We start from the raw sequence: 115,343 nt of genomic DNA, 5'->3' as shown, positions 1-115,343 counted from the left end.
GTGGTGGTCGTCGAGATAGAGGATACCTGGCTCGTGCTCGCCGTCAGCGGTGGAAAAGTATCCATGCTCCACGAGCGGCCTGCTCCTGAAGACCGCGCTGCCCCCATAGCCGAGAGTTCGCCCTCTCCTTTTTCACAACGCTTCAGCAGCGCCTTGGCCAACCATCGTCTCAAGCGCTCCGGCGCTCAGCACACCACCGACTCTCAGCCCAAGCCATGACCCATGCTCTGCCTTTGTTTCGCTCCATAGCACCACGCGGGTGGCTGTTCAGCCTGCTTTTGATGGGCTGCCTGCTGTCTTTGCTCTCCCCTGGCGTGGAGGCACAGCAGTTGCCAGGCTTGGTCTCCCAGCCGACAGATGATGGAGGCCAACAGTGGTCTCTATCGCTGCAAACGCTGCTCTTCCTGAGTTCGCTGGCATTTCTACCTGCCATGCTATTGATGATGACCAGCTTCACGCGCATCATCATCGTGCTGAGCCTGTTGAGAACGGCCATGGGCACCCAGGCCACGCCTCCGAATCAGGTATTGCTGGGCATTGCCCTGTTCCTGACTTTTTTTGTCATGTCACCGGTCATCAGCCAGGTATACGACACGGCCTGGGTGCCCTTGACACAGGAAGCCATCAATTTCGAAGAGTTCTTGCTTCAGGCCCAAATTCCGTTCAGAGAATTCATGCTGGCACAAACGCGGGAACCTGACCTGGCTCTGTTCGTACGCTTGGCTGACATAGGCCCCTTGCAAGGCCCCGAAGAGCTTCCCATGCGCGTCTTGCTACCCGCCTTCGTGACCAGCGAACTGAAAACCGCATTTCAGATTGGTTTTACGATCTTCATTCCCTTCTTGATCATTGATCTGGTGGTTGCCAGTACGCTCATGTCGCTGGGGATGATGATGGTTCCCCCGGTCACGATTTCACTACCCTTCAAGCTCATGCTGTTCGTGCTGGTGGATGGTTGGCAACTGATCATCGGCTCACTGGCAGAAAGCTTCTACATGATTTAGCACCGCGGGACGGTAAGGAGAACGAGCATGACGCCAGAGATGGTGATGAGCCTTGCCTACCAAGGAATGCGGGTAATGTTATTCCTGGCGGGCCCAATATTGCTGGCAGCGCTCTTCGTCGGCCTGCTGATCAGTCTTTTTCAGGCTGCCACGCAGATCAACGAGATGACGCTGACCTTCATTCCTAAAATTCTTGCCGTGTTCACCGTACTGGTCGTGGCAGGCCCCTGGCTCATTGGCTTGATTACCGATTTTACACATCGCCTGTTCAGTAATATTCCCGCGATGGTGATGTAGGCCGTGGTCGAGGTCACCTTTGCCCAGCTACAGGGCTGGCTGGTCGCGTTTTTCTGGCCCTTCGTGCGCATTACGGCCTTCATGACCGCCTCCCCACTGTGGGGCCACTCCAGCGTGCCTAATCAGGTCAAGGTGGCACTCGCTGCCGTCATTGCCATCGTGATAGCCCCTTTACTCCCCCCGATGCCGGATGTAGCGCTCATGTCATGGGCAGGCGTCGGCATCATCATCGAGCAGATGTTGATAGGGCTGGCCATTGGCTTGGTCATGCATATCATATTTGCCGTGGTGCAGGCGGCGGGCGAGTTCATCGGTTTGCAGATGGGGTTGGCCTTTGCCAGTTTCTTTGACCCCTCCAGCGGCACCAACATCATGGTGTTGTCGCGCATTCTCTATACGGTGACGCTGCTGATGTTTCTGGCTTTCAATGGCCACCTGATGGTGCTGGAGGCTCTGATCATGAGCTTTGTCACGCTGCCCATAGGCATCGGGACCTTGAACCCTGGCGCCTTCGAGCTGCTTGCCCGCTATGGAGGTACCATCTTTGCGTCAGGCATGCTGCTGGCACTGCCACTAGCAGGCCCACTGCTCATCATTAGCTTGTCGTTGGGCATCCTGAACCGTTCAGCACCACAGCTGACGGTGTTCAACATCGGTTTCCCCACGTCTATCCTGGTGGGCCTGACGCTGCTGATGGTACTGATGACCGACCTGGGCAGCTTTCTACAACAGCTGTTCAGTCAAGGCGTGATGTTTACTCAAGGGCTGATCGAAGCCATGGCCCCCATAAATTGACGCCCTGCCACTGGGCAAGTGGCAGGGCGTTTCGCAGCATGGCGAGACAAGGTCACATAAAATCGAACAGCGATATGCCCTTGATATCGACGAACGCACGCTGTGCCGCCTGCAAACCTACCTGACGCAGGCTATATTCGGAGATCGCCGCGGCATAGTCCAGATCCACAAGATCAGAAAGCGTCTGCTCGTAGTTGAGCATCCGGTTGCTGCCGACCGCGTCGATGACATCCAGCTCATTCAGCCTGGCGCCTGCAGAGGCCCGTACCGTCAACACATTGTCCAACGCATTGTCCAAGTCACGCATCGAGGTATTGAGCGTGTTGCGCAGCGCAGCCTTCTGGCTACTGCTTTCTGCAGGCGTCTCCAGAACACGAATGGCCGCTTCCATGGTACGGAACAGGTCTGCTGGTCGTTGCTCGCTCCCTGAACGCGCGACAAGAATTTCATCGCCTGCTTCGGAAGGACCGCGCAGCGTTACGTTGACACCGCCAAAGCTCAACTGTTGACCACTGGCATCGTAGGGCTGCCCCACCTGTCCAGCAACGTCCAGCCAGGCCGCGCCATCGAACTGCTGCAAGGTGTAAATAGACTCACCGGCGCCATTTTCTGCGAACCTGACACGGAAGCTATCGCCGTAATCAGGGTCGTTGACGTTGATCACCTGAGGGCCATTGATGGTTACGCTACCCTGGTTCGCCACGTTGGCCTCGGCGATGTAGCCGGCACCACTGGGCACTTGCTGGAAAATGGTCACACCATTTTCAGTGACCGGCATTAACCGCGATGCATCGACCCGCTGCTCACGACCGTTATTGTCACCTGTATATTCGACACTGCCATCAGCGGACTTCACGAAGGGCGGGGCGTTATCCTTGTAGCCGCCAAAAATATAGCGTCCATTGCCGTCCGTCGCGTTGGCCTGACCAATCAGCGTTTCATAGATGCCTTTTAGCTCACTGGCAATAGACTCTCGGTCGACATCGCTCAATGTGTCGCTGGATGCTTGAACCAATAATGTTTTAGCGCTTATGACGGCATCGCTGATACTGTTTAGAATGCTTTCCGTCTGCGACAACGCATTTCGCGCCGACACACGAGCATCAGCATACTGTTGAGTCATTGCCTTCGACTGGTCTACTCCAACGGCACGTGATGCGGCCTGCGGGTCATCAGATGGATTGACTACACGCCGGCCACTGGCAATTTGCTGGCTCGTTTTCAGGAACTCGTTCTGCTGACGGTTTATAGAAGCCGTACTCTGCTCGAACATGGTGACCGTACTAACACGCATCGCCTAAGCCTCTTATTAGTTCCGCAAGTTCAAAATGGTGTCCATGATCGTGCTTGCTGTATCGATCACGCGTGCATTTGCCTGATAAAATTGCTGGAAACGAATCAGGTTGGCAGCTTCTTCATCCAGATTAACGCCTGACTCCGACTGCTGCACAGCGCGTAGCTGGTCTGTCAAACCTTGACGTGCATCGAGGTTCACCTGAGTGATATTTGTTCTGTTGCCAACATCACTGACCAGCACACCGTAAGCACCGCTAACGGTTGCCGTGCCACCCACGATCCTGTCGTTCTGCAAATTCTGTAAGGCTAACGCATTACGGTTATCCCCCGAACCTGCCGCTACCCAGTCTTCAGAAGGGGCTTCAGGATTGATAGGCTGGCCCGCAGCAATTTTATCCAGATCCGTAATACCAACGACCATGTCACTGGCCGCACGACGCAAGGGCTGCACCTCGTAGCGGTCACCATCAGGTGGAACCGTACTAAACGTCATGGACAAGCCTCCGAAGGAGAGCGTATTACTATCGGCATCCCAACCATTGCCAATATCTACAATTGAGCCACTATCTTTACGTATTACCGTTGGCTCTCCGCCCTCAAAGCTGACGGTGTAATCTGTCGCGCGGAGCTGATCCATATTGGTTGCATCGAAGCGGATGCTGACAGTAGCGAGCGAGCTATTGGATGAATAGCTGTATACCTGGGGGGAGCGGACTTGAAAGAAGTCGCCGCCTTGCTGGCCATCGAGATCCAGACCTTGCTTGTGCTGCTCATTGAAAGCTACCGATAGAGAGACAGCCAATTGCCCTATCTGATTTTGAGTTTTGTCCAGACTTTCTGAGCGAAAGGCCATCAGGCCGCCCAACGCGCCGCCCTTGATGGCAGACTCATCCAGTTGAATAACATTATTACTGCTATTCCGATAGCCCACAACGATACGCTGAGGGTCATTGTCGGATTGTATAGCCTCGAGTTTGAAGGCATTGACACCGCTCACCAAGGGTTGGCCATTGGGCAGGCTCAGGTTGTACGTCTTCCCGTCCTGGACATTTAGCTTAATATCCAAGCGATCATTCAACTCTGAAACCAGAAAGTCCCGCTGATTGAGCAAGCTGTTGGGAGCCTCTCCCGTCCTGGCTCGAGCTAGAGAAATTTCTCGATTCAAGGAAGCCACCTGCTCAACCGTATTATTAATTTGAACGACCTCATCACGTATCTGGCTATTAATGTTGGTCTGCATGTCCTGCAAGTAACCGTCAAAAGAGCGGAACTGAGCACTGAGTGTGTTCGCAGCCCCCAGGACGCCTTGTCGCGCAGCTGGGTCGGAAGGTGAGCTGGCCAAATCCTCAAGAGAAGAGAAAAAGTTCTGCATCAAGGGCGATAGACCTGCCGCCCGGTCAGCCAGCAGATTATCAATTTGGGAAACCTGATTATAGTAAGTAGCCAACGCGCTCGACTGGGTCTTCGCATCATTGAGCTGGTTGGCAACATAAGTATTGAACTGCCGCTCAATATCATTAACGCGCACACCACCGCCAACGCGACCCTCACCTAACAAGGTCAACTCTCGATTATAGCCGGGTGTATATACGTTACTGATATTGTTACTGGTCGTATTCAAGGCATTCTGCGCAGCATTCAGGCCGCTCAAGCCGATCGAAAACATGCTCATGGTTCAATTCCTTAGGCCGATATCTGGTTATCGGCAATGCGCAGAAAAACTTGAATACCCCGCCATGCTAGCGAGCATCCGCCAACAAGTTGCTGGATGTGCCGAGGGGACCCATGGTGTTCATTACCGCGATCAACTTCTCGGCATAACGTGGGTCGGTCGCATACCCACCGCGCTGAAGTGCATGTGCGGCCTGCTCTGGTGAGCCTGCCTGCACGACACCCGCATACCGAGGGTTATTGCCAATCAACCGGGCATAATCGGTAAACGCATGCTCGAACGAGTCATAGACACGAAAAGCATCGACGACCTGTGTGCGTCGACCGTTGATATATTCGTGGGTCACGATATTGGTCGTGTTCCCCTGCCAGTGACTACCCGCCTTGATGCCGAACACATTGAAGCTGTTACGCCCTTGCTGGGTGGCTATCTCATGCCTTCCCCAACCGGTTTCCAGCGCCGCCTGGGCAAGAATCAACTCAGCAGGGACACCCGTGGCCGCACTCGCCGCTTTCGCAGGCATCGCCAGCGTGTTCATGAAACGCTCGACGTGTTCATGCGGATGAGCCGCTCGCGGGGTGGCGGCCTGGCTCTCGACCTGACGAGCCTCACGCTGACGAACGATATCCAGCTCATGATAGAAACGACCATTGCCAGTGTTGTCATCACGCCATGTTTCTGGTGGCTGAAGCGGATTATCCAGCACTCTGGGTGTCCCACGAGGTATGCCGGCGATCAGTGCTTGAAGCTCCTGGTCGGCATCCGACGCTTTGCCAATGGCGCCTTGACGCTGCAACTGGTCGATCAAGGCATCCGCCAGCCCAATGCCGCGAGACGCCATGACCTGCGACCACTGCTGATCCATCATCGACTGATAAAAACTCATGTCACGGCTGTTCATCAGGCCTGACGTTGGCGTGGCATCGCGCATGCTTTTGACCATCATTTGAATGAACAGCGCTTCAAACTGCTGGGCAGCACCTTGCACACCCGCCTCGGGGTCGACCCGAGCGTTATGCTGAAGGCGCTGAAAGCCATTCATGTCCAACGCGAATTGGCTCGTCATGTCTCCCATGCTCATCAAATGATCTCCAGCTCGGCGCGTAATGAGCCAGAAGCCTTGAGCGCCTCGAGAATCGACATCAAGTCTTGTGGTGTCGCCCCGAGAGCATTCAGCGCATTGACTACTTCATTGAGCTGCGCGCCTTCGACGATCTGCAAATACGCCTCCTGCTGCTCGATGTTGATATCCGCATCGGGCACGACCACCGTTTCACCCTGGCCCAGTGGATTGGGCTGGCTTACCCCAAACTGGGTATCGATCATGATGGAGAGGTTGCCATGGGCGACCGCTGCACGACGCAGAGTCACCGCACTGTTCATCACCACAGAGCCGGTCCGCGCATTCAGGACCACGCGGGCAGGTGCTTCCGTAGGTGTCACTTGCACATTTTCGACACGCGCCATGAAGTTGACCCGCTCGTTGGCGTCCATGGGGCCATCCAGCGCAATCACCCGGCCATTTCTGGCATATGCCACCGAACGTCCAAACTCGCTGTTGATCGCCGAGACCATGCGTTGCACGGTGCCAAAATCAGCGTCGTTGAGCTGCAGTTCCAGCGCGCCACCATTGCCACCCAGGTTGAGCGGCACTTCACGCTCGACCAGAGCACCATTGGGGATCCGGCCAGAAGATTGCTGATTGATCTGTACGCTACTGCCACCCGCCTGAGCGCCGGCCCCACCCACCAGCATATTGCCCTGAGCAATGGCATAGGTATCGCCATCGGCACCCTTCAAAGGCGTCATCAACAGCGTACCGCCACGCAAGCTGCTGGCATTGGCGATGGACGACACCACGACATCGAGTCGTTGGCCAGGCCTGGAGAACGGCGGCAAGTCGGCGGTCACCATGACGGCCGCGACATTACGCAGCTGCAGGTTGGTACCCGGAGGCACGGTGACACCCAGCTGGGAAAGCATGTTCGTCAAGCTCTGGCTGGTGAAAGGTGCTTGCGTGGTCTGGTCACCGCTGCCATCCAAGCCTACGACCAGGCCATACCCCACCAGCTGGTTGTCGCGAACGCCAGCAAAGTTGGCCAGCTCACGAACCCGCTCAGCCTGAGCGGGTAGCGCCAAAAGGCAACAAGACACCCATACCATTACGCACGACAGGGCTTTAATGGGACTACTCACCTTCCACAGATTCGCCATATTGCAGCAGGCCTCTTTTGTCGAACGGATCAACACGCCTAGAAAGGCGATACATTGAGGAAGAAGCGCTGTAGCCAACCCATATGCTGCGCTTCATTAATGTAGCCATCACCGACGTACTCGATTCTGGCATCCGCCACTTGAGTGGATGGCACCGTATTTTGGGCAGTGATCGTGCGGGGATTCACAACGCCAGAGAAGCGAATGAACTCCGTTCCCTGATTGATGGCGATCTGCTTCTCACCACGCACCCGCAGGTTACCGTTGTTCATCACTTCCAGAACGGAGACGGTGATGGTGCCGGTAAACGAGTTCGTGGCCTGGGAACCACCGCCACCCGCAAAGATATTGTCTGACGAAACATCGAACCCGAAATCTTCCAGAAAATCGATGATTTCCGGTATTTGTGCGATATCCAGGCTAGCCGACCCGCTACGATTGGCATTCGACTGCGCACTCTTGCTGGCACTGACTTCCTCGTCCAGCACGATGGTCAGGATGTCGCCAATCGTACGTGGGCGCCGATCTTCGAACAGCGGCTGATAACCACGCCTGGCTTGATAAATAGAGCCATTAGGAACGGGAGGCGGACGATCGACGATATTGATCTGCTCTTGCTCGCCGACTACCGAGGCGCGTGGTATCTGCGCACACCCTGCCGCCATCAGAATGAACACTGCCATTCCAACGAGCGCCAAACGGCGCAAACTGCCATGAAGTTCTAACATAACGCGACCCTATCTCTATGCTCTACGAATCGGCAGCATTAGAGCTGGCTCAAGCGCGCCAACATCTCATCGCTGGTGGAAATGGCGCGGCTATTGATTTCATACGCGCGCTGCGTCTGAATCATATTGACCATCTCTTCAACGACATTGACGTTAGACGTTTCGACATACCCCTGGAACAGACGGCCAGCGCCATTGTTACCCGGTACATTCTGGTTGGGCGCACCTGACGCACCGGTTTCCAGATACAGGTTGCCACCGATGCTTTCCAGACCCGTCGGGTTGATGAACGAAGCGACGTTGATCTGGCCGATGTCTGCATCCTGAGCAATACCCGGCTGACGGACGCTCACGGTTCCGTCTTCACCAATCGTGATTGCTAGTGCATTGGCAGGGATAAAGATGGCGGGTTCGAGGGGGTAACCATTCGCCGTGACCATCTGGCCATTTTCATTCAACTGAAAGTTACCGTCGCGAGTATAGCCAATGGTGCCATCGGGCAATAACACCTGGAAAAAGCCCTCGCCATTGATGGCCAAGTCACGAGAATTGCCGGTCTCTTCAAGGCCACCCTGTGTGTGCAAGCGCTCTGTGGCAACAGCACGCACACCGGTCCCTATCTGCATGCCCGAGGGCAGTCGGTCCTGAATGTTGTTCTGCGCACCGGGTTGGCGCATGTTTTGATACAGCAAATCTTCAAATACCGGACGAGAGCGCTTGAAACCGTTGGTGCTGACGTTCGCCAGGTTGTTGGCGATGACATCGAGCTTGGTTTGCTGTGACTCCAACCCGGTTTTGGCAGTCCACAAAGACTTGATCATGGCATTGTTCCCTTGGCTGAGTGGCTGCGATTAGCCTTGAATCGATAGGATGCTGTTGGCACGCTGCGCATTCTCATCGGCCGTGCTCAGCATTTTCATTTGCATGTCATAACGCCGCGCAACGTCGATCATGGACACCATGGCATCGACGGCACTGACATTACTTCCTTCCAATGCGCCACTGACCAACCGGGCGTCTTCGTCAGCCGGCAAGGTGCCAGGCTCTCCATCCTCGTTGGGCGGCGCTCTGAACAAGCCATCGTCGCCACGTATCAGTGCCTGTTGATCTGGCGTGACCAGCTTGATGCGACCAACGTCCACCATCGCTGCGGGGCCCTCGCCTTGAGGAATGGCGCTGATGGTCCCATCTGCGCCAAAGGAGATCTGCGCGCCTTGAGGCACCGCAATGGGGCCCGCATCCCCCATCACTGGGCGGCCAACGCTTAGCAGCACGCCATCACTATCCAACTGCAGGTCGCCGCGCCGGGTATACGTCTCGGTGCCATCCTCCGCCAACACCGCCATCCAGGCATTGCCTTGCATGGCGACATCCAACATTCGGCCGGTACGCTCGATGGGGCCTTGCGAGAAGTCGGTTCCCGGCGTCGTGGTAACGGCCGACACACGGGTCGGCAACACGCCATCGCCTTGCACGGGCACTGAGCGTACCGCCTGCAGCTGGGCGCGAAACCCTGCCGTGGAAACGTTAGACAGGTTGTTGCTGACCACTGCCTGCTGGTCCATGGTGTGTTTTGCGCCACTCATGGCGGTGTAAAGCATACGATCCACAGCGTGCTCCTTAGCGCGATGACGCCACTATTAGAGGTTAATAATGGTCTGCAGGAGCTCGTCCTGGGTGCTGATCGTGTTGGAGTTAGCCTGATAAGCACGCTGCGCAATAATGGTATCCACCAGCTCCTTGGCCAGCTCGACGTTAGACGCTTCTACGGCACCCGCCTGAATGGCACCAAAACGGCCTGAGCCAGGCACCCCAAGGTTAGCCAAGCCGGAGCTATTCGTGGCCGCCCACAGGTTGTTACCCAGAGGTTCGAGACCTTCGTTGTTACGGAAACTCGCCAAGGCAATCTGCCCGGCCGGGCGCGACTGATCATTGGTAAAGTTACGTACAATAGTGCCATCTTCCGTCACGGTGATACCCGCTAATGCACCCGAGGTATAACCATCCTGATTCAGCTCATTTTGCTGGGAAGTGTTGGCAAACTGCGAACTACCGGCAAAATTGAAAGCGAAGGTGAACGGGTTATTGGCACCCTGAACACCGGGAATCGTGATATCGATGGCGCTACCACTTTGCACGTTGCTGCCATTAGAGATAAAGTTTTCTATCCGATCCAAGCTGGCAGTTATGCGCCCGGCATCGCCTTCAGCGTAGAAACTGGAGTTACGAATATAAGGGCCGTTGCCGTCTTGTGTATAGTTGAAACTACCGGATACGGCAGTAACACCCACCACGGCAGAATTGGCTAACGCATCGAATGCGCTGTTGGGCTCGGTTGCAAAACCGTCAACAGCCACGACATCGGCTTTGGTTAAAAGCTGACCGTTTTGGTTGAAGTTGAGCAAAAAGGCTTGCGGAGTATCACTTTCAGGGTCAAATGGGCCACCGTTAGCGCTTTGAAGCTGGCCGTCGACTGCGATCGTTGCAAGCCAAGTATTATCCGCAACTTTTTCGTAGTAAGTGGTAACCTGACGAGGGTTGCCAAGCGAGTCGTAAGTCGTGTAGTTGTTGCTAAAGTGATAATTAAGGCTCAGGTCAGCCTGATCCTCGCCAGCTTGAATACGGAACCGATTGGTGACCAGATCTTCACCTGGCTGAGCCCGCGAATCCAAGTTGTAAATACCGTTAACTTCTGATGTTTGGCGCGCAGGCAGGTCATCAGCAGGTACTTGCAGTGCCTGTGGGGCGCCGCCAACGAGGATATCAGTAAAAGGAAACGGCAGTGCGGTGCCAGCTCTGACGGCCTCTTGATCAACGTTTTGATCCAGACCATAACCCGTCAGGCGATCGCCTTGAGCGTTTACAATGAAACCATTGGATGTCAAGCTGAACTCGCCATTGCGCGAGTAGCCCACTTCACCTGATGGACGCTCCAGGCGATAGAAACCGTCTCCCGCCACCGCCAAATCTAGGTTACGACCGGTATTCTCGATGCTGCCCTGGGTGAAGTCCTGGCGTGAATCAGACACGCGCACCCCAATCCCCTGTGAAGCCGCGAACACGTCGGCAAAGCGCACGCTTGAGCTTTTGTAACCCACGGTTTGTGAGTTGGCGATATTGTTACCTGCCACGTTCAGTCTTTCTGCCTGGGCGTTAATCCCCGAGACGGCGGTAGTAAAAGACATTGTTGATCCCTCGAAATTCGTTAAAGAAAAAGTGGTTAGAGGATTTGTTTCACTTGATCAATGGAAACCTGACCAAAAATCGCTCCCAGATCCAGGCGCACATCACTGCCCCCCTTGCCGGGCGTGACGCCTTGAACCAGCGCATAATTCAGCGGTTTGGCATCCAGCAGCTCCCCTTCAGCATCGGTGGCTCTGAAGTTGACCCGATAGGCACCTGCTGGCACGGCTTCACCCGCGTTGGTGGTACCTCCCCAACTGAACGATTCCACGCCTGCTGACACACGGCCCAAATTATTGGTGTAAACCACTTCACCTGACTGGCTAGTGACCGTCACTTCGACTCTTTCAGCAGGCACGGCAAGCTCGATACCAAACGGGGTAGCAAAAGAACCATTTTCGGCATCAGAACTCACCATGACATTATTTCCCGGGACCAGAACGGCTTTATCAATCAATCCGGCGGCCTGAAGAGATTTGGCAGCATCCATTTGCTCGGTAATACCGTTGAGTGTGGAATTCAGCTCTTCTATTCCACTCACGGTATTGATTTGCGCTAGCTGTGAAGTCATCTCCGCATTTTCCAACGGGTTAAGCGGGTCCTGATTCTGTAACTGTGTGATCAGCAATGTTAGAAAGCTTTCACGCAGCTCTTGCGACTGTCGCGTTGACAGCCCGCTGGAGCCTATTCCATTCACGCTGCTCATGACACTGGTATCAATATTCATCATCAGCCCTCGCCCAGCGACAGTGTCTGAATCATCATTTGTTTGGTGGTGTTGAAGACTTCAATATTCGCCTGATAGGAGCGCGATGCAGAGATCATGTTGACCATCTCGTGTACCGGCTCGACGTTGGGCTTGGCCACATAGCCGTCTTCATCTGCAGCGGGATGGTTGGGTTGATATTCGAGACGCAACGGTGAGTCGTCCTCGACAATGTCACGCACGCGAACACCGCCCATACCGTAGCGGTTGCTCTGCAGCTGCGTCTCGAACAAGACGTGCTTGGCACGGTAAGTCTCACCATCCGGGCCTGCGACGCTGTCGGCATTGGCCATATTGCTGGCCGTGACGTTCATGCGCTGCGCCTGTGCGCTCATCGCTGAACCAGCGATGTCAAACGCTGAAAACATGGACATGGCTTAGTATTCTCCTATCACCAGGTTATTCAGGCTGCATCGCATTTTTCAGGCCTTGAATACGACTGTTAATGATGGTGAGAGCCGCTTGATAGCGAACGGCATTGTCAGCGAACTGTGTACGCTCACGATCCATGTCCACCGTATTGCCATCCAGACTCGGTTGATCTGGAATGCGGTAGAGCAGATCAGTGCTCGCACTTCCCTGCCAAGCAGGCCCTTGGCCAGCCAAATGGCGATCCGCCGTGCGTGACAGTGCCAATCCTCCGCCTTGACGCAACTGGGCCTGGCCATTATCGACCGCCTTTTGCAATTCGCTGGCAAAGTCGATGTCGCGCGCTTTGTAATTCGGCGTGTCCGCATTGGCAATGTTCGCGGCCAGGACCTGGTGCCGCGCCTGGCGCAAGCCAAGTGCCTGCTGGTGAAAATTAAAGGCAGATTCAAGCTGATCAATCATGCCGACCCTCGCTCGCCGTGAGGCAAAAATAAATCGGAAATTCTTGATCATGGATAATAGAGGCGAGGCTTTCATCTTAAAGCATGGAACAGGTAGCGTTTCCACCAGCATTTCCCATGATACGGTGGGTACTTTTGCATTACACTGCCGAGTCTATGCAGCATCCGGCCTGCGTAGACTCTGAGCTTTCACACTGAGTGGCCCTCTTCATGCTCCATGCGCTGTCTCTCGTTTCTGCCGCTGCCATGCGCAAGCTATTAACACTCTTAGCATTAATAGTCATTGCTCTTCCTCATGGGGCACAGGCGAGTGACCTCTCGTTGGAAGAGAGCGTGCATATGTTCCTTTATCAGCATACCCAGGCACTGGGGCAGGAGGCGGTCATCACCGTCACGCCACCATCCCCACACCTGCCTGCTTGCGTTCAGCCGGACCCTTTTCTAGCCAATACCGCACAACCACCAGTGGGCAGAGTTTCGGTGGGCGTGCGCTGTGGCACCGATGGTCGCCAAGTCAGGTACATGCAAGCCCAGGTCGACGTCGTAGGTAGCTATGTTGTCGCGCTACGCGACATCGAGCGAGGCACACTCATCACTGCCGACATGCTGAGCCAGAGGGATGGCAACTTGAGCAATCTGGCACCACAGACACTGACAGATCAAACCGATATCATCGGCAAGGTAGCCCAGCGACCGATTCGTAGCGGTAGCTCTTTTCAGGCACACTTTCTACAGGCGCCGCATCTGGTTGAACGGGGCCAGCGTGTCACGGTCATAGCACAAGGGTCTGGTTTTCGTGTTTCTCGTGAAGGAGAAGCCATGGCCAACGGCGCACGAGGCGACATCATCAGAGTACGCTTTGGGAGTCGCGAAATCGCGACGGCACGTGTCATTGATCAAGGCATTTTAGTGGTGGATTTTTGATTCAGCACCTAAAGTCTTCATTGCCCAGGCCGATAGTTACTACACAGCCCGAGATGCCCAGACGTTGACGATGAGGCCCACAACGTGAAAATCGACAACCTTAATCCGCTGGTGCGCACCAACCAAGCACAGCAGCGTGAAGACACTCAAAAAATCACCGGCCCCAAGACGCCGGACAGTGCCAACTCCGCCCGCGAATCGACGCAACTGAGTCAGTTCAGCGCGGATAGTAGCCAAGACATTGACATGGCCAAAGTGCAGGAAATCCGTGATGCCATTCGTGAAGGGCGCATGGAAATTCGTGCTGATCGCATTGCCGATGGCCTCATTGCAAACTTGAAAGAACTATAGTCCCGGTCATGAGCTTATCTCGCCTTCTTTCCAGCCAACTCCAACGCCTTGACGATTTGATTGGATTGCTGACACATGAGCAAGAAGAGCTGACCAAGGGCAGCATCGATGGCGATGCACTCGCTGAACTTGCCCATAAAAAGCAGGTGCTGCTGGTCGAGTTGGAGCGCGTCGAAGTGCTGAGGCGTGGTGTACAGAACAAGCTTGGCTACCCGGAAGGCTCTCTAGGTGCTCGCCAGGCAGCCCATGATGCCGAGTGTTTACCTGTTTGGGAAAACATGCTGGAAAAAGGTGAGCGAGTGGCTCGCATGAACGCCCTCACCGGACAAATGCTGTCTGTGCGCATGAAGCACAACCAGGAAATGCTTGATTATATCCGGCAAATCGCTGAAAAAACTCTCTACAAGCCTGATGGGCGTAATAGTGCTCAACCTGGGCGAATCAACGCCTCTGCTTAAAACATACCTGGACAACTTTTATACAAGACGCTTCAATTAGGCAATATCGTCTAACTCTGGAGTCGTCATGCTGCCTCATCTTCCCAAACAGTTCAATGCAGTGGTCACAGGGGCCAACGGCGGCATTGGCAACGCCATCTTGCAGCGTCTACTCTCGTCCTCTCAGCCTGGCCACATCATCGCCGTCAGCCGCTCACCGCTGGGGCTGCAGCATGACAAAATCACCTCCGTGGTAGCGGATCTGACGACCAGCATCGGCCGTCACACTTTGGCAGAAGCCGCAGGAGACCGGCCAGTTCACTTGCTGGTCAACACCATTGGCATGCTCCACGGCTCAGATCTGCATATCCAGCCCGAAAAACGCCTCGAACAGCTAAGTGAAGAAGCGTTCATGCGCGTCATGCAGGTCAATGCAATGACGCCCGCCATGCTGCTTGCAGCACTCAAGCCTTGCTTGCAAGGGAAGCACCCCTGCATCATCGCCAGCCTTTCGGCGCGTGTCGGGTCTATTACCGATAACGGTTACGGTGGCTGGTATAGCTATCGAGCCAGCAAGGCAGCCCATAACATGCTGATGAAAACGGCGGCCATCGAGATTGCTCGTCTCAACAAGCAAGCCATCGTACTATGTCTTCATCCGGGCACGACGGACACATTACTCTCCAAGCCCTTTCAGGCCAGGGTGCCCAGCGATAAGCTGTTCACAGCGGAGTATGTCGCTGATCGACTTCTCGAAGTCATGGCGCAACGCACGCCCGAAGAGACCGGCAGCTTCTGGGATTGGGCAGGAGAGCCCATCGAGTGGTAACTAAGGTTTTTGAATATCAAGGTTTTTGAATATCAGCACACAGCAAAAAGCCCCGAACACAATGTGCTCGGGGCTTTCTACTTAATAAGTGCCTGACGATGACCTACTCTCACATGGGGAGACCCCACACTACCATCGGCGCTAAGCGGTTTCACTTCTGAGTTCGGCATGGGATCAGGTGGTTCACGCGTGCTATGGTCGTCAGGCGTAACAGGTAATGCATATCATGCTGAGGTGTTTTTGACGTGTATTGTGTGCGTCTCTTGTCAGCAAGCGCTCTGGCTCACTGCCGCGTATCCGGTGTTGCGAGTGCGTTCACACTCTTCGTTATCATCACGACCAGACCCCTTGGGTGTTATAGGGTCAAGCCTCACGGGCCATTAGTACACGTTAGCTCAACGCCTTGCAGCGCTTCCACACCGTGCCTATCAACCAGCTGGTCTCGCTGGGCCCTTCAGGAGGCTCTAGGCCTCAGGGATGTCTCATCTTGAAGGGGGCTTCCCGCTTAGATGCTTTCAGCGGTTATCCCGTCCGACCATAGCTACCCGGCAATGCCACTGGCGTGACAACCGGAACACCAGAGGGTCGTCCACTCCGGTCCTCTCGTACTAGGAGCAGCTCTTCTCAAACATCCAACGCCCACGGCAGATAGGGACCGAACTGTCTCACGACGTTCTAAACCCAGCTCGCGTACCACTTTAAATGGCGAACAGCCATACCCTTGGGACCGACTTCAGCCCCAGGATGTGATGAGCCGACATCGAGGTGCCAAACACCGCCGTCGATGTGAACTCTTGGGCGGTATCAGCCTGTTATCCCCGGAGTACCTTTTATCCGTTGAGCGATGGCCCTTCCATACAGAACCACCGGATCACTAGAACCTGCTTTCGCACCTGCTCGACGTGTCTGTCTCGCAGTCAAGCACCCTTATGCTCTTGCACTCATTGCACGATGTCCGACCGTGCTGAGGGTACCTTCGTGCTCCTCCGTTACGCTTTGGGAGGAGACCGCCCCAGTCAAACTACCCACCACACACTGTCCTCGATCCGGATAACGGACCTGAGTGAGAACGCCAATGATGCCAGGCTGGTATTTCAAGGTTGGCTCCCCTCGAACTGGCGTCCGAGGTTCAAAGCCTCCCAGCTATCCTACACAGGCAACATCAGCGTCCAGTGTGAAGCTATAGTAAAGGTTCACGGGGTCTTTCCGTCTAGCCGCGGGTACACCGCATCTTCACGGCGATTTCAATTTCACTGAGTCTCGGGTGGAGACAGCGTGGCCATCATTACGCCATTCGTGCAGGTCGGAACTTACCCGACAAGGAATTTCGCTACCTTAGGACCGTTATAGTTACGGCCGCCGTTTACCGGGGCTTCGATCAAGAGCTTCGGACGAATCCTAACACCATCACTTAACCTTCCGGCACCGGGCAGGCGTCACACCCTATACGTCCTCTTGCGAGTTGGCAGAGTGCTGTGTTTTTACTAAACAGTTGCAGCCACCTGGTATCTTCGACCGGTTCGGGCTTGGAGAGCAAGTCTCGTCACCCTACGCCGGCGTGCCTTCTCCCGAAGTTACGGCACCATTTTGCCTAGTTCCTTCACCCGAGTTCTCTCAAGCGCCTTGGGATTCTCACCCTGACCACCTGTGTCGGTTTGGGGTACGGTCGCACATGATCTGAAGCTTAGAGGCTTTTCCTGGAAGCGTGGCATCAATGACTTCGACACCGTAGTGTCTTCGTTTCGTGTCTCGGCCTTGGAGGGTCCCGGATTTACCTGAGACCCAAGCCTACTCACTTTCACCAGGACAACCAACGCCTGGCTCACCTAGCCTTCTCCGTCCCCCCATCGCAATCATGTCCGGTACGGGAATATTGACCCGTTTCCCATCGACTACGCCTTTCGGCCTCGCCTTAGGGGCCGACTCACTCTGCTCCGATTAGCGTCGAACAGAAACCCTTGGTCTTCCGGCGAGGGAGTTTTTCACTCCCTTTATCGTTACTCATGTCAGCATTCGCACTCGTGATACCTCCAGCATGCTTCTCAACACACCTTCATCGGCTTACACGACGCTCCTCTACCGCTCATCCGTAAGGATGAACCCGTAGCTTCGGTACCTGGTTTAGCCCCGTTACATCTTCCGCGCAGGCCGACTCGACTAGTGAGCTATTACGCTTTCTTTAAAGGATGGCTGCTTCTAAGCCAACCTCCTAGCTGTCTGAGCCTTCCCACATCGTTTCCCACTTAACCAGGATTTGGGGACCTTAGCTGACGGTCTGGGTTGTTTCCCTTTTCACGACGGACGTTAGCACCCGCCGTGTGTCTCCCACGCTTGCACTCACCGGTATTCGGAGTTTGCCTCGGGTTGGTAAGTCGGGATGACCCCCTAGCCGAAACAGTGCTCTACCCCCGGCGGTGATACGTGAGGCGCTACCTAAATAGCTTTCGAGGAGAACCAGCTATCTCCGAGCTTGATTAGCCTTTCACTCCGATCCACAAGTCATCCAAATCTTTTTCAACAGATCCTGGTTCGGGCCTCCAGTTGATGTTACTCAACCTTCACCCTGCTCATGGATAGATCGCTCGGTTTCGGGTCTATATCCAGCGACTGTGTCGCCCAGTTAAGACTCGGTTTCCCTACGGCTCCCCTATACGGTTAACCTCGCCACTGAATATAAGTCGCTGACCCATTATACAAAAGGTACGCAGTCACAGAACAAGTCTGCTCCTACTGCTTGTACGCACACGGTTTCAGGATCTATTTCACTCCCCTCTCCGGGGTTCTTTTCGCCTTTCCCTCACGGTACTGGTTCACTATCGGTCAGCCAGGAGTATTTAGCCTTGGAGGATGGTCCCCCCGTCTTCAGTCAAGGTTTCTCGTGCCCCGACCTACTCGATTTCACGTGATCAGATTTTCGACTACGGGGCTATCACCCGCTATGGCCAGACTTCCCAATCTGTTCGTCTAATCCGTCACACGCTTAAGGGCTGGTCCCCGTTCGCTCGCCGCTACTAGGGGAATCTCGGTTGATTTCTTTTCCTCAGGGTACTTAGATGTTTCAGTTCCCCTGGTTCGCCTCTTACGCCTATGTATTCAGCGCAAGATACTCATCTTGTGATGAGTGGGTTTCCCCATTCAGAGATGTCCGGGTCGCAGGTCGTTTGCCACCTCACCGAACCTTATCGCAGGCTACCACGTCTTTCATCGCCTCTGGCTGCCTAGGCATCCACCGTGTGCGCTTCATTGCTTGACCCTATAACCCGAAGGAGTCTGGGGTTCGCAATGATAACGATTGCCGGATACGCTTGAGACGTATCACAATACAATTTACGTAGAAACGTGTTAAACACGTTTCTGTCAGCATGATATACATTGTTAAAGAGCGACTGTTCTATGAACAGTGATAAGACGACGCAGTGCGTTCTGGCTTATCAATGGTCACAAAACCAACAAACGGTACGAGAAGCACAGGAGGTATCACCTGGTACGACGCGATATGGTGGAGCCAAGCGGGATCGAACCGCTGACCTCCTGCGTGCAAGGCAGGCGCTCTCCCAGCTGAGCTATGGCCCCATTAATAGATGGCTTTTCCGGGTAATTTTATTCAGAACAAGGCATTTTATGGCGAAGCATAGCCTTCTATGCGAGTCATAAAATAACGCAGTGCTGGATAAAATTTGGTGGGTCTGGGCAGATTTGAACTGCCGACCTCACCCTTATCAGGGGTGCGCTCTAACCAACTGAGCTACAGACCCGGTTATTTCGCCGTATGCTTGAGCTCAACGCCCAAACAAAGCGGAAATAGCTACCGTTTGCTCTATCATCTGATCAGGTAATTCATTGTGAGCGCTTGCCGCGAGGGGAAGACATCGTTTAAGGAGGTGATCCAGCCGCAGGTTCCCCTACGGCTACCTTGTTACGACTTCACCCCAGTCATGAACCACACCGTGGTGATCGCCCTCTTGCGTTAGGCTAACCACTTCTGGTGCAGTCCACTCCCATGGTGTGACGGGCGGTGTGTACAAGGCCCGGGAACGTATTCACCGTGGCATTCTGATCCACGATTACTAGCGATTCCGACTTCACGGAGTCGAGTTGCAGACTCCGATCCGGACTGAGATCGGCTTTTCGGGATTGGCTCACTCTCGCGAGTTGGCAACCCTTTGTACCGACCATTGTAGCACGTGTGTAGCCCTACTCGTAAGGGCCATGATGACTTGACGTCGTCCCCACCTTCCTCCGGTTTGTCACCGGCAGTCTCCTTAGAGTTCCCGCCATTACGCGCTGGCAAATAAGGACAAGGGTTGCGCTCGTTACGGGACTTAACCCAACATTTCACAACACGAGCTGACGACAGCCATGCAGCACCTGTCTCTGCGTTCCCGAAGGCACTAAGGTATCTCTACCAAATTCGCAGGATGTCAAGAGTAGGTAAGGTTCTTCGCGTTGCATCGAATTAAACCACATGCTCCACCGCTTGTGCGGGCCCCCGTCAATTCATTTGAGTTTTAACCTTGCGGCCGTACTCCCCAGGCGGTCGACTTATCGCGTTAACTTCGCCACAAAGTGCGCTAGGCACCCAACGGCTGGTCGACATCGTTTACGGCGTGGACTACCAGGGTATCTAATCCTGTTTGCTACCCACGCTTTCGCACCTCAGTGTCAGTGTCAGTCCAGAAGGCCGCCTTCGCCACTGGTATTCCTCCCGATCTCTACGCATTTCACCGCTACACCGGGAATTCTACCTTCCTCTCCTGCACTCTAGCTTGACAGTTCCGGATGCCGTTCCCAGGTTGAGCCCGGGGCTTTCACAACCGGCTTATCAAGCCACCTACGCGCGCTTTACGCCCAGTAATTCCGATTAACGCTCGCACCCTCCGTATTACCGCGGCTGCTGGCACGGAGTTAGCCGGTGCTTCTTCTGTGAGTGATGTCTTTCCTGATGGGTATTAACCACCAGGCGTTCTTCCTCACTGAAAGTGCTTTACAACCCGAGGGCCTTCTTCACACACGCGGCATGGCTGGATCAGGGTTCCCCCCATTGTCCAATATTCCCCACTGCTGCCTCCCGTAGGAGTTCGGGCCGTGTCTCAGTCCCGATGTGGCTGATCATCCTCTCAGACCAGCTACGGATCGTCGCCTTGGTGAGCCTTTACCTCACCAACTAGCTAATCCGACATAGGCTCATCCGATAGCGGGAGCCGAAGCCCCCTTTCTCCCGTAGGACGTATGCGGTATTAGCCTGGGTTTCCCCAGGTTATCCCCCACTATCGGGCAGATTCCTATGCATTACTCACCCGTCCGCCGCTCGTCAGCGGGGTGCAAGCACCCCCTGTTACCGCTCGACTTGCATGTGTTAGGCCTGCCGCCAGCGTTCAATCTGAGCCATGATCAAACTCTTCAGTTTAAGATCAATGCGATCCTTACTCGCTGCTCGAAAGCAACAAAAGCGGATCAAACTTGGCTCAAGGTTCAAACGAATTCACTGTGATACTCCGAAGAGTATCCTGGTGTTCGCTTGCCTTGATATTAGGTGATGATTCACCCTCATCGGCAAGCGCCCACATGAATTACCTGATCAAATTGTTAAAGAGCGATACTACTGTCATCATTTCGCTGCGACTGGCTCGGTGACCTGAACCGTGTTGCCTCAGCGAGGAAGGCGTATTCTACGCATTCCGTGGTGTTTGTCAAGGACTGTTTTCAGCGAGTGAAGCGAGCGATCAATCCAACCAACAGATGACGCTAACTTCCTGACAAACCGAAGGTTTTTCAACCTTCTTCACCGCTGGTAACGCTTGGCGTCCCCGGCAGCGGATGCGTACTTTACGGATTCGCTGCCGGGTTGGCAAGGGCTTTTGTAAAATAATTTCACAGCCTTGCAGCACTGTATCTATTAGCGCCCTGACGGCGCAGGCCGCGCTGTCCACAGCTACTCTTGCGGCAGCACCCGCAGAGCATTCGACACCAGCGACTCAGGCCCGAGATCTGCAATGGTACGCGCCCCGGTCAACGTCATGGCAACGCGCATCTCTTTTTCAAACAGCTCGAGCAGGTGGGTCACGCCAGCCTCTCCCGCTGTCGCCAGCGCATAAATGAATGCCCGACCAATAAGCACTGTATCCGCCCCCATGGCAATCATCCTGACGACATCCAGGCCACTGCGTACCCCAGAGTCTGCCAAAATCGCCAAGTCTCCTTTGACCGCATCCGCGATAGCAGGCAGGGCACGCGCCGTGGACGGCACGCCGTCCAGCTGACGACCGCCATGGTTGGATACCACGATACCGTCTGCGCCAAATCGCACCGCATCCCGCGCATCCTCCGCATCAAGAATGCCCTTGATGATCATGGGCCCATCCCACTGCTCTCGAATCCACTCAAGATCCTTCCAGGAGATAGAAGGATCGAAGTTGTCGCCCAGCCAGGCAATGTAATCCTCGAGCTCGGTTGGCTTACCGCGATAGTCGGACACATTCCCCAAGTCATGCGGACGACCATTGACACCCACGTCCCAGGCCCACAAGGGATGCAACGCCGCTTGCAGAATACGCCGTGTCGGGCCGTGCCTGCCGCTCATGCCGGAGTGAGCATCACGATAACGCGCTCCGGGCACTGGCATATCCACGGTAAAGACGAGCGTCTTTACGCCAGCCTCCTTGGCGCGATCCAGCACATGCTTCATGAACCCACGGTCTTTCAGGACGTAGAGCTGAAACCAGATGGGCCGGTCGACCGCTGCCGCCACTTCGGCAATCGGACAAACCGACACAGTCGACAAGGTAAAGGGCACGCCTTTTTTGCTGGCCGCTCGGGCAGCCTGCACTTCACCCCGCCGCGCATACATACCTGCCAGCCCTACCGGCGCCAGCGCCAGCGGCATGGCAAGCTTTTCACCAAACAGCTCGGTTTCCAGAGAAAGCGAGGACATGTCCTTCAGCACCCGCTGACGTAGCGCAACATCACGCAGATCATCCACGTTGCGACGCAGAGTGTGCTCTGCGTACGACCCTCCATCCGCATAATGAAAGAGGAAAGGTGGAAGGCGACGCTTGGCAGCCTGGCGATAGTCCGTGGAGGCAGAAATGATCATGAAGCACCCTGTGGAGAAATTGCGCTGTTATTGTTACGTCAGCAAAAAAGCCATGCTTACATGCACTTGCGTACCTACGACTCTTTGGCATGCCAGCACTTTAGCCAGAATATAAATTGGTTTTACCAATTTACAAAAAAAACAGAAACAACATTAGAGAGGCCTGTCTATCGTGTCAAACATAAAACATGAATCACGGCCTCCACGCCCACCATACTTTAGTTCAAAGAGCCAATTTCCGACGAGATTGATGTACTACCTACGCTTGAGCAGAACACTTAATTTGCTTATTCTTGGTCTTACCAATTATTGGAGCTACTGTTCATGTCTTACCCGCCGCTCCGCCAGCAGCGCCTTGCCGATGTGATTACCGAACGCCTTGAAGGCATGATTCTGGAAGGAAGCCTGAAACCCGGGCAGCGCTTGCCCCCTGAAAGAGAACTGGCTGAGCGTTTTGGCGTATCCCGCCCCTCCTTGCGAGAAGCCATTCAGAAATTGGCTGCCCGCGGGTTACTGAGCAGTCGCCAAGGCGGCGGCACCTTCGTCAACGAGACGCTCAACAGCGGCTATACCGACCCCTTGCTGGAAATGCTTTCCCGCCACAAGGAGTTTCACCTGGATCTGCTGGAGTTTCGCGATGCCATGGAGGGCATATCGGCCTACTATGCTGCACTGCGCTCGACACCCGCCGACAAAGCCGTGTTGATACAGCGCTTCGAGGAGTTGGACGGCGGTTTCGTCGGCGCCGACCCTGCGCAGGAAGCCAAGCTGGACGCCGCGTTTCATTTGGCGATTGCCGAAGCAGCGCACAATGTCCTGCTCTTGCACACCATTCGCGGTATCTTCCATCTCCTGGAGCAGAGTATCGTGGATAATCTGGCGCACCTGTTTGCCAAGCCAGACTCCCGCTCACAGTTGATGAAGCAGCACCGAGCGCTTCTCGATGCCATCCTGGATGGCCGCGCAGAAGATGCCCGAGCCCGCGCTCATGAACATCTGGTGTATGTGGAAGAGGGGTTACTCGAAATGGCCCGCGCGGAAACCCGCGCTCAGCGCGCATTACGCCGTGCCCAAGGCACGCGCACCTCCGCATGAGCTCATCCGGCCCACGCTGGCGGCTTGCCTGGCTGCTGATCCTGCCGGTGGGGCTTGCGCTCTGCATGTGGCAAGCCGCACAGCTGGCGCGAGAGCAAGCGCTTGGCAATTTGCGTGACGACGCTGAAAACGAACTGCGCCTATCGGCAGCCAACTTGACGGGCTACCTGTCCCGTTATGATTACCTGCCCCAAATGCTCTCTACCCGAGAAGGAATCCAGCGTTTCCTGGCTGCGCACGAAGGTCAGGACCCCATGTCACTGAACCTGCTGCTGGACCGCTTTCGCTTTACGGCAGGTGTGTCGGATGTTTATCTGCTGGATCGCGACGCCTACACCATTGCGGCCAGCAACTGGCATCGCCCCAATACTTTCATTGGCCATAACTACGCCTTCCGCAGTTATTACACCGATGCCATTGCCGGTGGGCAGGGGCGTTTTTACGGTCTGGGGACGCAGTCGCTGGAGCGGGGATACTTCTTTTCTGCCCCCGTATGGCTGGACGATACATCACCCGACGCTACACCGGATGGTGTGCTGGTCATCAAAGTGCTGCTCGATGAGGTCGAAGAGAGCTGGGCACAGCAAGATGCGGAGCTGTTTGTCACGGACAGCGACTCGATCATTTTCATGGCCAGCCAACCCGAGCTGCGCATGAATGCGCTTTACCCCCTCAACGAAGCGCAGCGCGAAAGTCTTCGCGCAACGCGTCGCTATGCCATCGAGCCGCTCGACCCCTCCGGCATCGAGGTAGAGGCCCCCTATGGCCCCGACAGCTACCTTGTCAGCTTTGCCCATGGCCCGCTGCAGGGAGAGCGCTACCTCAGCTTGACGAGACCGCTACCGGAATTTGGCTGGCAGATGCATATTCTCAAGCCATTGAACTCGGTGATCAGCGCCCAATGGGTGGCCGCCTTGATGGCAGGAGGCCTCTATGGCGTCGTTGCACTGGGCGCGGGCATCGGCTGGCAACGTTTACGGCTACGCCGAGAGCGGGAAGCCTTTGCCGAACGTGAACGACAGACTCTGGCGCGCGCGCGCGATGAGCTGGAAGCCAGCGTGGAGCGTCGAACACGCGATCTGGTGGCCAGCAATCAACGTCTTTCCGATGAAATCGAAGAGCGCCGCCGGGCAGAAGCCAATCTTCAGCAAACCCAGAACGAGTTGATACAAGCCGCCAAGCTGGCCGTATTGGGCCAGCTGGCGGCAGGCATCAATCATGAGCTCAATCAGCCGCTGGCCGCCATCCGCGCCTATGCTGAAAATGCGCGCCGCTTCATCGAATTGACGCGCATCGAGAAAGCCGATGCCAATTTGGCGCAAATCGTCGAGCTGACCCAGCGCATGGCCGACATCAGTGCTCAGCTACGGCAATTTTCTCGCAAGAGCAGCGAACGGCACGAAACCATCTCTGTTCAGGCCTGCATCGAATACGCCCTCCGGCTGTTTCATAGCCGCCTGCGCGATGGCAATATCCAGGTCACGCCGCAGTGGCCGTCCGAGACTCTATGGGTAGAGGGAGATCTGGTACGCCTGGAACAGGTCATCGTCAACTTGATTGGCAATGCCATTCAGGCAATGAAAGACGCCGCCCAGCCCACACTCACACTGCAGGCCGAGGCCACGCCCCATCACGTGCATATCCATGTCATCGACAATGGCCCCGGCATCGCCGAACAACATGTCTCGCGAATCTTCGAGCCCTTTTTCACCACCAAGGCACCAGGCAGCGGCCTGGGGCTAGGACTTTCCATCTCATCGCGTATCATGGAAGACTTGGGCGGCAAGCTGCAGGCCAGCAACCGAGCCGAGGGAGGCGCGTGCTTCACGATCTCCTTGCCGCGCACGCGTGTGCCGCCCCCCAGCGAGCTGCAGAGAGTAACGGAGAACAATAACCATGCATGAACCGTCGACACTGCCGGTCATGGTGATCGACGACGAGCCACACCTGCGTATCACCGCGAGCCAGACCCTGGAGCTGGCCGGCTACACCCCCTACTGCTTCGAATCCGCAGAGCAAGCGTTGGCAGCGTTGCCCGACGACTTTCCAGGCGTCATCGTCAGCGATATCCGCATGCCTGGCATGGATGGCATGGCCCTGTTGCATGAACTACACCATCGCGATGCCACCCTGCCGATCATTCTGATCACCGGCCATGGCGACATCTCGACGGCGGTAGAAGCGATGCGCGCCGGTGCCTGGGATTTTCTGGAAAAGCCTTTTGCGGGCGATCAACTGCTGGACGTCGTCAGACGCGGCATCGAAAAGCGCCAGCTGAGCCTGGAAAACCTGCGCCTGAAAGCCGAACTCGAAGTCCAGCACGCAGCACTCGGGCCTCGCCTGGTCGGCCGCACGCCAATCATTTCGCGCTTGGCAGCCATGATCCAGCGCATCAGCCAGGTAGAAGCCGATGTCTTGCTGTTTGGCGAAACTGGAACGGGGAAAGATCTGGTGGCTCGCGCGATCCATGAACGCAGCGCCCGCCGCAATAATCCGTTCATGGCCATCAACTGCGGCGCCGTGCCGGAAAACACCATCGAATCAGAGCTGTTTGGTCACGAGAAAGGCGCTTTCACGGGGGCCGTGGAGCGGCGTATCGGCAAGTTCGAACATGCCAACGGCGGCACGGTGTTTCTGGACGAGATCGAGTCCATGCCCATGGCGCTGCAGGTCAAACTGCTGCGCGTACTGCAGGAACGCAGCGTCGAACGCCTGGGGGCCAACGAAGCCGTGCCGCTCGATATTCGCGTCATTGCCGCCACCAAAGTGGATCTCAAGGTGGCCGCCGACGACGGGCTGTTTCGCGAAGACCTCTACTACCGCCTCAATGTGGTCACTCTGCCCCTGCCCGCCCTGCGCGAACGGCGAGAAGACATCCCGCTCCTTTTTCAACACTTTGCCGTGGTCGCCGCCAACCGTAGCGGGCTGGAAGCGCCGACGCTGGACAGCCCGGCCATTGCCGCCCTGCTGGCCCACGACTGGCCAGGCAACGTGCGCGAGCTGCGCAACTTGGCAGAACGTTACGTTTTGCTGGGTGCGGCTTTCGACTATCGTCTGGACGCCTTGCTGGAGGGCGTTGCCGCAGATACCCATGAACCATCGCTACCGCGCCAGGTAGAACTGTTCGAAAAGAGCCTCATCAGCCAGTCACTGGCGCGCCACCATGGCCGCGTAACGGAGGTGTGTCGCCACCTGGGCATCCCGCGCAAGACGTTCTACGACAAACTCAAAAAGCACGGTTTGAGCGCTGACGATTATCGCCACAGCAGTGATCCCTGATGCATCAACTCCAGCAGCACTCCCCAGGGCGGCACCCAGGGTATCAGCACCAGCATGGCAATGAGCATCAATAGATTGGAGAGCGGTCGTCGGCTGTCACCCAGCTTGAGCGCCGTACCAAACGAGCGCTTCAGCCGCGCCCCCTCCAGATCGACACTGAACAGCTCATCCAGCCCCAAGTGGATGATGAAACCTATCAGTACTGCCGCCCCGTGCGACCAGGCCAACCAGGCGGGTTGCTCCAGCAGATGAAAGCTGAGCGCCGCCGTCGCCAAGGCGCACAGCCCTGCCGCCATCAGCGAGTGCCAGATACCTCGGTGAACGGTCAATCTGGAGAAAAGAATCGCGGCCAGGTAGCGCACTGAGAAATAGATACCACCACAAGCCACCAGCAGCAGTCCAGGCGTCAACCAAGGCTGCAGCATCAACACCCCCAACACCAGGGTAGGCACCGACAACAGGTTGAAAATCAGACGGATAGAGCGAGAGCGGTCTGCGTCTATGTCGGGCAGGATGCCGCCGAAGGCAACCAGCGCAATGATCAGCAAGGATTGCGACGCGGGCCACCACTGCGCCTGCCAGCCCATATAGGCCATGAGCGTACCGCCTGCGGCGGCCACCGTGATGTGCGTGCGAAAGTTGGCCATGTCGTGGCACTCTGAAAAACTGGATAAATTACCAGATTATCGAAGACTACAACACGGCCTGATATAAAAAAAGCTGCCGTTTACCAAAGGTTTAGGCTAGCCACCTTGCTGTGCCAGAAACTCGTCCTTCAATTTGACGTAGTTGCTTGCCGTATAGGGGAAAAAGGCCCGCTCCTGCTCTTTCAAAGGCCGCAACGGCTTGGCAGGATTGCCCGCATATACATGGCCACTTTCCAGCCGTTTGCCAGGTGTCACCACCGCTCCCGCCGCAATGATCACTTCGTCTTCCACCACCGCGCCATCCATGACGATGGCGCCCATGCCCACCAGAATACGGTTGCCCAACGTACAGCCGTGAAGAATGGCCTTGTGACCGATGGTGACATCGTCACCGATCGTCAAAGGAAAGCCCTCCGGATTGAAATCGCTGGCGTGGGTGATATGCAGCACGCAGCCGTCCTGCACGCTGGTGCGCGCCCCAATGGTAATCCGGTGCATATCGCCACGGATCACGCTCATGGGCCACACCGAGCAGTCGTCGCCCAAGGTGACGTTACCTATCACGACACTGGCCGGATCGATATAGACACGCTCGCCCAGCGTAGGGGAGTGTGCGTGAAACGCGCGTAAGGCATTGCTCATGAAGACTCTCCTGTCAGCCACATAAGAACCACTATAGCAATCCACCCAGCAGAACGATGAACGTCAACGGAATGGAAACCCAGCGCACCAGACGCTGCCACACTAGAAAGCCTCGCTCCCCTACGCCCAAGGTGCGCATCACCTGAGCCTGTGGCATCACCCAGGCCGCAAAGATGGCAATCAGCAATCCTCCCATGGGCAGGAAGATATCGGGGGGAATACTGCTGACCAGCTCGAACACGTTGCGCCCAAACAGTGGCCGAAACTCCGCCAGGTGAGAAAAAGAGAACGCCGACAGCAGCCCCAGCAGCCAGACACTGATCGCCACGACGGCCGTGGAAACGCTGCGCCGCCAGCCAAGGCCCTGCAACGTGGCCACCATCGGCTCGGCCAGGTTGATGGCTGACGTCCATGTTGCCAACAGCAGCAGCAAAAAGAACACGCTCAGCCACAGGGAGCCCCAAGGCAACTCGGAGAAGGCAATGGGCAGTGTCACGAACATCAGTCCTGGCCCGTCCGCCGGGTCCATCCCCTGGGCAAACACTACCGAAAAGATCGCGATACCCGCCAGCAGCGCCACGCTGATGTCCAGCACGGCCACCGCACAAGCGGCTTTCGGCAGGCTCTGTTCATCCGGCATATAAGCCCCGTAGGCCATCAACGCACACGCCCCTACGGCCAGGGTGAAAAAAGCGTGCCCCATGGCATGTAGCACCACCGATGCGGTAACGTTTTCGAAAGACGGCATGAACAGCCAATGCAGCGCGGCCCCAAAACCACTGGTGGTCATGGCATAAATGGCTAACAGCAGGAGCAGGCCATAGAGCACCGGCATCAATAGATTATTGAGCCGTTCCAGGCCTTTCGCGACGCCAGCCGCTACCACCGTCATGGTCATGAACAGAAACAGTGAATGGTTGAAAATCAGCAGCCCTGGATTGGCCAGAAAAGCGTCAAAGCCAGCGCCGATCTCGGCGGCACTGGCACCCTCAAAGTTGCCATTGATGGACGCCACCAGAAACTCGATCGACCAGCCGGACACCACGGAATAAAACGACAGAATGCAAAACACCGTCAGCGCGCCGAACAGCCCCAGCCAGCGCCAGTGGGGTGAGGCACCCGCCTGTGTGGCCAGTACGCCCAGTGACTGCATGGGTCCTCGTCGGCCAGCGCGGCCAATGAGTATTTCCGCCATCATCACGGGCAGTCCCAGCAACAGGACAAACGCCACGTAAATCAGCAAGAAGGCCGCCCCGCCATTTTCCCCCGCCACATAGGGAAAACGCCAAATATTGCCAAGCCCCACCGCGGCACCGGTCACCGCGAGAATAAAGGCACGCTTCGACCCCCAACGCTCCAGCGTTTCACTCATCATCTGCTCCTGCCTTGGCGGCTCTCGATTCGACGTATCAAAAGGCGGCAAGACTAGCAGGCGCATGCCCCCAGGCCAATGCCGCCATTGAAACTGACCTCGGCTGCCCGCACTGTGTCATTATCCACGGACGCTTCATGCGCCCGAACGAACCAACCTGCCGCCACCAGAGGTGCCTATGTCCCGCAACCCGCTGCTAGAGAGCCATGAGCTCCCCCCTTTCGCCGACATTCGTGCCGAACACGTGCTACCCGCGGTAGAACAACTGCTCGATGAGGGTCGCGACGCCATCGAACACCTCGCTCAGCAAGCCGCTCAGCAGCCCCCTACGTGGGACAACTTTGCTGCACCCATGGAAGCCGTGAACGACCGCCTTTCTCAAGCCTGGTCGCCGGTGTTGCACCTCAACAGCACCATGAACAGCCAAGAGCTGCGTGACGCCTACCAAGGCTGCCTGGAAAAACTGTCGGCCTACGGCACCTGGGTAGGCCAACATGAAGGGCTCTTCAAGGGCTGGCAGGCCCTCAAGGAAGGTCCTGCCTGGCACGACCTGAGCACTGCCCAACGGCGCACCGTTGATAACGCGCTGCGTGACTTCCGCCTGGCTGGCGTAGACCTTGCTGCCGAACAAAAGGCGCGTTACGGCGACATACAGGCGCGTCTCTCCACGCTGTCCAATCAGTTTTCCAACCATGTGCTGGATGCCACACAGGCATGGCACAAGGACATCACCGACCCGGCACTGCTGGCAGGCGTGCCGGAAAGCGCTCTGGAAACGCTGAAAGCACTGGCAGAGGCAAAAGGCGCAGAGGGTTACCGCATTACACTCGACTTCCCCAGCTTCTTTCCGATCGTCAGCTATGCCGACAACCGTGAACTGCGTGAGGAAGTGTATACCGCCTTCGTGACACGTGCTTCCGATCAGGGCCCAAAGGCGGGTCAGTTTGATAACGCCCCGATTCTGGAAGAAACACTGGCCCTGCGCCAGGAGTTGGCCCGCCTGCTCGGCTTCGACACCTACGCCGACTACTCGCTGGTCACCAAGATGGCCGATTCGCCCACCCAGGTACTCGACTTTCTCGAAGACCTGGCCCAGCGTGCCAAGCCGCAAGCCCAGCAAGAGTTTGCCGAGCTCAGCGCCTACGCCCGTGATGAGCTCGGGCTCGACACGCTGCAGCCATGGGATGTCGCCTATGCCAGTGAAAAGCTGCGCGTGGCTCGCCATGATCTCTCCCAGGAGCAGCTACGCCCCTATTTTCCCGCCCCTCATGTGGTCAATGGGCTGTTTCAGGTCATCGAGCGCCTCTACAACGTACAGGTAGCGGAAGATGCCAGCGTGGCCAGCTATCATGACGATGTGCGGTTTTTCAGAATTACCGAGCAAGGCAAGCCGATTGCGGGTTTCTACCTCGACCTTTACGCCCGAGAGGGCAAACGCGGAGGCGCCTGGATGGCGGACTGCCGAGTACGCCGCCAGACGGAACATGGCCTGCAACTGCCGGTCGCCTTCCTGACCTGTAATTTCACCGCCCCGGTGGGCGGCAAACCTGCCTTGCTGACCCACGACGAAGTCACGACGCTGTTCCACGAGTTCGGCCACGGCTTGCACCACATGCTGACCAAGCAGGATATTGCCGATGTTTCCGGCATCAACGGCGTGGCCTGGGACGCGGTCGAACTGCCCAGCCAGTTCATGGAGAACTACTGTTGGGAAAAAGAGGGGCTAGCACTACTGTCCAGGCACGTGGATACCGGCGAGCCGCTCCCCGATGCACTGTTCGAGCGTCTCCAGGCGGCCAAGAACTTCCAGTCCGCCATGGGCATGTTGCGCCAGATAGAGTTTTCACTCTTCGACATGCGCCTGCACCATGAGCTGGAAGCACCCAGCGCGGCCGATGTCCAACGTTTGCTGGACGATGTACGCCGCCACACTTCGGTGGTGCCCGTGGTGCCCTTCAATCGCTTCCAGAACAGCTTTAGCCACATCTTTGCAGGGGGCTATGCGGCGGGATATTACAGCTACAAGTGGGCCGAAGTGCTCTCTGCCGACGCCTGGAGCGCCTTCGAAGAAGCGGGTATTTTTGACCCTGCCACCGGCCAGCGCTTCAAGGAAGAGATCCTTGAACAGGGCGGCGCCCGCGATGCTGCCGAGCTGTTCGTCGCGTTTCGTGGTCGCGAGCCCAGTGTGGCACCGTTGCTGCGCCACAGCGGTATTCGTGCCGCCTGATCCACCCTTTATCTCTGCGCGGCAGCCCTGCTGCCGCGTATCGGGAGTCTTGTCATGTCGAGTATCAAACGCTTTATTGCCGGGGTTACATGCCCACGCTGCGCTGCCATGGATCGCATTCGTGCCTGGGAACAGAATGGCATTCGCTACCGTGAATGCGTCAGCTGTGATTTCTTCGAACAGCTGCCGATCGAGGATGACACATCGCCGGAGCTGGTGACTCGGGTCAATCAGGTACGCGACGAGCAAAAAGTACAGGATGTACAGCCGGTGCGTATTCTGGATCTCGGCAAACCAAAGTAGCGACGCAGAGATGTCGCTACGAGAGAGATCGTTCTCACCATCAAAAGTGTGCGAAAAACCGCACACTCATTTTTCGCTTTCGTGCGTAAAGCCAGCCATAACGCATCGAGCGACTTTCAACCAAAGTTGAATAAGATTTCTATAAGCGATTGTATTCCAATAAAAACTCAGCTATTGGCATGACAATCGCTCTACATAAGCTGCTTATTAGAACAAGCACTGGCCACACTCTCGATATGCCAGACGATAATCCCAATAACAGCTTAGGAAATCTCGCCATGCGTAATATGATGCCCAAGTCTCTTGCCCTGCTGGCTGGCGGCGCGCTGGTCGCTGCGACCACCGCCCACGCGGAAGTTGATCGTGACGGCTGGCCCTCCAGCTTTACCGTGGGTACTGCCAGCCAAGGCGGCACCTTCTATATCTACGGTTCTGGCTGGGCTAACCTGATTGCCGACCAGTTGGGTGGCATTACCGGCGGTGGTGAAGTCACAGGTGGACCGACTCAGAACCTGGCACTGGTTCACGCGGGTGAGCTGGCCTTCGGCCTGACCACACTGGGCCCCGCAGATGACGCCATGAACGGCCGTAGCCCGCTGGCACCGGGTGTCGTCATGGATAACGCCTGTGCCCTGTTCCCGATGTACGAGACGCCGTTCTCCATCACGGCCCTGGCCAGCACCGGCATTACCTCCATTTCCGATATTCCGGACGGTTCGCGCATTGGTTTCGGCCCCGCAGGCTCCACCTCTGACGTTTACTTCCCTGCCATCCTCGAAGAGCTGGGCGTCAATTTCGAGCGCCGTAACGGCGGCTGGTCTGACCTGGGCGGCCAGTTGCAGGATGGACTGCTGGACGTCGTTGCCTTTGCAGCGGGCGTACCGATCCCGGCCGTCAGCCAGCTGGAAGTTCAAACTGACGTCAACATCATCGAGTTCACCGAAGAAGAGCAGGCCACCATTGTCGACGCCTTCCCGGTCTCTGAATTCATGATCCCGGCCAACACTTACGAAACGCTGGAAGAAGACGCCCGCGCCGTTTCCATGTGGAACTTCGCCATTGCCGGCTGCGACCTGCCTGAAAGCCTGGTGTATGAAGTCACGCGCATCACCATGGAAAACAACGACCGGATGGTGTCTATCCACCGCAGTGCCGAAGAGAGCATTCCCGAGAACGTCAAGTACAACACGGTCATGCCTTACCACCCCGGTGCTGCTCGCTGGTTCAATGAAAACGGCTATGACATTGCCGACGACATGATTCGCCAGTAAGCGCTGACGCACCAGGACAAGAGCCGACTCTTTACAGGGTCGGCTCTTGCCGCTCTGGCCATGAATAAGCACTTCCTGAATTACCCAAGCACCTTCGCTGACGATCCATCCCAAGGGTAACCTCCATGAGCAACAACACCGGCAGCCCCAACCCGGCTGCACCCGCTAGCGACCCTATTGAGCAACAGGACGCCAAGGCCATACTCGCCGAAGGTGTCGACGAAGAGGTCGTCGAGTCAAACCGTCGTCTGTTTACCGGCTGGCAGTGGATGCTTTTCGCCGGCGTTGCCATCGCCTACTCGCTGTTTCACCTGATTACGTTGAACGCGATTCCCATGGAAACATGGACCTACCGGATCATTCACGTGGCAGGCGCCCTGATCCTTGGCTTTGGTCTGTTCACTGGAGCACGATTTGCCAGCGACGCCAGCGATGAGTCGCCCAAGTGGCTGACACTGCTAGGTGCCGCGCTGCTACTGCCTGCAGGCTACGCGCTGGTACAGGCCTTTCTGATGTGGCAAGCCCTTTCCGGGGGCGCCATGCGTATCGACCCTTACGTGGAAACCTGGCACTTCGGCTACCCGATGCTGCTCGCCACGGTAGGGGCTATCTTGCTGTCCTGGTTCTATCGCCAGGAGCGCTCCAAATTCTCCATGCCTGACCTGGTGCTGATGATCGTCGCACTGGCCAGCGCGGGTTATCTGATCACGGTTTACAATACGCCACTGCGTATGTCCACGGGCACCTCTTTTGCCCCGGTTGGCATTACCTACGCCGCCATGGCCGGTTCGCTGCTGATTCTGGAGCTGACCCGCCGCGTAGCAGGTAATGCACTGGTCATCATTTCTGCCATTTTTCTGGCCTATGTGTTTGGCGGCCCTTACCTGCCTGGCTTCCTGAGCTACCCAGGTCTGTCGGTCAACCGCTTCTTCAGCCAGCTCTACACCGATATCGGGGTGCTCGGGCAAACGACGGCGGTCTCCTCCACTTACATCATTCTGTTCATTATTTTTGCAGCGTTCCTGCAAGCCTCGAAAGTGGGCGACTACTTCGTCAACTTCGCCTTTGCCGCTGCAGGGCGCTCGCGGGGCGGTCCGGCCAAGGTGTCGATTTTCGCTTCTGGCCTGATGGGCATGATCAACGGTACCTCAGCGGGCAACGTGGTCTCCACCGGCTCTCTGACCATCCCGCTGATGAAGAAGGTAGGTTATCCGGGCCGTAGCGCAGGGGCGATCGAAGCCGCTGCCTCGACCGGCGGCCAGATCATGCCGCCGATCATGGGCGCAGGTGCCTTCATCATGGCGGAAATCACCGGCATTCCCTATCGCGAAATTGCCGTTGCCGCGCTGATTCCGGCCGCGCTGTACTTCCTGTCGGTCTATTTCATGGTCGACCTGGAAGCCGCGAAGAAAGGCATGCGCGGTATGCGCAAGGATGAAATCCCGCAGTTCCGCAAACTGGCCCGTCACGCGTACCTGTTTGCGCCGATCATCATCCTGATCTACGCCCTGTTCATGGGGTACTCGGTCATCCGTGCGGGCACCCTGGCCACAGCTGCGGCTGCCGTGGTGAGCTGGATTTCACCCAACAAGATGGGCATTCGTGAAATCCTCAAGGCCCTGCAGCTGGCAGGCACCATGTCGATCCAGATCATTGCCGTATGTGCCTGTGCAGGCCTGATCGTGGGCGTCATTTCCCTGACCGGCGTGGGCGCACGTTTCTCGTCGCTGCTGCTGGGCATGGCGGGCGTGAGCCAACTGTTGGCCCTGTTCTTCGCCATGTGTATCTCGATTCTGCTGGGGATGGGCATGCCCACCACGGCGGCCTATGCCGTGGCGGCTTCCGTCGTGGCGCCTGGCCTGATCAACATCGGCATTCAGCCGCTGATTGCGCACTTCTTCGTCTTCTACTTCGCCGTCATGTCGGCGATCACCCCGCCAGTGGCACTGGCCTCTTATGCCGCTGCCGGTATTTCTGGCGATAACGCCATGCAAACCTCCATTACCTCGTTCAAGGTAGGGTTAGCGGCCTTTATCGTACCGTTCATGTTCTTCTATAGCCCTGCCATGCTGATGGAAGGCACGCCGCTGCAGATCGTTCGCGTCGCGATTACGGCGTCGATCGGTATCTTCATGCTGTCGGCCACGGTACAAGCATGGTTCTTTGGCTCGATCCAGGTATGGCAACGGCTGGTGCTGATGATCGGCGCGCTGTTCCTGATCTACGGCGGTATCTTCACCGACATTGCCGGACTAGGTATCGGTGTGGCCATGTTCTTGATGCAGCGCAAGCTGCACGGACCGAAACCGGCTCCCACCGCCGCCTGACAAGCCATCAACGCAAAAGGCCGACTCATGAGAGTCGGCCTTTTTGTCAGCGCACGCCTAATGCAAACCACCCACCCGCTACCAGCATCGATAACAGCGTCACCGGAATACCGGCCTTGGCAAAGGTGAGAAAGCCAAGATGAACGCCCTGCCGCCTGGCCCCCTCTGCCACGATCAGATTCACCACACTGCCAATCAGCAGCAAATTACCCGCCAACGTGGACATGACCGCCAGCATGACCAGCGTGGCCTCGGGCAGTTGCGGGAACAGCCCGAGTAGCAAGATCACAAAAGGCACATTACCGATCACGTTGCTGGCCACCAGCGAGATCCCGGCCATGCGCCACGGGTCATCCGGCACACCTTCCGCCCCCAGCCACTGGTTGACCAACACCCCCGCCTCCGGCAAGGCAGCGACACTGCCGGTGACAATGAAGAGCCCCATGAACAGCAGCAACAGGTTCCAGTCTACCGCCTGTACATATCGGTGGCTGGCGACGTGGCGCGACATCATCAATACCAGCGCTACCGCGAGCGCCGACCATTCGCGAGGCAGCGGGGTCGAGAACAGGATCAGCAGCGCCATGGCTGCCAACAGCGGCTTATAGCGCAGACTTTCCTGGGACACGCTCAGCGGCATAGGTGCCGCCCCTGGCTCGTTCAACACCCAGCGGTGACGCCACATGGCCCAGATGACGGCGTAGGTGATGCCCAGTGCGGCAACGGAGGGCACCAGTGCCTGAAGGCTGTAGGCCCAAAAATCGAGCCCGCCGATCTGCCCAATGAGAATGTTCTGCGGGTTACCGATCAGGCTGGCAGCCGAGCCTGCGTTACACGACAACGCCAGCGCCAATAAATAGGGGCGAGGATCCAGGCCACGAACCAACAGCGCCTGACAGAGCAGCGGCGTCATCGCAAAGGCCACGATGTCATTGACCAGCAGTGCCGACAGCACACCACCCAGCAGCACGACGCCCAGCAACAGGACGCTTGGACGCTCGGCGTGGCGCATGATCAGCGCAGACAAACGCCCGTAGACGCCGGAGAAGCCGAACTGTGCCGATACCAACATCAGCGCCAGCAGCAGCACCAGGGCACCCACATCGATATGCTGACCAACGTCCGCCAGGCTCACGGTGCCGGTCAGCAGTAGTACACAAGCGGCAGAGAGCGCTATCCAGGCACGGTCCACCTGCAAACCGGGCAGCCGACCCACGGCCATTCCCACATAGGTCACTGCGAACATGGCAGCTATCAGCCACATCGTTTCCTGCTCCCGTCACGGCTCAATGAGCAGGCATCATACGGTGGTTAGCCATGCCTTGCCCACTCTCCAAGCCGGGCCTTCCACGCACGGCGCCTGTCGCACCCCCATCAAAAAAACCGACCTGCGCCAGAGGGCGCAGGTCGGTTCTCATGGATCACATCGGCAACAGGTCAGGTGAGATTATCGACGATCTTCATGACCGGCGCGGCCTGATTGAGCGTATAGAAGTGCAGCCCCGGCGCGCCACCATCCAGCAGGCGCTCGCACAGGCGCGTCACCACCTCGGTGCCAAAGGCCGCGATGGCCTCGCTGTCATCGCCATAGGCTTCAAGCTGCTTGCGAATCCAGCGGGGGATTTCAGCACCGCAGGCATCGGAAAAGCGCGCCAGCTTGGTGTAGTTGGTGATGGGCATGATGCCGGGAATGATCGGCTGCTCGACACCCAGCGCCCGCGCTTTGTCCACGAAGTGGAAGTAGGCATCGGCGGTGAAGAAGTACTGGGTAATCGCCATATTGGCGCCCGCGTTCATCTTGCGGGCAAAGTTTTCCACATCCTTGTCGAGGCTGGGAGCCTGTGGATGAGATTCTGGGTAGGCCGCCACGGCGATATCGAAGTGATCACCGGTTTCGGCACGGATGAACTCGACCAGCTCGTTGGCGTAACGCAGCTCGCCGATACTGCCCATGCCGGACGGCATATCGCCACGTAGCGCCACCAGGCTATCCACGCCTTCCGCCTGATACTGAGCCAGCAGGTCACGTAGCTGGGCTTTCTCGCTGCCGATACAGGAAAGGTGCGGGGCGGTGGTAATACCGCTCTCACTCACGGTACGCACGATATCGCGGGTACGCGCCTGCGTGGACCCGCCAGCCCCGTAGGTCACCGAGAAGAAGCGAGGGTTACATGCGGCCAGCTCATCGCGCACGTGAATCAGCTTCTCCCGGCCGGCATCGGTATTGGGCGGAAAAAACTCGAAGCTGATACCTAACGGATGTTCCTGGCTGCTCATGGTGTATCCTCGCAGTACAACAAAGTGATCATTATGTGAGGTATTCTCGCTGCTTACCCGCGTGGCGGCTAATGAAAGATTTCACGCACGATCTTCAATTCGGCTCATGTTGTTCGGCAGACAACATTCAAGGAGGAGAAATGGATTTAGCACCCGCTACGTTGATGGGGCCACTGTTGATGCTGCTGGGCTATGTCGGATTAGGGTTCCTTGCGGCCCAGCGGCTCAAGATCGACCCCCGCCCGATTGCCACGCTGCTAGTCTATCTCATTGCTCCCCTGACGATTTTCCGCGCGCTGATGAACGGCGGCCCCACGGCAGCCTATCTGACCCTGTCGCTGGCCATGTTTCTGCTGGTCAGCGCCATGGCGCTGCTGGTACATCGCTTGACCCGCCATCGCTTCGGCCCCCAGGAGGGTGCTCTGCTGGCCTTTTCCTCCGGCACCGGCAACACCGGCTATTTCGGCCTGCCCGTGGCGCTGATCTTGCTGCCGCCGGAGGGCGTCACGCTGTACCTGTTCTGCATGCTGGGGATCAACCTGTATGAATTTACCGTGGGCTTTTACCTGAGCGCGCGAGGGCACTTCTCAGTGCGCCAGAGTCTGATCAAGATTGCCCGCCTGCCGCTGGTCTATGCCTTCCTGCTGGCCCTGTTGCTCAGCTCGCTGGGTGTAGTGCTCCCCGAGCCCATGATGAACTCGCTGGCCGTCTTTCCCGCCACGTACACCCTGCTGGGCATGATGATCATTGGCATGACGCTCAGCCAGGTGACGCTGGCCGCCTGGGATACGCGCTTCGTGGCAGCCTGCGTGGGGCTGCGCTACGTTCTGTGGCCACTGGTCATGGTCGGTGCCGTGCTGGTGCTGCAACAGCTGACGCCGCTGGCACCGGAGCTGGCCATGGCGCTGCTGTTGCTGGGGGTGGTACCGATGGCCTCCAATGTGGTGGTCGTGGCCATGGAGCTGGGCATTCAGCCCCAAAAAGGCGCCCTGGCCGTGTTGACCACGACGCTATTGGCGCCACTGCTGATCCCGTTCTACCTGGGGATGATGCTCTACCTGACCGGGCTGGCCTAGGCTCTGCCTGAAAACTGGCTGTGCTCGACCATACGGCGTTAAAAATCGGCTCAAAATACTCATTTACAGCATGTAAACTCCGTTTTTTCGCCGATTTTTGCCTTGTCTGGTCTTCGCTCGCCTACTTTTCATACACAGCCTAGAAGCCCTCCACACCCGCTTGCTGGAGCTGACGTGCCATCCGCTGGATCTCGGGATGGCCAAAGAACGCCACCAGCGCTTCGGCTCGGACGGGGCCCACCCCAGGCTGGGCCTGCCACTCGGCGCGGGAGAGCCCTTCCAGCGTTGCCCACTCCCCCAGCTCGGCGCTGCCGCCCGGCGGTACGCCCAGCGCACGCAACCAGGCGGCATAGGGCGCCTGCCGTGCCGCCGCAAACTGTGCCGCCAGCGAGGCGGCCGTGGCGGGGCCAATACCATGGGCCTGTTGCAGCTGCGCCTCCGACAACGCCAGCCAGCCCAGCAGCTCCGTCACGACCCCGGCACGTATCAAGGCCTGCCAGGTGCCTTCGCCGATGCCACGCATACCTAGCTGATTCCCCAGATAGGTCAGGCGTGCCAATAGCTGGGCATCACAATCGGGGGTCAGCGTCAGGCAACTCAGCAGATCATAACGCGCTGGCGATGGCACACTGAGCGGCGCCCGCTCAGCACTCTGCCAGACTACGCTGGTGACTTGAGGAATCGTCAGCCCTGCCAGCGTCACGGCGACATGGTCTCCTGGGCGAACATCCCAGGCCTGCCACTGCTCCAGCGACCCTAGCGATACACGACGAATGCTGCGCCCTTCCAGGCTCACGGGATACAGCCATAACACGGGCGTCACTCGCCCAGTGCGCCCCACCCGAAACTCGATACCACGCACCTGGGCCAGCGCTTGCTGCGCGGGGTATTTCCAGGCGATGGCCCACTCCGGAGGCGACGCCGACCAGTGACGAATGCCTGGGCGTTCGGCCTGCTTGAGCACCACGCCATCGGTAGCGAAGGGCAGCGGCTCGTTGAACCACCGCTCGCGCCATTCGGCCGCTTGCTGATGGCCCGCAACCGGGTGCGTGTACTCGGCCGTATCGAACCCCAGTGCCGTCAGTCGCGCCAGCCGCTCCGTCATCTCGGTAGGCCCATCGGGCCAATCCCACACGAACAAGCCTACGCGGGAAAGCGTCGCCTCACTGGGTGCCTGCTGCGCCATGGCCCCGGCCACCGCACCGCGCGCGCCAATCTCGGGAGCTTGCGACTGGATATGCCGATCAAGCTGCCAATAGAGCTCGCCCTGGAACACCGCCGATAGCGGCTCGGGCAGCGAAGCAGGCACATCGGGCAGTTGTCGAACGCGCTCGGTCCAGTTCTGGCCGCGCTCCCCGTCGCCGCGGCTGACCGCTTCGACCAATTCCCCTTGCCGATAGCGCAAAGTCACCGCTACACCGTCCACCTTGGGCTGGATCCATAGCCCCTGGCGACGACTGGTAAAACGCCGCACTCCGGCCTCGTCGGCCTTGTGGAGCCCGGTTTGTGGAGCCGCGTGAGTCACCGTGCCATCGCTACGGGTGGATCGGGTCAGGGGACGGTGGGGCGTGGTATCGTCCAGACAGGTTTGCCAATGCGCCAGCCTCGCCAGGGCCTGATCGTAGAGCTCATCGGCAATCAGCGACTCACCCTCGTCATGGTAGGCACGGTCCCACAGCGCGATATGCTCGGCCAGCGTCTGGCGCTCTTGAACAAGGCGCTCCTGTGGCCATGCCGGACACTCCTCTGCCTGCGCCGTCAGCGCCAGAGCACACAGGCCACTCAGCCACCCTGCTCTGAATATCCACCGCCACACCATCGCCGCCCCCCCCTGATGATCAGCAAAACCATCGGTGCCTGCACCACCGCGCCTGAACCACCGTACTAACGTTAACTTAACTCAAACTGGGCGTGATGCAATGTTACGTTGCTCAGCCAATAGGAAAGAATAAAAACGCCCCCTGATTTTCATCAGGGGGCGCTATCAGGGCAGCAGTATGACCAGGTGTTTACAAACCAGCCGCCTTGCGCAGCGCGTCGGCCTTGTCGGTTTTCTCCCAAGGGAACGCCGTAAACGTCTCGGTATGCTCTTCCCCTTTGTCGTCCGTCCAACGGTAGCTATGCTCGAACGGCTCGCGACCAAAGTGGCCGTAGGCAGAGGTCAGACGATACATCGGGTGCAGCAGATCGAGCATGGTGGTGATCGCGTAAGGGCGCAGATCAAAGTGCTCGCGCACCAGTTCGACGATTTTCGCATCGTCGATCTTGCCTGTGCCGAAAGTGTCGATCGACACGGAGGTGGGCTCTGCCACACCGATGGCGTAAGACACCTGAATCTCGCACTTGTCGGCCAAGCCTGCAGCAACCACGTTCTTCGCCACGTAACGGCCCGCGTAGGCCGCACTGCGGTCTACCTTGGAGGGATCCTTGCCCGAGAACGCACCGCCGCCGTGACGGGCCATGCCGCCGTAGGTATCGACGATGATTTTACGCCCCGTCAAACCACAGTCGCCCACTGGGCCACCGATCACGAACTTGCCGGTCGGGTTGATATGATATTGGGTGTTCGCATCCAGCCACTCTGCGGGAATCACCTGCTCGATGATTTCGCGCTTGACCATCTTGCGCAGGTCTTCCTGGTCGATTTCCGGGTCATGCTGGGTCGACAGCACCACGGCATCCACGCCACAGGGTTGGCCTTCGGCATTGTAGCGGAAGGTGACCTGACTCTTCGCATCCGGACGCAGCCAGGGCAGCAGGCCATGCTTGCGCAGCTCGGCCTGACGCTCGACCAGGCGATGGGAGTAGTGAATAGGGGCCGGCATGAAGGAGTCGGTTTCGTTGGTGGCATAACCGAACATCAAGCCCTGGTCACCCGCCCCTTGATCTTCGGGTTTGGTGCGATCAACGCCCTGAGCAATATCCACACTCTGTTTGCCGATCAGGTTGATCACGCCACAGGTGGCGCCATCAAAGCCTACCTGTGAGGAGGTATAGCCGATATCGGTGATCACATCACGCACCAGCGCTTCGAGATCAACCCATGCCGAGGTGGTAATTTCACCCGCAATAATGGCAACACCCGTCTTCACCATCGTTTCACAGGCAACACGCGCCTGCTTGTCACGGGCGATAATGGCATCCAGCACCGCATCAGAAATCTGGTCAGCAATCTTGTCAGGATGACCTTCGGAAACGGACTCGGAGGTAAACAGGGAATATTCGCTCATCGCGCACTCGACCCTCTGTATGACGGCTGCTTCGTTATGACCGCAGCATCAGCAGGAAATCATGGCAGGAGGTTCCCTGCCCGTATATAGAAGCAGCAGAGCCTTTTCACTACTACTTCGGGAGGCAGAGTCTACACGCTGTTGGGGGTTCTTCCCAGAACGCACCTCGAGAATTTGCCGCCGCCGAGGAAGTCAGCGACAATAGCGCTTTTATTCTTTCCGTTTTCAGGCGAGGAGCACCCCATGCCGTCCCGTTTTGAGCTGGCCAATGCCATTCGCGCCCTTTCCATGGATGCCGTTCAGAAGGCCAAATCTGGCCATCCCGGCGCACCCATGGGCATGGCTGATATTGCCGAGGTGCTGTGGAATGACTACCTCAAGCACAACCCCGAAGACCCCAAGTGGGCCGATCGCGACCGGTTCGTGCTGTCGAACGGCCATGGCTCCATGCTGCTCTACTCGCTGCTGCACCTGAGCGGTTACGAACTCAGCCTGGAACAGCTGCAAAACTTCCGCCAGCTGCACTCGCCCACGGCAGGCCATCCTGAGTACGGCTACGCTCCCGGCATCGAAACCACCACCGGCCCCTTGGGCCAGGGCTTCGCCAACGCCGTCGGCTTTGCCATTGCCGAGAAAACCCTCGCCGCACAGTTCAACCGCCCTGGCCACACCATCGTTGACCACCACACCTGGTGTTTCCTGGGCGATGGCTGCTTGATGGAAGGCATTTCCCATGAAGCGGCGTCCCTGGCCGGCACCCAGCAGCTGGGCAAGCTGATTGCCCTGTACGACGACAACGGCATCTCCATCGATGGCGAAGTCGAAGGCTGGTTCACCGACGATACCGCCAAGCGCTTCGAGTCCTACGGCTGGCACGTGGTGCCTAACGTCGACGGCCACAAACCTGAAGAAGTCAAAGCCGCCATCGAGCTGGCAAAAAGCCAGGACGACAAGCCGAGCCTGATCATCTGCAAAACCATCATCGGCTTTGGAGCGCCCAACAAGCAGGGCAAAGAAGAAGCCCACGGCGCACCGCTGGGTGATGATGAAGTAGCGCTGGCGCGCAAGCAGCTAGGCTGGGAGCATGCTCCCTTCCACATTCCCGAGCCCATTTACTCCGCCTGGGATGCTCGCGAAGCGGGTAAAGCGCGCCAGCAGGAGTGGGAAGGCCGCTTCGCTCGCTACACCAAAGCATTCCCCGAGCAGGCTCGTGAGTTCAAACGCCGCATGAAAGCGCAGCTGCCCACGGAGCTGGCCACCGAAGCATTGATGCAGCAGGCTCAGGAAAAGGGCGAAAGCATTGCCTCGCGTAAAGCGTCGTTTGAAGCGCTGAACGTGATTGGCCCGCAAATGCCGGAACTGCTCGGCGGCAGCGCTGACCTCGCGCCCTCCAACCTGACGTTCTGGAAGGGCGCCAAAGCGATCACTCCTGAAGATGCCAGCGGCAACTACCTGCACTACGGTGTGCGTGAATTCGGTATGGGCGCAGTGATGAACGGTATCGCCCTGCACGGTGGTTTCGTTCCTTATGGCGCGACCTTCCTGATCTTCATGGAGTATATGCGTAACGCCGTACGCATGGCGGCGTTGATGGGCCAGCAGGCCATTTACGTGTTCACCCACGACTCCATCGGTCTGGGTGAAGATGGCCCGACCCACCAGCCCATCGAGCAGCTCACCAGCCTGCGCACCACGCCCAACCTGAACACCTGGCGTCCCTGCGATGCGGTGGAGACGGCGGCGTCCTGGGATGCGGCCATCAAACGCCACTCCGGCCCCACTGCGCTGGTACTGTCGCGTCAAAACCTGCCGCACCAGCCGCGCACCAAGGCCCAGTTAGCCGCCATCCAGCGCGGCGGTTATGTGCTGAAGGATTGCGACGGCACGCCCGCGCTGATCCTGATTGCCACCGGCTCCGAAGTGGCGCTGGCCATGGAAGCCGCGGCCACGCTCGAGCAGCAGGGCCAGGCCGTGCGCGTGGTGTCCATGCCATCTACTTACCGCTTCAACGGTCAGGACGCCGACTACCGCGAGAGCGTGCTGCCCAAAGCCGTGACCAAGCGCATTGCCATCGAAGCGGGCCACGCCGACTACTGGTACAAGTACGTTGGTCTGGAAGGGCGCGTCATTGGCATGACCACCTACGGTGAGTCGGCCCCGGCAGGCGAGCTGTTCAAGCACTTTGGCTTTACCGTCGAGAATATCGTCAAGCAGGCCAATGAGCTGCTCGGCTGAGCTTATCTCAGTTTGCCTGATCACGCCGGCACAGGCAGCGCGGGCCTATAGATGCCCGCGCTGAATGGCCTGCTTTGGCTGATCGGCTACTGGCAGGTTGGAGAAGCCGTGGTTCACTTCTCCGGCCTGCCCATCTCTTCTGGCGTGGTCGGCATGTTGCTGCTGTGCGTCACTCTGGCCCTTATCGGCCGTGTGCCCACCAGCCTTGCCGCCGCCGCCCAGCCCCTGATTGCGCTACTGGCCATGCTGATCATGCCCGGCGTGGTCGGGGTCTTTTTCATTCTCGATCAACTGGCCGGACAGTGGCTGGCCATCCTGGCGGCGCTGCTCCTGGGCACGCTGCTCAGCGTCTTGACCACGCTGTGGTTGCTCAAGCGTCTGATGGGACGTGAACATGGCCAGTGACACGCTCACCTTATTGACCGCAACGCCCTTGTTTGCCGTGGGCCTGACGCTCGCGGCTTACCTCTTGGGCACCGCGCTGTTCCGGCGGCTGGGCCACCCGGCCTGGCTACCCGCCATACTGATTGCTGCCTTGCTGCTGGCGGCTACGCTTGCCGTGCTGGGCTTGCCTTACCCCATTTACCAACAGGGGGCGACCTGGCTGACCGTACTGCTGGGGCCTGCCACCGTGGCACTCGGCATGCCTCTTTATCAACAGCTACCGCGTATCCGTGAGCTATGGCGCCCCCTGGCGGCTTGCCTGCCCGTGGCGGCGTCTCTGGCCGCCTGCTATTCCCTGGGGATTGCCTGGCTGCTTGGCGCCAGCCCAGAAGTACTCGCCTCCATCGCGGCCAAGTCCGTCACTGCCCCGATTGCCATCGGGATCACCGAACAGTTGGGTGGCAGCGTTGCCTTGTTGATGGGCGCGCTGCTGGTTACTGGCGTCGCCACCATCCCGATGGTGAGCCTCGCCGCCAAGTGGCTGGGCATTACCGACGAGCGCCTGCTCGGATTCGCTCTGGGGCTCAACGGCCATGCCATTGGTACCGTCAGGGCCTTTGAGATGAGCCCCACTGCCGGTGCCTTTGCCTCCCTCGGGATGAGTTTGACGGGCATTTTCACCGCGTTGCTGCTGCCATTCGCCTGGGGTCTGCTGGGAGCTGGCAACTGAGCAACGGGCGCTGAAGTACGTTATCATCTAGCCACTTTTTTTGGGGCCGCTTCGCGACATGGCTAACGCAACCGCTAAGTTTCGCATTGCAATCAATGGGTATGGACGTATCGGCCAGTGCGTACTGCGTGCACTGGTGGAGCGTGGCCATCCCGATCTGGAAGTGGTCGCCATCAACGAACTTTCCGACCTGGCTACCATCACCTATCTCACCCGCTACGACACCACCCACGGGCGTTTTCCTGGCGAGGTCGAGAACGAGGGTGATGCCTTGGTGATCAACGGCCAGCGCATTCAGGTGCTATGTGAACGCGCCCCCGATGCGCTTCCCTGGAAAGCCCTGGATATCGATCTGGTCCTGGAGTGCTCAGGAAGCTTCAAGGATCGCGCCACGGCGGAGCGGCACCTGAAGGCCGGTGCACGGCAGCTGCTGTTTTCCCAACCGGCAGAAAACGACGTGGATGCCACCATCGTGTGGGGGATCAACGAGCATGAGCTCAGCGGTGCACAGCGCATCCTCTCGGCGGCGTCCTGCACCACGAACTGCCTGGTGCCCTTGCTGACGATACTGGATGAAGCGCTGGGGCTGGAGCACGGTGTCACCACCACGATTCACTCGGCCATGAACGACCAGCCAGTCATCGACGCCTACCACCAGACCGACCTGCGCCTTACCCGCTCGGCGATGCAGTCCATCGTCCCGGTCGATACTGGGCTTGCGGTGGGCATCAGCCGTCTGATGCCAACGCTGGCAGGCCGCTTCGAATGTCTGCACGTGCGCGTTCCCACGATCAACGTCTCGGCCATGGATGTCTCGCTTACCGTACGCCGCGACACCGATGCCCAGCAGGTCAATGCACTGCTGCGCGAGGCCAGCCAACAGCGGCTGGCAGGCGTGCTGGGCTATACCGAGGCCCCCATGGCCTCCATCGATTTCAATCACGACCCTCGCTCTGGCATTCTGGACGCCACGCAAACCAGAGTGGCAGGCAAGCGCCTGCTCAAGCTGCTGTGCTGGTTTGACAACGAGTGGGGGTTTGCCAACCGTATGCTGGATATCAGCCAGCGGCTGGCAACGCTACGCCAGCGGGCATGACCGCCACGACCTTTCATTCGCTTGAACACGAGGAAACCGCTCACATGAACGTGCAAAAGATGACCGACCTGCCCCTGGATGGGCAGCGCGTACTGATTCGTGAAGACCTGAATGTGCCGATCAAGAACGGCCGTGTTTCCAGCGATGCTCGCCTGCGTGCTGCGCTGCCGACCATACAAGCTGCCGCCAAGGCGGGCGCCAAAGTACTGCTCATGAGCCACCTGGGCCGCCCCACGGAAGGTGAACCCGCTGACGAGTTCTCGCTGGCCCCTGTCGCCGAGCACCTGGGCGAACTGCTCGGCAGCCCCGTCAAACTGGTCAACGACTACCTCGACACCGCCCCGACGCTGCAGAACGGTGACGTGGTGTTGCTGGAGAACGTGCGCTTCAATCGTGGCGAGAAGAAAGACGACGAACAGCTTGCCAGGCAGTATGCCGCACTGTGCGACATCTTCGTGATGGACGCCTTTGGAACCGCTCACCGTGCCCAAGCCTCTACCCATGGCGTCGCGCGCTTTGCTCCCCAGGCATGTGCTGGCCCCCTGCTTGCCCAGGAGCTCGATGCCCTGGAGAAAGCGCTGGCCAATCCCGCACGCCCCATGGCGGCCATCGTCGGCGGTTCGAAGGTCTCCACCAAGCTGGACGTGCTGAACGCACTGTCGGAAAAATGCGATCAATTGATCGTCGGTGGTGGTATCGCCAACACCTTTATTGCGGCAGCAGGCTATAATGTGGGCAAATCGCTCTACGAAGCAGACCTGCTCGACCAGGCCAAGGCGCTGATGGCCAAGGTGAAGATTCCGCTGCCTACCGACGTAGTGGTGGCCACCGAGTTTTCCGAAGCAGCAGAGGCGGTGGTCAAGCCCGTCGATCAGGTGGCAGACAACGAAATGATTCTGGACATTGGCCCCGACACGGCCGCCCACTTGGCCAGCCTGCTCAAGGATGCTGGCACGATCCTGTGGAACGGACCCGTGGGCGTGTTTGAAATCGACCAGTTCGGCAAGGGGACCGAGGTCATTTCCCGCGCCATTGCCGACAGTGCCGCGTTCTCTATTGCTGGAGGTGGAGACACCCTGGCGGCCATCGACAAGTACGCGATTGCCGACCAGGTCTCCTATATCTCGACCGGTGGCGGAGCATTTCTCGAATACGTGGAAGGCAAGCAGCTGCCGGCCGTTGCCGCGCTGGAAGCCGCTGCTCAGCGCTGACACTTAGAACTCTGAACATACAACCCAATAAGGTGACCCCATGGCTTTGATTAGCATGCGCCAGATGCTCGACCACGCCGCCGAATACGGCTACGGCATTCCCGCGTTCAACGTGAACAACCTGGAACAGATGCGGGCCATCATGGAAGCCGCTGACGCGACTGACTCCCCGGTGATCGTGCAGGCATCTGCTGGCGCACGCAAATACGCTGGCGCCCCCTTCCTGCGCCACCTGATTCTGGCGGCGGTGGAAGAGTTCCCGCACATTCCGGTCGTCATGCACCAGGATCACGGCACCAGCCCGGCTGTCTGCCAGCGCTCCATTCAGCTCGGCTTCTCCTCCGTGATGATGGATGGCTCCCTGGGCGAAGACGGTAAAACGCCGATGGATTACGACTACAACGTTGACGTGACCCGTCGTGCCGTTGAAATGGCCCATGCCTGTGGCGTCTCTGTAGAAGGCGAACTGGGCTGTCTGGGCAGCCTGGAAACCGGCATGGCCGGTGAAGAAGACGGCATTGGCGCCGAAGGCAAGCTGGATATGGAGCAGATGCTCACCGACCCGGAAGAGGCTGCCGAGTTCGTCAAGGCGACCCATGTGGACGCCCTGGCCATTGCCATCGGCACCAGCCACGGCGCTTACAAGTTCACCAAGCCGCCCACGGGCGATACGCTCTCGATCCAGCGTATCAAAGAGATCCACGCTCGTATTCCGGATACCCACCTGGTCATGCACGGCTCCTCCTCGGTGCCCCAGGAGTGGCTGGAAGTGATCAACCGCTACGGTGGTCAGATCCCGGAAACCTACGGTGTACCGGTGGAAGAGATCATCGAGGGCATCAAGCACGGAGTGCGCAAGGTCAACATCGATACCGACCTGCGTCTGGCCTCGACCGGCGCCGTGCGTCGTTTCATGGCCGAGAACCCATCAGAGTTCGATCCGCGCAAGTTCCTGAAAGAAACCGTCACAGCCATGCGCGATCTGTGTATTGCCCGCTATGAAGCCTTTGGCACCGCAGGCAACGCGAGCAAGATCAAGCCGATCAGCCTGGAAGCCATGTTCCAGCGCTACGAGCGTGGTGAGCTGGCGCCCAAGATCAAATAAGCAGCGCCTCGCGACGACATCAAGGCGGCCTTCGGGTCGCCTTTTTTATTGCAATGCAGCAATAATGAGCTATTACTAAACAACTCCGCCCATTTCTTCACCAGGTAGCCTTCTCCATGAAGCACACCCCTCTGCCAATGCTGACACCGCCCCTGATGTTCCTTGACCTGTGGAAAGCAGGCATCATGGGCATGGAGCTATGGAGCTCTTCGCTCTCCACGATTTCCATGCGTCAGCAACTATGGCAAACGCAGCCCTTTTTCAGTCCTGCCATGATGCGTGAAAACCAGCGCATGGTGACTGAAAAGATCGAGGCCAGCGTGGAAGCTGGCCTCATCATGCAAAAAGTCTTGTTCAGCGCCATGCGCGGTCAGTACGCGCCATGGTGGACAACCAGTCAACAAGCCATGAAGCCTTACCATCGGCGCAGCAGTGCCAACTCACGACGCTTGTCGCGTTAAGCGGCATCGCGTTACTGATCGCTGCTTTGCTCTTCACTGCTCTGTTCGTCTTCACCTTGCAACATGGCGTCATCGGCACTGCCGGTGCCCCCAGTGCCGCCTTCGGCATGCTCTTCATCATCGTCGCCAGCATCTTCCTGCGCTTGTGAGGCGGGCTGTTCGTCGCGTCGGACGGCCCCCGCCTTGATACCGTACGTCTCTTCCAGCGCCGCATCATCCAACGCTTCGTGCTGTCCATTCTCAGCCGCGGTGTCTGCCCACGCGCTGGCCGCGGCTACACACAAGGATGCACTCAAAACCCAAGGTAATAGCCAAGGGGATACTCGCATATCAATCTCCTTTTTCATGATGCATGACGTTGCACCTGTTCACTATAGCCGCTCCGAGGGATAAGCACCTGCCAGGGGCTTTCTCGACGTGCAGCGACTCCGCCATCGACGAAAACGTAAAAAATTATCAAACAGTGTTCACAAAGGAGCTAAAATCCCGTTCAATAGCAAGATGGTCGGCTTACCCCAACATGCGTAGTGCTTCAGGTACTGCAAGGAACTGACATGCCGCTTCCACTTTTGTTGTTTGACTGTGATGGCACGCTCGTCGATAGCGAACCTCTGCTTGCCGAAGAAATGGCACGCGGCCTCAATACGGTGGGGCTTCCCTTCGCTGCCTCCGACTATATGGGCGAATTTCGCGGCGCCCGCTTTCGCAGGATCGTCGCAGAGCTGCAGGACCGCCATGGTCAAGTCGACATCGAACAACTCGAGCGCATGGAGCACGATATGCGCGCCAACCTGGCCACGCGACTGACCAACGAACTCACCACCATTCCCGGGGCACTGGAAGCACTGGAAGCCTTGTCGCACTACCCCAGCGCGGTGGTTTCCAACGGCCCGGAAACGAAGATACGCGCGGCGCTGAAGGCCACGGGCCTGACCCATTACTTCGATAATCGCCTGTTCAGCGGCTATACCGCCAACTGCTGGAAACCCGAGCCGTGCCTGCACTTACATGCGGCCAGCATCATGGGGTTTGCTGCCGCACAGTGCATTGCCATCGACGATGCGCTGGTCGGCGTCAGGGCAGCACTTCAAGCGGGCATGACGGTGATTCATTTAAACCGCTTTCCGGATGCCGAAAATACCCCGGAAGGCGCTATCATGATCAGTAACATGTATCAGTTGCCTGCCGTTGTGGAGCGTTTGACCCGCGAGCGATGGCACACGGCAATGCCGCATCACTCGACAGCGAAATAACCCTCAGCAGAGACAAGACATGGCTTCATTACGTGACCAACTGGGTGGTCTGGTGTATTCCACCGAGCATGGCAAGACATGCCCCCAGTGCCGTGCCGCGATTGACGACTGCCACTGCGAAGACGCCAGCGAACAGGCACGATTGGCTACGTTGGATGGCATCGTGCGAATTCGACGAGAGACCAGTGGCCGCAAAGGCAAGGGTGTGACCACCATCAGCGGTATACCGCTGGCCCACGCGGAGCTGAAAGCACTGGCCAAGACCCTGAAGCAGCGCTGTGGCACCGGTGGCGCCGTCAAGGAGGGCGTGATCGAAATCCAGGGAGATCATCGCGAAACCCTGCGTGACGCGCTAACCTCCATGGGGTATCAGGTAAAATTGGCAGGCGGTTGAAGTATTGATGTAGCACCAATCGCTCTACTTCTGGTAAACGGCTCAAGGGCAAGGCATCGCAATGGTTTGGTTGGAATACCTGCTACCTCTCATTTTCCTGTTTCCGATGGCGGCAATGGGCGGTATCGTGCTGGCGCTGCGCAGTCTGCATGATGCGCGCGTGCAGTCTCCTTTCGATGCCCCGCTTCACGAGCCTGGGCAGGCACTGCGTTACCGGCTGGATCAAGCATTCTCGAGCCTGTTTCTAAACGGTACGCTAGGGCCTTTGGTGAGTCTGGCGCCCTTGGTCTACGGCATGGGCCGCATGCTGTTCGTGGAGCAGCAGGACTGGGTGGAGTGGGCACTGTACGGGCTGCTCAGCACGCTGCTGGTACTGGCGTTTTCACTGCTGCTGGTACGCGATTATCAGCGTATCCGTCGCCTGAAGCTGGGGCTGGCCTGCGAGCTGGCCGTTGGCCAGGAGCTGGAGCGACTCATCCGCCCGGAGGCACACCCTTACTATGTGTTTCACGACGTACCTACCGACAGCTTCACCATCGACCACGTGGTCGTGACGCCCCATGGCGTCTTTGTCGTCGAAACCCGCGCCAGAGCGCTGGCGATAGGTTCGGATGGCCGCGAGCTCAATAGCGTGGCCGTCGAACGCGAACGGCTGCGCTTTCCCCATTGGCAGGAGCGTCGCCCACTGCACAAGACGCGTCAGGGGGTCAATTGGCTCACCCAGTGGCTGGAGCGACGCTGTGGGGTGCCTGTTCCCGTTCGAGGCGTGCTGGTGCTGCCTGGCTGGCAAATCGATACCAGTGAGGCAGCTTCAGATATTCTGGTGGTCAGCGGAGAACGGTTGTCACGCCAGTTGAGCGAGCTTAAACCGGGCCATATGAGCGACGTCATCCATGACAAGGTCATCCATACCTTGCTGGAACGGGTGCGGCTGATGGAGCTAAAACATTTGCGCCACCCGTCGGTTTAATCCCCGCGCAGCCGCCCGCCCATCTCCTGGGCAAGGTCCACGGCGTAGTGGTCGGTCATGCCACCAATGAAATCCAGCATACGACGGTAGCTGTCGTAGAGCGTCCAGGAGGGCAGCGGCGTGTTTTCACCGATCAGTGCCAGCACGCGCTGATGCTTGAAAGAGCTTTGCCCGGTATGGTGTAGCTCATGGGCAGCACCAATGAACGCCTCCAGCAGAATCCCCAGCGTGGTGTAGGCACCGATTTCCAGCTTGGCCTTGCGCTCGTTCTGGAAAATGCGTTCTCGAGCCAACTGCTTGGCAGACTGCACGCCCCAGCCCAGATCCGGATGGCAAAGCTCCAGCAGGTCATCGCTCAAGGTACCGCTCAGCAGCGCCTGCTCATGCTGTACAAACACGGCCGCCACATCATTGACCGCACGCTCCATGGCTGCCCCCCGCAGTAGCGCGATACGGCGGCGCTGCGAGACACTCTTGCGCTGCATCTCTTCATACTCAGGGGGAAATTCGCCAGCAATCTGACGCAGTATTTCGACGACTTCTTCGTAACGCAGAATCCCCATTTCGAGGCCATCTTCCAGATCCAGCAGCGCATAACAGATGTCATCCGCTGCTTCGACCAGCCACGCCAGTGGATGACGGCACCAGCGCTGCTCGCCCTGAGGAAGCAGACCCACGGCGTCAGCGACTTCCTTGAGCAACGCCTGCTCGGACTGATAACAGCCAAACTTGCCAGCGCGGCCACCATAGCGAACGGTCCAGGGATATTTCAACAGAGTCCCCAGGGTTGCTGCAGATAACCGCATGCCGCCGTTGAACTGGTTGTACTCGATCTGCGTAATGACACGAAATCCCTGAGCATTACCCTCATAGGTCAGCAGATCCTGGCGCTCCTGTTCGGAGAGTCCCTCCAGCAAGCCACTCCCCTCGGCACGGCGAAACCAGTCACGAATGGCATATTCACCGGCATGGCCAAAGGGGGGGTTACCGATGTCGTGGCCGAGACAGGCTGTTTGCACGATGACGCCCAGGTCAGCTGGGGTGATCCACTCCGGCAGCCGATCACGCAGCAACTCGCCGACGATCATGCCCAACGAGCGGCCCACGCAGCCGACTTCCAGGGAGTGGGTCAACCGCGTATGGATATGGTCGTTTTCGGTAAGGGGATGCACCTGCGTCTTGCGCCCCAGGCGACGAAAGGAGCCTGAGAAGACGATGCGGTCATGGTCCTTGTGGAAAGGAGTGCGCCCTATTTCGCGGTTACTGCCGGGGCGCTTGTCATGTAAGCGCTGAGGGGAAAGTAACTGATCCCATTGCATTTGTGTCATCGGCACTCCTCCTTGGAGCCTTCATTCTGACATAAAAGCACCAGGGGTAGACAAATTTAACGCACAGAAAAAAGCCCCGAACACAGTGTGCTCGGGGCTTTCTACGATATAAGTGCCTGACGATGACCTACTCTCACATGGGGAGACCCCACACTACCATCGGCGCTAAGCGGTTTCACTTCTGAGTTCGGCATGGGTTCAGGTGGTTCACGCGTGCTATGGTCGTCAGGCGTAACAGGTAATGCATATCATGCTGAGGTGTTCTTGACGTATTTTTGACGTGTATTGTGTGCGTCTCTTGTCAGCAAGCACTTGGGCTCACTGCGGCGTATCCGGTGTGTCGAGTGCGTTCACACTCTTCGTTATCATCACGACCAGACCCCTTGGGTGTTATAGGGTCAAGCCTCACGGGCCATTAGTACACGTTAGCTCAACGCCTTGCAGCGCTTCCACACCGTGCCTATCAACCAGCTGGTCTCGCTGGGCCCTTCAGGAGGCTCTAGGCCTCAGGGATGTCTCATCTTGAAGGGGGCTTCCCGCTTAGATGCTTTCAGCGGTTATCCCGTCCGACCATAGCTACCCGGCAATGCCACTGGCGTGACAACCGGAACACCAGAGGGTCGTCCACTCCGGTCCTCTCGTACTAGGAGCAGCTCTTCTCAAACATCCAACGCCCACGGCAGATAGGGACCGAACTGTCTCACGACGTTCTAAACCCAGCTCGCGTACCACTTTAAATGGCGAACAGCCATACCCTTGGGACCGACTTCAGCCCCAGGATGTGATGAGCCGACATCGAGGTGCCAAACACCGCCGTCGATGTGAACTCTTGGGCGGTATCAGCCTGTTATCCCCGGAGTACCTTTTATCCGTTGAGCGATGGCCCTTCCATACAGAACCACCGGATCACTAGAACCTGCTTTCGCACCTGCTCGACGTGTCTGTCTCGCAGTCAAGCACCCTTATGCTCTTGCACTCATTGCACGATGTCCGACCGTGCTGAGGGTACCTTCGTGCTCCTCCGTTACGCTTTGGGAGGAGACCGCCCCAGTCAAACTACCCACCACACACTGTCCTCGATCCGGATCACGGACCTGAGTGAGAACGCCAATGATGCCAGGCTGGTATTTCAAGGTTGGCTCCCCTCGAACTGGCGTCCGAGGTTCAAAGCCTCCCAGCTATCCTACACAGGCAACATCAGCGTCCAGTGTGAAGCTATAGTAAAGGTTCACGGGGTCTTTCCGTCTAGCCGCGGGTACACCGCATCTTCACGGCGATTTCAATTTCACTGAGTCTCGGGTGGAGACAGCGTGGCCATCATTACGCCATTCGTGCAGGTCGGAACTTACCCGACAAGGAATTTCGCTACCTTAGGACCGTTATAGTTACGGCCGCCGTTTACCGGGGCTTCGATCAAGAGCTTCGGCCGAGGCCTAACACCATCACTTAACCTTCCGGCACCGGGCAGGCGTCACACCCTATACGTCCTCTTGCGAGTTGGCAGAGTGCTGTGTTTTTACTAAACAGTTGCAGCCACCTGGTATCTTCGACCGGTTCGGGCTTGGAGAGCAAGTCTCGTCACCCTACGCCGGCGTGCCTTCTCCCGAAGTTACGGCACCATTTTGCCTAGTTCCTTCACCCGAGTTCTCTCAAGCGCCTTGGGATTCTCACCCTGACCACCTGTGTCGGTTTGGGGTACGGTCGCACATGATCTGAAGCTTAGAGGCTTTTCCTGGAAGCGTGGCATCAATGACTTCGACACCGTAGTGTCTTCGTTTCGTGTCTCGGCCTTGAAGGGTCCCGGATTTACCTGAGACCCCAGCCTACTCACTTTCACCAGGACAACCAACGCCTGGCTCACCTAGCCTTCTCCGTCCCCCCATCGCAATCATGTCCGGTACGGGAATATTGACCCGTTTCCCATCGACTACGCCTTTCGGCCTCGCCTTAGGGGCCGACTCACTCTGCTCCGATTAGCGTCGAACAGAAACCCTTGGTCTTCCGGCGAGGGAGTTTTTCACTCCCTTTATCGTTACTCATGTCAGCATTCGCACTCGTGATACCTCCAGCATGCTTCTCAACACACCTTCATCGGCTTACACGACGCTCCTCTACCGCTCATCCGTAAGGATGAACCCGTAGCTTCGGTACCTGGTTTAGCCCCGTTACATCTTCCGCGCAGGCCGACTCGACTAGTGAGCTATTACGCTTTCTTTAAAGGATGGCTGCTTCTAAGCCAACCTCCTAGCTGTCTGAGCCTTCCCACATCGTTTCCCACTTAACCAGGATTTGGGGACCTTAGCTGACGGTCTGGGTTGTTTCCCTTTTCACGACGGACGTTAGCACCCGCCGTGTGTCTCCCACGCTCGCACTCACCGGTATTCGGAGTTTGCCTCGGGTTGGTAAGTCGGGATGACCCCCTAGCCGAAACAGTGCTCTACCCCCGGCGGTGATACGTGAGGCGCTACCTAAATAGCTTTCGAGGAGAACCAGCTATCTCCGAGCTTGATTAGCCTTTCACTCCGATCCACAAGTCATCCAAATCTTTTTCAACAGATCCTGGTTCGGGCCTCCAGTTGATGTTACTCAACCTTCACCCTGCTCATGGATAGATCGCTCGGTTTCGGGTCTATATCCAGCGACTGTGTCGCCCAGTTAAGACTCGGTTTCCCTACGGCTCCCCTATACGGTTAACCTCGCCACTGAATATAAGTCGCTGACCCATTATACAAAAGGTACGCAGTCACAGAACAAGTCTGCTCCTACTGCTTGTACGCACACGGTTTCAGGATCTATTTCACTCCCCTCTCCGGGGTTCTTTTCGCCTTTCCCTCACGGTACTGGTTCACTATCGGTCAGCCAGGAGTATTTAGCCTTGGAGGATGGTCCCCCCGTCTTCAGTCAAGGTTTCTCGTGCCCCGACCTACTCGATTTCACGTGATCAGATTTTCGACTACGGGGCTATCACCCGCTATGGCCAGACTTCCCAATCTGTTCGTCTAATCAGTCACACGCTTAAGGGCTGGTCCCCGTTCGCTCGCCGCTACTAGGGGAATCTCGGTTGATTTCTTTTCCTCAGGGTACTTAGATGTTTCAGTTCCCCTGGTTCGCCTCTTACGCCTATGTATTCAGCGCAAGATACTCATCTTGTGATGAGTGGGTTTCCCCATTCAGAGATGTCCGGGTCGCAGGTCGTTTGCCACCTCACCGAACCTTATCGCAGGCTACCACGTCTTTCATCGCCTCTGGCTGCCTAGGCATCCACCGTGTGCGCTTCATTGCTTGACCCTATAACCCGAAGGAGTCTGGGGTTCGCAATGATAACGATTGCCGGATACGCTTGAGACGTATCACAATACAATTTACGTAGAAACGTGTTAAACACGTTTCTGTCAGCATGATATACATTGTTAAAGAGCGACTGCTATAAGCAGTGATAAACGGATCGTGTTTTCCACTTTAAAAGAAAAAGAAAGGTCTTTTCTTCTTTTTTAACGTGAAAGAGCGTTTATCACTGCTCATCAACAGCATTCTGATCAGGTAATTCATTGTGAGCGCTTGCCGCGAGGGGAAGACATCGTTTAAGGAGGTGATCCAGCCGCAGGTTCCCCTACGGCTACCTTGTTACGACTTCACCCCAGTCATGAACCACACCGTGGTGATCGCCCTCTTGCGTTAGGCTAACCACTTCTGGTGCAGTCCACTCCCATGGTGTGACGGGCGGTGTGTACAAGGCCCGGGAACGTATTCACCGTGGCATTCTGATCCACGATTACTAGCGATTCCGACTTCACGGAGTCGAGTTGCAGACTCCGATCCGGACTGAGATCGGCTTTTCGGGATTGGCTCACTCTCGCGAGTTGGCAACCCTTTGTACCGACCATTGTAGCACGTGTGTAGCCCTACTCGTAAGGGCCATGATGACTTGACGTCGTCCCCACCTTCCTCCGGTTTGTCACCGGCAGTCTCCTTAGAGTTCCCGCCATTACGCGCTGGCAAATAAGGACAAGGGTTGCGCTCGTTACGGGACTTAACCCAACATTTCACAACACGAGCTGACGACAGCCATGCAGCACCTGTCTCTGCGTTCCCGAAGGCACTAAGGTATCTCTACCAAATTCGCAGGATGTCAAGAGTAGGTAAGGTTCTTCGCGTTGCATCGAATTAAACCACATGCTCCACCGCTTGTGCGGGCCCCCGTCAATTCATTTGAGTTTTAACCTTGCGGCCGTACTCCCCAGGCGGTCGACTTATCGCGTTAACTTCGCCACAAAGTGCGCTAGGCACCCAACGGCTGGTCGACATCGTTTACGGCGTGGACTACCAGGGTATCTAATCCTGTTTGCTACCCACGCTTTCGCACCTCAGTGTCAGTGTCAGTCCAGAAGGCCGCCTTCGCCACTGGTATTCCTCCCGATCTCTACGCATTTCACCGCTACACCGGGAATTCTACCTTCCTCTCCTGCACTCTAGCTTGACAGTTCCGGATGCCGTTCCCAGGTTGAGCCCGGGGCTTTCACAACCGGCTTATCAAGCCACCTACGCGCGCTTTACGCCCAGTAATTCCGATTAACGCTCGCACCCTCCGTATTACCGCGGCTGCTGGCACGGAGTTAGCCGGTGCTTCTTCTGTGAGTGATGTCTTTCCTGATGGGTATTAACCACCAGGCGTTCTTCCTCACTGAAAGTGCTTTACAACCCGAGGGCCTTCTTCACACACGCGGCATGGCTGGATCAGGGTTCCCCCCATTGTCCAATATTCCCCACTGCTGCCTCCCGTAGGAGTTCGGGCCGTGTCTCAGTCCCGATGTGGCTGATCATCCTCTCAGACCAGCTACGGATCGTCGCCTTGGTGAGCCTTTACCTCACCAACTAGCTAATCCGACATAGGCTCATCCGATAGCGGGAGCCGAAGCCCCCTTTCTCCCGTAGGACGTATGCGGTATTAGCCTGGGTTTCCCCAGGTTATCCCCCACTATCGGGCAGATTCCTATGCATTACTCACCCGTCCGCCGCTCGTCAGCGGGTAGCAAGCTACCCCTGTTACCGCTCGACTTGCATGTGTTAGGCCTGCCGCCAGCGTTCAATCTGAGCCATGATCAAACTCTTCAGTTTAAGATCAATGCGATCCTTACTCGCTGCCCGAAGGCAACAAAAGCGGATCAAACTTGGCTCAAGGTTCAAACGAATTCACTGCGATACTCCGAAGAGTATCTTGGTGTTCGCTTGCCTTGATATTAGGTGATGATTCACCCTCATCGGCAAGCGCCCACATGAATTACCTGATCAAATTGTTAAAGAGCGATACCACTGCAATCATTTCGCTGTGACTGGCTCGGTGACCTGAACCGTGTTGCCTCAGCGAGGAAGGCGTATTCTACGCATTCCGTGGTGTTTGTCAAGGACTGTTTTCAGCGAGTGAAGCGAGCGATCAATCCAACCAGCAGATGACGCTAACCTCCTGACAAACCGAAGGTTTTTCAACCTTCTGCACCGCTGGTAACGCTTGGCGTCCCCGGCAGCGGATGCGTACTTTACGGATTCGCTGCCGGGTTGGCAAGGGGTATTTACCAAATAGTCAAAAAAAGTCGCCCACGCGATCACACAACCCGTGGAAAGCACTTCGGCGCTTACTGTTTGGCGGTTACACTTGGCACTCCGCAACATTCGCCACATCTATTGCACCTACGGATATGAGGTCTTCGATGAGCCAGCACTTGTTAACCGTCGATTCATTAAATCGCGAAAGCGTTGATCACCTGTTACGGGTGGCCGCACGCATGGAGCCGATTGCCAGTCGCCGTCAGGTCACGCGAGTGCTGGAAGGTGCGGTACTGGGCAACCTGTTCTTCGAAGCCAGTACGCGGACGCGGGTGAGTTTCAATGCAGCTTTCTGCCGTCTGGGAGGCAGTGTCTGTGACACCACGGGCTTTACCTTCTCGTCCATGGCCAAGGGCGAATCCTTGTACGACACCAGCAGGGTAATGAGCGGCTACTGTGATGCCATCGTCATGCGCCACCCGGATCAAGGGTCGGTTGCCGAGTTTGCCGCCGCAACGCATGTGCCGGTCATCAACGGTGGTGATGGTCCAGGCGAGCACCCAAGCCAGGCGCTGCTGGACCTTTATACCATCGACAAGGAGTTCCAGCGGTTGGGCAAGCGCCTGAGTGGTGCCCACATTCTACTGACCGGGGATTTGAAATACGGGCGCACGGTGCATTCGCTGATCAAGCTGCTATCGCTTTATGATCCGCTGCGGATAACGCTGGTCTCCCCACCCGGCTTGGAAATGCCGTCTTATCTGGTGGATCTGGTGGCATCGCGGGGCCATCGGATCGAGCAGCGCGACTCCCTGGCCAGCGACTTCTCGGATCTGGACGTCGTCTATACGACGCGCATCCAGAAGGAGCGCTTCACGGATGAAATGAACGAGAGCTTCCAGGGGCTTTCCGATGACTTCATGGTCAATCGCGATTTTCTGGATCACCGCTGCAGCCAAAGCACGATCGTGATGCACCCGCTACCGCGCGATAGCCGTCCAGGCGCCAATGATTTGAACGTCGATTTGAATGGCGATCCGCGCCTGGCGATCTTCCGCCAGACAGATAACGGCATCCCCATGCGGATGGCCATTTTTGCCACGCTCTTGAAAGTGGACGAGCTGATCGAGCAGGACATGCGGCCAGTACGCTGGTTCGTACCGCCGCAAATTGGCACGCTGGACCGCTGATGAGCAGACGGCTGAGCAGCTAAACGCTCAGTGCGCGGTTCGCCCACCGGGAAGGCCTTCTCGGTGGGCGAACCAGCCTTCCAGAATCAGCACGGCAGCGATGCCGTCCACGCTCTGCTGACGATAGTTGCCGCGATGTCCCGATGCGTGGGCGATCTGCTTGGCTTCACGGGTAGAGCCACGCTCATCGACCATTTCGCACGGCTTGCCATAACGCCCATGCAGGCGGTTGCCAAACTTGCGCGCACGGGTACTCATGGGCGATTCGCTACCATCCATGTTCAACGGTAGCCCGACCACGAACAGGTCGGGCTGCCACTCCTGAACCAGACGAGACACCACGTTCCAGTCAGGAATGCCATCCCGTGCAGGGAGAGGCGTCAGCTCGCGGGCGCTGTTGAGCAGCTCATTGCCTACCGCCACACCGATGCGCCGCGTTCCATAATCGAATGCCAGAATCAGGCGCTCCCCACTGTCGGCCATCGCGTTACTGCCCCTTCGTCATGCGTGACCGGCGTCACGGGTCATCAGGTTGAGATCGACGCCCAGCAGGCCAGCGGCAGCGGCCAGGCGCTCGGCGGGCGGGGTGTCGAACAGCACGCGAGCCTGACCTTCCACCGTTAACCAGGCGTTGTCCTTGAGCTCATCCTCCAGTTGTCCCACTTCCCAGCCCGCGCACCCCAGGCACACGAGAAAGTGCTCCGGCCCCCTGCCATCCGCCAGCGCCTGAAGAATATCCATGGAGGTGGTGAGGGCAATGCCATCTTCTACCTGGACGCTGGAATCCCACGCCTGGCTATCCCCTTCGTGAAGGATAAAGCCACGGTCTTTATGGGTGGGGCCACCGTAATAGACAGGCGCATTGCGGTGCGGGCTCTCATCGCCCCCCAAGGAGAGCTGTTCGAACAGCGCATCCAGCGTGATCTCCAGGGGGCGGTTGGTAATCACCCCCATGCAACCATTGTGGTCATGGTCACACAAGTACACCAGGCTGCCCGCAAAGTTGGGGTCGTCCAGATGCGGCATGGCCATTAAAAAATGGTGTTTTAAGCTTTGCATGCGTCTCCTATGGCTTGCCGCTGAATCAGCAAGTCGGGCGTTATTGGGCGGAAGCAAGGCGACGCTCGATGGCGTCCAGCAGCATGCCGGCGATGTCGGTGCCGCGCTGATCGTCGATTTCCCGCACGCAGGTGGGGCTGGTCACGTTGATCTCGGTGATGTAGTCACCGATGACATCCAGACCCACGAACATCAGCCCTTTCTCACGGATCAGCGGCTGTACCTGCTGGATCAGCCAGTGATCACGCTCGGTCAGCTCGCGACTCACGCCACGCCCACCGGCGGCCAGGTTGCCGCGGGTCTCTCCCGCCGAGGGGATGCGCGCCAGCCCGAAGGGCACAGGCTCGCCATCGACCAGCAGAATACGGGTATCGCCGTGTTTGATTTCCGGCAAGTAGCGCTGCGCCATGATCTGACGCTGACCGCGCAGCGTCAGCTGCTCGATGACGGCGCCAATGTTGCGGCCATCAGGGCCGATATGAAAAATGCCCGTGCCACCCATGCCGTCGAGTGGCTTGAAGATCACGTCGCCATGCTCGGCGTGGAAGGCACGCAGCACGTCATCACGGCTGGCCACGACCGTTGGCGCGCAGCACTGAGGAAACTGCTGGGCAAAGAGCTTCTCGTTACACTGCAGCAAGGCGGCAGTGGGGTTCACCACCAGCACTCCCTCGCGCTCGGCAAAGCCCAGCAGGTGCACCGCATTGATGAACTCGGCATCTACCGGCGGATCCTTGCGCATCAGCACGACGTCCAACTCTGCCAGTGACCGCTGAACTGCTTCGCCCAAGTCATACCAGTGTGCAGGATCACGATGCACGGTCAATGGACGCATGCGTGCGTAGGCCTGCCCTGCGTTCAAGAACAGATCGTCCTGCTCCATGTAGTGCAAGGTATAGCCGCGCTCCTGGGCAGCCCACAGCATCGCCAGGGTGGTGTCTTTCTTGTAGGCGATGTCACTGATCGGGTCCATCACGACACCGAGATGCAACGTTGAGTGGCTCATCAAAATACCGTCCATGCAGGAACAATCATTATTCAGTATGCCGTACTGCAGGCACGGCTCCAACCGCGGCTATTTGTCTGCGGTTTCGGAGAGCGCGCCGGGCACCAGGCGAATGGCATCAGGGGCCAGGGTGATCAGCTGTTGCTTGTAAAGCCGCCCGATCGCTTGTTTGTAGGCGCTCTTGCTCACCCCAAGACGCGCCTTGATGGCGTGGGCATCGCTTTTATCGCCCAGCGGCAAGTAGCCGCCGCTTTCGCGCAGCGCTTGCAGTATCTTGTCACCCACCACATCGAGGCGAGCCGCCCCCGGCGGCAGCAGCGAGATATCGACTCGGCCATCCTCGCGACGCTGTTTTACATAGCCTTTCAGCGTCTGCCCTCGGCGCAGCGGCTGGGTCATGTCGTCCTGATAGATCAATCCCCAGTAACGGTGCTCGACCACCACTTTCATGCCCAGGTCCGTGCGGTCGGCCACCACTACCGTGACCTCATCACCCTGCGACAGCGCCCAGGCGTCGTCGCTCAGGAAGCGGTCCAATCGCATGGATGCCACGGGACGCCCCTGGTCATCGCTATACAGCATGACCAGTACGCGCTTGCCGGGATCCGGGCGAAAACGCTGTTCGCTATAGGGCAGCAGCACGTCCTTGGGCTGGCCCCAGCGCAGAAAGGCGCCCGTACTGTTCACTGCCGTCACGGTCAAGTAAGCGACTTCTCCCAGCTGGGCAGTCGCATCGCTGGCAGAACGGGGAGAGGCATGGGGCTCACGGGCCATGGTGGTGTCCTTGCGAAGGGTTGAGAATCGTTAGCGTACCTTGCTAACGCTAGCCAAAGCGAGGCCGTATTCGGCCTGACAGCCTGCTATACAAAAGCCGCTGCCACATAGAATGCGGCAGCGGCTGACAGTAAGCGCTTACAAATCGCCGAAATGATGCTGCAGGAGGGTCAGCGCGACGACCGGTGCGGTTTCCGTACGCAGTACACGGGGCCCTAATGTCAGCGGCGTAAAGCCGCTGGCGGTGGCCGCAGCGATATCGGTCTCGCTGAGCCCTCCTTCGGGGCCAATCAGCAACGCTGCCGAGGCGGGCCGAGACGACTGTGCAAAGCCATTGCCCGTGGCCAGATGAAGCATCAGGCGCAGCGGCTCTTGCCGTTCGGCCAGCCACTCCTCCAGCCCCTGCGGCGGGTACACGGGAGGCACCACTGCACGCCCACTTTGCTCGCAGGCGCTGGCAGCCACCGCCTGCCAATGGGCCAGTTTCTTCTCTTCTCGGTCGCCTTTCAGGCGAACATCCCCCCGCTCGGTATAGAGTGGGGTGATGGCAGCGACGCCCAGCTCCACGGCTTTCTGAATGGCATAGTCCATGCGATCTCCCTTGGAAATCGCCTGGCCCAGATGCACTGCTAGCGGAGACTCCGCGCTGCCTGGCCATACCGACTCGACGGTTGCGGTGGTCTGTTTTCGCCCCACCTCCGCCAGCCGAACGCCTGCCTCCTGGCCTGCCCCGTCGAACAGGATCAGTGCCGCGCCCTCCCCCATGCGCAGCACGCGGGTAACGTGCTTGGCAGGGCCTTCCGGCAGCGTGACGGTTGCCCCGACACGCAGCTCGGTGGGCACATGAAGGCGCGGCATCTTGCCGTGCGTGGCGAGCCAGTGTGCTGCCGAATGCGCTTCGAGCATGGCTTAGTGGGTGTTCTCGGCAGCCTGGCTTGCCTGCTGCGCTTCACGCTGCTTGCGCTGGGCGTACATGGCTTCGAAGTTGACCGGCGCCAGCATCAGCGCAGGGAAGCCGCCACGGTTGACCAGGTTGTCGATACACTCACGGGCGTAAGGAAACAGCAGGTTAGGACAGAAGGCGCCTAACGTCTGCTCCAGCTGCGCACCTTCGATGCCGGAAATACGGAACAGGCCAGCCTGCTCGACTTCGGCCAGGAACGACGTGGTGCCGGACTCGCTGTCATTCACCTGGGCGGTGACCTTGACCACGACTTCGTACTGGTCGTCAGCCACTTTCTGGCTGGTAGTGTTTAGATCCAGATTGACCTTGGGCTTGAACGCCTGCTTGAACACGGAAGGAGAGTTCGGCGCTTCGAAGGAAATGTCTTTCACGTAAATACGCTGCAAAGAGAATTTCAGCTGCGGCTTTTCGCCTTCAGCGGCACCGGCCTGCGGGGTGTTGTTATCTTCCGCCATGGGAGACTCCTCGTTATTCATTCAATAAAAAAGCGTGCGGCCCAGAGGCCGCTTTCGTCGTTTACTTCTTCACTACGGGAAGGCCATCGGCCTGCCACTGCATCATGCCACCACGCAACTTCGTGGCCCGCTCGAAGCCCGCCTTGACCAGCTTGGCTTGTGCGGCACCCGAGCTTTGGCCATGCTTGCACACCACGATGATCGGCTGGCTTTTGACTTTCTCCAGCTCGTTCATGCGGCTATCGAGGCTGCTCTGGGGAATGTTGCGTGCACCGGCGATATGCCCCGCCTTGAAGTCTTTGCTTTCACGAATGTCCACCACCACCGCATCTTCGCGGTTGATGAGCTGGGTGGCCTGGCTAGAGGACACGGCATTTGAGGCAGCGCTACGCGTTTCGTAGACAATCCACGCCGTGAGCACCAGCAAAAATGCCCCCACCAACAGGGGGTGGTTCATTACGAATTCGAACAGCTGATCGATCATCGCGAACACAATCTCTTGGTCTATGCAGAAAAAAGCGGCCTGGCCGCCATCAGAAACGCGACAAGTATACACGTCACAGGGCATACCGCGCAGGCCATGACGCCCAGCGGCTGCCTGCGTTATGATGCCCCAAGCACGCGCCCGCCGCGACCCTGTTTCTCAGGTACTGTCTGAAAACTGGCTGAATGGCCATTGCCAGCGTTTCAAACAGCACTTTTCGTTGCTTGGCTGACCCATATAACGAGGTTTCTCATGGCATCATCTGCACCCCGCCCCGTCGCCCTGATCATCCTGGACGGCTATGGTCACAACCCCGATAGCGCACATAACGCCGTGGCTGCCGCCCATACCCCGAACATGGATGCTCTGTGGGCCAAACGCCCCCACGCCTTCGTACACACCGATGGCCGCCATGTGGGGCTGCCCGATGGGCAGATGGGCAACTCGGAAGTGGGCCACATGAACCTGGGGGCTGGGCGCATCGTGTACCAGGACTTCACGCGGATCACCAAGGCCATCGAGGATGGCGACCTGGATACCAATGGCGTGCTGACCAAACCCATCGACGACGCCGTGGCCAACGGCAAAGCGGTACATTTGCTGGGCCTGCTCTCCCCTGGAGGCGTACACAGCCATGAAGACCACTTCATTGCCGTAGCAGAACTGGCAGCACGGCGCGGCGCTCAGCGAATCTACGTGCACGCCTTCCTGGATGGCCGCGACATGCCCCCGCAAAGCGCGCTGGCCTCCATCGAGCGCGCCAATGCCCGGCTTGCCGAGCTGGTCGGTGCCGACAACGGCTTCGTGGCCTCAATCATTGGCCGCTTCTTCGCCATGGACAGAGACAACCGCTGGGAGCGGGTCGAGCAGGCCTACCGCCTGCTCACCGAGGGTCATGCCGACCATACCGCCACCAGCGCTGAAAGCGGCCTGCGGGATGCCTACGCGCGTGGTGAAACCGACGAGTTCGTGGCGGCCACCAGCGTTCCCGTCAACGGTAGCGCCATGACGTTACAAGATGGCGACGCGGCGATCTTTCTGAACTTCCGCTCTGACCGAGCCCGCGAACTGACCCGCGCCTTCACCGATGCAGATTTTACCGGTTTCCAGCGCCAGACCCGGCCTGCCCTGGCGGGTGACGGCCTGGTGATGATGACCCAGTACGCCGCCGACATTGCCGCTCCGGCGGCGTTTCCCCCCACCGACCTCACCGATACGCTGGGCGAAGTGGTGTCCAAGCGCGGCCTGACCCAGCTGCGCATCGCCGAAACCGAGAAGTACCCTCATGTGACGTTCTTTTTCTCGGGGGGTAACGAAGCCGAGTATGACGGCGAAGAACGTATCCTGGTGCCGTCGCCTCGTGATGTGAAAACCTACGACGAAAAGCCGGAAATGAGCGCGTTCGACATCACCGACAAGCTGGTGGACGCCATCGACAGCGGCCGCTTCGACCTGATGGTGTGCAACTACGCCAACGGCGACATGGTCGGTCACACGGGGGATTTTGCCGCCGCCGTCAAGGCCATTGAAACCGTCGACACCTGCGTTGGGCGGGTCGTGGAGGCCATCGAGCGGGCCGGTGGCGCCTGCCTGATCACCGCCGACCACGGCAATGCCGAACAGATGGTGCACCCGGTGACCGGCGAGCCGCAAACCGCTCACACCACCTTCGTGGTACCGCTGATCTACGTCGGTGAGCGCGAGGCTCAGCTGTCGGACGGCCGTCTGTGCGATTTGGCACCCACGCTGCTGGCGATGATGCATCAGCCACAGCCAGACGCGATGACGGGCCAGTCACTGCTGCGCTTCGCCTAATGCCATCGTGGCAACGGCTGCCCTTGCTGGCGCTGCTGATGCTGGGCACGTCCGCTGCCGTCGCGCAGGATGAGCGTGCCGCCCAGCAGCAGCTGGATGCGCTAGGCCAGCAAATCGATGCCATGACCCAACAGTTGGGCGTGACGGACCAGGCCCGTGACAGCGCCCAACAGGCCCTGCGTGCCGTCGAGACGGAGCTGGCCCAAACGCACCAGCGTCTGGACCAGCTGCAGGGGGAACGCCGCCAACTGAACGAAGAGAGCGAGCAACTGCGCCAGCACCGTGAGCGGCTCGAGCAGGAAAGAGCGGCGCAATACACAGCGCTGGGCCAGCAGCTGGCGGCCCTCTACCGGCTGGGGCCCACCCCTCAGCTCAAGCTGCTGTTGAACCAGAGCAACCCCGCCGAGCTGGACCGCATGCAGGCCTACTTGAACCGCTTGACGCAGGCGCGGCAACGTCGCCTGGGCGACATTGCCCGCCTGGATACCGCGCTGGTGGATACCGAGCAGGCGCTGGCCGAGCGCCAGACCCGGCTGGATACCCTGGCGGACGAGCTGGAAGCGCAGAGTGCGCTGCTGGCCCGCCGCACGGAGGAGCGGCGCAGCGTCGTGACCACGCTGGATGACCGTTACGAAAGCGAAGCCGACCGTCTGGCCGATCTCAGCCAGAGCCGCGAGCAGGCCGAACAGCAGCTACGCGCCATCCAGGCCGAGCTTGCCCGACTGGCCGAGCCGACGCCCTCCACCAACATCACCCGCACCCAGGGCGACCTGCCCTGGCCAGTACAGGGCGCCATCACGGCCAGCTTCCAACGCCGTCAAGGCGTGCATTACAACGGTATCGTGATTCAAGCGGGCGCCGGCACGGCGGTCACGGCCGTCCACTCTGGGCGGGTGGTCTTTGCGGACTGGATGCGGGGGTTCGGCAACCTGATGATCATCGATCATGGTGATCAGATCATGACCCTGTATGCCCACCTTCAGCAGTTCGATGCCCGCCCGGGCCAGCAAGTGAACCGAGGCGACCGCATCGGCCGAGTGGGCAACAGCGGAGGGCAGCCTTCGTCCGCGCTCTATTTCGAAGTGCGGCGAGGGGGCGCACCAATTAACCCGCAACGTTGGATTGCACGACGTTGACGGGATAAGCTGATAGCAGCGGCATCCATGAAGGTGTCGCGCCAATCGTCTCAACCCCTGCGGCGCCCAGCGGCGCTGCCTTTCGCCTTGCGGAGTACGCATGACGCTATCTGTAACCGAGGTATCGGCCCCTGCCAAGCGTTTCTTGGCGACCCTGCTTCCGCTCGCGCTGCTGGCAGCTCCCTTACCCTTGGCGGCTCAAACGGCCAATAGCGTCGCCGACGACCTTCCGCTGGAAGAGATCCAGACCTTCGCCGAGGTGTTCGAACGCATCAAACGGGCCTATGTCGAGGAAGTGGATGATCGCACGCTGCTGCGCAATGCCATGCGCGGCATGCTCAGCGAGCTGGACCCTCACTCGGCCTACCTGGATGCCAACGAGTACCAGAGCCTTCGCGAGTCCACCCAGGGCGAGTTCGGCGGCATCGGCATCGAAGTCGGCACCGAGAATGGTCAACTCATGGTGATCACTCCCATCGACGATACACCGGCCTCCCGCGCGGGCCTGCTGTCGCGGGACATCATCATCGCCATCGATGGCACACCCACCGATAACCTCTCCTTGCAGGAAGCCGTCAACCTGATGCGGGGCGAGCCGGGCAGCCAGCTGCGGCTGTCCATTCTGCGCGCGGGCGAAGATACCCCACGAGACCTTACGCTGACCCGGGAAGTCATCCGTAGCGAAAGCGTGCGCCATGAAACCCTGGAGCCTGGCTACGGCTATTTACGTATCAGCCAGTTCCAATCACGCACGCCGGAACAGGCACGCCGCGCCCTCGAGCGCATGGCTCGCGAACAGCCGCTCGAAGGCCTGATTCTGGATTTACGTAACAACCCTGGCGGGGTACTGCAGGCGGCGGTGGGCGTGGCCGACCTCTTCCTGGATAGCGGGCTGATCGTGTATACCGAAGGTCGCCTGTCGGATACCGAGATGTCCTTCTCGGCATCGCCCGATACGCCTGCGCGTGATGTACCGCTCGTGGTGCTGATCAACAGCGGCAGCGCCTCCGCCGCAGAGATCGTGGCGGGTGCGCTTCAGGACCAGCGCCGTGGAGTCATCATGGGCACCGAAAGCTTTGGCAAAGGGTCGGTGCAGCAGATCATGCCGCTAGGCAATGGCGAAGGGCTGAAGCTGACCACGGCGCTGTACTACACGCCCAATGGCCGCTCCATCCAGGCGCAGGGCATCGAGCCGGACGTGGAAGTGGTGCGTGGCCGCCTGGAAGTGGCCGAAAGCCGCCGTGAACTGCGCGAAGCCGACCTGGAAGGGCATCTGGGCAGTCAGAACCAGCCCCGCGAGCGCGCTGCCATGTCGCAGCGGCTGCGCGACGACTATCAGCTCAGCGAAGCGCTCAACCTGTTGAAAGCGCTCAATGTCGTCGACCGGCGCCGCTAACGGCACGTGCTCGGCAGGCGACCTCTTTCACCGGTGGCCTGCCGCATGATGAGCCGCTTGAGTGGCACCCACTGGTTCATGCCACTCATGCCGACATTACGCAGCAGGGTCAGGCCCGGCTGCTGACTGCCAAACAGCCCCTTGAAGCCCTTCATCAGGGCCAGCATGGCCGTATTGTCGAGACGACGGCGGCGTTCGTAGCGCGACAGGATGGTCAGGCTGCCCCAGGGCGAGCCACGCCGCCAGGCAGCAACCACTTCTTCCGCCAACACCGCCGCATCCATCAGCCCAAGGTTCACCCCTTGCCCCGCCAAGGGGTGAATGCTGTGCGCCGCATCCCCCACCAGGGCAAAGTGCTCCTGCACATAGCGGCGGGCGTGGCGTTGTACCAGCGCAAAGCGATAGGCTCGATCAAGCACCGTGACAGCCCCCAGACGGTGATCGAAGGCACGACCCAAGTCCTCTCCCAGCGCTTGCGGTGCCAGCGACTCAAGCCGGGCCGCCTGCTCGGGTGGCACGGACCACACAATCGAGCACAGCCGATCATCGCCGTCCACGGTCAACGGCAGGAAAGCCAGCGGGCTGCCGCTTACGAAGGCCTGACGGGCCGTCGCTCCATGGGCGTGCTCACAGCGCACGGTGGTGACCACCGCTTCCTGGCCCATGGACTCCTCTGCCACCTCGATGCCCGCCAGTTCGCGCAGCACAGAGCGCGCACCATCGGCCGCCACTAGCAGCGGGGTTTCCAGCTGGCGGCCATCCTCCAATACCAGCCAGCGCCCTTTGGAACTGGTCTGCAGCGCGGAGACGCGCACGCCATTCAGCCGGGTCAACGTCGGCAGGTTGGCCAGCTGTGCATTGAGTGCGGCCAGGGTCACGTCGTTCTCGACGATATGCCCCAGCACGGCGGTGCCCGCCTCGTCCGCCGAAAAGTGGATGTTGCCACTGCCCTCGGCGTCCCATACCTGCATGTAACGGTAAGGAGTGATACGCGTCGCCGCCATGGCAGGCCAGGCGCCCAGATGGTTCAACAGCCGCTGTGACACCGGCGTCAGGGCGCTGACACGGGGCGCCGGTAGCGCCTGGGCCACCCCTTCCAACTGCAGAGGCTTCTCACGGGCCTCGACCAGCGCGACCTGCATACCGGCCTTGGCCAGCAACCCTGCCACGCTGGCCCCGACCATGCCGGCCCCCACCACCACCGCATCGAAACGCGTGACCGTGGTTCCCTGTTCTGCTTGAATCGTCATAGCCAATCCTTAATGTGTCAGCGCCAATGGTGCGCGCTACCGTCCCAGCGCTATCGTTCTAGCCCCATGGCTCGGCGTGCCAACCCCCGGCGCAGCGGCCCCACCAGGTTCAGGCCGATCAATCCGGCACCACGGGCATGGGGCAGCAGTGGCAGCGAAGCACCGAACAGCCGCACCAGGCCATCGCTGAAACGGATGACGTTGGCACGATCATGGGCACGACGGCGCTCGAAAGCCGCCAGGGTTGCCAGACTGCCCAAGGGCTGCTGGTGTTGGGCAGCCTGGGCCAGCGCCTCGACCAGATCCATCACGGAGCGCAGTGCAAGATTGAAGCCCTGCCCAGCCACGGGGTGCAGCGCGTGTGCAGCATTGCCAAGCACCGCTAGCCCCGGCCTTACCGGCTCTTCGGCAGTCACCAGCGAAAGCGGATAGCAATAACGCTGCCCAAGCCGATTGAAGCGGCCTACCCGGTCGCCGAACGCTTGCTGCAGCTGGCTCAAGAACGCCTGCTCAGACAGCGCCATGCGCGCCTGCTCACCCCCGCTGGGGTGTGTCCAGACCAGCTCCATGGCCTGACCGGGCAAGGGCAACAGCGCAATGGGGCCGTCTGCGGTGAAGCGCTCGTAGGCGACCCCGTGGTGCGGCTGACTGACCCCCACATGGGCAATCACGGCGGTTTGTTCATAAGAGTGACGACGGCTTTGAATGCCCAACTGCTCTTTCAAGCCCGAGCGGCCTCCGTCGGCCAGTAACGTCAGCGTGGCAGTCAGTTCACTGCCATTCGACAGGCGAAGATGATGCTGCCCCCCTGCCTGCGGGGTCAGCGACGTGACCGAGGCGGGGCAGTGCCACTCGATGGGGAGTTGCTGCAATCGACGGTGCAGCACCTGCCCCATCCAGGCGTTGGGAATCACATGCCCCAGCGCCTCGACGCCCAGCTCTTCCGCGCTCAGGCGCGTCGCCCCCAAACGTCCGCGCTCGCTGATATGAATGCGCTGGATGGGCGAGGCCTCGGCCTGCATCTCCTGCCACACGCCCAGTTGGCGAAAGCGCTGGGCGGAACCCTCGGCAATGGCGCTGGCACGCGCATCGAAGCTGGGCTGCCAGGTGGCCTGGTCGCTCGTGTCGGGCAGTGCCTTGGCCTCGATGATGGCCACGCGCCACCCAAAACGCTCGATCAGAGGTGCGAGGGCGCACCCCAGGCTGGCGCCTACCAAGCCACCACCCACGATCACGATATCGTGAGTGGCAGGCCGCTCACTGGAAGCTTCTGTTACCGCTGCGGACACCTGCATTCACCTCTCCTGGCTTGGCTGTTCAGCCCACGCGAATCATCGTAACCCATAACGTAATTTACATAACGACTTCATCGACTTTGTCGACTGGTCACTATTTAGCCATCAATTGCTCAATGGCCTCGACCTGCTTGGGAACTCCGTCGGTGATCACCTCTCCCCCAAGGGCAGTGACCACCACGTTGTCTTCGATACGAATACCGATCCCACGGTAAGCCGTAGGAATATCGTCATCACAAGGGATATACAGGCCCGGCTCAATGGTCAGTACCATGCCCGGTGCCAGCGGCCTGGGCGTGTTTTCATCGAGTCGATAAGTCCCCACATCGTGGACGTCCAGACCCAGCCAGTGCGACGTGGAGTGCAGATAAAAGCGTCGATAGCTCTCGTCATCGATACGTGCCTGCACCTCGCCTTCCAAAAGCCCCAGGTCGATGAGGCCCTTGGTCAAATCGTGCACGACCCCTTGATGAATATCGGCCAGGGTAGCGCCCGGAGCGACGGCGTTCACAGCGCGCTCCTGAGCCTCCAGCACCACCTGGTAGAGCGCTCGCTGGGCATCGCTGAAGCGACCGGAAACCGGGAAAGTGCGGGTGATGTCGCCAGCGTAGAGATCGAACTCGGCGCCCGCATCGATCAGCACCAGCGCCCCTGCCTCCAGCGCATCGCTGTTTTCAATATAGTGCAGCACACAGGCGTTGGCGCCGCCGCCCACGATGGTGCTATAAGCGGGACCACTGGCCCCTTGCCACATGAACGCATGCTCCAGCTCGGCCTGAAGCTGATACTCATGCAGCCCTGCCCGGCAGGTGTGCATGGCACGCACATGGGCCTGAGCAGAAATGGCCGCCGCGTGGCGCAGCAGGGCGATTTCGGCCGGACTCTTGAACAGCCGCATCTCATGGATGAGGGGACGGCAATCCAGCCAGCCTTTCAAGGCAGGCTTGCCTCGGCGCACGCCCGCCTGAGCCTGGGCCAGCGCCTCTTCCAGCAGGCTGGTCGCTTCGGGATTGTCCAGCGGCGCGTAGAGCAGTTCGCGGCCATCGAGCAGCGCTGCCAGTTGCACATCGCGCTGGGCGTTCTCGAAGGCCTGGTCGATCCCCAGCTGCTGTTCCACCCCGCCCGCACCCAACCGACGGCCCGTCCAGGCCTCCAGCGTGGGGTCCCGGTCCAGGCAGAACACCACGCTGCTGCCTTCGGCACGCCCAGGCAGCAGCACCAGCAGGCCGTCGGGCTCTTGCAGGCCCGTGAGGTAGTAAAAGTCGCTCTGCTGTCGGAAGCGGTATTCGCTGTCGTGGGAGCGCGTCACCAGCGACGCACCGGGGATCAGCATGGCCGCGTTCGGCGGCAGCTGGGCCATCAGCGCCTCACGCCGCTGGCGGTACTCGTCGGGCCCAATGGGCGCGGGGCGCGGCAATAGCTCAGGCAACATAGTGGCTCCTTGCATATCCTGAAGAACAGTCAGATATCAGTGGACGGGGGCGTCGACCTGCTCGACCTGGGGCTGGCCCGGGTGCTGCTCGGTATACAGCAGCATGGCCGCCATCCGTGCGTGCTCGGTCAGGGCAAACAGATCGTTCTCGTTGTCCGGGCTATCGTCGATATCGGTTTCGATCTGACTCAGCCCCGCCAGGTCTTCGATGGCCTCACGCAGGGTCTGCGACCAGCGCTCTCGCAGCGTGTCATCGGCCACTTCTTCGACGACTTCCATGAAGCCCAACGTCCACTCCTTGAGCCCTTGGGCCTGTTCGGCAAGCGAAAACAGCTCATCCGGCAGCAGCGGCGCGTAGTTCATATCGCTGGCGCTCAAGGCTTCCAGCGTCTGGCGTCGCCAGCCCAACAGTCGCTCTGCGCTTGACTGATCTCGGGGTTGCTCGACACCAAGCCCCAGGCAGACCTCTTCCAGCCACCCTTCGGCGCTCACGTCACGTAGCGCCAGCAGGCCACACAGGCGCCCATCCAGAAAAGCGGGAGACTGCATGCTCCCGTGCAATAAAAATACATCCGCCACGTCAGAAAAATCCTGGCGCTCGTCAATCAATGACATGTTTTGTGCTCGCTTTAGCAAAAGTCAGAGTAAGATTCTGCGCAGAGCGCGGCCGGTACGTGCGTTGACCCCGTACGAGCGGCTCTCTTATAGTGAATATCGTCTATCCATCCTATTTATGTGATGTTAACGCATTGGGGCCCTGACTGGCCCGTGCTGGAGTCAATGATGAGTACCGCCAAGCGGCCAACGAAAGAGATCACCCTATTGGGGCGCAGCTATGTCATTGCCTGCGATAGCGGTCAGGAGGTGCAGCTGGAGCGCGCAGCTCGCTACCTGGACAGAGCCATGCACGGTATTCACGCCCAGAGCAGCGTGTTGGGCAACGAGCGCATTGCCATCATGGCCGCCTTGAACATTACCCATGAATTGCTGGAAGCGCTGGACGAGCACCGCGCGGGTGAGGCCAATCTGAGCCGCTTGAATGAGCGCCTCGAACGAGCGTTGGCAGGTACTCGAAAGCCAACGGACGCGTAAAGAGAGCCGTTCGGGGCATGGATGCTTTGGCATTGGCAGCGCCTCTGTTAGGATAAGGACGTTCTCTGGAATGTGCGCCAGTCGTTATAGTCCCTCGAGCCTATACGCAGTACCAGGGGGCCAAATGCTAGCCAGACCCGTGTGCATGTCCGTGCGTCGGAAAGCCTGACGGTCTGGCTGCGGCCACCCACCTGAACCAATAGGTTCAGGGCCAGAACGACAGCGGCATTCTGGGGAACACTTCAACATGGCCTGATAGCGATGACGCATACGACGCCCGATGAGAAGCAGGCCCTGCGCCGAGAACTCAAACGTAGACGCAAGGCGCTGACCGCCAGACAGCAACAGCAGGCGGCTCGCTCACTCTGTCAACGCCTGACGCGTCAGCCCGAAATCAGACGCGCCAAACGCATCAGTCTCTACCTGCCGGTCAATGGCGAAATCGACCCGACACCCCTGATCGCATGGCTTCGCCAGCGACGCACCACGATCTACCTTCCTGTGCTACGCCCTTTCAGCGCCAACAGCCTATGGTTCGTGCGTTACGACCAGCATACGCCCATGGTCAAGAACCGTTTTGGCATTGCCGAGCCCTGCTCACGGTTTGCAGCCCACCGTGGCCATAGGCTGCCCGCCTGGGCACTGGATACGCTGATCGTACCGCTGGTCGGGTTCGACCAGCAGGCCAACCGCATGGGCATGGGGGGAGGGTTTTACGACCGCAGTCTGGCCTTCATGCGCAGACCTGGCCCGGCTCCCGCCTTGATTGGGGTGGCGCACGCTTGCCAACAGGTCGACCAGCTGCCGTTGGAGCCCTGGGATATTCCGCTCACGGCCGTGGTCACCGATCAAGCCACGGTACGCCCCATAAAAAGGGCTGATCCATGATCAGCCCTCTTGTTTGACCTTTTGCAGGCTCGCGACGTCGATACCGCTCTACCCTGCTACCATTGATCAACTTCCCGATATTGCCTGGGCATAGCCAGTCGCCAAAACCCCAAGCAAAAACACCACGGTTAGCGCCATGACCATATCAGGTTTTCTTCGCCGCATGCCTAATCTCCAACGTCTTTCCAAATGCCGGTAGCCCTGGGTGCGTCACCAAGGGGTTGCCTTTGGAAAGATGACACACCTCATTATTTTCGCCGACGACTATAGGGCTATAAGGGGGGTAGTGACAACCGCTATTGGCACTATTTTCACCCCTTAATTAAACGTTTTAGTCTTGTGAACCTGGCGGGCAGTCCTTGTCTGCGAAGTTAGCAAACACTTACATTCATTTACGCCATGAAAAGCCGATAGGCGGGATTGTCGCTCTCCTGCCAATAGCGGTAACCAATGGCATCCAGGTACTCGGTCACGTGGGTTCGGTCCTCACTGGGCACCTGCATGCCCACCAGCACACGGCCGTAAGCGGCGCCGTGATTACGGTAGTGGAACAATGAAATATTCCAGTCATGGGGCAGTTGGGTGAGGAAGTTCATCAAAGCCCCTGGGCGTTCCGGAAACTCGAAACGATAAAGCTCTTCCTCGAAGTGCTCGCTGGGACGACCACCACTGAGATGGCGAATATGCAGCTTTGCCAATTCGTTATCGGTCAAGTCCTCGACCTGATACCCGCCTTCGCGCAGCTTTTCGATCACCGCCAGGCGGTCTTCGCCACCTGGTTTTACCTGCACGCCAACAAAGATATGGGCCTCGCTGTCATCGGCATAACGGTAGCTGAATTCGGTCACCATACGTTTGCCCAGCGTTCGGCAGAACTTCTTGAAGCTGCCAGGCTTTTCAGCAATGGTGACGGCCAGAATGGCTTCACGTTGCTCACCGAGCTCCGTCCGCTCGGCAATATGCTGCAAGCGGTCAAAGTTGGTGTTGGCTCCCGAATTGATGCACAACAGGGTTTCTCCCTCGGCACCGGTCTGCTGCACGTATTTCTTCAGGCCGGCCAACGACAGCGCTCCAGACGTTTCCGCCACGGCACGGGTATCTTCAAAAATGTCCTTGACCGCCGCGCACATCTCATCGGTGTTCACGGTAATGACATCGTCGATCAGGTCACGCACCAGAGAGAACGGCACGTCGCCAATTTGCGCCACGGCCACGCCTTCTGCAAACACGCCCACCTGCTCCAGCACGACGCGCTCTCCGGCCTCCAGAGCCGCTTTCAAGCAAGCACTATCCTCGGCCTCGACGCCAATGATCTTGATATCAGGACGCAGGTATTTCACGTAGGCCGCCACCCCGGCAATCAGCCCACCACCGCCTACCGGGATGAAAATCGCATCCAGCCGCCCGCTATGCTGGCGCAGGATCTCGACCCCGATGGTGCCCTGGCCCGCCACGACGTCGATATCGTCAAACGGCGGAATATAGGTGTAGCCATGCTCCTTGATCAGCTCCTGCGCATGCTCGGCTGCGGCGGCAAAGGCGTCGCCCTTCAGCACCACTTTTGCCCCCCGCGCACGTACCGCCTGCACTTTGATATCCGGCGTGATGCGAGGCATCACGATGACGGCCTTCACGCCCATCAATTTGGCCGCCATGGCCAAGCCCTGTGCATGGTTGCCCGCCGAGGCAGCAATCACCCCTTTGGCTTTCTGTTCTTCCGTGAGCTGGGCCATCTTGTTGTAGGCCCCGCGGATCTTGAACGAAAACACCGGCTGCAAGTCTTCGCGCTTGATCAAAATCTGGTTGTTGAAACGACGCGACAAAAAGGGAGCGGGGGAAATAGGCGTCTCGCAGGCCGCTTCGTAGACACGGGCCTGGAGAATCTTTTTGACGGTTGCTTCGAGCATGCTGATATCCCGGAAAAATGGCGTGACCCTGGCGGGTGCGAACAAAACCTCTATTGGTAGCAGATGACAGCCGCCAACGTCTAGCGGCGTTGCCATCGGCAGCGGGCGTTCAGGCCGTTATACTAAGGACGACTGCCCACCCTGATTGGACTCCATCATGACACAAGACGAACTAAAAGCCGCTGTCGCCGATGCCGCGCTCGATGAAATCGAGCCATATCTCGAAAAAAGCACCGTGCTGGGCATTGGCACCGGCTCCACCGCCAACCTGTTCATTGATCGTTTGGGCGCGTTACGCGACCGCTTCAAAGGGGCCGTGGCCAGCTCAGAGGCCAGCGCAGAGCGCTTGAAAGCACAGGGTATCGAGGTCTTCGAACTCAATCACGTTGGCAACGTCCCCTTTTACATCGACGGTGCCGACGAAGTGAATGCTCACTTGCATATGATCAAAGGTGGGGGTGCCGCACTGACGCGTGAAAAGATCGTCGCCGCCTGCGCCGAGTGCTTCATCTGTATTGCCGATGGCTCGAAATACGTCGCCCAGCTCGGCAACTTTCCCCTGCCGGTAGAAGTGATTCCCATGGCGCGCTCTTATGTGGCCCGCGAGCTGGTCAAACTCGGTGCCGAACCCGTTTACCGTCAGGGCGTCATCACCGACAACGGCAACCAGATCATCGACTGCTTCAACTTCATGATCGACGACCCGGTAGCCATGGAAGCGCGTATCAATGGCATCGTCGGCGTAGTCACCAACGGCCTGTTTGCTGCACGCGGTGCCGATGTATTGCTGCTGGGTAAAGCGGATGGCGTAGAGCGCACGGCCTTACGCTAATTTGCCCATGACATCCTTCTGAGGGTCAGTATGACTGGCCCTCTTTTCTCGGCGCGATGTGCTGCACTCCCCCTCCTTAGAAGAAGCCTGCCTGCAGTGTGAGAAATATCAGTCTCCCGATTCTTGTATCCAAATGTAATTGAATTAAACATAAAGATACACAAAGTTTCAAAGCGAGCTTCACGGGTCTTATGGCTGCTTTGAGCTCCACGGGAGAACGTCCATGCTAACGTATCCGCATTACGTACTCGTCACTGGCGGAGCCGGTTTCATCGGCTCTCACACCGTCGAGCTGCTGCTCCAGGAAAACTTCCGCGTCAGGGTGCTGGATAATCTATCTAGCGGCCATTTGAGCAACCTTCCCCCTCACCCGTTATTAGACGTCGTCATTGGCGATATCCGCTGTGTAGACGACGTGCAAGCAGCGATGAAAGGCATTACTCACTGCCTGCATTTAGCCGCGCAGGTGTCTGTGGCAAGCTCTGTCGAGGACCCGCTCGGGTCGGCAACCCATAATATTCTGGGTGCGCTGAACGTCATGCATGCCGCTGCCACGGCCAAGGTCACCAAACTCGTTTATGCCTCTTCCGCAGCGGTCTATGGCATTCCTGCACAGCTGCCCCTGCTGGAGGAGGCGGCGCTGCAGCCACTCTCTCCGTATGGCCTGGAAAAGTGGGTGGATGAGCGTTATGCCGCTTTGCTGGGTAGCTTGCATGGCCTGCCCAGCCTGGGGCTGCGTTACTTTAACGTTTATGGCCCACGCCAGGACCCTAACTCTCCGTATGCCGGTGTCATCGCACGTTTTCTCGACCGCTTACTCAACCATCAAGCTCCTCTCGTCTTTGGTGATGGACTGCAATCACGCGACTTCATTTATGTCGGCGATATCGCCCGCGCCAACGTCGCAGCCCTGATCAGTACACAATGTGGCGTATGCAATGTGGCGACAGGCCAGCAAATTGATTTGCTGGGGCTTATCGACCTATTGCAACAACTGACTCACTGCCACCTGTCTCCCCAGCATTTGCCTGCCAAGGCTGAAGATATTCGCGACTCGTGCGGCAACAATCAGCGCTTGCACGACTGGTTGACCATCGAGCCAAAGTGGACGTTGCAAGAAGGACTAAGCGAGCTGATTCACCATATCAGCGCAACACGGGGCTACATGGACGAGCCCACACGTTTGAACGCCTAGCAGGCCGCTTTTCAATTTCCGACACGACAGGTGGCATCGATGAGTAGGCTCTTCATGTGCACGTTGCTGTGCTGGCTGCTGGGGCTTGTCAGCGCCTTCGTCTACGCAGACTCCCCCGCCCGGCAGCCTAGCGTCGCGTTCTATTATGGCAATGAGCCCCCGGTTGAACTGCTCTCTCAGTTTGACTGGATCGTGGTGGAGGCCGCCAATGTCGGCAGCGCCGAGCAGCGCCTGCTGGCGCAGCATGGAGGCCAGCCGTTTGCCTATGTCAGCATCGGTGAGCTCGACGCGTGGCGGGGTGCCACTACCTCGCTGCCCGCTGCTGCGCTCGTCGCTTCCAACGCTGCCTGGAATAGCCAGGTGGCGGATCTGACACACCCAGCATGGCGCACATACCTTCTTGAAGAGCACATCCGGCCGCTGTGGCAAGCAGGCTATCGCGGACTGTTTCTGGATACGCTAGACAGCTATCGCTTATTTGCACCCGATGGACCAGCCGCCGAGCGTCAGCAGACCGCACTGGTGGACATTATTCATGCCATCAAGCAGCAGTTTCCTGAGATGCAGCTGCTGCTCAACCGCGGCTTTGAAGTCCTGGAGCAAGTGCATGGAAAGATTGTTGGCGTGGCCGCAGAGTCACTCTACCGGGGATGGAACCCGACGACCCAGGTATACGGGGCAGTCCCCGACAACGACCAGGCTTGGCTTTACCAGCAGCTCGCCCGTGTTCGTGACCACTACCGCTTACCCGCCATCGCCATCGATTACGTGCCTGCCGCTCAACGTGAACTGGCCAGAACCACCGCACAGCGTATCCATGCCGAAGGCTTCATTCCCTGGGTCAGCGTGCCGCAGCTCAATCAAATGGGTGTGGGACTTGTTGAACCCATACCACGCAGGGTGCTGGTCTTGTTCGACAAGTCTAAAACGGAAGCCGGAGAGCTGGCGTACACCAACGCGCACCGCTACCTGGCGATGCCACTGGAATACCTGGGTTACGGCGCAGAGTATCTGGACGTCAATGGGCCATTGCCCAGCGATCTACTACATGGCCGTTACGCCGGTGTCGTGACATGGTTCAACGAGCCAATCACCAACGCTCCCCACTACGGTGCTTGGTTACAACATCAAATGGAACACGGCTTACGGGCCGCGATAGTGGGCGTACCGGGGGTGCCGATTGCCGGTACGCTGGGCCGCTTGATGGGATTGCGTGAAGTCCATGGCATTGCTGCTCAGGGCCTGAGCGTGGTGAACCATGATGACGTGGCCAATTTTGAAGGCATGCCATTGCCGCCCCCCGTGCCACAAACCAGTTACGAAATGGTGGGCAGTGGCCTCACCGCTCATCTCACTATTCGTGATAACGCTGGCCGTCACTTTGCGCCCATCGTTACCGGTGCCTGGGGAGGCCTGGCCAGCTACCCATGGGTAGTCGAAGAGGCGAACGAGTACCAAAAACGCTGGAACCTCGACCCATTCAAATTTTTACAGCGCGCCCTGGCACTGCCCGATATTCCCGTGCCCGATGCCACCACAGAGAATGGCGCTCGGTACTGGATGACCCAGATCGATGGCGACGCCTTTGTCAGTCGAGCCGACCTCCCGGGCACGCCCTTTACCGGCGAATTGATGCTGTCCGATATTCTGATGCGCTACCAAGTGCCTACGACGGTATCGATCATCGAGGGTGAAATAGGTCCAGACGGTCTCTACCCGCAGTATCGTTCGGTACTCGAACCCTTGGCACGACGCATCTTTGCCCTGCCTTGGGTAGAGGTGGCGACCCATACCTTCAGCCATCCCTTCGAGTGGGAAAGCCTCAACGAAAACGATTTGGCCGGCCAAGGGAAAACCACGGCAGGTTTCAACTACAACATGCCGATCCCTAACTATCGGTTTTCATTACGTCGAGAAATCGAGGGGTCTGCCAACTATATCAACCGTACGCTGGCGCCAGCCGGAAAGCCCGTCAGCGTCGTGCTCTGGACAGGCAACGCGCTGCCGCCGGAAGAAGCCCTGGCCATTGCCGACGAACTCGGTCTTCGCAATATCAATGGCGGCAACACCAGCGTGACGCACAGCAATCCCACCATGACCCGGGTGTATCCCATGCTACGGCCGGTGGGTCGCTATCTGCAGGTATACGCACCGCAAATCAATGAAAACGTCTACACAAACAACATGTTGGGCCCACTCTGGGGCTATCGTCGCGCCATTGAAACCTACCAGATTACCGACCAGCCTCGCCGTTTGAAGCCCATCGATATCTATTACCACTTCTATTCGGCCGCCAGCCCCGGGGCGTTACGGGCACTGCATCAGGTGTACGAGTATGTGCTCACCCAAGAGACACTGCCGGTATACACCAGCACCTGGAGCGATGTGGCCACCCAGTGGTACCACACCGGCGTGGCTCGCCACCTGGACGGCGGCTGGGTGATTCAGGGAACCCACCATATGCGTACGCTGCGCCTGCCGACATCGCTTGGCTGGCCCGATCTAGAGCGCTCGACGAATGTGGCGGGTGTTCGCGAGATTGCATCAGGCCGCTATGTGGCGCTCTCGGGGGCCACGGGTGCCCAGCTCTATCTCTCGCCTCACGCCCCCCAGACACCTCATTTGCGCTACGCCAACGGGCGCATTGAAACGTGGCAACAAACGTCGCCGGGGCAGATCACGCTATCTATCGCGGCGGAGCACGTGCCTTTACAGGTGGAGCTTGCCGCCACCCAGGGCTGCCAGGTCTCGGCCCCGAATGCACGCCTGGAGCAACGCGGCACCAGTACCTTCCTACACTATGGCAGCGCTCGCGGTGAGCGTATCTGTAGTGGTCAACTAATTCCGGACAGTAATTTAAGGTTTTCCTCAGCCACCACGGGAGGCAGGCCATCGTTAAACGAGTGAGGGCGCTGCTGGTTGTAGTAACCCATCAGATAGCTACTAACGTCTTTCCTGGCCTCAGGTAGATTTCGATATCCCCATGCCGGTATCCACTCTGATTTCAGGCTCCGGAACAGCCTTTCCATCGGCGAGTTGTCCCAGCAGTTGCCACGTCGGCTCATGCTTTGTTTCATTCGATAGCGCCAAAGTCTTTGGCGGAACTTGCGGCTTGCATACTGACTACCCTGATCGGAATGGAACATGACGCGCTTGGGCTGGCCACGTTGTTCCCAAGCGTGATCCAGTGCTTTCACAACAAGATCTGCATCCGGGCTGGACGACATGGCCCAGCCAACAACACGACGAGCATAAAGATCCAACACAACGGCCAGATAGCTCCAATGCTGGCCACTCCAGATATAAGTGATGTCACCACACCAGATCTGATTGGGCTGGTCTGGTGTAAATTTGCGACCAAGATGATTCGCAATATCCGGTCGCTCAACAGTCGCCTGCTTGTAGGCAGGAGGGCCTGGCTGCTTGCAGATCAACCCCATTTCGCTCATCAAACGCCGAACCTTGAAACGGCCGATGGTGACGCCTTCTTCGCTGAGCAGCCCCTTGACTGAGCGGCTGCCCGCTGAGCAGCGACTCTTCTTGAAAAGGCGGCTTACCTGAGCTTTTAAGGCCAGACGCTCAACATCCACACGGTGCCGCCGCTGGCGGTACTCGTAGTAACTGGAGCGGCTAATATCAAACGCGTTACAGACCATTTCAACAGGCATTTGCTCACTCAACTGGTCTATCAGCGCGTACGATTCATGTCGTCCGACATCAAGAGAGCGGTAGCCTTTTTTAGTATCTCTTTCTCCATCTCAAGCCGTTTGCAACGGGCTTCCAGTTCCTGAATCCGGCGCTGCTCGGGGGTTAAGGCTTTGCCCTTTGGGGTGATGCCTTCACGTTCATCTTTCAGCTGTTGTACCCAGCGTCGTAGAGCTGTCTCACCCACACCGAGCGACCGGCATGCTTCGAGAGTGGTGTAGCCTTGGTCCAACACCAGGCAAGCTGCTTCCTGCTTGAATTCAGGAGAAAAAGTACGTCGTTTGTTGGTCATCAGACACCTCGCTTCTGGTGGCAATATTACCACCTACGTTGGTGTCCGGTTTTATTGAACCACTACAATCGAGGTGCGCTGTGCTAACCGATAAGCCCGCCCCCACGGTTCGTAAAGCGGTGGCGCTGCCTGCCCGGCGGCTCATTCGGCCACTCACGCTACGTCTCATTGCAGCCGTCGTGGCCTTGATGCTGGTGCTGCTCTTTCCCGCACATCACCTGCTCATGCTGGAAAACAGCGACAGCATGCCCAGCCGGATATCCATTCTGTACTCCCAGGCACTGCTGAATGCCAACCCCGGCAATGTCGAGCTGCGTATCAGCCTCGCCAACAAGCTGTTTCAGGTAGGCGAGTTTGCGCTCGCCAAAGCGACCCTGGAACCGCTGCATGACAGCCGTGATATCACAGTGCAGTGGCTGAGACTCAGCATCGAATGGCAGTTGTTGGCTGCCATTGCCTCTGACCATGCAGAGCGGCTAGACGCGGTTCAGAGCTTTCAGCGCTTGCTGCTGGCGTTTCAACATCATGCTCTCCTGCCCTCTGCGTATCTGGAAACCATGGCCACTTACTGGCTGGCCACGGAGCACCCGGCCAATGCAGCGGCCTTGTACGAGCGGTTAGGGGAGCAAGATGTGGAGCGTCAATATCATTGGCTCTCTCTGGCAGGCCATTGGTGGCTAAGAGCCGGGCACCCAGACCGTTCCGCTGCGGCTTGGCATCGCGCTTACCAAGTGGCGGAAACACCCGTGGTGACACTGGGCTGGCTAGGCTGGCTGGTGAGCCCTGCTTACGCCCAAGCTGACGAGGCATCGCCAGAGTCTCCCCGTCGGGCTGCCGCGCTAGAAGCGCTGCGCTCTGCACAGCAAAGCCAGGACGACGACGGCGTCGGTTACGCCCGCGAATACCTCAGCGTGTTTCTAAGAGACCCTGAGCTGCTGGATCTCGGCATTCGGTTAGCGCTTGCCCACGGCCAGCCCCAACAGGCGCTAGCGTGGTCACAGCAACTTATCGACGTACAGCCCGACACTGCAACGCTGGAGCGTCATGTCACCATCGCGCTGGGGCTCAACGAGCTCGCCAGCGCCCTGGACGCGCTGGCCCTTCTCCGCCAACGCCATCCAGAGCAGCCGCGCTATCTGGAGCAGTTAGCGCAAACGCAGCAGTGGTCGGGCGATGCAGCAGGGGCCATGCGAAGTGCGCAAGCGCTGGCACAGCTGACAGGCGAAGAGCGCCATGACCGATGGGTGATAGCGCTGGCCCTCAGCGTGCGTGAACGCGGTGTCGCCCTGCAGGCACTCACCCGCCTGGAGCGCAATGGCACCATCACGCTAGAGGATCGTCGGCTTTGGGCAGACCTGCTGGAACAGCTGGGCGATCCGGATACCGCCATCGCCCGCATTCAATCCTGGCAAGCCGCCGGCATTCGCGACCAGGCGCTGGCCATCCGCGCGGCCACCTGGCTTGAGCAAACCGGACGCCTGGACGAAGCCGGTGAGGCATGGGCGGCCATCACGGCACAGTACGGTGCTCAGCCTGCATTTGTTCAGGCACAGAGCAGTGCATTGGCGCAAACCTGGCAGTTGAATAGCGCGCTCGGCGTGCTCACCAGCGCGCCCCCCACTCCCCAGGACACCGCCACTGGCTACTGGCAACAGCGGGCTACCTTGGCGTGGCAGCTGGGCGACAGCGCGGCCAGCCTGGAAGCCTATAACGCACTCTTCGAACAGGGCGCGCTCGATGCCGATGGCTCCTCACGCCTTATCCAGACTGCTGCCGATCAGCAACGATTGGACCTTGCCATGCGCGTATCGGAGCAGCGCTGGACACAGGCACGAGACGGCGATGCCTTGATTCAGATGCTGTACCTCGCCCAGCGTGAACGCCAGCCTGCGCTGACACAAACGCTATTGGCCTTGGCCGAACAAGCCCCAGAGCAGTTTGCGCAGTCTCCCGACTACTGGGGAGCCGTCGCACAGCAAGCGTTGCTCCAGCGAGCCCCTGACGAGGCCATGGCGGCTTATCAGCGCGCCCTGGAACTCTCCCCCAACGACCCTAGCCTACAGGCGGGAATGCTCTACGCCCTGGCTGCGGCAGGCGAGTCGGAAGTGCTGCGCCAACGCCTCGCAGAGTGGCAGCCCACGGCTGCCAATACGCCCACCATGATGAGCGCGATGGCAGAGGGCCATCGCTATTTAGGCAATCTGGACCAAGCCCTGATGTGGTACGCCTTGGCCAGCGACGCCCGCGTGCTGGATGACTGGCAGCAGCTTTATTACGCCGATGCGCTGGATCAAAGCGGCCAGCATAACGTTGCCTTTACCCGCCGCATCGCCGCACTTGGCAAGCTCTCACCAGGGCTGCTGAAAGACCTCGACACACCGCTGAGCAGTGAGCAGCGCCGTGAACAGACCCAAGTCATGGCACTGGTCGGCCAGCGCCAGGGCCCAGACAGCGTGCGTGGCTGGTATCACCATATCGTCGCTGACGCGTTTGCCACAACGCCCGTGCAAGCCAGTGATAGCGAGTGGTTATTCGACGCCAACCTCGCCCTGCAGCGTCCACTTCATGCCCGTTATCTACTGCTGCGCGCCCAGGCCCTGGGCTATCCAAGCCCGTCATGGCAAGTGCTCGCCGTCGCCATGGAAAAAAATGATCGCGATACGCTAGAACAGCTGCTGGAGAGTGACCTGGGCCGCACGCTTTCCGCCACCGACCGGCTGGCCATTATGCGCCAGCTCGATCGTCGCCAGGACGCTCGCACACTTGCCAAAACGCTTACCCATGCTGGGGAAGACCATCGCCAGGACCTCGTCGAACTCGCCCAGGAAATGCCCCATCGGCTATCCAGCAGTGCTTCCTATCAACGCCTGGGCGAGCTGGAGATTGCCGAGCAAGACGCCGTTTACCAACTCGGCGGCGAGCGCTTTTGGGGCCAGCTAACGCTGGTACAGCGCCAGTTGGATGTGCCTGCTAATGACGTTGATAGCAGCGGTATCACCGATGAGCGCGGAGCCGAATTAACCCTGGGCTGGAATGGCCCCAGGCTCGATACCACGCTCCACGTAGGCCAGCTGCAAACAGACCGGGTCAACCGCACTCATGGCAGCGCGGCGCAGCGCTGGCAGGCCACGTCGCGCCTTGCCGGTACGCTGTATGGGGAGATCAGTCAGACCTCGGAGATCAATGAGCGCCTGAGGTTACTGGCCATCGAAGATCGCCTGGGAGCCCAGCTGGAGTGGACGCCCACTGCCCGCGACACCCTGACCCTCAACGCCAGCCATATCGACCTGCGCAGCCGAGAAACCCGTGCAAGCCTCGGGAGTGGCTACCGGGTAGATGCCGCCTGGCGCCATGCGCTGATCAAAGGGGCAACGCGGCAGTTAGAGATCAGCCTGCTCGCCAATCACGCCGACTACCGTATCGACGACCCTTTGCCTGACGATATTCAGCGGCGGCTCACCGTAGACACCCAAGCCCCCGATTTACTCACCGACAGCAGCAGCTTTATGGGTGTGGGCATCACACTGCGGCGCGGCGACCCGTACGCCACTTCGCCACAGCTGGCTTCTCCCATGCTGGAAGTCGGGCTGGAAGCAGGCTATCGGCTGCCCGATAACGATATTGGGCTGAACGCTCGCGTGGCCATAGGCAGCCGCCTGTTTGGCAACGATGCGCTCAGCCTGCAGTTGGAAGCGGATCAAGGGTCTGGCAGCGAAGGCGATACCAACCTGGGTGTATCGCTGACCTATCACTACTTCCTGGGACACTAGCCATGCCACAGGTCACTCAACGGCCATGCCGTTGCTCCCCCACTGCTTGCGGCGCCGCTCAAGCGCCCTCGGAGATACTGCCATGCAAATCTATCTATCACGCCCCCTGATCTGGCTGGCGCTGCTTGGCCTGCTGTTGAGCGGCTGCGCTGTCACTGACGTGCATCGCAGCGACCCCATCAGCCGACAAGCCAGCTGGGCCCTGCTGCCCCTCGCAAATCACTCTGAAACACCGCTCGCCGGGCATAAGGCGGAAGCCAGTCTGGTCACACTGCTACAGCAACGTGGCATCCAATCGCTCCGCCAAGCGCCGCGATCAAGCGCCCTGGATTTGCTCAGCCTACCCAGCGACCAGGACTACCAGGCGGCCCTTGCCTGGGCCCAGCAGCAAGGCGTGCGCTACGGCGTGACCGGCTCGGTGGATGAGTGGCAATACAAGGCGGGGCTGGATGGCGAACCGGCGATTGGTATGAGCCTGCGAGTAGTGGATGTGAATAGCGGCGAGATCGTGTGGAGCGCCAGCGGGGCGCGCACTGGCTGGGGATTCAGCAGCACCAGCGGCGTCGCGCAAAAACTCATGGCGGATCTCGTCGATACGCTGCCTTTGCAATAGAGAGGTCTGCCATGGCCACGCACATCGACGAACTGCAACCCGCGCTTGCACCTCGCTGGCTGCGCTATCTGGAATCCCTCGTCATCACCCTGGCGCTGCCCGTGATTGGCTGGATCATTAACCCAAACGACCCGCTGCTGCTGGGTAGCGGATTGACCTGGCTGCTGGCCATTGCCCCCCTACTGGTGGGGATGCGCTATGGCTTTGCCATGGGCTTTGGCAGTGCGTTGCTCAGCGTTGCCATCATGGGGTTGGAAGGGTTCTGGTACCACGGGGATGTACTGGCAGAGCGTGCTCAGCGGCTACCCATTGCCGTTGCGCTCATTCTGGTAGGCATGGTGGCGGGTGAAATGGCGGACGTATGGCGGCGGCGATTGCAGCAAATGGCCATTCTGCACCGTGCCCAATCGACTCGCCTGGAAGAGTTCGTGCGCCACTATCAGCTGCTGCGGGTCTCCCACGATCAGCTAGCCGAACGTCTGGCCGCCAATCCGTTTACCTTGCGAGATGCGCTACGGGCACTGGAAGAGAAATTCCTGTCGCTCTCCTCGCATCAGGATCCCTTGGCGCAGCATGGTGGCGAGCTTCTGAACTTCTTGGCGCTGCACACACGCATCCAGCAAGCCGTCCTGCTGCCGGTGAATCAACAGCGGCGGCTGTTACCTCACGCAGCGATCTGGTTTGGGGGCGAAAAGTCCCTGGATTGGCATGACTCGATGCTGGCGGCCTGCCTGGAACAACGCCGCATGATCTGCCTGAAAAGCGCCATGACCCAAGGGTTCAATGTGGATAACGCCCCCCTGCTCGCCGTGGTTCCGCTGATCGATGTCGAAGAGCATATTCACGCGGTGGTGGCAGTGACCTCGATGCCCTTCATCGATTTTCATCGCGGGCATCTACACCTGCTGGCGGTGCTTGGGGCACAGCTTGGAGATATGCTTCACCATACTCAGCACCCTGGCCAAGGAAACAGTGGCGACCAGCATGCCGTGGTCGCTCAGTGGGTACGCCATGCACGAGAGCATCAGCTCACCTCGCTGCTTGTGACCATCGCTTTTGCACAGCCGCTGAACGACTTGCAGATTCAAAGAATCATCGACAGCGTGGTACGCCAACAGCGCGGCCTGGACCGTAGTTGGGTGGTGCATCAGGCAAACCTACCCCCGCGCCTTCATGTACTCCTCCCCTTGACCCAGCCACGCGCCTTTGCCATCTACGCAGAGCGGCTGCAGGAACTCTTTGCCTCGGAGCCTGGCCTTGGCGAAGCCTGTCAGGCCATTCACCTCGGCTACCAAGTGATTGATGGGCGGCTATCGGCCAAAAAACTCCTCTCGCTTCGCAATCCCCCCGAGGTGTCCCATGCGCCGTCCTGATGCGCCCCCCCATGCCAGTTGGCGCGTGTTGATAAGCCTGTGCTGGCTGGTAGCGGGCTTGGGCATGGAGGGGTGGGTAGCCAACCGCTGGGTGGTGGATAGCTGGGTCGTGGATAGCTGGGTCGTGGATAGCGGGAGCGCCAGCCTTGGGGCACCCTCACTGACGCTCCTGGCCGGACACGCGGCAGGAAGCATCTTGCTGGCCGAAGGCCTTCGGCGGGCGCTCCCCCTCCACTATCAGCAGCCCGTATTGGGCAGCCTTTTGCTGCTGTTCTTGCTGCTGTTCCTGTTGCCAGGCATTGCCTTGGTAGGGCTACTGCTGGCCGTATTGCCAGCGCTCTACTTCGCGGCACCGGAACGTGACCGCGCTTGGCAAACGCTGGACTTGCCGCCGCTACCCTATCGGCCCCTGACGCCCCCCAGCGCGGATTCGATGGCCATGCGCGAGGGACTCACCAGCATCCTTAACTTCACTGATAGCCCGGTAGCTCGACAAGAAGCGATTTTGGCCTGCCGCCATTTGCCGCCAAGGCAGGCCATTGGCCTACTGCGTTTAGGGCTGGCAGACCCGACCGATGATGTGCGCTTGCTGGCCTACTCCATGCTGAGCGGCATCGAGCGTGATTTAGACGAGCGTATTCAGCAGCTGACAGCCACCCGTGACCAGCACGGTGACCCACATGGCCATCATGCCGAAGCGCTCGCCATGCTGAACTGGGAGTACGACTACCTGCATCTCGCTCAGGGCAGCACGGCACAGTTCTATCTGACCCAGGCACTGAGTGAGATCGACAGCGCCATTCGGCTTGCCAACTCCGCCCATCGCCAGCTGTTACGCGGTCGCTTGTGCTTGGCACTGAAAGCGTTCGACAGCGCAGAAGCCGCGTTTACGCAGTGCGCATTGCTAGGCATGGAGGAGGATGACCTGGCCTCTTACCGCGCTGAGCTGGCCTTCCAGACACGGCGTTATCACGACATGCAGGCGCAGCTTGCCCGGCTGAGCCCTGGCGCCGCCCAACACCCTGTGCTGCACCCCTTGATGGAGTATTGGCGATGACATGGCCCACGTTGGGTAAACACGATATACCGGCAGATGTCATTTTGCTGCTCGAGGGCACGTACCCCATGGTGCGGGGCGGCGTCAGTGCCTGGGTGGATCAGCTGATTCGAGGGCTTCCCCACCTGCGCTTTGCCTTGGTCTTCTTGGGTGGTCGCCCTGATCACTACCAGGGTATTTTGTTTGAGCGGCCCGCAAACGTCGTGCATCTGGAGTGCCACTATTTGATGGACGACCTGCCTTCGTTATCGGTCATCAAAGCGCGTCAAGGCAAAGCCAGTACGTTCAACACCGTGCGTGAACTGCACGACAACCTGCGCAACCCCGAGCAGCAGGACCCGCTACGTGCCCTGTGTGATGTAGCGCAAATGATTGGCCAGCGGGGCGGCTTGAGCCGGGAGGATTTTCTGCATAGCCAAGCGGCTTGGCAGCAAATCGTTGACCACTACCTCACCCACGTCACCGAGCCCTCCTTCATCGACTACTTCTGGTCAGTGCGCAATATCCATGCGCCACTGTTTTTGCTGGCCAGCATTGCGCAAGGGCTGCCTAAAGGGCGCTGCCTACATGCCATATCCACCGGTTACGCGGGGTTTCTCGGCGCACTGGCGCACCATATTCATCACCTCCCCTTCGCGATTACCGAACATGGCATTTACACCAAGGAGCGACAAATCGATCTACTGGAAGCGAAGTGGATCAAAACCTCCACCGACGCGCTTTCACACGGTTTTCAGATCGATACGGGCTACCTTCGCCAGATGTGGATTCGCTTTTTCCAGGGCCTTGGCCGCATGAGCTATGCCAGCGCCTCGCACATTACCACGCTACACGAAGGCAACCGCCTACGGCAGATACAGGACGGTGCCGAGAAGGCGCGCACGCGAATTATTCCCAACGGTATTCAGATCGAGCGCTTCGCCCCGCTACGCAGCGCGACCGCCAACAATCAGCAACCGATTGTGGCGCTACTGGGGCGCGTGACGCCTATCAAGGATATCAAGACCTTCATTCGCGCGATGCGCCAGCTCATCAGCCAAGTCCCTGATGCCCAAGGCTGGATTGTCGGGCCCGACAGTGAAGATCCTGCCTATGCCCAGGAGTGCCGCGATTTGGTCCAGCAACTAGGGGTAGAGAAGCAGGTGCGATTTCTCGGCTTCCAACGTACCGAGGAGATACTGGCCCAGGTGCGCTTGGTGGTGCTGACCTCCATCAGCGAAGCCCAGCCGCTGGTGGTATTGGAAGCCATGGCGGCGGGCATACCGGTGGTGTGCAGCGATGTCGGTGCCTGCCGCGAGCTGGTGACCGGCGACGCGACACGCCAACAGGCGGCGGGGCAGATCGTGCCCATCGCCAATCCCATGGCCACTGCCCATGCCATGGAGCAACTGCTGACGCAGCCCGCTAGATGGCTGGACGCTCGCGCGGCGGGCATAGCCCGCGTAGAGGCCGACTACACAGACGCCTTGATGATGACGCGCTATCAGCAGCTGTATGACGAGGTCATGTCGCCCACCGCCATTCCGATGTCGGCAGCGGCTCGCTTGTTCACCGCGCTGGGCAGGCGCCAATAGCTATTGGAGGAGGGGTCATGGCGGGCATTGGTTTCGAACTTCGGCGGTTACTGCGCCAGGACAGTTACGTCAGCCTGCTGCGTGCGTATGGCTACGCAGGCTTGATCAGCTCTGGCCCTTGGGTACTGTCGATACTGGCAGTGATGGCACTAGGGGTATTGTCGACGGCGGCAAGCCCTGGCGGCAGTGCTCATGTGACGGAGTTTTTGGTCTCGGTCACTTGGCTGGTGGCCAGCTCACTGCTGCTGACGTCACTGGTGCAGCTGCTGTTTACCCGCTTTGTGGCCGATCGACTCTTTGAAAAGCGCGACAGCGCGATTCTGCCGAACCTGTTTGGCCTGCTCACGCTGGTGGTACTCGTCGCGGCCAGCGTCGGGGCAAGCCTTCTATGGTTCACCTTTCAAGACACGCCTTGGCTCTATCAGCTTGAAATGCTGATCAGCTTCATCGTGCTGAGCATGATCTGGTGCGTCACGGTGTTCGTTGCCGGCGTAAAAGCGTATCGCCAGGTCTTGTGGGCCTTTGCGTTTGGCTACGGCGCCACCTTTGTGGGCGGCATGCTGCTGAGCAGCTACGGGCTAGTCGGATTACTAGGCGGCTTTGTGCTGGGTCAGAGCCTGCTGCTCTTTACGCTGCTGGCGATGGTGATTCGCCACTATCCCAGCGATCGGCTATGGGCCTTTGACCTGCACCGGGCTGGACAGTGTCATCGGGCGCTGATGGCGATTGGCTTGTGTTATCAGCTCGGTATCTGGGCAGATAAGCTCGTCTTCTGGTTTCATCCTGGCACCTCGGAAACCATTATTGGCCCGCTGCGCGCCTCACCCATTTACGACTTGCCCATTTTTCTGGCTTACCTCTCCATCGTACCGGGCATGGCCGTGTTCATCATGCGTATGGAAACGGATTTTGCAGAGCGCTGCCAGGCCTACTACGACGCCATACGCCAAGGCGATACGCTGCTGCACATTGAAGATCTGCGCGGCGAGATGGTGGCCAGTGTTCGGCATGGCATTTACGACATCTTCAAGGTGCAGGGCATGACGGTCATGGCCCTGCTACTCAGTGGGCCAACCCTGTTTACCTGGCTCGGCTTCTCCCACTGGTATCTGCCGCTGTTCAACATCGACATCGTGGCGGTCGCCATACAAGTGCTGCTGATGGCCATCTTGAACGTGCTGTTTTATCTCGACCGCCTGAAGCCTGCGCTTTGGCTGTGCCTGCTGTTCTTCATCGCCAACGTGCTACTCACTCTGCTCAGCCAGATGCTGGGCCCAGTGTTTTACGGCTATGGCTATGCGCTGTCGCTGCTGTTTACATCGCTGGTGGGGCTTGCGGTACTCGATCATGAGTTTGAGCAACTCACCTTCCAGACCTTCATGCTTCAGCCCCATCGGTAAGCAGCCAGAGCATGAAGAGAGTGAGTGCCCACTATCAGGAAGGCCTCGGGATCAGCTGCTCAATGCCCGTCAAGGTACGTGCGAGCGCCCCGCGCTGGGCTTGAATGACCGCCTTGCCCGCTTGGCCCGCCTGTTGGGCACGGGCCGGGTGGGCAAAGGCATCTACCAGCGCACTGGCGAGCGCATCGTGGGAAGCTACCACCGTCAGTGCCTTGGCCGCCAAGAGCGGCTCGGCAACATCGCTGAAGTTCTCCAGCGATGGACCACACAGCACGGGCTTACCCAGCGCAGCAGGTTCCAACACGTTGTGTCCGCCCAGTGGCACCAGACTCCCCCCCACATAGGCGACGCTGCCCGCAGCGTACAGCGTCGCCAGCTCGCCCAGCGTATCCCCCAGGTAGACCTGGGTGGCGGGCGTGACGGGCTGTTGCTGGCTTCGACGACTCACCTTGAACCCTTCGCGCTCACATTGGGCCGCCACTTCATCAAACCGCTGTGGATGCCTGGGCACCAGCACTAACAGCGCCGCGGGGAAGCGCGTGAGCAATTGACGATGGGCAGCCAGCAGCAGCGCTTCTTCCCCGTCTCGGGTAGAGCCCGCGACCCACACTGGACGCTGACCCCACACATTAAGTAAGTACTCACTCTCTTCCAATAGCCTTTCAGGAAAGGCTTGTTCGAACTTCAGTGACCCCACCACGGTGGTGGATTCAGCCGCACAGCCCAGCGCGTGAAAACGCTCGGCGTCCTCTGGCGACTTGGCAGCCAGCCACGTCACGTTGGCCAAGGCCCCCTGCATCAGCGGGCGCAAACGCTGGTAGCGGCCAAACGCGCGGGGCGATAGTCGGCCGTTCACTACGGCAACGGGCACCGCCTGCCGATGGCAGGCGTGAAGCAGGTTCGGCCACAGCTCGGTTTCAAACAGGATGGCAAGGTCCGGCTGTACGCGAGCCACAAAACGCCTGGCCGCGCCGGGAAAATCCAACGGCAAAAAACGGTGGGCAAGGCGCGTCTGGTCGGCAGTCTCCTGTTCTGCTACCAACGCCTGTGCCTGTCTGGCGCCGGTAGCCGTCATGGTGGTCAGCAGCAGGCTGTGGTGAGGAAAGCGCGCCAGCAGCCCTTCGATCAGCGGGCGTGCGGCGCGCACTTCCCCCACGGAAGCACAGTGCAGCCAAAGGCGCGGCGCGGGCGGGAGTGGTGCAAGGCGCAGTCCCAGCCGCTGGAGTCGTGAGCAAGTGGGGACTTGCTCACGCCAGATGCGCCAGCCAATCAAGGGCGCCAGCCCATACAGCACAGCCGAATAGGCCAGCCGTGGCCAGCGGGGGGCGGTCATCAACTTTCGCGATCCAGAATCGAGCTGATCATTGCCGTGGTGGAAACACCATCCTCGAAGCCCAGCACCTTGACTTCGCCCCCGTTGGCAATCACGGCGCTGCCGCCAGCAATGTCTTCGGGGCGGTAGTCGCCGCCTTTGACCAGAATATCCGGCAATACTTGCTCGATCAGGGCGGCAGGCGTGTCGTCACTGAACGGCACCACCCAATCCACCGCGCCGAGCCCCGCCAGCACCTGCATCCGTCGGTTCAACGGGTTGATGGGGCGCTTCGGCCCTTTCAACCGGCCAATGGACGCATCGTCGTTCACCGCCACGACCAGCCGGTCACCCAGGCGCTTGGCCTGTTCCAGGTAGGCCACATGGCCTGCGTGGAGAATATCGAAGCAGCCATTGGTCATCACCACCCGCTCACCGCGCAGCTGCGCAGCGCGAACGGCATCGATCAGAGGCGCTGGCTCGATCACGCCGAACTCGGCCAGCTTGTCGCCATGCAGCGCGGTGTAAAGCTCGGCAATGGAGAGCGTGGCGGTACCCGGCTTGGCCACCACCAGGCCCGCGCCCAGATTGGCCAGCATCATGGCTTCCGGCAGCGCATGGTTAGCGGCCAGGGCCAGGCCCATCAGGCCAATCACGGTATCGCCAGCCCCCGTGACATCGAACACTTCCTGGGCACGGGTGGGCAGGTGCAGCGGTGCATGGCCTTCACGGATCAGCGTCATGCCCTTCTCGCTGCGGGTAATCAGCAGCGCTTCCAGTGCCAGCTCGGCACGCAGCGCTTCGCCACGCTCGGCCAGGATAGCGTCGGTGGCGCAGGGGCCCGCCACGGCCTCGAACTCGGCCAGGTTAGGAGTGATCAGGCTGGCTCCCCGGTACTTGGTGAAATCCTGACCCTTGGGGTCGATCAGTACCCGCTTGCCGTGCTGGCGAGCCATCTCGATCAGCCGCTCGACCTGATTCAACGTGCCCTTGCCGTAATCCGACAGGATCACCACGTCGCATTCGGGCAGCGCCTGTTCCACTTGTGCCAGCAGGGCGCTGGTGTCCACGCTATCGAGGCGCTGCTCGAAATCCAGGCGCAGCAGCTGCTGGTTACGGCTCATTACACGCAGCTTGGTAATCGTTGGGACATCAGGGCTGCGCTGGAAGTAAGTGCTTACATTGGCTGCCGCCAGGCGCTTGGTGAGCAGCTCGGCATTGTCATCCTCTCCCACCAGGCCCGCCAGCGCGGCGTGCCCACCCAATGACGCCACGTTGAGCGCCACATTGGCCGCGCCGCCGGGGCGGTCATCGGCATCTTCCACGCGTACCACGGGCACCGGCGCTTCCGGTGAGATACGCGAGGTGCCGCCATGCCAGTAGCGGTCGAGCATGACATCCCCGACCACCAGTACGCGGGCATGTTCCAGGGCGGTTAGATCAACTTTCATCCGAGAGTCCTGTTGTGGTGTGCGCTGCGCTATGCGCCAGCAGCGCGTCTAACTTGGCAATGACGTCGTCCGCCTTGATCAGGTCCATGGCATCGGCATGCCGCACCCGCTGCCCCCAGCTCACTTCGTCCACCGATTTATGCAGATAGGTGCGTACCGCATCGGGATACGCATTGACGGCAAAATCGCGCCACAGATAGGGCGCAGCCCGCTGGGGGTTGGTGGTGGCATAGAGGCCAAGCGTCGGCGTGCCCATGGCGTTGCCCATATGCGCAGGACCCGTATCCGGGGCAATCACCGCGCGAGCGTTATCGATCAGCGCCAGCACGCCCTTCAGCGAGGTGCCGCCGATGGCATTGATGACGCTCCCCGGCTGGCAGAGCGCCTCGATATGGTCGCCCATTTCACGCTCCAGGGGGCTGCCGCCCCCCGTGAGCACGCTCTTGAGACCATGCTGTACCCAGGCATGTTCAATCACGCTGGCATACCCTTCCACGGACCAGTTGCGAAAATTGCGCAAGCGCGCATTGCTACAGGGGTTGATCACCAAATAAGGCGTGTCGCCACTGATCGCCCGGGCTTCCTCGTAGGCAACGGCAGGCACCGCGAGATTCCACTCCAGACGCTCGTCTTCGACGCCCAGCAGACGCGCAAAATCCATGAACGACTCCAGCACATGGGCGTTCTCGTGGGGGGCTAGCTGGTGCTGAGTGAACCAGTGCTGGGCGTCCTTGGCACGGGCCTTGTCATACCCTACCCGGACGCTGGCTTTGAGACCGAGCGAGAGCACACTGGCACGAATGGCCTGCTGCATATGCAGCAGCACGTCGAAGCGGGTATTGGCCAGCTCACGCCAGATGGCCCGCATGCCGGCAAGCCCGGTCGCTTTGTCGTACACGACGAACTCGACCCCGGAAAGCCCGGCCAGTAAACTGTGCTCCCCCTTGCCGATAATCCAGGTAATGCGCGCATGCGGCCACTGGCGCTGCAACGCTCGCACCGTGGGCACGAGATTGCACACGTCTCCCAACGCGGAGAGGCGCAAAATGGCAATATGGTTTGGTTGAGCAGGCAGAGAGGGCTTCATGCGCTTAGCGGCACTCCAGCAGAAAAATGGGCTGATTTTACATGATGCAGACAGTTTAAGTGACGCCTGCGCATCACACCAACTGTCCTCCCCGACTCACCCACTGAGCACGGCGCTGTTCGAGGCAGATTACTGGCAATCGCGAGGCCTGGTAGTCGGCGAAGCACCCGGCCGTGGCAGCAGCCTGTTCCTGCAAGCATGCGACCATGAGCAGTGGGTGCTGCGCCCTTACCAGCGCGGCGGGCTCATCGCCAAGGTCAACAAGCAGCGCTATGTCTGGCTGGGGGCAGAGCGCACACGAGCGTTTCGTGAAGTGCGCTTGACCGCCTCGCTGTATGAGCAAGGGCTTCCCGTGCCTCGCCCAGTGGCCTGCTGCGTCACTCGGTTCGGTTTGACCTATGAGGCGGCTCTGCTGACCGTACGCATCCCGGGCGCCCGAGCGCTCGCCTCCTTACTGAGCGCCGAAGAGGCAGACGAGGCGCTGTTGATGCGCGTAGGCGCCATGATCAAGCGGTTTCACCAGGCAGGGCTTGATCATGTGGATCTCAACGCCCGCAATATTCTGGTGGATGAGGCAGGCAAGCCCTGGCTCATCGATCTCGACCGCTGCCGACTGCGCCCGCCGGGCAAATGGCAAGCGGGCAACTTGCAGCGGCTGGAACGGTCTGTGGTGAAGTTTGCCCCTAGCCAAGAGAAGCGCCTAATGGCACCGCTTTACGCAGGCTATGCCGACACTGAGTAGATCTCCATTAAGCGCTTCACGTGCTGCTTGTTACTGAAGTGCTCCTCCACGCGCCGCCGCGCGGCACGCCCCATGGCTTGACGTGTGGCCGCATCACGAATGAGCGTGTCCATGGCATCGCGCCAGGCGGGCACGTCAAACGGGCCTACCAACACGCCGGAATCAGCATCCACTAGCTCCGGCAACGACCCGGTATTCGAGCCAATGATCGGCATGCCGCAGGCCATGGATTCGATGATCGTCAGGCCAAACGCTTCGTTTTCCGAAGGAATACACACCACGTCCAGCACGGGCAGAATCTCCGTCAAGTCGCTGCGATGCCCTAGAAAGGTGATTTTATCCGCCAGCGGCGTGCCCGCGATGGTGCGCTGCAGCTCGGCATAGAACGCTTCCACGCCACCTGACGCATAGTCAGTGCCACCGATAGAGAGCGCATAAAAGTGAAGCGTGGGGTCAAGCGCTAGCAGCGCGTTTACCCAGACGTCCTGGCCTTTGCCAGGCGTCACCCGGCCCGGAAGCCCGATGAGCACCGCGTCTGCCGGTACACCCAGCGCTTCGCGCTTAGCCGTAATGGCAGCGGGGTCACGATTGGGCTGGTACTTATCGATATCGACTCCGTGGGGTAAACAAACCACCCGCTCCTGGGGAAGCGGTAAATTGCGAATATTGCGCTGATACGTTGCCTGGCTAATAGATAGCACACGATCAACGCTGCCATAGGCAACACGGTGATAGGGGCTTTTTTTAGGGCGCTGACCGCCAACGTGATCTGTATAAAGTATTCTCAACTTTGGTATCAGCGCTTTTAACAGCGTAGTGAGGCGCAGATCACTCGATTTATGACAGTGAATGACGGAGATGTTTTCCTCCCTCAACCAGCGACGTATCGACAGCAGGTTGACCAGCGCCTGCCCGTTGCTAGCAAAGGCCTTATGCGGCACTCCGTTGCGCTGCATGTAAGTTTCTACCTTGGTGTCTTTCAGGCAGATGCCGATGACGTCCCAGCCTTCCGCCAGCAGGTCTTCTATCACTCGGTCTACGTATAGCTCCATTCCGCCTTTACCATCGGAAAGACACAGTTGCAGTACCTTATTTGCCATCGCTTGCCCCACCTAGCCGCCCACTGTTAAACAATCCTTAAAATCTCTTGTAGTATACAGGCTGCTATTAATGGGGCCTAAATCATGGCGCAGAGACTGCTTGTCGTGCGTAACGACAAAATCGGCGATTTTATGTTGGCGTGGCCAGCCTTGGCGTGTTTGAAACAGGCATCGCCTGCGCCCCACGTTACGGTGCTGGTGCCCGCTTATACGGCCCCGTTAGCCAACGCGTGCCCATGGGTCGATGAGGTCATTATCGACCCCGGTAGCCAGGCCGATAAAGCGGCGCAGCAAGCGCTATTGTTTCACGTGAAACAATCGAAATTCGATGCCCTGCTAACGCTGTTCTCGACGCCGCGTATCGGTTGGCTGGGCATGAGAGCAGGCATTGCGCTGCGCGTTGCCCCCGCGACCAAATGGGCCCAGGTGTTTTATAACGTGCGGGTGCGCCAACGTCGCTCCCAGTCCGCCAAACCCGAGTACCAGTACAACGTCGATCTGGCCTGTGAGCTGCTGGCACGCCTTTCTCTGAAACTCTCTACCCTGCCTTCACCACCCTTCTGGCCGCTGGATGACGCACTGCGCCATGCACAGCGCCAAGCGTTGATAAACGATACGTCAGAGCGCGTGGTGGTAGTTCATCCTGGCAGTGGCGGCTCGGCGGTGAATCTATCGGTAGCGCAGTACGCCGAGTTGATTACTCACGTTCACCAGCAGTGCCAGCACTTGCCACTACGCTGGCTGATCAGCGCTGGCCCCAGTGAGCAGCCTCAGGCACAAGAGTTGAGGGAGCAGCTAGCCAAACAGGGTGTTGAAGCAGACCACTTCCCCGACACCGCAAGTGTCGACGCCTTTGCCTTACAGCTAGGCGGAGCGGACATGCTGATTGCTGGCTCGACCGGCCCGCTGCACATTGCAGGCTGCCTGGACATCGCCACGGCGGGCTTTTATCCGGCCAAGCGCTCAGCCACGCCGCTGCGCTGGCAAACTTGCAACCGGGCGGAAAAGCGCCTGGCGTTTAGCCCGCCTTCAGGCGCTGACACACAGGACATGACTGCCATCGATCTCGACGCGGCAGCCCACCAGATCTCAGCGCTGCTTCTAGGCGGTTTGGGTACGCACCCATAGATCGGCGTACTTGGCGAACGTGGAATGCGCAGAGAGCAGAGCCAGCAGCAGCCCCTGCTTGCCATCCTTGAACCCGGCTTTGAGCACGTACATCTTGAGAAAGCAGGCCAGACCATGGCGAATGCCTTGCCATAGCGTGGCCGTTTTGCCCTGCGCAGCCCGCTGCTCTGCCCAGGCCTGGGCATAGTGGGCGGATTTCTCCAGATAGTGGCGCAGATCGCGGTAGGTGTAGTGAAGCAGGTCGCCGGATAACGGCTTTTCGGCAAGGCCTGCGTCGACGACCAGCTTCTCGTGCACCAACGCGGCGTTATACCCTGCCTGACCTTTCGGGTAGAGACGCAGCACTCGGTCTGGGTACCAGCCCGAGTGGCGAATGAAACGGCCAAAACACCAGGAGAGCCGACTCACGCTGTAGGCAGCAGGCGGCTGCTGAACGGCGGCCTGAATGCTGTCACGCAATTCAGGGGTCACGCGCTCATCGGCGTCGACCATCAAAATCCACTCACTGCTCACTAGGGCTTCTGCTCGCTGGCGCTGAATGCCAAACCCCTGCCAGTCGGCATTCACATGGACCTTGTCCGTGAACGCGCGGGCAATCTCGCAGGTAGCATCCTGGCTGCCCGCATCCAGCACGACGATTTCATCGGCCCAGGTGAGCGTTTCCAGGCATTCACGCAAATGGTGGGCTTCGTTTTTGACGATCAACACAGCAGCAATAGTCACAGTTCACCTATCCCAGCGAATTTATATCAACGAATCTATAACAACGAGATGAGCGATCCATTCGCTCATGCTTCATGACCAGTTTCGTTGCATGCTACCACGACCATGAACGTCGAGATTTGGTAAGCTAACAGGCTCATTCAGCAAGCGACGAAAAGGGACATGGCATGCTCGCTTCCAAGTCACCCCCCCTGACTCCCTGGCTACCGCTGGTCGTGATTGGCGCGAGCCTGGGCTATGCCGTTACTGTCTTGACGCGCTTGCCCTGGTGGACGCTTTTCATCACCGCCACCGTGTGGATGCTGGTAGGCCTCAAGCTGCGCTGGGGTGCTCCCTTGAATGCCCGCTACCGCCCCGTCTGGCCATGGTCGCTGCTACCGCTGAGCCTGTTTGGCATTTACGTCTACCTGGTCGACAGCTTTGGCAGTGTGGACCTGGGCGCGGTATTTTTCCATCTGCAAGCGGGCATGGCCGACCATGGCGGTGGCGGCAAAATGGTCATGGCAGTGGTGTATACGCTGGTCGTGCTCGCCATGCTGATCTCCGTCATCTCTATCGCACGCCACGACCAGCGTTGGCGTCTGACCGAACGCTTTTTTGCCATTGCCTTGTTAGCCGGGAACCCGCTGCTGTATGGGCTGGGGCAACGCAGTGCCGCCATCGTGACCGATGACGGGGCCTGGCTGGATCGGCGCTACGTTCAGCCACCGCTGGAAGACCAGCCCAATGCACCTAACTTGCTGCTCCTCTACCTGGAAAGCCTCGAGCGTACCTATCGTCACGACATATTCGGCAACGCCTACGATGACCTGGATGTGCTGGGTGAGCGTGGCATCGTCTTCGAAGGTGTGCAGCAAATGGACAACACCGGCTGGACCATGGCCGGGATGATCGCCAGCCAGTGCGGCGTTCCCCTGATGCCTGCTGGCCTGTTGCATGACAGCCAGTTCGAACCCCTTTCCCAGGTCGTGCCTGGCGTAGACTGCCTGGGTGACATTCTGGCAGGTCAAGGTTATCGGCTCAGCTATCTGGGTGGCGCCAGCACGCAGTTTGCGGGGAAAGGTCTCTTTTACCGAGGGCATCAGTTCGACACGGTCAAGGGCAAGGAGGATTTCATCACGGACATGGAGGACCCCGAGTATCTCAATAGCTGGGGCCTCTATGACGATACCCTCTACGACTTCACCGTCGACGAAATACGCCGCTTGAACCGTGAAGACGATGGCCCCTGGGCAGTGGTCAACCTGAGCATCGCGGGCCATGCCCCCAGCGGCTTTCCCGCCCAGCGTTGCATTGACCGTCAAGGGGCCTTCGATGGCCAGGACATTCTTTACTCAGTGGAGTGTTCGGCCTGGCTGGCCCGCGATCTGATCGAACGGCTGGAAGCAGAAAACCTGCTGGAGAATACGCTGGTGGTGGTGCTCAGCGACCACCTGACCATGCGCGTGTCGGTATGGGACCAACTGACGGTGCTGGATCGCGACAATACCATGATCATGCTGGGCGACAGGGTGACTCCCCAGCGGATACGCCGCGAAGCCACCATGCTGGATGTGTTTCCCACCATACTGGACGCCATGGGATTACCGCTACACGAAGGCCGAGCAGGCCTTGGCACCTCCCTGCTGGGCCGCCGTACTACCTTGGCGGAAAACCACGGGCTGAATACGCTCAATGCCCGTCTGCGCGAAGAAACAGCGCTTCAGCATCGCCTATGGGAAGGCCTCGCCCCCCAGCGCAGAGAGCCTGAGGAGAGCTCCTCGGCGCAAGTCATGGAGACCCCGGCCGATCAAGCCGAGGAAGTCGAGATCCTGCACTGACAGCGCCTTCGTCAGCCCCTCACGGCAGGTCGGCGCAGATCGACTGATAGACGCGCTCGACGGGCAAATCGTTGAGACAGTTGGTATGCCCCAGCGGGCACACTCGCGCGAAGCATGGCGAGCAGGAGAGCCCCAGGTAGTGAATGGACGCCTGTTCGGTGAGAGGCGGCGTATAGGCAGGAGACGACGAACCATATAGCGCCTGAATACGCACTCCGACCGCTGCCGCCACGTGCATCAGGCCAGAGTCATTAGTGACCACCTGACGGCAGTCGGCCAACAGATCGACGGCGTCGGCCAGCTGGGTTTTCCCGCACAGGTTGTGTGCATGCGACAGCCCCTTCACGATCGCCTGCCCCGCCTCACGGTCTTTTGCTCCCCCCAGCACGCGCACCTCAAAGCCGTCTTTGACCAGTTTTGCCGCCAACTGATGAAAATAGGCCAATGGCCATTGCTTGGCCGGCCCATACTCAGCGCCTGGCATCATGCCGATTGCGGGGCGGGAAGAGAGCGCGTGGCTCAACCGCAGATTCACCAGGTTGTCACGGTCAATGGTGAGCCTGGGCTTGGGAATGGCAAACTGGCCAGTTTGCGCTTCAGAGGCAGGAAGCCCCAGCGAGACAAAGCGCTTGACGGTCTGATCCAGCACCTGTTTATCCAGCTTGCGGCGCTCTTTCAGCAGCCCGTAGCGATGCTCCCCCAGGAACCCTACCCGCTCAGGGATCCGTGCCATGAAAGGCACCAGCGCCGCCTTCCAGGAGCGCGGCAGCACAATGGCGCGGTCAAAGCGGCCCCGCAACCGAGCGGCCAGCTCCCGCCGACTCGCCAGGCCAAATTCACCATGGCCGACCTCCAGTGGCAACACCTCATCGACTTCGGGCATGCGCTCGAGAATCGGCTGCGACCAGGCCGGGGCCACCACGCCCAGCGTGGCCCCTGGGGTGCGCGCCTTCAAGGTCATGAACAGGCTTTGCGCCATGACCATATCGCCGACCCAGGAAGGGCCGACCACCAGCAGTCGCTTGGCAGAGTCAGCCATTCAGCCACTCCAGATAGGCCTTGACCCCCTGAGCCACCGTCTTGAACTCGACATCACATCCCGCTGCACGCAGGTGGCCGATGTCCGCACGGGTATAGCTCTGGTAGCGCCCCTTCAGCTCCTGGGGGAACGGGATATAGTCGATTTCGCCCTGACCATAGAAATCGATCACCGCTTCACCAATCGCCTTGAAAGGTTCGGCACGGCCCGTACCCAGGTTGAAGATGCCCGACGCGCTGGGGTTGTCCAGGAACCAGAGGTTCACGTCGACCACATCGCCAACGTAGACAAAATCGCGACTCTGCATGCCCGCCTCATAGCCGCCGTAGGCACCGAACAGTTTCAGCGTTTCGCCGTTACGGATCTGGAGATGGTTGTGGTACGCCACGCTAGCCATCTTGCCCTTGTGCTGCTCTCGAGGGCCGTAGACGTTGAAATAACGGAAACCTACTACCTGGGTAGTCAGCTCGTTCCAGCGCGAACGCACGTGCTGATCGAACAGCAGTTTGGAGTAGCCATAGACGTTGAGCGGTTTCTCGTGCTCAGGGGCTTCCTTGAACACGTCGCTGCCGCCGTAGGTGGCCGCTGACGAGGCGTACAGAAACGGAATGCCCAGCTTCTCACAGTAGTTGAGCAGCACCTTGGAGTACTCGAAGTTGTTCTCCATCATGTAGTGGCCGTCCCACTCCGTGGTATCCGAGCAGGCACCCTCATGGAAAATCGCATCGATGGTCGGCAGGTCCACCGTTTCACCGCGCAGCGCGGCTTTCACCCGGGCAATGAAATCATCCTTGTCCAGGTAGTCGGCGAGCGTGCAGTCCGCCAGGTTGACGAATTTGGTGCCATCGCGCAGGTCGTCGACCACCATCACATCGTCACGGCCACGAGCATTTAGCGCTTTGACAATATTGGCGCCGATAAACCCGGCGCCGCCTGTTACCACGATCATCTCGTTCTCCTTATCAAAAGCGGCTGTTTTGCTAACGTGCCTATAACCCATCTGCCTGTAATTGTATACTTGACGGCTTATGAATTCATGGCCAACGGTGCTTTCCGCGATGAGTGTCTCGACAAACCAATCGACACCCGATGTGTCGACCTTTCAAGGCTTGATCCTTGCTCTGCAACAGTACTGGGCAGAACAGGGCTGTGTGATTCTCCAGCCCCTCGATATGGAAGTCGGCGCGGGCACCTTCCACCCCGCCACCTTCCTGCGGGCGATTGGCCCCGAAACCTGGAACGCTGCCTATGTGCAGCCTTCCCGCCGCCCCACCGACGGCCGCTACGGCGAAAATCCCAATCGCCTGCAGCACTACTACCAGTTTCAGGTGGTAATGAAGCCCTCCCCCAGCAATCTGCAGGACCTGTACCTGGGATCACTGAAGCGCCTGGGCCTCGACCCGCTGGTTCACGACGTTCGCTTCGTGGAAGACAACTGGGAATCCCCCACGCTCGGGGCCTGGGGCCTGGGCTGGGAAGTATGGCTAAACGGCATGGAAGTCACCCAGTTCACCTACTTCCAGCAGGCGGGCGGCATCGAGTGCTACCCCGTCACCGGCGAGCTGACCTACGGCCTCGAGCGTATCGCCATGTACCTGCAAAACGTCGATAGCGTTTACGATCTGGTCTGGGCCATTGCGCCGGACGGCAGCAAGGTCAGCTACGGCGATGTTTACCTGCAAAACGAGCGGGAGCAGTCAGCCTACAACTTCGAGCACGCCGACGTCGACCAGCTCTTTGCTGCCTTCGACCATCAGGAAAAAGAGTGCAGCAAACTGCTGGCCGCCAGCCTGCCGCTACCCGCCTACGAGCAAGTGCTCAAGGCGTCGCACACTTTCAACCTGCTGGATGCGCGCCACGCCATCTCGGTCACCGAACGTCAACGCTTCATCCTGCGTGTGCGCACCATGGCCCGTGACGTGGCGACCGCCTACTTCGAATCACGCAAAGCAGCAGGGTTCCCCATGGCGCCCGAGGCCCTGCGCCGCGAACTGCTAGCCGACCAAGGAGACGCATGATGGCCGTTGATACGCTTTTACTGGAACTGGGTGCCGAGGAGCTGCCGCCTACCGCCCTGGACGCGCTCTCTGATGCGTTTGCTGCGGGTATTGAAAAAGGTCTGCAGGAAGCAGAGGTTCCGTTTCAGTCCGTCACTGCCTATGCAACACCGCGTCGTTTGGCCGTCCAGGTATCGGGATTGGCCGACAAGCAGCCGGATCGTGAAGTGGAGCGCCGTGGTCCCGCGCTGGCCGCCGCATTCAAGGATGGCGTGCCCACCAAGGCCGCCGAAGGCTTTGCGCGCTCCTGTGGCGTCAGCGTGGATGAGCTGATTCACCTGGAAACCGACAAAGGCACCTGGCTGGGCTTCCAGGAGCAGCAGCAAGGCGAGAGTGTCCAAGCACTACTGCCAGAGATGATTCGCAAGACGCTTCAGTCGCTGCCGGTGCCCAAGAACATGCGCTGGGGCGCGTCTCGTGTGGAGTTCTCCCGCCCGGTACACTGGTTGGTCGCCCTTTATGGCAAGGAAGTGATTGCCGCAGAAGCACTAGGCCTGCAGGCCAGCCGCACCACCTACGGTCATCGCTTCCACGCCCCGGATGCGATCCAGCTCGAACACGCCGACGATTATCTGGCAGTACTGGAAAACGCCTACGTGCTGGCCGACCGTCAGCAGCGCCGCGAGCGTATTCGTGAGCAGGTGCTGGCCGAGGCAGAAGTTCAGGAAGCCAATGCGGTCATCGATGAAGACCTGCTGGTCGAGGTCAGCGGTTTGGTCGAGTGGCCCGTGGCATTGACCGGCAGCTTCGATGAGCGCTTTTTGGACGTGCCCGCCGAGTGCCTGATCTCCTCCATGAAGGCCAACCAGAAATACTTCCACTTGCTGGATGACCACGGCAAGCTCAAGCCGCTGTTCATTACCATTTCCAACATCGAAAGCCAGGACCCTGACCAGGTCATTGCCGGCAATGAGAAGGTCATCCGACCTCGCCTCGCGGATGCTGCGTTCTTCTACGATACCGACCGCAAAAAAACGCTGGCATCGCGCATTCCTCAGCTGGAAAGCGTCGTGTTTCAGCAGCAGCTCGGCACGCTGGCAGACAAGGCACGCCGCAGCACGGCCATTGCTACCTTCATCGCCGAGCGCATCCAGGGTGATGTTGCCCACGCTCAGCGTGCCGTGGCACTGGCCAAATGCGACCTGGTCACTGAGATGGTACTCGAGTTCCCCGAGCTGCAAGGCATCATGGGCCGCTACTACGCCGAGCAGGATGGCGAGCCTGCCGAAGTAGCCCAGGCACTGGAAGAACAGTACCTTCCGCGCTTTGCCAGCGACGCCATCCCCGCCAGTCTGACTGGCCAAGCACTGGCCCTGGCAGACCGCCTTGATACGCTGGTGGGCATCTTCGGCATCGGCCAGCGCCCCACGGGCGCCAAGGACCCCTTTGCCCTGCGCCGCGCGTCCATTGGTGTGCTGAATATCCTGGTAAAAGGCGAGCTGAACCTCGACTTGCGTGAACTGCTGCAGGTCGCCGTTGACCAGCACCAGCAACTGCCCAAAGCCGAAGGACTGGTAGAGGAAGTGCTGACCTACATGCTCGACCGCTTCCGCGCTTGGGGGCAGGACGAAGGCATTACCGCCGAGATGTACCTGGCCGTGCGTGCTCGTCCCGTCAGCAAGCCGCTGGATTTTGCGCGTCGGTTACGTGCCGTCAAAGCCTTTGCCCAGCGTGAGGAAGCCACCGCTCTGGCGGCTGCCAACAAGCGTGTCTCCAATATCCTGAGCAAGCAGGCGCACGATGGCAGCACGCAAGTCGATACCTCTCTGCTTCAAGAGAGCGCCGAGCAGACACTGGCGGAGGCCGTCATCCACTGCCAGCAGCAGGTAGCTCCGCTATTTGCCGCCGGTGAGTACCAGCAGGCCCTGGACACCTTGGCAACGCTGCGTGAGCCGGTCGATACGTTCTTCGATCAGGTCATGGTCATGGCCGATGACGAGGCCGTGCGTCGCAATCGCCTTGCTCTGCTCGCCAGCCTGCAGGCGCTTTTCCTGGAAGTCGCGGATATTTCTCAGCTACCCCAGTAAGCGCCTCACGTCAGAAACGCTTGCAGCCCGGCCCAGGTGGCCGGGCTTTTTATTTCTTCGTGCTTGACGAAGCTTTTGTTTCACGTGAAACATCAAGGTAAAATTAATGAAACATTTCAATTGCCGCTGCGTCTGACATACCTGGCGGCTATGCACTCACGTCGCCAAGGGAGTTGGCCATGTACGATATGTTTCTTTTCGACACCTTGCCTCAGCAGCAGTCCAACATGGCGTCTTACCAGATGGCAGGACGCAAGGTCTGGCTGAAAAAAGCCGCCAAACGTAACTCACGGCTGGCTTACCTGCCACTGACCTTGATGGCGCGGTGGCTGAACATCGAAGCGCTCAAGCCGGTGCCCAATCTGGGCGGCCAAGAGAGCGTGGCGCTGGAAGCCAGTCGTATCAAAGCATTGTCTGCCGCTGGTATCGCCGTACCGACCATTCTGGCAGAAACCCCTGACGCCCTATTGCTGGCCGATGCAGGCAGCGCGGAGGAACCCGCAGCCACGCTGCTGGAGAAATTGACCCAGGCGCAAACACCAGATGAAATCGACCAACTGTTAAACCTTGGGATTTCAGCGCTCAATGATGTTCATGAACGCAGCTGCTATCTTAGCGAGGCCTTTGCACGCAACATCCTGGTCAACAAAGATGGAGTCGTTTTCATCGATTTCGAAACGGACCCAGGCCAGGTACATGAACTCACCGACTGCATGGTGCGCGATTGGCACTGTTTCATCTTTTCTCTCTATGGCAAGCTGAGCAAACGACCTCTTCATCGTGAACGCCTGACCGCAGCCCTGATGGACGGCCTGCAGGCCACCCGCGACGATGTACGCGAACGCTTTCTGGCGACCTTGCCGCGCCTGCAACGCCTCCAGAAAATTCCTTTCCAGCGCTTTGGCAGCGATGGCAAAAAGATTGCCCATACCCTGCACGCCTTGGCGCTACTGAATCAGCACCTACGCAGCAAATAGGACTTTCATGCCCTCGACGACTTCTCTGATGCCAGAACGGCTCGTGATACTTGACCGAGATGGCGTCATCAATCATGACTCGGATGACTACATCAAGTCCCTGGCGGAGTGGGTGCCCTACCCTGCTTCCATCACGGCCATCGCGCGGCTTTCACAGGCTGGTTTTACGGTAGCCGTGGCCACCAACCAATCAGGTATTGCACGGGGCTATTACGATGAAGCCACCCTGGCAGCCATGCATCATAGAATGAGCAGCCTGGTAGAAGCCGAAGGTGGCCATATTGCGCACATCGCATATTGCCCCCATGGCCCGCAAGATGACTGCCCCTGCCGAAAACCGTTGCCCGGCCTACTGACGCAAATACAGCAGGCACTTGGCCTGGATCACCTGGAGGGCAGCTGGATGGTAGGTGACAGCCTGCGAGATCTGCAGGCCGGAGAGGCGGCAGGTTGCCAAAGCGTGCTGGTAAAGACAGGCAAAGGTGCGAGAACGCTAGCCAAAGGTGTGGGCTTGGAGAACACTCTGGTCGTCAGTGACCTTGCCGAATTCGTTGAACAGTTGTTAGCCGGAACACTAGATTCGCGCGAGCGAAATCGCTAAACGGTTGTAAAGCGCCAAGCCTGATCACGCGGGACAGTTCTTCACATAAATTCCCATAAAAAAGCCGCAGTGGCGCATATGCCCACTGCGGCTTTTTGATTCAATGTTTCACGTGAAACATTTTTCATCAATGGCCAATAGCTGGTGAAGGTCAGCCTTATACGTCGAGGTTGGCCACCAGAGCGTTGGTTTCGATAAAGTCTCGGCGAGGCTCCACTTCGTCGCCCATCAGCGTGTTGAACATCATGTCAGCAGCAACGGCATCTTCAATGGTCACGCGCAGCATGCGGCGACTATCGGGGTCCATGGTGGTTTCCCAGAGCTGGTCAGGGTTCATCTCCCCTAGCCCTTTATAGCGTTGTACTGACAAGCCACGTTGGCCTTCCTGCATCAACCAAGCCAACACATCAGAGAAGTGGCTGACCGGCTTCTGACGCTCGCCACGGGCAATGTAGGCGCCCTCTTCCAACAGGCCGTTAAGCGTTTGCCCAAGCCCTGCAATCGCACGGTAGTCGGCACTCTCGAAGAAATCCAGACCCCACACATAATCGGTCGTCACGCCATGAGCAATCAGTGACACTGCGGGAAGGTGCAGACCACGCTCGGTGTCTTCCTGAAGATGGAACTGATAACGCGGGCCGCCCTCATACGCCACTTTGTCATCCATGGCTTTCTGAAGCTCGGCAATCCAGTTCTGCATGGTACCGCGATCTTTGAGGCTGGCTTCCCCTTGCAGTGCAATGGCATGTACTGCCTGCTTCAATACCTCAATGGGGTAAACACGTGCCAGGCGATCAATCCGCTTCATGACATTGCGGTACTGATTCACCAGGGCCTCGAGCTGCGAGCCTGCGATGCCCGGTGCATCGGCATTCACATGGAGCCCTGCACCATCCAGTGCCGTCGTGGTCAGGTAGTCCACCATGGCCTGCTCGTCTTTCAGGTAGAGCTCCTGCTTGCCACGCTTGATCTTGTACAACGGTGGCTGCGCGATGAAGATATGGCCCCGCTCGATCAGCTCGGGCATCTGGCGGAAGAAGAACGTCAGCAGCAGCGTACGGATATGCGAACCATCCACATCGGCATCCGTCATGATGATGACCGAGTGATAGCGCAGCTTGTCGGGGTTGAACTCTTCGCGGCCGATACCACATCCCAATGCCGTGATCAGCGTGCCTACCTCGGCGGAAGAGAGCATCTTGTCGAAGCGTGCCTTCTCGACGTTTAGAATCTTGCCCTTCAATGGCAGGATGGCCTGGGTACGACGGTCACGACCCTGCTTGGCACTGCCGCCGGCCGAGTCACCCTCCACCAGGTAAAGTTCTGACTGGCTGGGGTCTTTCTCCTGACAATCAGCCAGCTTGCCGGGCAAGCCAGCAATGTCCAGAGCCCCCTTACGACGCGTCATGTCACGCGCTTTACGGGCGGCTTCACGGGCTCGCGCCGCGTCGATCATCTTGTTGACGATCGACTTGGCTTCATTGGGCTTTTCGATCAGGTATTCTGCGAACAGACGCCCCATCTCCTGCTCTACCGCCGTTTTCACTTCGGAAGAAACCAGCTTATCCTTGGTCTGCGAGGAGAATTTAGGGTCCGGTACCTTCACCGAAATGATGGCCGTCAAACCTTCACGAGCGTCATCACCGGAGGTATTGACCTTCGATTTCTTGAGCAGATTTTCGGCTTCGATGTAATGGTTCAATGTCCGTGTGAGCGCTGCCCGAAACCCTGCCAAGTGAGTACCACCATCCCGCTGGGGAATGTTGTTGGTGTAGCAGAAGATGTTTTCTGTAAACGCATCACTCCACTGCATGGCTACTTCGACTTCCACCCCATCTTCCCGCTCCGCATTGAAGTGGAAAACCGGGTTGAGAACGGTCTTGTTCTTGTTGAGATGATCAACAAAGGCTTTCAAGCCGCCCTCGTAATGGAAAAGCTCCTCCTTGCCACTACGCTCATCCATCAGGCGAATTGCAACGCCGGAGTTCAGGAAGGAGAGTTCACGTAGCCGCTTGGCCAAAATATCGTAGTGAAACTCGATATTGGCGAACGTGGCAGGAGACGGACGAAAATGTACACGTGTACCGCTTTTTTCAGTTTTGCCCACGACACCAAGGGGAGCCTGCGGCACGCCGTGGTGATAGATCTGCTCGAATACTTCGCCTTGCCGCCAGATGGTGAGACGCAGCTCTTCTGAAAGCGCGTTAACCACCGAGACACCTACCCCGTGCAGCCCGCCAGACACCTTGTAGGAGTTGTCATCGAACTTGCCGCCTGCGTGCAGCACGGTCATGATGACCTCAGCTGCCGAAACGCCTTCGCCTTCATGCAGTTCAGTCGGAATACCGCGGCCGTTATCACTCACGGTGATCGATTCATCCGGGTGGATGACGACGCGAATTTCACTGCAGTGGCCTGCCAGAGCTTCATCGATGGAGTTATCCACCAGCTCGAAAACCATGTGGTGCAGCCCGGTGCCATCGTCGGTATCACCGATGTACATGCCCGGACGCTTGCGTACTGCGTCCAGTCCTTTGAGCACCTTGATGCTTGATGAATCGTAAGCCTGCTCGCTCATTGACCACTCCGTCGTGAAGTCTGTCTCGTTCCGTGTCGTTTAGCCATCCGTCTCCAATTGACTCCATCCAGCCGGGGAATGTTTCACGTGAAACATTTTTATGTCCGTACTGGCTTGCCAACTATTCCTTAGAGCCGTGGCTTCAACGCTGGTAATAAAAGCCTGACACTGCATTTCTTCCAGTAAATGGCAAAATTGATGGCGGTGCCTGTCATCCAGCTCCGCAGGTAAATCATCAATCAGATAGATACAGTGCCGCTGCGTGGTACTTTCCAGAAGCCGCCCCTGAGCCAGCTTCAGCGCACTGACGACCAATTTCTGCTGGCCTCTGGAAAGCACCTCGACGGCTGGCTGCTTGTTCAATCGAATACGTAAATCTGCTCTCTGAGGGCCCTGCTGGGTAAACCCCATCTGCTGATCCGTCTCTCGGCTATCCCTCAGCACTTCTGCCAGAGAGCGCTGCTTATCCCACCCTCGGGCATAGCGCAGCGTCAGGCCAGGTAGCGGCAGCAATTTATGCAGCGTTTCTTCGAACATGGGCAAGAACTGGCTAAACCACTCAAGGCGAAGCCGATCCATCTCTTCGCCCCACTGTGCAAGCTCTTGCTCCCAAACAACCAGCTCACTGGCCACCATTCTACCACGCCTGAGAAGGGCATTCCGATGTTTCACTGCTCGGCGCGTTCTTCGCCAGGCATCCAGGAAATGATGTTTCACGTGAAACACACCCCAGTCGAGAAACTCTCTACGCCCGGCAGGAGAGCCCTCCAGCAATCTGAAGGCATCGGGATTGATGAGCTGCAGGGGCATCGCCTCCACGAGCTCGGCCAAGCGCACCCCCTTCTCCCCCCTCAAACGCAGCTCCAGCTCGCGCTGAGTGCGTAACCGCCTGACCCCCAGGGTAACCTCAGGGTCACCCGCCAAACGGCCATACAGAGTCATATATGGGGCTTCCGTCTGTATGGCATGCTTGAGCTGACGGGTTCGAAAGGAGCGCCCCATACCCAGCACATGAATACCTTCCAGAACGCTGGTCTTGCCACTGCCATTATCGCCGTGCAGCACATTGATGCGCGGCGATGGCTGCAAGGTGGTGGGGGCCAGGTTACGCAGGCCGTGGAAAGTAAGCTCATTGATGCTCATGCGTCGATGTCACTCTTCAAGACCATTGATTGCCGTCCAGCACACGTGAAAACGGCGCTTCTGAAGCCAGAAGCGCCGTCATAGATAACGTCCTGCTGCCGTTTATAGACGCATGGGCATGACGACGTACAGCGCATCACCGCCACCTGGCTCTTCCAACAGCGCACTGCTGTTGGGGTCGGCCAACGTCATCTGAACGCGGTCTTCATCCAACACGGAAAGCACGTCTACCAGATAGCCAACGTTGAAGCCGACTTCCATGGCACTGCCATTGTATTCGACAGCGACGTTCTCCTCGGCCTCTTCCTGTTCCGGGTTATTGGCCATGACCTTGAGGTTGCCCTCTTCCAGATAGAGACGTACGCCACGGTACTTCTCGTTGGAGAGAATGGCGGTCCGCGACAGCACCTGACGCAACTCCGCGCGCTCGGCAATCAGCACCTTGTCGCCATTGCGCGGCACGACACGCTCGTAGTCCGGGAATTTGCCGTCAATCAGCTTGGACGTGAACGTAAAGTCGCCCGTGTGAGCACGCACATGGGTCGCACCCAGCGTCAGGCTTACGGGCTCGTCACTGTCGTCAAGCAAGCGAGACAGCTCCAGAATACCCTTGCGCGGCACGATCAGTTTCTGCGCCTGGCTGACGGCCACTTCTACCGGACGTGAGCACATGGCCAGCCGATGCCCATCGGTGGCCACCGTGCGCAGCAGATTGCTCTGAATCTCCAGCAGCATGCCATTCAGGTAGTAGCGCACGTCCTGCTGGGCCATGGCGAAGGATGTCGACTCGATCAAGTGCTTCAATGTACCGCGCGGTACGCTCAGTTCCTGGCTACCATCCGCATCTTCGATGTTGGGAAACTCGGCAACCGGAAGTGTAGAAAGTGTAAAGCGCGAACGACCACTACGTAATACAGCGCGCCCGTCCTCCACAGCCAGTTGAATATCCGACTGATCCGGCAATGACTTGCAGATATCCATCAGCTTGCGCGCAGGTACCGTTGCTGCGCCTGGCTGGTCCACCTGGCTGGCCACCGTGCGCCCCACCAATTCGACTTCCAGGTCGGTACCGGTCAGCGCTACCTGATCACCTTCGACCTGGATCAAGACGTTCGACAACACAGGTAGCGTTTGGCGCCGTTCTACGACCCCCGCCACCAGAGTCAGCGGGCGAAGCAGCGCCTCTCGGGAAATGGTAAATTTCATCGAAACTCCGGTTTTCTATCCTGAAAGGCCCACCGCAGCAGGCCGACATAATGGGTTAACTGGTCAGCAGGCGCAGGAGGTTCTTGTAGTCCTCGCGAATATCTGCGCTCTCTTCCTGCAACGCCTTCACTTTACGACAAGCGTGCAATACCGTCGTATGGTCTCGCCCACCAAAGGCATCACCAATTTCCGGCAGGCTGTGATTGGTCAACTCCTTGGCCAGCGCCATGGCCACCTGCCGAGGGCGCGCCACCGAACGAGAGCGTCGCTTGGAGAGCAGGTCCGCCACCTTGATCTTGTAATACTCAGCCACCGTGCGCTGAATATTATCCACCCCCACCTGCTTGTCTTGAAGGGCCAACAGGTCTTTCAAAGACTCACGGATGAAGTCCTGGGTGATCGGCTTGCCCATGAAGTGGGAGTCGGCAATGACCTTTTTGAGCGCACCTTCCAGCTCCCGCACGTTGGAACGTATTTTCTGAGCGATGAAGAAGGCTGCATCATGCGGTAACTCGACCTTGGCCTGGTCGGCTTTCTTCATCAGGATCGCGACCCGCGTCTCCAGCTCAGGCGGCTCGATGGCTACCGTCAAGCCCCAACCGAACCGCGACTTCAAACGTTCTTCGACGCCACTGATCTCTTTGGGGTAGCGATCCGAGGTCAGGATCATCTGCTGGCCACCTTCCAACAGGGCGTTGAAGGTATGGAAAAACTCCTCCTGGGAGCGCTCCTTGCCAGCAAAGAATTGAATATCATCGATCAACAAGGCGTCGACACTGCGATAAAAACGCTTGAAGTCATTGATGGCGTTGAGCTGAAGCGCCTTCACCATATCCGCCACGAAGCGCTCGGAGTGCAGATACACCACTCGGGCGTTTTCCCGCCTACCTGCCAGGGCATTGCCCACGGCATGCATCAAGTGGGTTTTACCCAGGCCTACCCCGCCGTAGAGGAACAGCGGGTTATAGGCCCCACCCGGATTTTCGGATACCTGCCGAGAGGCCGCACGCGCCAACTGGTTCGATTTACCTTCCACGAAGGTATCAAAGGTGAAGTTGGGATTCAGGCCGCTGCTGTGCTTCAGGCTACCTTCTACCTGTACCTGGCGCTCGTTGCCGCGTCGGCCGGCGCCCGACTCTTCGCGCAATTGCTCGATTTCACGCTCATCGCCCACTTCACCGCGGGGTGGAGTATGCACCGCAGGAGCAGGCGCCTGGGCAGGCGATGCAGAGATAGGGTTGCCCAACTCTCTAGGCTGCGGTGCAGCTGCGGAGGTGCGACGACTACCTACGGTAAGGCTGACCTTGGGAGGCTTGGAAGGGGCAAGCTCACGCATCAGCTCACTGATGCGCTTGGCATATTTATCGCTCACCCAATCGCGCACAAAGCGGTTCGGCGCCAACAAGCGAAGCTCGTTGGACTCTCCTTCTTCTGCCTGCAGTGGACGTATCCAGGTATTGAACTGTTGCGAATTCAGTTCGTCCTGCAGGTAGTCCAGGCACTGTTGCCAAAGCGCGAGTGACAC

The 115,343-nt window shown here is 58.8% G+C and carries 93 protein-coding genes, 2 tRNA genes, 6 rRNA genes and 1 other RNA gene (1 of these 102 running past the window's edge); 49 read left to right on the top strand and 53 right to left on the bottom strand.

Annotation, left to right across the window (positions count from 1 at the left end):
• The 4 genes from fliO to fliR form a co-directional block, all read left to right on the top strand.
• Positions 1–219 carry the 3' portion of a flagellar biosynthetic protein FliO gene (gene fliO, locus LG409_RS00510; RefSeq protein WP_422822516.1) on the top strand. It extends 192 nt beyond the left edge of the window, so the window shows 219 of its 411 coding nt (coding positions 193–411); the start codon falls outside the window, past its left edge; the stop codon is at positions 217–219.
• Positions 220–281: 62 nt separating this feature from the next.
• Positions 282–1,004 carry a flagellar type III secretion system pore protein FliP gene (gene fliP / locus LG409_RS00505; protein ID WP_422822518.1) on the top strand — a complete coding sequence of 241 codons (723 nt, stop codon included), beginning with the start codon at positions 282–284 and terminating at the stop codon, positions 1,002–1,004.
• A gap of 27 nt (positions 1,005–1,031) precedes the next feature.
• Complete coding sequence (gene fliQ, locus LG409_RS00500) at positions 1,032–1,301, top strand: flagellar biosynthesis protein FliQ (protein ID WP_039180870.1); 270 nt, start codon at positions 1,032–1,034, stop codon at positions 1,299–1,301.
• A 3-nt stretch (positions 1,302–1,304) separates the two neighbouring features.
• Positions 1,305–2,096, top strand: a complete 792-nt coding sequence (fliR, locus tag LG409_RS00495) for a flagellar biosynthetic protein FliR (protein WP_039180874.1) — start codon at positions 1,305–1,307, stop codon at positions 2,094–2,096.
• Positions 2,097–2,148: 52 nt separating this feature from the next.
• Here the strand turns inward: fliR and flgL are convergent, their stop codons facing one another.
• From flgL to flgB, 11 genes are all read right to left on the bottom strand, one after another.
• Positions 2,149–3,390, bottom strand: coding sequence for a flagellar hook-associated protein FlgL (flgL, locus tag LG409_RS00490; protein ID WP_227407408.1), 1,242 nt, complete (start codon positions 3,388–3,390; stop codon positions 2,149–2,151).
• A gap of 15 nt (positions 3,391–3,405) precedes the next feature.
• Positions 3,406–5,064 carry a flagellar hook-associated protein FlgK gene (flgK, locus tag LG409_RS00485; protein WP_227407407.1) on the bottom strand — a complete coding sequence of 553 codons (1,659 nt, stop codon included), beginning with the start codon at positions 5,062–5,064 and terminating at the stop codon, positions 3,406–3,408.
• A gap of 67 nt (positions 5,065–5,131) precedes the next feature.
• Entirely contained in the window at positions 5,132–6,145 is a 1,014-nt protein-coding gene (flgJ, locus tag LG409_RS00480) for a flagellar assembly peptidoglycan hydrolase FlgJ (protein WP_189462939.1), read from the bottom strand.
• Positions 6,145–7,227, bottom strand: a complete 1,083-nt coding sequence (locus LG409_RS00475) for a flagellar basal body P-ring protein FlgI (RefSeq protein WP_167385731.1) — start codon at positions 7,225–7,227, stop codon at positions 6,145–6,147. Before LG409_RS00475 ends, flgJ begins: the two co-directional genes overlap by 1 nt.
• Before the next feature lie 89 nt (positions 7,228–7,316).
• On the bottom strand, positions 7,317–8,006 hold the full coding sequence (locus tag LG409_RS00470) for a flagellar basal body L-ring protein FlgH (protein WP_039180887.1): 690 nt from the start codon (positions 8,004–8,006) through the stop codon (positions 7,317–7,319).
• Between the two features lie 38 nt (positions 8,007–8,044).
• Positions 8,045–8,827 carry a flagellar basal-body rod protein FlgG gene (flgG, locus tag LG409_RS00465; RefSeq protein WP_039180890.1) on the bottom strand — a complete coding sequence of 261 codons (783 nt, stop codon included), beginning with the start codon at positions 8,825–8,827 and terminating at the stop codon, positions 8,045–8,047.
• 30 nt (positions 8,828–8,857) lie between these two features.
• Positions 8,858–9,616 carry a flagellar basal-body rod protein FlgF gene (flgF, locus tag LG409_RS00460; protein ID WP_039180892.1) on the bottom strand — a complete coding sequence of 253 codons (759 nt, stop codon included), beginning with the start codon at positions 9,614–9,616 and terminating at the stop codon, positions 8,858–8,860.
• Positions 9,617–9,646: 30 nt separating this feature from the next.
• Entirely contained in the window at positions 9,647–11,191 is a 1,545-nt protein-coding gene (locus LG409_RS00455; protein ID WP_096921693.1) for a flagellar hook protein FlgE, read from the bottom strand.
• A gap of 35 nt (positions 11,192–11,226) precedes the next feature.
• Positions 11,227–11,919: a flagellar hook assembly protein FlgD gene (locus tag LG409_RS00450; protein WP_096921694.1), complete on the bottom strand. Its 693-nt coding sequence runs from the start codon at positions 11,917–11,919 to the stop codon at positions 11,227–11,229.
• Positions 11,919–12,329 carry a flagellar basal body rod protein FlgC gene (gene flgC, locus LG409_RS00445; protein WP_016915683.1) on the bottom strand — a complete coding sequence of 137 codons (411 nt, stop codon included), beginning with the start codon at positions 12,327–12,329 and terminating at the stop codon, positions 11,919–11,921. The genes LG409_RS00450 and flgC overlap by 1 nt, the downstream gene beginning before the upstream one ends.
• 25 nt (positions 12,330–12,354) lie before the next feature.
• Entirely contained in the window at positions 12,355–12,786 is a 432-nt protein-coding gene (flgB, locus tag LG409_RS00440) for a flagellar basal body rod protein FlgB (RefSeq protein ID WP_039180902.1), read from the bottom strand.
• Between the two features lie 209 nt (positions 12,787–12,995).
• Here flgB and flgA point away from each other — a divergent pair, with 209 nt between their 5' ends.
• From flgA to LG409_RS00420, 4 genes are all read left to right on the top strand, one after another.
• Entirely contained in the window at positions 12,996–13,709 is a 714-nt protein-coding gene (gene flgA, locus LG409_RS00435; protein ID WP_227407406.1) for a flagellar basal body P-ring formation chaperone FlgA, read from the top strand.
• A gap of 84 nt (positions 13,710–13,793) precedes the next feature.
• Positions 13,794–14,060, top strand: coding sequence for a flagellar biosynthesis anti-sigma factor FlgM (flgM, locus tag LG409_RS00430; protein WP_096921695.1), 267 nt, complete (start codon positions 13,794–13,796; stop codon positions 14,058–14,060).
• Between the two features lie 8 nt (positions 14,061–14,068).
• Positions 14,069–14,518 (top strand): flagella synthesis protein FlgN, encoded by a 450-nt coding sequence (locus LG409_RS00425; protein ID WP_039180909.1) that lies wholly within the window; start codon positions 14,069–14,071, stop codon positions 14,516–14,518.
• Between the two features lie 67 nt (positions 14,519–14,585).
• Positions 14,586–15,326, top strand: a complete 741-nt coding sequence (locus LG409_RS00420; protein WP_039180912.1) for an SDR family NAD(P)-dependent oxidoreductase — start codon at positions 14,586–14,588, stop codon at positions 15,324–15,326.
• Between the two features lie 90 nt (positions 15,327–15,416).
• On the opposite strand, the gene rrf (LG409_RS00415) is transcribed toward LG409_RS00420, so the two are convergent.
• The 6 genes from rrf (LG409_RS00415) to lldD all read right to left on the bottom strand — a co-directional run bounded on the left by rrf (LG409_RS00415) (position 15,417) and on the right by lldD (position 22,419).
• Positions 15,417–15,532, bottom strand: a 5S ribosomal RNA gene (rrf, locus tag LG409_RS00415).
• Between the two features lie 153 nt (positions 15,533–15,685).
• Positions 15,686–18,579 (bottom strand): 23S ribosomal RNA (locus LG409_RS00410).
• Positions 18,580–18,823: 244 nt separating this feature from the next.
• Positions 18,824–18,899 (bottom strand) — tRNA-Ala (locus tag LG409_RS00405).
• 105 nt (positions 18,900–19,004) lie between these two features.
• A tRNA-Ile gene (locus LG409_RS00400) sits at positions 19,005–19,081 on the bottom strand.
• A gap of 119 nt (positions 19,082–19,200) precedes the next feature.
• Positions 19,201–20,733 (bottom strand): 16S ribosomal RNA (locus tag LG409_RS00395).
• The 16S, 23S and 5S rRNA genes sit together here with 2 tRNA genes alongside, the layout of an rRNA operon.
• A 525-nt stretch (positions 20,734–21,258) precedes the next feature.
• Complete coding sequence (gene lldD / locus LG409_RS00390; RefSeq protein ID WP_096921698.1) at positions 21,259–22,419, bottom strand: FMN-dependent L-lactate dehydrogenase LldD; 1,161 nt, start codon at positions 22,417–22,419, stop codon at positions 21,259–21,261.
• Positions 22,420–22,743: 324 nt separating this feature from the next.
• Here lldD and LG409_RS00385 point away from each other — a divergent pair, with 324 nt between their 5' ends.
• Genes LG409_RS00385 through LG409_RS00375 form a run of 3 tightly spaced genes read left to right on the top strand, consistent with a single transcriptional unit; the run spans position 22,744 to position 26,793 of the window.
• Positions 22,744–23,514, top strand: coding sequence for a GntR family transcriptional regulator (locus tag LG409_RS00385; protein WP_039183605.1), 771 nt, complete (start codon positions 22,744–22,746; stop codon positions 23,512–23,514).
• The gene (locus tag LG409_RS00380) at positions 23,511–25,418 is read left to right on the top strand and encodes a sensor histidine kinase (protein ID WP_096921699.1); all 1,908 of its coding nucleotides are present in this window, start codon (positions 23,511–23,513) and stop codon (positions 25,416–25,418) included. The genes LG409_RS00385 and LG409_RS00380 overlap by 4 nt, the downstream gene beginning before the upstream one ends.
• A complete protein-coding gene (locus LG409_RS00375; RefSeq protein WP_039183597.1) occupies positions 25,411–26,793 on the top strand; it encodes a sigma-54-dependent transcriptional regulator in 1,383 nt (460 codons plus the stop codon). Before LG409_RS00380 ends, LG409_RS00375 begins: the two co-directional genes overlap by 8 nt.
• On the opposite strand, the gene LG409_RS00370 is transcribed toward LG409_RS00375, so the two are convergent.
• The 3 genes from LG409_RS00370 to LG409_RS00360 all read right to left on the bottom strand — a co-directional run bounded on the left by LG409_RS00370 (position 26,769) and on the right by LG409_RS00360 (position 29,454).
• Positions 26,769–27,440 carry a metal-dependent hydrolase gene (locus LG409_RS00370; protein WP_096921700.1) on the bottom strand — a complete coding sequence of 224 codons (672 nt, stop codon included), beginning with the start codon at positions 27,438–27,440 and terminating at the stop codon, positions 26,769–26,771. The two genes, LG409_RS00375 and LG409_RS00370, sit on opposite strands and share 25 nt — an antisense overlap.
• A 96-nt stretch (positions 27,441–27,536) precedes the next feature.
• Complete coding sequence (locus LG409_RS00365) at positions 27,537–28,082, bottom strand: gamma carbonic anhydrase family protein (protein WP_039183592.1); 546 nt, start codon at positions 28,080–28,082, stop codon at positions 27,537–27,539.
• 31 nt (positions 28,083–28,113) lie between these two features.
• Positions 28,114–29,454 (bottom strand): sodium-dependent transporter, encoded by a 1,341-nt coding sequence (locus LG409_RS00360; RefSeq protein WP_039183590.1) that lies wholly within the window; start codon positions 29,452–29,454, stop codon positions 28,114–28,116.
• Positions 29,455–29,632: 178 nt separating this feature from the next.
• Between LG409_RS00360 and prlC the strand changes: the two genes are divergently transcribed.
• From prlC to LG409_RS00340, 4 genes are all read left to right on the top strand, one after another.
• On the top strand, positions 29,633–31,681 hold the full coding sequence (gene prlC, locus LG409_RS00355) for an oligopeptidase A (protein ID WP_039183589.1): 2,049 nt from the start codon (positions 29,633–29,635) through the stop codon (positions 31,679–31,681).
• A 54-nt stretch (positions 31,682–31,735) separates the two neighbouring features.
• Positions 31,736–31,984 carry a YheV family putative zinc ribbon protein gene (locus LG409_RS00350; protein WP_227407405.1) on the top strand — a complete coding sequence of 83 codons (249 nt, stop codon included), beginning with the start codon at positions 31,736–31,738 and terminating at the stop codon, positions 31,982–31,984.
• A 278-nt stretch (positions 31,985–32,262) separates the two neighbouring features.
• Positions 32,263–33,255, top strand: coding sequence for a TAXI family TRAP transporter solute-binding subunit (locus LG409_RS00345; protein WP_096921703.1), 993 nt, complete (start codon positions 32,263–32,265; stop codon positions 33,253–33,255).
• Between the two features lie 125 nt (positions 33,256–33,380).
• Positions 33,381–35,582 carry a TRAP transporter permease gene (locus tag LG409_RS00340; RefSeq protein ID WP_227407404.1) on the top strand — a complete coding sequence of 734 codons (2,202 nt, stop codon included), beginning with the start codon at positions 33,381–33,383 and terminating at the stop codon, positions 35,580–35,582.
• A 46-nt stretch (positions 35,583–35,628) separates the two neighbouring features.
• Here the strand turns inward: LG409_RS00340 and LG409_RS00335 are convergent, their stop codons facing one another.
• Positions 35,629–36,846 carry an SLC13 family permease gene (locus LG409_RS00335; protein ID WP_227407403.1) on the bottom strand — a complete coding sequence of 406 codons (1,218 nt, stop codon included), beginning with the start codon at positions 36,844–36,846 and terminating at the stop codon, positions 35,629–35,631.
• Between the two features lie 173 nt (positions 36,847–37,019).
• Positions 37,020–37,859: a methylenetetrahydrofolate reductase [NAD(P)H] gene (gene metF, locus LG409_RS00330; protein WP_039183579.1), complete on the bottom strand. Its 840-nt coding sequence runs from the start codon at positions 37,857–37,859 to the stop codon at positions 37,020–37,022.
• 140 nt (positions 37,860–37,999) lie between these two features.
• Between metF and LG409_RS00325 the strand changes: the two genes are divergently transcribed.
• The gene (locus LG409_RS00325; RefSeq protein WP_016915664.1) at positions 38,000–38,935 is read left to right on the top strand and encodes an AEC family transporter; all 936 of its coding nucleotides are present in this window, start codon (positions 38,000–38,002) and stop codon (positions 38,933–38,935) included.
• A gap of 139 nt (positions 38,936–39,074) precedes the next feature.
• On the opposite strand, the gene ligB is transcribed toward LG409_RS00325, so the two are convergent.
• Entirely contained in the window at positions 39,075–40,754 is a 1,680-nt protein-coding gene (gene ligB / locus LG409_RS00320) for an NAD-dependent DNA ligase LigB (protein ID WP_227407402.1), read from the bottom strand.
• A gap of 190 nt (positions 40,755–40,944) precedes the next feature.
• Positions 40,945–42,165: a methionine adenosyltransferase gene (metK, locus tag LG409_RS00315; RefSeq protein ID WP_016915659.1), complete on the bottom strand. Its 1,221-nt coding sequence runs from the start codon at positions 42,163–42,165 to the stop codon at positions 40,945–40,947.
• 243 nt (positions 42,166–42,408) lie between these two features.
• Between metK and tkt the strand changes: the two genes are divergently transcribed.
• The 7 genes from tkt to LG409_RS00280 all read left to right on the top strand — a co-directional run bounded on the left by tkt (position 42,409) and on the right by LG409_RS00280 (position 49,387).
• On the top strand, positions 42,409–44,400 hold the full coding sequence (gene tkt / locus LG409_RS00310; RefSeq protein ID WP_227407401.1) for a transketolase: 1,992 nt from the start codon (positions 42,409–42,411) through the stop codon (positions 44,398–44,400).
• 51 nt (positions 44,401–44,451) lie between these two features.
• Positions 44,452–44,805 (top strand): CidA/LrgA family protein, encoded by a 354-nt coding sequence (locus tag LG409_RS00305; protein WP_016915657.1) that lies wholly within the window; start codon positions 44,452–44,454, stop codon positions 44,803–44,805.
• Positions 44,795–45,514 carry an LrgB family protein gene (locus LG409_RS00300; RefSeq protein ID WP_016915656.1) on the top strand — a complete coding sequence of 240 codons (720 nt, stop codon included), beginning with the start codon at positions 44,795–44,797 and terminating at the stop codon, positions 45,512–45,514. The genes LG409_RS00305 and LG409_RS00300 overlap by 11 nt, the downstream gene beginning before the upstream one ends.
• A gap of 58 nt (positions 45,515–45,572) precedes the next feature.
• Positions 45,573–46,610: a type I glyceraldehyde-3-phosphate dehydrogenase gene (locus LG409_RS00295; RefSeq protein ID WP_016915655.1), complete on the top strand. Its 1,038-nt coding sequence runs from the start codon at positions 45,573–45,575 to the stop codon at positions 46,608–46,610.
• 44 nt (positions 46,611–46,654) lie between these two features.
• On the top strand, positions 46,655–47,821 hold the full coding sequence (locus tag LG409_RS00290) for a phosphoglycerate kinase (RefSeq protein ID WP_096921711.1): 1,167 nt from the start codon (positions 46,655–46,657) through the stop codon (positions 47,819–47,821).
• A gap of 40 nt (positions 47,822–47,861) precedes the next feature.
• Positions 47,862–48,926 (top strand): class II fructose-bisphosphate aldolase, encoded by a 1,065-nt coding sequence (fba, locus tag LG409_RS00285; protein WP_016915653.1) that lies wholly within the window; start codon positions 47,862–47,864, stop codon positions 48,924–48,926.
• 116 nt (positions 48,927–49,042) lie between these two features.
• Positions 49,043–49,387 (top strand): hypothetical protein, encoded by a 345-nt coding sequence (locus LG409_RS00280; RefSeq protein WP_016915652.1) that lies wholly within the window; start codon positions 49,043–49,045, stop codon positions 49,385–49,387.
• 11 nt (positions 49,388–49,398) lie between these two features.
• Here LG409_RS00280 and LG409_RS00275 read toward each other — a convergent pair whose 3' ends face one another.
• The gene (locus LG409_RS00275; RefSeq protein ID WP_227407400.1) at positions 49,399–49,716 is read right to left on the bottom strand and encodes a hypothetical protein; all 318 of its coding nucleotides are present in this window, start codon (positions 49,714–49,716) and stop codon (positions 49,399–49,401) included.
• A 225-nt stretch (positions 49,717–49,941) separates the two neighbouring features.
• Between LG409_RS00275 and LG409_RS00270 the strand changes: the two genes are divergently transcribed.
• The 3 genes from LG409_RS00270 (at position 49,942) to LG409_RS00260 (ending at position 52,004) form a co-directional block, all read left to right on the top strand.
• Complete coding sequence (locus tag LG409_RS00270) at positions 49,942–50,640, top strand: HAD family hydrolase (RefSeq protein ID WP_016915650.1); 699 nt, start codon at positions 49,942–49,944, stop codon at positions 50,638–50,640.
• 19 nt (positions 50,641–50,659) lie between these two features.
• Positions 50,660–51,034 carry a translation initiation factor Sui1 gene (locus LG409_RS00265; protein ID WP_039183560.1) on the top strand — a complete coding sequence of 125 codons (375 nt, stop codon included), beginning with the start codon at positions 50,660–50,662 and terminating at the stop codon, positions 51,032–51,034.
• Positions 51,035–51,095: 61 nt separating this feature from the next.
• Positions 51,096–52,004 (top strand): nuclease-related domain-containing protein, encoded by a 909-nt coding sequence (locus LG409_RS00260; protein WP_016915648.1) that lies wholly within the window; start codon positions 51,096–51,098, stop codon positions 52,002–52,004.
• On the opposite strand, the gene LG409_RS00255 is transcribed toward LG409_RS00260, so the two are convergent.
• From LG409_RS00255 to LG409_RS00240, 4 genes are all read right to left on the bottom strand, one after another.
• The gene (locus LG409_RS00255; RefSeq protein ID WP_193462185.1) at positions 52,001–53,332 is read right to left on the bottom strand and encodes a deoxyguanosinetriphosphate triphosphohydrolase; all 1,332 of its coding nucleotides are present in this window, start codon (positions 53,330–53,332) and stop codon (positions 52,001–52,003) included. The genes LG409_RS00260 and LG409_RS00255 overlap by 4 nt on opposite strands.
• A gap of 114 nt (positions 53,333–53,446) precedes the next feature.
• A 5S ribosomal RNA gene (rrf, locus tag LG409_RS00250) occupies positions 53,447–53,562 on the bottom strand.
• Between the two features lie 164 nt (positions 53,563–53,726).
• Positions 53,727–56,620: ribosomal RNA gene (locus tag LG409_RS00245) — 23S ribosomal RNA — on the bottom strand.
• 294 nt (positions 56,621–56,914) lie between these two features.
• A 16S ribosomal RNA gene (locus LG409_RS00240) occupies positions 56,915–58,447 on the bottom strand.
• A 590-nt stretch (positions 58,448–59,037) separates the two neighbouring features.
• Between LG409_RS00240 and LG409_RS00235 the strand changes: the two genes are divergently transcribed.
• Complete coding sequence (locus tag LG409_RS00235) at positions 59,038–60,063, top strand: aspartate carbamoyltransferase (protein WP_016915646.1); 1,026 nt, start codon at positions 59,038–59,040, stop codon at positions 60,061–60,063.
• Between the two features lie 27 nt (positions 60,064–60,090).
• On the opposite strand, the gene ruvX is transcribed toward LG409_RS00235, so the two are convergent.
• The 7 genes from ruvX to LG409_RS00200 form a co-directional block, all read right to left on the bottom strand.
• Complete coding sequence (ruvX, locus tag LG409_RS00230) at positions 60,091–60,546, bottom strand: Holliday junction resolvase RuvX (RefSeq protein WP_016915645.1); 456 nt, start codon at positions 60,544–60,546, stop codon at positions 60,091–60,093.
• Positions 60,547–60,564: 18 nt separating this feature from the next.
• Entirely contained in the window at positions 60,565–61,122 is a 558-nt protein-coding gene (locus LG409_RS00225) for a YqgE/AlgH family protein (RefSeq protein ID WP_026001922.1), read from the bottom strand.
• A 40-nt stretch (positions 61,123–61,162) separates the two neighbouring features.
• Positions 61,163–62,128 (bottom strand): glutathione synthase, encoded by a 966-nt coding sequence (gshB, locus tag LG409_RS00220; protein WP_227407399.1) that lies wholly within the window; start codon positions 62,126–62,128, stop codon positions 61,163–61,165.
• Positions 62,129–62,197: 69 nt separating this feature from the next.
• Positions 62,198–62,902 (bottom strand): CvfB family protein, encoded by a 705-nt coding sequence (locus LG409_RS00215; RefSeq protein WP_227407398.1) that lies wholly within the window; start codon positions 62,900–62,902, stop codon positions 62,198–62,200.
• A 138-nt stretch (positions 62,903–63,040) separates the two neighbouring features.
• Complete coding sequence (locus LG409_RS00210; RefSeq protein WP_218314109.1) at positions 63,041–63,808, bottom strand: 16S rRNA (uracil(1498)-N(3))-methyltransferase; 768 nt, start codon at positions 63,806–63,808, stop codon at positions 63,041–63,043.
• Positions 63,809–63,811: 3 nt separating this feature from the next.
• Entirely contained in the window at positions 63,812–64,321 is a 510-nt protein-coding gene (secB, locus tag LG409_RS00205; RefSeq protein ID WP_016915640.1) for a protein-export chaperone SecB, read from the bottom strand.
• A gap of 61 nt (positions 64,322–64,382) precedes the next feature.
• Positions 64,383–64,805, bottom strand: coding sequence for a rhodanese-like domain-containing protein (locus tag LG409_RS00200; RefSeq protein ID WP_016915639.1), 423 nt, complete (start codon positions 64,803–64,805; stop codon positions 64,383–64,385).
• 252 nt (positions 64,806–65,057) lie between these two features.
• Here LG409_RS00200 and gpmI point away from each other — a divergent pair, with 252 nt between their 5' ends.
• The 3 genes from gpmI (at position 65,058) to LG409_RS00185 (ending at position 69,152) form a co-directional block, all read left to right on the top strand.
• The gene (gene gpmI, locus LG409_RS00195; RefSeq protein ID WP_193462037.1) at positions 65,058–66,620 is read left to right on the top strand and encodes a 2,3-bisphosphoglycerate-independent phosphoglycerate mutase; all 1,563 of its coding nucleotides are present in this window, start codon (positions 65,058–65,060) and stop codon (positions 66,618–66,620) included.
• Complete coding sequence (locus LG409_RS00190; RefSeq protein WP_193462038.1) at positions 66,620–67,756, top strand: murein hydrolase activator EnvC family protein; 1,137 nt, start codon at positions 66,620–66,622, stop codon at positions 67,754–67,756. The genes gpmI and LG409_RS00190 overlap by 1 nt, the downstream gene beginning before the upstream one ends.
• A gap of 100 nt (positions 67,757–67,856) precedes the next feature.
• Complete coding sequence (locus LG409_RS00185; protein ID WP_096921718.1) at positions 67,857–69,152, top strand: S41 family peptidase; 1,296 nt, start codon at positions 67,857–67,859, stop codon at positions 69,150–69,152.
• Here LG409_RS00185 and LG409_RS00180 read toward each other — a convergent pair.
• From LG409_RS00180 to LG409_RS00165, 4 genes are all read right to left on the bottom strand, one after another.
• Positions 69,149–70,402, bottom strand: a complete 1,254-nt coding sequence (locus LG409_RS00180) for a UbiH/UbiF/VisC/COQ6 family ubiquinone biosynthesis hydroxylase (RefSeq protein ID WP_227407397.1) — start codon at positions 70,400–70,402, stop codon at positions 69,149–69,151. The two genes, LG409_RS00185 and LG409_RS00180, sit on opposite strands and share 4 nt — an antisense overlap.
• Before the next feature lie 50 nt (positions 70,403–70,452).
• On the bottom strand, positions 70,453–71,697 hold the full coding sequence (gene ubiH, locus LG409_RS00175) for a 2-octaprenyl-6-methoxyphenyl hydroxylase (RefSeq protein WP_016915633.1): 1,245 nt from the start codon (positions 71,695–71,697) through the stop codon (positions 70,453–70,455).
• 94 nt (positions 71,698–71,791) lie between these two features.
• Positions 71,792–73,129, bottom strand: coding sequence for a Xaa-Pro aminopeptidase (gene pepP / locus LG409_RS00170; protein WP_016915632.1), 1,338 nt, complete (start codon positions 73,127–73,129; stop codon positions 71,792–71,794).
• Positions 73,130–73,165: 36 nt separating this feature from the next.
• On the bottom strand, positions 73,166–73,744 hold the full coding sequence (locus LG409_RS00165; RefSeq protein WP_039179189.1) for a UPF0149 family protein: 579 nt from the start codon (positions 73,742–73,744) through the stop codon (positions 73,166–73,168).
• Positions 73,745–73,912: 168 nt separating this feature from the next.
• Between LG409_RS00165 and LG409_RS00160 the strand changes: the two genes are divergently transcribed.
• The 3 genes from LG409_RS00160 to LG409_RS00150 all read left to right on the top strand — a co-directional run bounded on the left by LG409_RS00160 (position 73,913) and on the right by LG409_RS00150 (position 75,109).
• Positions 73,913–74,221 (top strand): cell division protein ZapA, encoded by a 309-nt coding sequence (locus tag LG409_RS00160; RefSeq protein ID WP_039179187.1) that lies wholly within the window; start codon positions 73,913–73,915, stop codon positions 74,219–74,221.
• Between the two features lie 59 nt (positions 74,222–74,280).
• Positions 74,281–74,462: non-coding RNA, 6S RNA (ssrS, locus tag LG409_RS00155), on the top strand.
• A gap of 20 nt (positions 74,463–74,482) precedes the next feature.
• Positions 74,483–75,109 (top strand): 5-formyltetrahydrofolate cyclo-ligase, encoded by a 627-nt coding sequence (locus LG409_RS00150; RefSeq protein ID WP_227407396.1) that lies wholly within the window; start codon positions 74,483–74,485, stop codon positions 75,107–75,109.
• A 392-nt stretch (positions 75,110–75,501) separates the two neighbouring features.
• Here LG409_RS00150 and ilvA read toward each other — a convergent pair whose 3' ends face one another.
• Positions 75,502–77,016, bottom strand: a complete 1,515-nt coding sequence (gene ilvA / locus LG409_RS00145; protein ID WP_039179180.1) for a threonine ammonia-lyase, biosynthetic — start codon at positions 77,014–77,016, stop codon at positions 75,502–75,504.
• Positions 77,017–77,173: 157 nt separating this feature from the next.
• Here ilvA and rpiA point away from each other — a divergent pair, with 157 nt between their 5' ends.
• The 3 genes from rpiA to LG409_RS00130 all read left to right on the top strand — a co-directional run bounded on the left by rpiA (position 77,174) and on the right by LG409_RS00130 (position 81,950).
• Complete coding sequence (rpiA, locus tag LG409_RS00140) at positions 77,174–77,848, top strand: ribose-5-phosphate isomerase RpiA (protein WP_227407395.1); 675 nt, start codon at positions 77,174–77,176, stop codon at positions 77,846–77,848.
• Between the two features lie 223 nt (positions 77,849–78,071).
• Complete coding sequence (locus LG409_RS00135) at positions 78,072–79,043, top strand: NAD-dependent epimerase/dehydratase family protein (protein WP_227407394.1); 972 nt, start codon at positions 78,072–78,074, stop codon at positions 79,041–79,043.
• Positions 79,044–79,082: 39 nt separating this feature from the next.
• Complete coding sequence (locus LG409_RS00130; RefSeq protein WP_227407393.1) at positions 79,083–81,950, top strand: bifunctional glycoside hydrolase 114/ polysaccharide deacetylase family protein; 2,868 nt, start codon at positions 79,083–79,085, stop codon at positions 81,948–81,950.
• Here LG409_RS00130 and LG409_RS00125 read toward each other — a convergent pair.
• A protein-coding gene (locus LG409_RS00125) for an IS3 family transposase (RefSeq protein WP_227407392.1) occupies positions 81,878–83,040 on the bottom strand; the annotation gives its coding sequence in 2 pieces (ribosomal slippage) (positions 81,878–82,785 and positions 82,785–83,040; 1,164 coding nt in all). The two genes, LG409_RS00130 and LG409_RS00125, sit on opposite strands and share 73 nt — an antisense overlap.
• An 80-nt stretch (positions 83,041–83,120) precedes the next feature.
• Here LG409_RS00125 and LG409_RS00120 point away from each other — a divergent pair.
• The 6 genes from LG409_RS00120 (at position 83,121) to pelG (ending at position 92,827) form a co-directional block, all read left to right on the top strand.
• On the top strand, positions 83,121–86,810 hold the full coding sequence (locus tag LG409_RS00120; RefSeq protein ID WP_227407391.1) for a tetratricopeptide repeat protein: 3,690 nt from the start codon (positions 83,121–83,123) through the stop codon (positions 86,808–86,810).
• 82 nt (positions 86,811–86,892) lie between these two features.
• Positions 86,893–87,423, top strand: coding sequence for a hypothetical protein (locus LG409_RS00115; RefSeq protein WP_227407390.1), 531 nt, complete (start codon positions 86,893–86,895; stop codon positions 87,421–87,423).
• 11 nt (positions 87,424–87,434) lie between these two features.
• On the top strand, positions 87,435–88,796 hold the full coding sequence (locus tag LG409_RS00110) for a PelD GGDEF domain-containing protein (protein ID WP_227407389.1): 1,362 nt from the start codon (positions 87,435–87,437) through the stop codon (positions 88,794–88,796).
• Entirely contained in the window at positions 88,783–89,853 is a 1,071-nt protein-coding gene (locus LG409_RS00105) for a HEAT repeat domain-containing protein (protein ID WP_144983939.1), read from the top strand. The genes LG409_RS00110 and LG409_RS00105 overlap by 14 nt, the downstream gene beginning before the upstream one ends.
• Entirely contained in the window at positions 89,850–91,427 is a 1,578-nt protein-coding gene (pelF, locus tag LG409_RS00100; protein WP_096921728.1) for a GT4 family glycosyltransferase PelF, read from the top strand. Before LG409_RS00105 ends, pelF begins: the two co-directional genes overlap by 4 nt.
• Positions 91,428–91,444: 17 nt before the next feature.
• Complete coding sequence (pelG, locus tag LG409_RS00095; RefSeq protein ID WP_096921729.1) at positions 91,445–92,827, top strand: exopolysaccharide Pel transporter PelG; 1,383 nt, start codon at positions 91,445–91,447, stop codon at positions 92,825–92,827.
• 34 nt (positions 92,828–92,861) lie between these two features.
• Here pelG and waaA read toward each other — a convergent pair whose 3' ends face one another.
• The 3 genes from waaA to LG409_RS00080 are packed head-to-tail and all read right to left on the bottom strand — an operon-like array spanning position 92,862 to position 96,677.
• Positions 92,862–94,160: a lipid IV(A) 3-deoxy-D-manno-octulosonic acid transferase gene (gene waaA, locus LG409_RS00090; protein WP_096921730.1), complete on the bottom strand. Its 1,299-nt coding sequence runs from the start codon at positions 94,158–94,160 to the stop codon at positions 92,862–92,864.
• Complete coding sequence (gene hldE, locus LG409_RS00085; protein WP_081193783.1) at positions 94,160–95,590, bottom strand: bifunctional D-glycero-beta-D-manno-heptose-7-phosphate kinase/D-glycero-beta-D-manno-heptose 1-phosphate adenylyltransferase HldE; 1,431 nt, start codon at positions 95,588–95,590, stop codon at positions 94,160–94,162. Before hldE ends, waaA begins: the two co-directional genes overlap by 1 nt.
• Complete coding sequence (locus LG409_RS00080; protein WP_096921731.1) at positions 95,580–96,677, bottom strand: glycosyltransferase family 9 protein; 1,098 nt, start codon at positions 96,675–96,677, stop codon at positions 95,580–95,582. The genes hldE and LG409_RS00080 overlap by 11 nt, the downstream gene beginning before the upstream one ends.
• Between LG409_RS00080 and LG409_RS00075 the strand changes: the two genes are divergently transcribed.
• A complete protein-coding gene (locus LG409_RS00075; RefSeq protein WP_096921732.1) occupies positions 96,676–97,419 on the top strand; it encodes a 3-deoxy-D-manno-octulosonic acid kinase in 744 nt (247 codons plus the stop codon). The two genes, LG409_RS00080 and LG409_RS00075, sit on opposite strands and share 2 nt — an antisense overlap.
• On the opposite strand, the gene LG409_RS00070 is transcribed toward LG409_RS00075, so the two are convergent.
• Complete coding sequence (locus LG409_RS00070; protein WP_096921733.1) at positions 97,401–98,519, bottom strand: glycosyltransferase family 4 protein; 1,119 nt, start codon at positions 98,517–98,519, stop codon at positions 97,401–97,403. The two genes, LG409_RS00075 and LG409_RS00070, sit on opposite strands and share 19 nt — an antisense overlap.
• An 84-nt stretch (positions 98,520–98,603) precedes the next feature.
• Between LG409_RS00070 and LG409_RS00065 the strand changes: the two genes are divergently transcribed.
• Entirely contained in the window at positions 98,604–99,647 is a 1,044-nt protein-coding gene (locus LG409_RS00065) for a glycosyltransferase family 9 protein (RefSeq protein WP_096921734.1), read from the top strand.
• Here the strand turns inward: LG409_RS00065 and LG409_RS00060 are convergent.
• On the bottom strand, positions 99,621–100,370 hold the full coding sequence (locus LG409_RS00060) for a glycosyltransferase family 2 protein (protein ID WP_227407388.1): 750 nt from the start codon (positions 100,368–100,370) through the stop codon (positions 99,621–99,623). The two genes, LG409_RS00065 and LG409_RS00060, sit on opposite strands and share 27 nt — an antisense overlap.
• 167 nt (positions 100,371–100,537) lie before the next feature.
• Here LG409_RS00060 and LG409_RS00055 point away from each other — a divergent pair, with 167 nt between their 5' ends.
• Positions 100,538–102,190 carry a sulfatase-like hydrolase/transferase gene (locus LG409_RS00055; RefSeq protein ID WP_039179128.1) on the top strand — a complete coding sequence of 551 codons (1,653 nt, stop codon included), beginning with the start codon at positions 100,538–100,540 and terminating at the stop codon, positions 102,188–102,190.
• A gap of 19 nt (positions 102,191–102,209) precedes the next feature.
• Here LG409_RS00055 and waaF read toward each other — a convergent pair whose 3' ends face one another.
• Entirely contained in the window at positions 102,210–103,229 is a 1,020-nt protein-coding gene (gene waaF, locus LG409_RS00050) for a lipopolysaccharide heptosyltransferase II (protein ID WP_039179124.1), read from the bottom strand.
• Positions 103,222–104,178, bottom strand: a complete 957-nt coding sequence (gene rfaD, locus LG409_RS00045; protein WP_016915616.1) for an ADP-glyceromanno-heptose 6-epimerase — start codon at positions 104,176–104,178, stop codon at positions 103,222–103,224. Before rfaD ends, waaF begins: the two co-directional genes overlap by 8 nt.
• A 109-nt stretch (positions 104,179–104,287) precedes the next feature.
• Here rfaD and glyQ point away from each other — a divergent pair, with 109 nt between their 5' ends.
• The 4 genes from glyQ (at position 104,288) to gmhB (ending at position 108,891) form a co-directional block, all read left to right on the top strand.
• Positions 104,288–105,247, top strand: a complete 960-nt coding sequence (gene glyQ / locus LG409_RS00040; protein ID WP_026001915.1) for a glycine--tRNA ligase subunit alpha — start codon at positions 104,288–104,290, stop codon at positions 105,245–105,247.
• Entirely contained in the window at positions 105,247–107,313 is a 2,067-nt protein-coding gene (glyS, locus tag LG409_RS00035; protein ID WP_039179121.1) for a glycine--tRNA ligase subunit beta, read from the top strand. Before glyQ ends, glyS begins: the two co-directional genes overlap by 1 nt.
• A gap of 179 nt (positions 107,314–107,492) precedes the next feature.
• Entirely contained in the window at positions 107,493–108,290 is a 798-nt protein-coding gene (locus LG409_RS00030) for a hypothetical protein (protein WP_039179119.1), read from the top strand.
• Between the two features lie 28 nt (positions 108,291–108,318).
• Positions 108,319–108,891: a D-glycero-beta-D-manno-heptose 1,7-bisphosphate 7-phosphatase gene (gene gmhB / locus LG409_RS00025; protein ID WP_096921736.1), complete on the top strand. Its 573-nt coding sequence runs from the start codon at positions 108,319–108,321 to the stop codon at positions 108,889–108,891.
• 157 nt (positions 108,892–109,048) lie between these two features.
• Here gmhB and gyrB read toward each other — a convergent pair whose 3' ends face one another.
• The 4 genes from gyrB to dnaA all read right to left on the bottom strand — a co-directional run bounded on the left by gyrB (position 109,049) and on the right by dnaA (position 115,343).
• Positions 109,049–111,469: a DNA topoisomerase (ATP-hydrolyzing) subunit B gene (gene gyrB / locus LG409_RS00020; RefSeq protein WP_096921737.1), complete on the bottom strand. Its 2,421-nt coding sequence runs from the start codon at positions 111,467–111,469 to the stop codon at positions 109,049–109,051.
• 39 nt (positions 111,470–111,508) lie between these two features.
• Complete coding sequence (gene recF, locus LG409_RS00015) at positions 111,509–112,612, bottom strand: DNA replication/repair protein RecF (protein WP_096921738.1); 1,104 nt, start codon at positions 112,610–112,612, stop codon at positions 111,509–111,511.
• Positions 112,613–112,714: 102 nt separating this feature from the next.
• Positions 112,715–113,818, bottom strand: a complete 1,104-nt coding sequence (dnaN, locus tag LG409_RS00010) for a DNA polymerase III subunit beta (protein ID WP_016915609.1) — start codon at positions 113,816–113,818, stop codon at positions 112,715–112,717.
• Between the two features lie 55 nt (positions 113,819–113,873).
• Positions 113,874–115,343 carry a chromosomal replication initiator protein DnaA gene (dnaA, locus tag LG409_RS00005; RefSeq protein WP_227407387.1) on the bottom strand — a complete coding sequence of 490 codons (1,470 nt, stop codon included), beginning with the start codon at positions 115,341–115,343 and terminating at the stop codon, positions 113,874–113,876.

The organism is Halomonas sp. NyZ770 (assembly GCF_020616575.1).
Taxonomy (GTDB): Bacteria; Pseudomonadota; Gammaproteobacteria; order Pseudomonadales; family Halomonadaceae; genus Vreelandella; species Vreelandella hamiltonii.
The sequence above is the reverse complement of the archived record's forward strand: the minus strand, read 5'-3'. Positions and strand labels throughout refer to the sequence as shown.

Excerpts from the sequence above, each read along its gene's own strand:
- flgK (WP_227407407.1), bottom strand. The coding sequence starts at position 5,064 with ATGAGCATGTTTTCGATCGGCTTGAGCGGCCTGAATGCTGCGCAGAAT.
- LG409_RS00105 (WP_144983939.1), top strand. The coding sequence starts at position 88,783 with ATGCGCCGTCCTGATGCGCCCCCCCATGCCAGTTGGCGCGTGTTGATA.
- LG409_RS00185 (WP_096921718.1), top strand. The coding sequence starts at position 67,857 with ATGACGCTATCTGTAACCGAGGTATCGGCCCCTGCCAAGCGTTTCTTG.
- flgB (WP_039180902.1), bottom strand. The coding sequence starts at position 12,786 with ATGATTGATCAGCTTGAATCTGCCTTTAATTTTCACCAGCAGGCACTT.
- LG409_RS00290 (WP_096921711.1), top strand. The coding sequence starts at position 46,655 with ATGAACGTGCAAAAGATGACCGACCTGCCCCTGGATGGGCAGCGCGTA.
- tkt (WP_227407401.1), top strand. The coding sequence starts at position 42,409 with ATGCCGTCCCGTTTTGAGCTGGCCAATGCCATTCGCGCCCTTTCCATG.
- LG409_RS00150 (WP_227407396.1), top strand. The coding sequence starts at position 74,483 with ATGACGCATACGACGCCCGATGAGAAGCAGGCCCTGCGCCGAGAACTC.
- LG409_RS00295 (WP_016915655.1), top strand. The coding sequence starts at position 45,573 with ATGGCTAACGCAACCGCTAAGTTTCGCATTGCAATCAATGGGTATGGA.
- ilvA (WP_039179180.1), bottom strand. The coding sequence starts at position 77,016 with ATGCTCGAAGCAACCGTCAAAAAGATTCTCCAGGCCCGTGTCTACGAA.
- LG409_RS00275 (WP_227407400.1), bottom strand. The coding sequence starts at position 49,716 with ATGCGAGTATCCCCTTGGCTATTACCTTGGGTTTTGAGTGCATCCTTG.
- LG409_RS00340 (WP_227407404.1), top strand. The coding sequence starts at position 33,381 with ATGAGCAACAACACCGGCAGCCCCAACCCGGCTGCACCCGCTAGCGAC.
- ligB (WP_227407402.1), bottom strand. The coding sequence starts at position 40,754 with ATGGTGTGGCGGTGGATATTCAGAGCAGGGTGGCTGAGTGGCCTGTGT.
- LG409_RS00360 (WP_039183590.1), bottom strand. The coding sequence starts at position 29,454 with ATGAGTGAAACGCTGGAGCGTTGGGGGTCGAAGCGTGCCTTTATTCTC.
- LG409_RS00280 (WP_016915652.1), top strand. The coding sequence starts at position 49,043 with ATGAAGCACACCCCTCTGCCAATGCTGACACCGCCCCTGATGTTCCTT.
- LG409_RS00455 (WP_096921693.1), bottom strand. The coding sequence starts at position 11,191 with ATGTCTTTTACTACCGCCGTCTCGGGGATTAACGCCCAGGCAGAAAGA.
- LG409_RS00075 (WP_096921732.1), top strand. The coding sequence starts at position 96,676 with ATGCGCTTAGCGGCACTCCAGCAGAAAAATGGGCTGATTTTACATGAT.
- gmhB (WP_096921736.1), top strand. The coding sequence starts at position 108,319 with ATGCCAGAACGGCTCGTGATACTTGACCGAGATGGCGTCATCAATCAT.
- LG409_RS00475 (WP_167385731.1), bottom strand. The coding sequence starts at position 7,227 with ATGGTATGGGTGTCTTGTTGCCTTTTGGCGCTACCCGCTCAGGCTGAG.
- LG409_RS00385 (WP_039183605.1), top strand. The coding sequence starts at position 22,744 with ATGTCTTACCCGCCGCTCCGCCAGCAGCGCCTTGCCGATGTGATTACC.
- LG409_RS00070 (WP_096921733.1), bottom strand. The coding sequence starts at position 98,519 with ATGGCAAATAAGGTACTGCAACTGTGTCTTTCCGATGGTAAAGGCGGA.
- LG409_RS00190 (WP_193462038.1), top strand. The coding sequence starts at position 66,620 with ATGCCATCGTGGCAACGGCTGCCCTTGCTGGCGCTGCTGATGCTGGGC.
- LG409_RS00270 (WP_016915650.1), top strand. The coding sequence starts at position 49,942 with ATGCCGCTTCCACTTTTGTTGTTTGACTGTGATGGCACGCTCGTCGAT.
- LG409_RS00305 (WP_016915657.1), top strand. The coding sequence starts at position 44,452 with ATGCCCGCGCTGAATGGCCTGCTTTGGCTGATCGGCTACTGGCAGGTT.
- LG409_RS00300 (WP_016915656.1), top strand. The coding sequence starts at position 44,795 with ATGGCCAGTGACACGCTCACCTTATTGACCGCAACGCCCTTGTTTGCC.
- rpiA (WP_227407395.1), top strand. The coding sequence starts at position 77,174 with ATGACACAAGACGAACTAAAAGCCGCTGTCGCCGATGCCGCGCTCGAT.
- gyrB (WP_096921737.1), bottom strand. The coding sequence starts at position 111,469 with ATGAGCGAGCAGGCTTACGATTCATCAAGCATCAAGGTGCTCAAAGGA.
- ubiH (WP_016915633.1), bottom strand. The coding sequence starts at position 71,697 with ATGCAGGTGTCCGCAGCGGTAACAGAAGCTTCCAGTGAGCGGCCTGCC.
- LG409_RS00325 (WP_016915664.1), top strand. The coding sequence starts at position 38,000 with ATGGATTTAGCACCCGCTACGTTGATGGGGCCACTGTTGATGCTGCTG.
- LG409_RS00030 (WP_039179119.1), top strand. The coding sequence starts at position 107,493 with ATGTACGATATGTTTCTTTTCGACACCTTGCCTCAGCAGCAGTCCAAC.
- rfaD (WP_016915616.1), bottom strand. The coding sequence starts at position 104,178 with ATGATCGTGGTAACAGGCGGCGCCGGGTTTATCGGCGCCAATATTGTC.
- LG409_RS00260 (WP_016915648.1), top strand. The coding sequence starts at position 51,096 with ATGGTTTGGTTGGAATACCTGCTACCTCTCATTTTCCTGTTTCCGATG.
- LG409_RS00160 (WP_039179187.1), top strand. The coding sequence starts at position 73,913 with ATGAGTACCGCCAAGCGGCCAACGAAAGAGATCACCCTATTGGGGCGC.
- LG409_RS00235 (WP_016915646.1), top strand. The coding sequence starts at position 59,038 with ATGAGCCAGCACTTGTTAACCGTCGATTCATTAAATCGCGAAAGCGTT.
- LG409_RS00065 (WP_096921734.1), top strand. The coding sequence starts at position 98,604 with ATGGCGCAGAGACTGCTTGTCGTGCGTAACGACAAAATCGGCGATTTT.
- waaF (WP_039179124.1), bottom strand. The coding sequence starts at position 103,229 with ATGGCTGACTCTGCCAAGCGACTGCTGGTGGTCGGCCCTTCCTGGGTC.
- dnaN (WP_016915609.1), bottom strand. The coding sequence starts at position 113,818 with ATGAAATTTACCATTTCCCGAGAGGCGCTGCTTCGCCCGCTGACTCTG.
- lldD (WP_096921698.1), bottom strand. The coding sequence starts at position 22,419 with ATGATCATTTCTGCCTCCACGGACTATCGCCAGGCTGCCAAGCGTCGC.
- LG409_RS00135 (WP_227407394.1), top strand. The coding sequence starts at position 78,072 with ATGCTAACGTATCCGCATTACGTACTCGTCACTGGCGGAGCCGGTTTC.
- prlC (WP_039183589.1), top strand. The coding sequence starts at position 29,633 with ATGTCCCGCAACCCGCTGCTAGAGAGCCATGAGCTCCCCCCTTTCGCC.
- LG409_RS00115 (WP_227407390.1), top strand. The coding sequence starts at position 86,893 with ATGCAAATCTATCTATCACGCCCCCTGATCTGGCTGGCGCTGCTTGGC.
- flgL (WP_227407408.1), bottom strand. The coding sequence starts at position 3,390 with ATGCGTGTTAGTACGGTCACCATGTTCGAGCAGAGTACGGCTTCTATA.
- pelF (WP_096921728.1), top strand. The coding sequence starts at position 89,850 with ATGACATGGCCCACGTTGGGTAAACACGATATACCGGCAGATGTCATT.
- fliQ (WP_039180870.1), top strand. The coding sequence starts at position 1,032 with ATGACGCCAGAGATGGTGATGAGCCTTGCCTACCAAGGAATGCGGGTA.
- LG409_RS00420 (WP_039180912.1), top strand. The coding sequence starts at position 14,586 with ATGCTGCCTCATCTTCCCAAACAGTTCAATGCAGTGGTCACAGGGGCC.
- LG409_RS00110 (WP_227407389.1), top strand. The coding sequence starts at position 87,435 with ATGGCCACGCACATCGACGAACTGCAACCCGCGCTTGCACCTCGCTGG.
- flgJ (WP_189462939.1), bottom strand. The coding sequence starts at position 6,145 with ATGAGCATGGGAGACATGACGAGCCAATTCGCGTTGGACATGAATGGC.
- metF (WP_039183579.1), bottom strand. The coding sequence starts at position 37,859 with ATGAGCAGCCAGGAACATCCGTTAGGTATCAGCTTCGAGTTTTTTCCG.
- flgC (WP_016915683.1), bottom strand. The coding sequence starts at position 12,329 with ATGTCCATGTTTTCAGCGTTTGACATCGCTGGTTCAGCGATGAGCGCA.
- recF (WP_096921738.1), bottom strand. The coding sequence starts at position 112,612 with ATGAGCATCAATGAGCTTACTTTCCACGGCCTGCGTAACCTGGCCCCC.
- secB (WP_016915640.1), bottom strand. The coding sequence starts at position 64,321 with ATGGCGGAAGATAACAACACCCCGCAGGCCGGTGCCGCTGAAGGCGAA.
- fliP (WP_422822518.1), top strand. The coding sequence starts at position 282 with ATGGGCTGCCTGCTGTCTTTGCTCTCCCCTGGCGTGGAGGCACAGCAG.
- LG409_RS00365 (WP_039183592.1), bottom strand. The coding sequence starts at position 28,082 with ATGAGCAATGCCTTACGCGCGTTTCACGCACACTCCCCTACGCTGGGC.
- LG409_RS00165 (WP_039179189.1), bottom strand. The coding sequence starts at position 73,744 with ATGTCATTGATTGACGAGCGCCAGGATTTTTCTGACGTGGCGGATGTA.
- LG409_RS00180 (WP_227407397.1), bottom strand. The coding sequence starts at position 70,402 with ATGACGATTCAAGCAGAACAGGGAACCACGGTCACGCGTTTCGATGCG.
- LG409_RS00470 (WP_039180887.1), bottom strand. The coding sequence starts at position 8,006 with ATGTTAGAACTTCATGGCAGTTTGCGCCGTTTGGCGCTCGTTGGAATG.
- gpmI (WP_193462037.1), top strand. The coding sequence starts at position 65,058 with ATGGCATCATCTGCACCCCGCCCCGTCGCCCTGATCATCCTGGACGGC.
- hldE (WP_081193783.1), bottom strand. The coding sequence starts at position 95,590 with ATGAAAGTTGATCTAACCGCCCTGGAACATGCCCGCGTACTGGTGGTC.
- LG409_RS00265 (WP_039183560.1), top strand. The coding sequence starts at position 50,660 with ATGGCTTCATTACGTGACCAACTGGGTGGTCTGGTGTATTCCACCGAG.
- LG409_RS00080 (WP_096921731.1), bottom strand. The coding sequence starts at position 96,677 with ATGAAGCCCTCTCTGCCTGCTCAACCAAACCATATTGCCATTTTGCGC.
- pelG (WP_096921729.1), top strand. The coding sequence starts at position 91,445 with ATGGCGGGCATTGGTTTCGAACTTCGGCGGTTACTGCGCCAGGACAGT.
- LG409_RS00255 (WP_193462185.1), bottom strand. The coding sequence starts at position 53,332 with ATGACACAAATGCAATGGGATCAGTTACTTTCCCCTCAGCGCTTACAT.
- pepP (WP_016915632.1), bottom strand. The coding sequence starts at position 73,129 with ATGTTGCCTGAGCTATTGCCGCGCCCCGCGCCCATTGGGCCCGACGAG.
- LG409_RS00215 (WP_227407398.1), bottom strand. The coding sequence starts at position 62,902 with ATGGCCCGTGAGCCCCATGCCTCTCCCCGTTCTGCCAGCGATGCGACT.
- fba (WP_016915653.1), top strand. The coding sequence starts at position 47,862 with ATGGCTTTGATTAGCATGCGCCAGATGCTCGACCACGCCGCCGAATAC.
- LG409_RS00225 (WP_026001922.1), bottom strand. The coding sequence starts at position 61,122 with ATGCAAAGCTTAAAACACCATTTTTTAATGGCCATGCCGCATCTGGAC.
- flgG (WP_039180890.1), bottom strand. The coding sequence starts at position 8,827 with ATGATCAAGTCTTTGTGGACTGCCAAAACCGGGTTGGAGTCACAGCAA.
- metK (WP_016915659.1), bottom strand. The coding sequence starts at position 42,165 with ATGAGCGAATATTCCCTGTTTACCTCCGAGTCCGTTTCCGAAGGTCAT.
- glyQ (WP_026001915.1), top strand. The coding sequence starts at position 104,288 with ATGAGTGTCTCGACAAACCAATCGACACCCGATGTGTCGACCTTTCAA.
- LG409_RS00425 (WP_039180909.1), top strand. The coding sequence starts at position 14,069 with ATGAGCTTATCTCGCCTTCTTTCCAGCCAACTCCAACGCCTTGACGAT.
- waaA (WP_096921730.1), bottom strand. The coding sequence starts at position 94,160 with ATGACCGCCCCCCGCTGGCCACGGCTGGCCTATTCGGCTGTGCTGTAT.
- LG409_RS00375 (WP_039183597.1), top strand. The coding sequence starts at position 25,411 with ATGCATGAACCGTCGACACTGCCGGTCATGGTGATCGACGACGAGCCA.
- LG409_RS00200 (WP_016915639.1), bottom strand. The coding sequence starts at position 64,805 with ATGATCGATCAGCTGTTCGAATTCGTAATGAACCACCCCCTGTTGGTG.
- LG409_RS00130 (WP_227407393.1), top strand. The coding sequence starts at position 79,083 with ATGAGTAGGCTCTTCATGTGCACGTTGCTGTGCTGGCTGCTGGGGCTT.
- glyS (WP_039179121.1), top strand. The coding sequence starts at position 105,247 with ATGGCCGTTGATACGCTTTTACTGGAACTGGGTGCCGAGGAGCTGCCG.
- LG409_RS00210 (WP_218314109.1), bottom strand. The coding sequence starts at position 63,808 with ATGCTCGAAGCGCATTCGGCAGCACACTGGCTCGCCACGCACGGCAAG.
- flgA (WP_227407406.1), top strand. The coding sequence starts at position 12,996 with ATGCTCCATGCGCTGTCTCTCGTTTCTGCCGCTGCCATGCGCAAGCTA.
- LG409_RS00370 (WP_096921700.1), bottom strand. The coding sequence starts at position 27,440 with ATGGCCAACTTTCGCACGCACATCACGGTGGCCGCCGCAGGCGGTACG.
- ruvX (WP_016915645.1), bottom strand. The coding sequence starts at position 60,546 with ATGGCCGACAGTGGGGAGCGCCTGATTCTGGCATTCGATTATGGAACG.
- LG409_RS00380 (WP_096921699.1), top strand. The coding sequence starts at position 23,511 with ATGAGCTCATCCGGCCCACGCTGGCGGCTTGCCTGGCTGCTGATCCTG.
- LG409_RS00335 (WP_227407403.1), bottom strand. The coding sequence starts at position 36,846 with ATGTGGCTGATAGCTGCCATGTTCGCAGTGACCTATGTGGGAATGGCC.
- gshB (WP_227407399.1), bottom strand. The coding sequence starts at position 62,128 with ATGAGCCACTCAACGTTGCATCTCGGTGTCGTGATGGACCCGATCAGT.
- LG409_RS00345 (WP_096921703.1), top strand. The coding sequence starts at position 32,263 with ATGCGTAATATGATGCCCAAGTCTCTTGCCCTGCTGGCTGGCGGCGCG.
- LG409_RS00450 (WP_096921694.1), bottom strand. The coding sequence starts at position 11,919 with ATGATGAATATTGATACCAGTGTCATGAGCAGCGTGAATGGAATAGGC.
- LG409_RS00350 (WP_227407405.1), top strand. The coding sequence starts at position 31,736 with ATGTCGAGTATCAAACGCTTTATTGCCGGGGTTACATGCCCACGCTGC.
- LG409_RS00055 (WP_039179128.1), top strand. The coding sequence starts at position 100,538 with ATGCTCGCTTCCAAGTCACCCCCCCTGACTCCCTGGCTACCGCTGGTC.